At 36.6% G+C, this 115,343-nt stretch carries 121 protein-coding genes, 1 tRNA gene and 3 other annotated features (1 of these 125 running past the window's edge); of the genes, 76 read left to right on the top strand and 46 right to left on the bottom strand.

The genetic code is table 11. The features are described 5' to 3' along the window. Window positions 1–799, bottom strand: the 5' portion of a protein-coding gene (rocD, locus tag FOT98_RS11010) for an ornithine aminotransferase (protein ID WP_000616654.1). 392 nt of this gene lie to the left of the window's left edge; only the first 799 of its 1,191 coding nucleotides appear in the window; its start codon is at window positions 797–799; the stop codon falls past the left edge of the window. Window positions 800–949: 150 nt separating this feature from the next. On the opposite strand from rocD, the gene FOT98_RS11005 reads away from it, so the two are divergent. Next, window positions 950–1,318, top strand: a complete 369-nt coding sequence (locus FOT98_RS11005; protein WP_061676282.1) for a YisL family protein — start codon at window positions 950–952, stop codon at window positions 1,316–1,318. Window positions 1,319–1,373: 55 nt separating this feature from the next. Here the strand turns inward: FOT98_RS11005 and FOT98_RS11000 are convergent, their stop codons facing one another. Further along, on the bottom strand, window positions 1,374–1,928 hold the full coding sequence (locus FOT98_RS11000) for a DUF2777 domain-containing protein (RefSeq protein ID WP_063260217.1): 555 nt from the start codon (window positions 1,926–1,928) through the stop codon (window positions 1,374–1,376). A 240-nt stretch (window positions 1,929–2,168) separates the two neighbouring features. Here FOT98_RS11000 and asnB point away from each other — a divergent pair, with 240 nt between their 5' ends. The 4 genes from asnB to FOT98_RS10980 all read left to right on the top strand — a co-directional run bounded on the left by asnB (window position 2,169) and on the right by FOT98_RS10980 (window position 7,069). Beyond that, on the top strand, window positions 2,169–4,016 hold the full coding sequence (gene asnB, locus FOT98_RS10995) for an asparagine synthase (glutamine-hydrolyzing) (RefSeq protein WP_063260218.1): 1,848 nt from the start codon (window positions 2,169–2,171) through the stop codon (window positions 4,014–4,016). A gap of 187 nt (window positions 4,017–4,203) precedes the next feature. Further along, entirely contained in the window at window positions 4,204–5,163 is a 960-nt protein-coding gene (gene hemH, locus FOT98_RS10990; RefSeq protein WP_063260219.1) for a ferrochelatase, read from the top strand. A gap of 58 nt (window positions 5,164–5,221) precedes the next feature. Beyond that, window positions 5,222–6,688 carry a catalase KatB gene (gene katB, locus FOT98_RS10985; protein ID WP_063260220.1) on the top strand — a complete coding sequence of 489 codons (1,467 nt, stop codon included), beginning with the start codon at window positions 5,222–5,224 and terminating at the stop codon, window positions 6,686–6,688. A 75-nt stretch (window positions 6,689–6,763) separates the two neighbouring features. Next, a complete protein-coding gene (locus FOT98_RS10980; RefSeq protein ID WP_063260221.1) occupies window positions 6,764–7,069 on the top strand; it encodes a hypothetical protein in 306 nt (101 codons plus the stop codon). A 229-nt stretch (window positions 7,070–7,298) separates the two neighbouring features. Here FOT98_RS10980 and FOT98_RS10975 read toward each other — a convergent pair whose 3' ends face one another. Next, entirely contained in the window at window positions 7,299–8,531 is a 1,233-nt protein-coding gene (locus FOT98_RS10975; protein ID WP_063260222.1) for an ammonium transporter, read from the bottom strand. 213 nt (window positions 8,532–8,744) lie between these two features. On the opposite strand from FOT98_RS10975, the gene FOT98_RS10970 reads away from it, so the two are divergent. From FOT98_RS10970 to FOT98_RS10960, 3 genes are all read left to right on the top strand, one after another. Further along, the gene (locus FOT98_RS10970) at window positions 8,745–10,046 is read left to right on the top strand and encodes an alpha-amylase family glycosyl hydrolase (RefSeq protein WP_063260223.1); all 1,302 of its coding nucleotides are present in this window, start codon (window positions 8,745–8,747) and stop codon (window positions 10,044–10,046) included. 87 nt (window positions 10,047–10,133) lie between these two features. Beyond that, a complete protein-coding gene (locus FOT98_RS32895; RefSeq protein WP_080467508.1) occupies window positions 10,134–10,319 on the top strand; it encodes a hypothetical protein in 186 nt (61 codons plus the stop codon). 307 nt (window positions 10,320–10,626) lie between these two features. Next, the gene (locus FOT98_RS10960; protein ID WP_063260224.1) at window positions 10,627–11,529 is read left to right on the top strand and encodes a helix-turn-helix domain-containing protein; all 903 of its coding nucleotides are present in this window, start codon (window positions 10,627–10,629) and stop codon (window positions 11,527–11,529) included. A gap of 501 nt (window positions 11,530–12,030) precedes the next feature. On the opposite strand, the gene FOT98_RS10950 is transcribed toward FOT98_RS10960, so the two are convergent. Beyond that, window positions 12,031–12,522, bottom strand: coding sequence for a YajQ family cyclic di-GMP-binding protein (locus FOT98_RS10950; protein WP_061678717.1), 492 nt, complete (start codon window positions 12,520–12,522; stop codon window positions 12,031–12,033). Window positions 12,523–12,881: 359 nt separating this feature from the next. Here FOT98_RS10950 and FOT98_RS10940 point away from each other — a divergent pair, with 359 nt between their 5' ends. Next, the gene (locus tag FOT98_RS10940; RefSeq protein ID WP_000281274.1) at window positions 12,882–13,736 is read left to right on the top strand and encodes a CvfB family protein; all 855 of its coding nucleotides are present in this window, start codon (window positions 12,882–12,884) and stop codon (window positions 13,734–13,736) included. 54 nt (window positions 13,737–13,790) lie between these two features. Here FOT98_RS10940 and prsA read toward each other — a convergent pair whose 3' ends face one another. Together prsA and FOT98_RS10930 are read right to left on the bottom strand one after the other, a co-directional pair. Further along, window positions 13,791–14,648: a peptidylprolyl isomerase PrsA gene (gene prsA / locus FOT98_RS10935; protein ID WP_063260225.1), complete on the bottom strand. Its 858-nt coding sequence runs from the start codon at window positions 14,646–14,648 to the stop codon at window positions 13,791–13,793. 129 nt (window positions 14,649–14,777) lie between these two features. Further along, on the bottom strand, window positions 14,778–14,909 hold the full coding sequence (locus tag FOT98_RS10930; RefSeq protein ID WP_001120851.1) for a DUF3941 domain-containing protein: 132 nt from the start codon (window positions 14,907–14,909) through the stop codon (window positions 14,778–14,780). A gap of 100 nt (window positions 14,910–15,009) precedes the next feature. On the opposite strand from FOT98_RS10930, the gene FOT98_RS10925 reads away from it, so the two are divergent. Then, window positions 15,010–15,867 carry a YitT family protein gene (locus tag FOT98_RS10925; RefSeq protein ID WP_063260226.1) on the top strand — a complete coding sequence of 286 codons (858 nt, stop codon included), beginning with the start codon at window positions 15,010–15,012 and terminating at the stop codon, window positions 15,865–15,867. A 25-nt stretch (window positions 15,868–15,892) separates the two neighbouring features. On the opposite strand, the gene FOT98_RS10920 is transcribed toward FOT98_RS10925, so the two are convergent. The 3 genes from FOT98_RS10920 to FOT98_RS10910 all read right to left on the bottom strand — a co-directional run bounded on the left by FOT98_RS10920 (window position 15,893) and on the right by FOT98_RS10910 (window position 17,145). Further along, window positions 15,893–16,090 carry a DUF3813 domain-containing protein gene (locus tag FOT98_RS10920; RefSeq protein ID WP_000527404.1) on the bottom strand — a complete coding sequence of 66 codons (198 nt, stop codon included), beginning with the start codon at window positions 16,088–16,090 and terminating at the stop codon, window positions 15,893–15,895. Then, complete coding sequence (locus tag FOT98_RS10915) at window positions 16,091–16,231, bottom strand: hypothetical protein (protein WP_063260227.1); 141 nt, start codon at window positions 16,229–16,231, stop codon at window positions 16,091–16,093. Between the two features lie 104 nt (window positions 16,232–16,335). After that, window positions 16,336–17,145 carry a Cof-type HAD-IIB family hydrolase gene (locus FOT98_RS10910; protein ID WP_063260228.1) on the bottom strand — a complete coding sequence of 270 codons (810 nt, stop codon included), beginning with the start codon at window positions 17,143–17,145 and terminating at the stop codon, window positions 16,336–16,338. A gap of 491 nt (window positions 17,146–17,636) precedes the next feature. Here FOT98_RS10910 and FOT98_RS10905 point away from each other — a divergent pair, with 491 nt between their 5' ends. Both FOT98_RS10905 and clpB read left to right on the top strand, forming a co-directional pair. Beyond that, window positions 17,637–17,816, top strand: a complete 180-nt coding sequence (locus FOT98_RS10905; RefSeq protein WP_061678721.1) for a YjzC family protein — start codon at window positions 17,637–17,639, stop codon at window positions 17,814–17,816. 211 nt (window positions 17,817–18,027) lie between these two features. Further along, a complete protein-coding gene (gene clpB, locus FOT98_RS10900; protein ID WP_063260229.1) occupies window positions 18,028–20,628 on the top strand; it encodes an ATP-dependent chaperone ClpB in 2,601 nt (866 codons plus the stop codon). A 51-nt stretch (window positions 20,629–20,679) separates the two neighbouring features. On the opposite strand, the gene FOT98_RS10895 is transcribed toward clpB, so the two are convergent. After that, a complete protein-coding gene (locus FOT98_RS10895) occupies window positions 20,680–20,988 on the bottom strand; it encodes a hypothetical protein (RefSeq protein ID WP_063260230.1) in 309 nt (102 codons plus the stop codon). A 148-nt stretch (window positions 20,989–21,136) separates the two neighbouring features. After that, window positions 21,137–21,319 (bottom strand): YjzD family protein, encoded by a 183-nt coding sequence (locus tag FOT98_RS10890; protein WP_001211112.1) that lies wholly within the window; start codon window positions 21,317–21,319, stop codon window positions 21,137–21,139. Between the two features lie 156 nt (window positions 21,320–21,475). Here FOT98_RS10890 and FOT98_RS10885 point away from each other — a divergent pair, with 156 nt between their 5' ends. The 7 genes from FOT98_RS10885 (at window position 21,476) to FOT98_RS10855 (ending at window position 27,561) form a co-directional block, all read left to right on the top strand. Continuing rightward, window positions 21,476–22,210: a lipase family protein gene (locus FOT98_RS10885; RefSeq protein WP_061678725.1), complete on the top strand. Its 735-nt coding sequence runs from the start codon at window positions 21,476–21,478 to the stop codon at window positions 22,208–22,210. Window positions 22,211–22,239: 29 nt separating this feature from the next. Continuing rightward, the gene (locus tag FOT98_RS10880; RefSeq protein WP_141658069.1) at window positions 22,240–23,112 is read left to right on the top strand and encodes an NAD-dependent epimerase/dehydratase family protein; all 873 of its coding nucleotides are present in this window, start codon (window positions 22,240–22,242) and stop codon (window positions 23,110–23,112) included. 53 nt (window positions 23,113–23,165) lie between these two features. Continuing rightward, complete coding sequence (locus FOT98_RS10875) at window positions 23,166–23,342, top strand: ComZ family protein (protein ID WP_001986215.1); 177 nt, start codon at window positions 23,166–23,168, stop codon at window positions 23,340–23,342. Window positions 23,343–23,573: 231 nt separating this feature from the next. Then, entirely contained in the window at window positions 23,574–24,506 is a 933-nt protein-coding gene (gene fabH / locus FOT98_RS10870; RefSeq protein WP_001100533.1) for a beta-ketoacyl-ACP synthase III, read from the top strand. 31 nt (window positions 24,507–24,537) lie between these two features. Then, the gene (fabF, locus tag FOT98_RS10865) at window positions 24,538–25,776 is read left to right on the top strand and encodes a beta-ketoacyl-ACP synthase II (RefSeq protein WP_000412652.1); all 1,239 of its coding nucleotides are present in this window, start codon (window positions 24,538–24,540) and stop codon (window positions 25,774–25,776) included. A gap of 106 nt (window positions 25,777–25,882) precedes the next feature. Continuing rightward, window positions 25,883–26,671 (top strand): DUF2268 domain-containing putative Zn-dependent protease, encoded by a 789-nt coding sequence (locus tag FOT98_RS10860; protein ID WP_063260231.1) that lies wholly within the window; start codon window positions 25,883–25,885, stop codon window positions 26,669–26,671. A gap of 143 nt (window positions 26,672–26,814) precedes the next feature. After that, complete coding sequence (locus FOT98_RS10855) at window positions 26,815–27,561, top strand: YjbA family protein (RefSeq protein WP_063260232.1); 747 nt, start codon at window positions 26,815–26,817, stop codon at window positions 27,559–27,561. Window positions 27,562–27,796: 235 nt separating this feature from the next. On the opposite strand, the gene trpS is transcribed toward FOT98_RS10855, so the two are convergent. Together trpS and FOT98_RS10845 are read right to left on the bottom strand one after the other, a co-directional pair. Beyond that, window positions 27,797–28,786: a tryptophan--tRNA ligase gene (gene trpS, locus FOT98_RS10850; RefSeq protein WP_063260233.1), complete on the bottom strand. Its 990-nt coding sequence runs from the start codon at window positions 28,784–28,786 to the stop codon at window positions 27,797–27,799. A 75-nt stretch (window positions 28,787–28,861) separates the two neighbouring features. After that, window positions 28,862–29,078, bottom strand: a binding site (T-box leader). A 105-nt stretch (window positions 29,079–29,183) separates the two neighbouring features. Beyond that, a complete protein-coding gene (locus FOT98_RS10845; RefSeq protein ID WP_063260234.1) occupies window positions 29,184–29,564 on the bottom strand; it encodes a DUF3899 domain-containing protein in 381 nt (126 codons plus the stop codon). A 319-nt stretch (window positions 29,565–29,883) separates the two neighbouring features. Between FOT98_RS10845 and FOT98_RS10835 the strand changes: the two genes are divergently transcribed. The 5 genes from FOT98_RS10835 (at window position 29,884) to FOT98_RS10815 (ending at window position 35,598) form a co-directional block, all read left to right on the top strand. Beyond that, window positions 29,884–31,539, top strand: coding sequence for a peptide ABC transporter substrate-binding protein (locus tag FOT98_RS10835; RefSeq protein WP_063260235.1), 1,656 nt, complete (start codon window positions 29,884–29,886; stop codon window positions 31,537–31,539). Between the two features lie 126 nt (window positions 31,540–31,665). Then, a complete protein-coding gene (gene opp3b, locus FOT98_RS10830) occupies window positions 31,666–32,595 on the top strand; it encodes an oligopeptide ABC transporter permease (RefSeq protein ID WP_063260236.1) in 930 nt (309 codons plus the stop codon). Continuing rightward, window positions 32,592–33,608 carry an oligopeptide ABC transporter permease gene (gene opp3C, locus FOT98_RS10825; RefSeq protein WP_063260237.1) on the top strand — a complete coding sequence of 339 codons (1,017 nt, stop codon included), beginning with the start codon at window positions 32,592–32,594 and terminating at the stop codon, window positions 33,606–33,608. The genes opp3b and opp3C overlap by 4 nt, the downstream gene beginning before the upstream one ends. A gap of 18 nt (window positions 33,609–33,626) precedes the next feature. Beyond that, window positions 33,627–34,670, top strand: a complete 1,044-nt coding sequence (locus tag FOT98_RS10820) for an ABC transporter ATP-binding protein (RefSeq protein ID WP_000854348.1) — start codon at window positions 33,627–33,629, stop codon at window positions 34,668–34,670. Beyond that, window positions 34,663–35,598: an ABC transporter ATP-binding protein gene (locus tag FOT98_RS10815; protein WP_000166352.1), complete on the top strand. Its 936-nt coding sequence runs from the start codon at window positions 34,663–34,665 to the stop codon at window positions 35,596–35,598. The genes FOT98_RS10820 and FOT98_RS10815 overlap by 8 nt, the downstream gene beginning before the upstream one ends. A 132-nt stretch (window positions 35,599–35,730) precedes the next feature. On the opposite strand, the gene FOT98_RS10810 is transcribed toward FOT98_RS10815, so the two are convergent. After that, window positions 35,731–37,176 (bottom strand): MATE family efflux transporter, encoded by a 1,446-nt coding sequence (locus tag FOT98_RS10810; protein ID WP_063260238.1) that lies wholly within the window; start codon window positions 37,174–37,176, stop codon window positions 35,731–35,733. Window positions 37,177–37,528: 352 nt separating this feature from the next. Here FOT98_RS10810 and FOT98_RS10805 point away from each other — a divergent pair, with 352 nt between their 5' ends. Further along, window positions 37,529–39,175, top strand: a complete 1,647-nt coding sequence (locus tag FOT98_RS10805) for a peptide ABC transporter substrate-binding protein (RefSeq protein WP_063260239.1) — start codon at window positions 37,529–37,531, stop codon at window positions 39,173–39,175. Between the two features lie 29 nt (window positions 39,176–39,204). On the opposite strand, the gene FOT98_RS10800 is transcribed toward FOT98_RS10805, so the two are convergent. Further along, a complete protein-coding gene (locus FOT98_RS10800) occupies window positions 39,205–39,408 on the bottom strand; it encodes a hypothetical protein (protein WP_000559978.1) in 204 nt (67 codons plus the stop codon). 592 nt (window positions 39,409–40,000) lie between these two features. Here FOT98_RS10800 and spx point away from each other — a divergent pair. Then, the gene (spx, locus tag FOT98_RS10795; protein ID WP_000258267.1) at window positions 40,001–40,396 is read left to right on the top strand and encodes a transcriptional regulator Spx; all 396 of its coding nucleotides are present in this window, start codon (window positions 40,001–40,003) and stop codon (window positions 40,394–40,396) included. Between the two features lie 49 nt (window positions 40,397–40,445). Here spx and FOT98_RS10790 read toward each other — a convergent pair whose 3' ends face one another. Beyond that, a complete protein-coding gene (locus FOT98_RS10790; protein ID WP_061678732.1) occupies window positions 40,446–41,120 on the bottom strand; it encodes a TerC family protein in 675 nt (224 codons plus the stop codon). A gap of 340 nt (window positions 41,121–41,460) precedes the next feature. Between FOT98_RS10790 and mecA the strand changes: the two genes are divergently transcribed. The 4 genes from mecA (at window position 41,461) to pepF (ending at window position 46,963) form a co-directional block, all read left to right on the top strand. Further along, a complete protein-coding gene (gene mecA / locus FOT98_RS10785) occupies window positions 41,461–42,144 on the top strand; it encodes an adaptor protein MecA (protein WP_000350711.1) in 684 nt (227 codons plus the stop codon). A gap of 72 nt (window positions 42,145–42,216) precedes the next feature. Further along, on the top strand, window positions 42,217–43,761 hold the full coding sequence (locus tag FOT98_RS10780) for a cardiolipin synthase (protein WP_063260240.1): 1,545 nt from the start codon (window positions 42,217–42,219) through the stop codon (window positions 43,759–43,761). Between the two features lie 80 nt (window positions 43,762–43,841). Beyond that, window positions 43,842–45,086, top strand: coding sequence for a competence protein CoiA (locus FOT98_RS10775; RefSeq protein ID WP_063260241.1), 1,245 nt, complete (start codon window positions 43,842–43,844; stop codon window positions 45,084–45,086). A gap of 50 nt (window positions 45,087–45,136) precedes the next feature. Further along, complete coding sequence (gene pepF / locus FOT98_RS10770; protein ID WP_061678734.1) at window positions 45,137–46,963, top strand: oligoendopeptidase F; 1,827 nt, start codon at window positions 45,137–45,139, stop codon at window positions 46,961–46,963. A 127-nt stretch (window positions 46,964–47,090) separates the two neighbouring features. Here pepF and FOT98_RS32325 read toward each other — a convergent pair whose 3' ends face one another. The 4 genes from FOT98_RS32325 to FOT98_RS10755 form a co-directional block, all read right to left on the bottom strand. Continuing rightward, on the bottom strand, window positions 47,091–47,264 hold the full coding sequence (locus FOT98_RS32325; RefSeq protein ID WP_002051510.1) for a hypothetical protein: 174 nt from the start codon (window positions 47,262–47,264) through the stop codon (window positions 47,091–47,093). A gap of 230 nt (window positions 47,265–47,494) precedes the next feature. After that, window positions 47,495–48,388 carry a ClpXP adapter SpxH family protein gene (locus tag FOT98_RS10765; protein ID WP_063260242.1) on the bottom strand — a complete coding sequence of 298 codons (894 nt, stop codon included), beginning with the start codon at window positions 48,386–48,388 and terminating at the stop codon, window positions 47,495–47,497. Beyond that, complete coding sequence (locus FOT98_RS10760; RefSeq protein ID WP_000043382.1) at window positions 48,388–48,786, bottom strand: globin domain-containing protein; 399 nt, start codon at window positions 48,784–48,786, stop codon at window positions 48,388–48,390. Before FOT98_RS10760 ends, FOT98_RS10765 begins: the two co-directional genes overlap by 1 nt. Before the next feature lie 180 nt (window positions 48,787–48,966). Next, window positions 48,967–49,545 carry a CYTH domain-containing protein gene (locus tag FOT98_RS10755; RefSeq protein WP_063260243.1) on the bottom strand — a complete coding sequence of 193 codons (579 nt, stop codon included), beginning with the start codon at window positions 49,543–49,545 and terminating at the stop codon, window positions 48,967–48,969. Between the two features lie 146 nt (window positions 49,546–49,691). Between FOT98_RS10755 and FOT98_RS10750 the strand changes: the two genes are divergently transcribed. Genes FOT98_RS10750 through FOT98_RS10735 form a run of 4 tightly spaced genes read left to right on the top strand, consistent with a single transcriptional unit; the run spans window position 49,692 to window position 52,457 of the window. Beyond that, window positions 49,692–50,063: a UPF0738 family protein gene (locus FOT98_RS10750; protein ID WP_063260244.1), complete on the top strand. Its 372-nt coding sequence runs from the start codon at window positions 49,692–49,694 to the stop codon at window positions 50,061–50,063. A gap of 30 nt (window positions 50,064–50,093) precedes the next feature. After that, window positions 50,094–50,732 carry a GTP diphosphokinase gene (yjbM, locus tag FOT98_RS10745; protein ID WP_001081480.1) on the top strand — a complete coding sequence of 213 codons (639 nt, stop codon included), beginning with the start codon at window positions 50,094–50,096 and terminating at the stop codon, window positions 50,730–50,732. Window positions 50,733–50,750: 18 nt separating this feature from the next. Next, window positions 50,751–51,548, top strand: a complete 798-nt coding sequence (locus tag FOT98_RS10740; RefSeq protein WP_000673186.1) for an NAD kinase — start codon at window positions 50,751–50,753, stop codon at window positions 51,546–51,548. A gap of 15 nt (window positions 51,549–51,563) precedes the next feature. Next, on the top strand, window positions 51,564–52,457 hold the full coding sequence (locus tag FOT98_RS10735) for an RluA family pseudouridine synthase (protein ID WP_063260245.1): 894 nt from the start codon (window positions 51,564–51,566) through the stop codon (window positions 52,455–52,457). A 48-nt stretch (window positions 52,458–52,505) separates the two neighbouring features. On the opposite strand, the gene FOT98_RS10730 is transcribed toward FOT98_RS10735, so the two are convergent. From FOT98_RS10730 to FOT98_RS10700, 7 genes are all read right to left on the bottom strand, one after another. Then, window positions 52,506–53,894, bottom strand: a complete 1,389-nt coding sequence (locus tag FOT98_RS10730) for a peptidase G2 autoproteolytic cleavage domain-containing protein (protein ID WP_063260246.1) — start codon at window positions 53,892–53,894, stop codon at window positions 52,506–52,508. A 128-nt stretch (window positions 53,895–54,022) separates the two neighbouring features. Beyond that, a complete protein-coding gene (gene prpE / locus FOT98_RS10725) occupies window positions 54,023–54,763 on the bottom strand; it encodes a bis(5'-nucleosyl)-tetraphosphatase PrpE (RefSeq protein WP_063260247.1) in 741 nt (246 codons plus the stop codon). Window positions 54,764–54,990: 227 nt separating this feature from the next. Then, on the bottom strand, window positions 54,991–56,151 hold the full coding sequence (locus FOT98_RS10720) for an FtsW/RodA/SpoVE family cell cycle protein (RefSeq protein WP_063260248.1): 1,161 nt from the start codon (window positions 56,149–56,151) through the stop codon (window positions 54,991–54,993). 146 nt (window positions 56,152–56,297) lie between these two features. Beyond that, window positions 56,298–57,233: a glycosyltransferase family 2 protein gene (locus FOT98_RS10715; RefSeq protein ID WP_063260249.1), complete on the bottom strand. Its 936-nt coding sequence runs from the start codon at window positions 57,231–57,233 to the stop codon at window positions 56,298–56,300. A gap of 6 nt (window positions 57,234–57,239) precedes the next feature. Further along, window positions 57,240–57,998, bottom strand: a complete 759-nt coding sequence (locus FOT98_RS10710; RefSeq protein WP_063260250.1) for a class I SAM-dependent methyltransferase — start codon at window positions 57,996–57,998, stop codon at window positions 57,240–57,242. Between the two features lie 121 nt (window positions 57,999–58,119). After that, window positions 58,120–58,965 (bottom strand): TylF/MycF family methyltransferase, encoded by an 846-nt coding sequence (locus FOT98_RS10705; protein ID WP_063260251.1) that lies wholly within the window; start codon window positions 58,963–58,965, stop codon window positions 58,120–58,122. Window positions 58,966–59,087: 122 nt separating this feature from the next. Next, window positions 59,088–59,966, bottom strand: a complete 879-nt coding sequence (locus tag FOT98_RS10700) for a BclA C-terminal domain-containing protein (protein WP_144291059.1) — start codon at window positions 59,964–59,966, stop codon at window positions 59,088–59,090. 165 nt (window positions 59,967–60,131) lie between these two features. On the opposite strand from FOT98_RS10700, the gene FOT98_RS10695 reads away from it, so the two are divergent. The 10 genes from FOT98_RS10695 to FOT98_RS10650 all read left to right on the top strand — a co-directional run bounded on the left by FOT98_RS10695 (window position 60,132) and on the right by FOT98_RS10650 (window position 68,145). Beyond that, window positions 60,132–61,232, top strand: coding sequence for a glycosyltransferase (locus FOT98_RS10695; protein ID WP_063260253.1), 1,101 nt, complete (start codon window positions 60,132–60,134; stop codon window positions 61,230–61,232). Between the two features lie 132 nt (window positions 61,233–61,364). Further along, window positions 61,365–62,054 carry a class I SAM-dependent methyltransferase gene (locus FOT98_RS10690; protein ID WP_063260254.1) on the top strand — a complete coding sequence of 230 codons (690 nt, stop codon included), beginning with the start codon at window positions 61,365–61,367 and terminating at the stop codon, window positions 62,052–62,054. Then, window positions 62,051–62,737 (top strand): glycosyltransferase family protein, encoded by a 687-nt coding sequence (locus FOT98_RS10685; RefSeq protein WP_063260255.1) that lies wholly within the window; start codon window positions 62,051–62,053, stop codon window positions 62,735–62,737. The genes FOT98_RS10690 and FOT98_RS10685 overlap by 4 nt, the downstream gene beginning before the upstream one ends. Window positions 62,738–62,749: 12 nt before the next feature. Further along, window positions 62,750–63,430 (top strand): glycosyltransferase family protein, encoded by a 681-nt coding sequence (locus FOT98_RS10680; RefSeq protein WP_063260256.1) that lies wholly within the window; start codon window positions 62,750–62,752, stop codon window positions 63,428–63,430. A gap of 14 nt (window positions 63,431–63,444) precedes the next feature. After that, entirely contained in the window at window positions 63,445–64,182 is a 738-nt protein-coding gene (locus FOT98_RS10675) for a sugar phosphate nucleotidyltransferase (protein WP_061678749.1), read from the top strand. Between the two features lie 8 nt (window positions 64,183–64,190). Further along, entirely contained in the window at window positions 64,191–64,736 is a 546-nt protein-coding gene (rfbC, locus tag FOT98_RS10670) for a dTDP-4-dehydrorhamnose 3,5-epimerase (protein ID WP_061678750.1), read from the top strand. A gap of 16 nt (window positions 64,737–64,752) precedes the next feature. Next, window positions 64,753–65,724 (top strand): dTDP-glucose 4,6-dehydratase, encoded by a 972-nt coding sequence (gene rfbB / locus FOT98_RS10665; RefSeq protein ID WP_063260257.1) that lies wholly within the window; start codon window positions 64,753–64,755, stop codon window positions 65,722–65,724. An 11-nt stretch (window positions 65,725–65,735) separates the two neighbouring features. Beyond that, window positions 65,736–66,590, top strand: a complete 855-nt coding sequence (rfbD, locus tag FOT98_RS10660) for a dTDP-4-dehydrorhamnose reductase (protein WP_063260258.1) — start codon at window positions 65,736–65,738, stop codon at window positions 66,588–66,590. A gap of 109 nt (window positions 66,591–66,699) precedes the next feature. Beyond that, entirely contained in the window at window positions 66,700–67,470 is a 771-nt protein-coding gene (gene fabI / locus FOT98_RS10655; protein WP_002158869.1) for an enoyl-ACP reductase FabI, read from the top strand. 141 nt (window positions 67,471–67,611) lie between these two features. Next, the gene (locus tag FOT98_RS10650) at window positions 67,612–68,145 is read left to right on the top strand and encodes a spore coat CotO family protein (protein WP_080467511.1); all 534 of its coding nucleotides are present in this window, start codon (window positions 67,612–67,614) and stop codon (window positions 68,143–68,145) included. Between the two features lie 60 nt (window positions 68,146–68,205). Here FOT98_RS10650 and exsY read toward each other — a convergent pair whose 3' ends face one another. Continuing rightward, window positions 68,206–68,664, bottom strand: coding sequence for an exosporium assembly protein ExsY (gene exsY / locus FOT98_RS10645; RefSeq protein ID WP_061678754.1), 459 nt, complete (start codon window positions 68,662–68,664; stop codon window positions 68,206–68,208). A gap of 125 nt (window positions 68,665–68,789) precedes the next feature. Here exsY and FOT98_RS10640 point away from each other — a divergent pair, with 125 nt between their 5' ends. Together FOT98_RS10640 and FOT98_RS10635 are read left to right on the top strand one after the other, a co-directional pair. After that, window positions 68,790–69,149, top strand: coding sequence for a DUF1360 domain-containing protein (locus FOT98_RS10640; protein ID WP_000899662.1), 360 nt, complete (start codon window positions 68,790–68,792; stop codon window positions 69,147–69,149). Between the two features lie 101 nt (window positions 69,150–69,250). After that, entirely contained in the window at window positions 69,251–69,436 is a 186-nt protein-coding gene (locus FOT98_RS10635; RefSeq protein WP_061678755.1) for a hypothetical protein, read from the top strand. Window positions 69,437–69,510: 74 nt separating this feature from the next. On the opposite strand, the gene exsF is transcribed toward FOT98_RS10635, so the two are convergent. The 6 genes from exsF to FOT98_RS10605 all read right to left on the bottom strand — a co-directional run bounded on the left by exsF (window position 69,511) and on the right by FOT98_RS10605 (window position 74,726). Next, a complete protein-coding gene (gene exsF / locus FOT98_RS10630) occupies window positions 69,511–70,014 on the bottom strand; it encodes an exosporium protein ExsF (RefSeq protein WP_061678756.1) in 504 nt (167 codons plus the stop codon). Between the two features lie 167 nt (window positions 70,015–70,181). Continuing rightward, the gene (cotY, locus tag FOT98_RS10625; protein ID WP_061678757.1) at window positions 70,182–70,649 is read right to left on the bottom strand and encodes a spore coat protein CotY; all 468 of its coding nucleotides are present in this window, start codon (window positions 70,647–70,649) and stop codon (window positions 70,182–70,184) included. Between the two features lie 143 nt (window positions 70,650–70,792). Continuing rightward, window positions 70,793–72,859, bottom strand: coding sequence for an ATP-dependent helicase (locus FOT98_RS10620; protein WP_063260260.1), 2,067 nt, complete (start codon window positions 72,857–72,859; stop codon window positions 70,793–70,795). A 99-nt stretch (window positions 72,860–72,958) separates the two neighbouring features. Continuing rightward, a complete protein-coding gene (locus FOT98_RS10615) occupies window positions 72,959–73,381 on the bottom strand; it encodes a GNAT family N-acetyltransferase (RefSeq protein ID WP_063260261.1) in 423 nt (140 codons plus the stop codon). Between the two features lies 1 nt (window position 73,382). Beyond that, on the bottom strand, window positions 73,383–73,901 hold the full coding sequence (locus tag FOT98_RS10610; RefSeq protein ID WP_061678759.1) for a YjcG family protein: 519 nt from the start codon (window positions 73,899–73,901) through the stop codon (window positions 73,383–73,385). Between the two features lie 93 nt (window positions 73,902–73,994). Then, complete coding sequence (locus FOT98_RS10605; protein ID WP_001076844.1) at window positions 73,995–74,726, bottom strand: alpha/beta hydrolase; 732 nt, start codon at window positions 74,724–74,726, stop codon at window positions 73,995–73,997. Window positions 74,727–74,929: 203 nt separating this feature from the next. Here FOT98_RS10605 and FOT98_RS10600 point away from each other — a divergent pair, with 203 nt between their 5' ends. Together FOT98_RS10600 and FOT98_RS10595 are read left to right on the top strand one after the other, a co-directional pair. Then, entirely contained in the window at window positions 74,930–75,841 is a 912-nt protein-coding gene (locus FOT98_RS10600; RefSeq protein WP_063260262.1) for a DMT family transporter, read from the top strand. A 77-nt stretch (window positions 75,842–75,918) separates the two neighbouring features. Further along, window positions 75,919–76,314 carry a PH domain-containing protein gene (locus FOT98_RS10595; RefSeq protein ID WP_063260263.1) on the top strand — a complete coding sequence of 132 codons (396 nt, stop codon included), beginning with the start codon at window positions 75,919–75,921 and terminating at the stop codon, window positions 76,312–76,314. Window positions 76,315–76,338: 24 nt separating this feature from the next. On the opposite strand, the gene FOT98_RS10590 is transcribed toward FOT98_RS10595, so the two are convergent. Together FOT98_RS10590 and putP are read right to left on the bottom strand one after the other, a co-directional pair. Next, a complete protein-coding gene (locus FOT98_RS10590; protein WP_063260264.1) occupies window positions 76,339–76,737 on the bottom strand; it encodes an Ig-like domain-containing protein in 399 nt (132 codons plus the stop codon). Window positions 76,738–76,897: 160 nt separating this feature from the next. Next, window positions 76,898–78,376, bottom strand: a complete 1,479-nt coding sequence (gene putP / locus FOT98_RS10585) for a sodium/proline symporter PutP (protein WP_063260265.1) — start codon at window positions 78,374–78,376, stop codon at window positions 76,898–76,900. A 306-nt stretch (window positions 78,377–78,682) separates the two neighbouring features. Next, window positions 78,683–78,920, top strand: a binding site (T-box leader). Between the two features lie 42 nt (window positions 78,921–78,962). Then, window positions 78,963–79,207 (top strand) — a binding site (T-box leader). Window positions 79,208–79,259: 52 nt separating this feature from the next. Between putP and trpE the strand changes: the two genes are divergently transcribed. From trpE to FOT98_RS10525, 11 genes are all read left to right on the top strand, one after another. Then, on the top strand, window positions 79,260–80,678 hold the full coding sequence (trpE, locus tag FOT98_RS10575) for an anthranilate synthase component I (RefSeq protein ID WP_063260266.1): 1,419 nt from the start codon (window positions 79,260–79,262) through the stop codon (window positions 80,676–80,678). Then, on the top strand, window positions 80,675–81,262 hold the full coding sequence (locus FOT98_RS10570; protein WP_063260267.1) for an aminodeoxychorismate/anthranilate synthase component II: 588 nt from the start codon (window positions 80,675–80,677) through the stop codon (window positions 81,260–81,262). Before trpE ends, FOT98_RS10570 begins: the two co-directional genes overlap by 4 nt. Further along, window positions 81,259–82,284 carry an anthranilate phosphoribosyltransferase gene (trpD, locus tag FOT98_RS10565; RefSeq protein WP_063260268.1) on the top strand — a complete coding sequence of 342 codons (1,026 nt, stop codon included), beginning with the start codon at window positions 81,259–81,261 and terminating at the stop codon, window positions 82,282–82,284. Before FOT98_RS10570 ends, trpD begins: the two co-directional genes overlap by 4 nt. A gap of 1 nt (window position 82,285) precedes the next feature. Then, window positions 82,286–83,047: an indole-3-glycerol phosphate synthase TrpC gene (gene trpC / locus FOT98_RS10560; protein WP_063260269.1), complete on the top strand. Its 762-nt coding sequence runs from the start codon at window positions 82,286–82,288 to the stop codon at window positions 83,045–83,047. Then, window positions 83,044–83,658: a phosphoribosylanthranilate isomerase gene (locus FOT98_RS10555; protein WP_063260270.1), complete on the top strand. Its 615-nt coding sequence runs from the start codon at window positions 83,044–83,046 to the stop codon at window positions 83,656–83,658. Before trpC ends, FOT98_RS10555 begins: the two co-directional genes overlap by 4 nt. Then, a complete protein-coding gene (trpB, locus tag FOT98_RS10550) occupies window positions 83,655–84,848 on the top strand; it encodes a tryptophan synthase subunit beta (protein WP_063260271.1) in 1,194 nt (397 codons plus the stop codon). Before FOT98_RS10555 ends, trpB begins: the two co-directional genes overlap by 4 nt. A 3-nt stretch (window positions 84,849–84,851) precedes the next feature. After that, window positions 84,852–85,628 carry a tryptophan synthase subunit alpha gene (trpA, locus tag FOT98_RS10545; RefSeq protein ID WP_063260272.1) on the top strand — a complete coding sequence of 259 codons (777 nt, stop codon included), beginning with the start codon at window positions 84,852–84,854 and terminating at the stop codon, window positions 85,626–85,628. A gap of 75 nt (window positions 85,629–85,703) precedes the next feature. Next, a complete protein-coding gene (locus FOT98_RS10540) occupies window positions 85,704–86,063 on the top strand; it encodes a DUF4029 domain-containing protein (RefSeq protein WP_063260273.1) in 360 nt (119 codons plus the stop codon). A 109-nt stretch (window positions 86,064–86,172) separates the two neighbouring features. After that, on the top strand, window positions 86,173–87,672 hold the full coding sequence (locus FOT98_RS10535) for an L-lactate permease (protein ID WP_063260274.1): 1,500 nt from the start codon (window positions 86,173–86,175) through the stop codon (window positions 87,670–87,672). Window positions 87,673–87,762: 90 nt separating this feature from the next. After that, on the top strand, window positions 87,763–88,446 hold the full coding sequence (locus FOT98_RS10530) for a DUF2278 family protein (protein ID WP_063260275.1): 684 nt from the start codon (window positions 87,763–87,765) through the stop codon (window positions 88,444–88,446). A gap of 181 nt (window positions 88,447–88,627) precedes the next feature. Then, the gene (locus FOT98_RS10525) at window positions 88,628–89,797 is read left to right on the top strand and encodes a hypothetical protein (RefSeq protein WP_063260276.1); all 1,170 of its coding nucleotides are present in this window, start codon (window positions 88,628–88,630) and stop codon (window positions 89,795–89,797) included. A 14-nt stretch (window positions 89,798–89,811) separates the two neighbouring features. Here the strand turns inward: FOT98_RS10525 and FOT98_RS10520 are convergent, their stop codons facing one another. Continuing rightward, complete coding sequence (locus FOT98_RS10520; protein WP_063260277.1) at window positions 89,812–90,645, bottom strand: hypothetical protein; 834 nt, start codon at window positions 90,643–90,645, stop codon at window positions 89,812–89,814. Window positions 90,646–90,841: 196 nt separating this feature from the next. Between FOT98_RS10520 and FOT98_RS10515 the strand changes: the two genes are divergently transcribed. Further along, window positions 90,842–91,627: a zinc ribbon domain-containing protein gene (locus tag FOT98_RS10515; RefSeq protein ID WP_063260278.1), complete on the top strand. Its 786-nt coding sequence runs from the start codon at window positions 90,842–90,844 to the stop codon at window positions 91,625–91,627. 19 nt (window positions 91,628–91,646) lie between these two features. Then, window positions 91,647–92,882: a TcaA 3rd/4th domain-containing protein gene (locus FOT98_RS10510; protein ID WP_063260279.1), complete on the top strand. Its 1,236-nt coding sequence runs from the start codon at window positions 91,647–91,649 to the stop codon at window positions 92,880–92,882. A 38-nt stretch (window positions 92,883–92,920) separates the two neighbouring features. Here FOT98_RS10510 and FOT98_RS10505 read toward each other — a convergent pair whose 3' ends face one another. Further along, window positions 92,921–93,349 (bottom strand): hypothetical protein, encoded by a 429-nt coding sequence (locus FOT98_RS10505; RefSeq protein ID WP_063260280.1) that lies wholly within the window; start codon window positions 93,347–93,349, stop codon window positions 92,921–92,923. A 201-nt stretch (window positions 93,350–93,550) separates the two neighbouring features. Between FOT98_RS10505 and FOT98_RS10500 the strand changes: the two genes are divergently transcribed. From FOT98_RS10500 to FOT98_RS10490, 3 genes are all read left to right on the top strand, one after another. Continuing rightward, window positions 93,551–94,885 (top strand): FAD-dependent oxidoreductase, encoded by a 1,335-nt coding sequence (locus tag FOT98_RS10500; RefSeq protein WP_063260281.1) that lies wholly within the window; start codon window positions 93,551–93,553, stop codon window positions 94,883–94,885. A 100-nt stretch (window positions 94,886–94,985) separates the two neighbouring features. Next, complete coding sequence (locus FOT98_RS10495; RefSeq protein WP_063260282.1) at window positions 94,986–95,474, top strand: GNAT family N-acetyltransferase; 489 nt, start codon at window positions 94,986–94,988, stop codon at window positions 95,472–95,474. 297 nt (window positions 95,475–95,771) lie between these two features. Continuing rightward, window positions 95,772–96,182: a DUF3908 family protein gene (locus tag FOT98_RS10490; RefSeq protein ID WP_063260283.1), complete on the top strand. Its 411-nt coding sequence runs from the start codon at window positions 95,772–95,774 to the stop codon at window positions 96,180–96,182. A gap of 30 nt (window positions 96,183–96,212) precedes the next feature. Here FOT98_RS10490 and FOT98_RS10485 read toward each other — a convergent pair whose 3' ends face one another. The 6 genes from FOT98_RS10485 to odhA form a co-directional block, all read right to left on the bottom strand. Further along, on the bottom strand, window positions 96,213–96,803 hold the full coding sequence (locus tag FOT98_RS10485) for a class I SAM-dependent methyltransferase (protein ID WP_063260284.1): 591 nt from the start codon (window positions 96,801–96,803) through the stop codon (window positions 96,213–96,215). Window positions 96,804–96,894: 91 nt separating this feature from the next. Further along, the gene (locus tag FOT98_RS10480; protein ID WP_063260285.1) at window positions 96,895–98,436 is read right to left on the bottom strand and encodes a SagB family peptide dehydrogenase; all 1,542 of its coding nucleotides are present in this window, start codon (window positions 98,434–98,436) and stop codon (window positions 96,895–96,897) included. Between the two features lie 16 nt (window positions 98,437–98,452). Then, the gene (locus tag FOT98_RS10475; protein WP_063260286.1) at window positions 98,453–100,402 is read right to left on the bottom strand and encodes a TOMM precursor leader peptide-binding protein; all 1,950 of its coding nucleotides are present in this window, start codon (window positions 100,400–100,402) and stop codon (window positions 98,453–98,455) included. Beyond that, window positions 100,399–102,318: a putative thiazole-containing bacteriocin maturation protein gene (locus FOT98_RS10470; protein WP_063260287.1), complete on the bottom strand. Its 1,920-nt coding sequence runs from the start codon at window positions 102,316–102,318 to the stop codon at window positions 100,399–100,401. The genes FOT98_RS10475 and FOT98_RS10470 overlap by 4 nt, the downstream gene beginning before the upstream one ends. A gap of 274 nt (window positions 102,319–102,592) precedes the next feature. After that, window positions 102,593–103,852, bottom strand: coding sequence for a 2-oxoglutarate dehydrogenase complex dihydrolipoyllysine-residue succinyltransferase (gene odhB / locus FOT98_RS10465; RefSeq protein WP_000569925.1), 1,260 nt, complete (start codon window positions 103,850–103,852; stop codon window positions 102,593–102,595). A 132-nt stretch (window positions 103,853–103,984) separates the two neighbouring features. Continuing rightward, window positions 103,985–106,852, bottom strand: coding sequence for a 2-oxoglutarate dehydrogenase E1 component (odhA, locus tag FOT98_RS10460; protein WP_063260288.1), 2,868 nt, complete (start codon window positions 106,850–106,852; stop codon window positions 103,985–103,987). Window positions 106,853–107,677: 825 nt separating this feature from the next. On the opposite strand from odhA, the gene FOT98_RS10455 reads away from it, so the two are divergent. From FOT98_RS10455 to FOT98_RS10425, 7 genes are all read left to right on the top strand, one after another. Continuing rightward, a complete protein-coding gene (locus FOT98_RS10455; protein ID WP_063260289.1) occupies window positions 107,678–107,893 on the top strand; it encodes a helix-turn-helix transcriptional regulator in 216 nt (71 codons plus the stop codon). Continuing rightward, window positions 107,890–108,267, top strand: coding sequence for a hypothetical protein (locus tag FOT98_RS10450; RefSeq protein ID WP_063260290.1), 378 nt, complete (start codon window positions 107,890–107,892; stop codon window positions 108,265–108,267). Before FOT98_RS10455 ends, FOT98_RS10450 begins: the two co-directional genes overlap by 4 nt. Before the next feature lie 28 nt (window positions 108,268–108,295). Continuing rightward, window positions 108,296–108,478, top strand: a complete 183-nt coding sequence (locus FOT98_RS10445) for a DUF3976 domain-containing protein (RefSeq protein ID WP_001178300.1) — start codon at window positions 108,296–108,298, stop codon at window positions 108,476–108,478. A gap of 125 nt (window positions 108,479–108,603) precedes the next feature. Next, window positions 108,604–108,963 (top strand): hypothetical protein, encoded by a 360-nt coding sequence (locus FOT98_RS10440; protein ID WP_063260291.1) that lies wholly within the window; start codon window positions 108,604–108,606, stop codon window positions 108,961–108,963. An 18-nt stretch (window positions 108,964–108,981) separates the two neighbouring features. Beyond that, entirely contained in the window at window positions 108,982–109,251 is a 270-nt protein-coding gene (locus tag FOT98_RS10435; RefSeq protein WP_063260292.1) for a hypothetical protein, read from the top strand. Between the two features lie 81 nt (window positions 109,252–109,332). Continuing rightward, complete coding sequence (locus tag FOT98_RS10430; protein ID WP_063260293.1) at window positions 109,333–109,878, top strand: hypothetical protein; 546 nt, start codon at window positions 109,333–109,335, stop codon at window positions 109,876–109,878. 157 nt (window positions 109,879–110,035) lie between these two features. Beyond that, on the top strand, window positions 110,036–110,632 hold the full coding sequence (locus tag FOT98_RS10425) for a DUF4878 domain-containing protein (protein ID WP_063260294.1): 597 nt from the start codon (window positions 110,036–110,038) through the stop codon (window positions 110,630–110,632). A gap of 63 nt (window positions 110,633–110,695) precedes the next feature. Here the strand turns inward: FOT98_RS10425 and FOT98_RS10420 are convergent. Both FOT98_RS10420 and FOT98_RS10415 read right to left on the bottom strand, forming a co-directional pair. Then, window positions 110,696–110,768, bottom strand: a tRNA-Val gene (locus FOT98_RS10420). A 186-nt stretch (window positions 110,769–110,954) separates the two neighbouring features. Then, window positions 110,955–111,179, bottom strand: coding sequence for a hypothetical protein (locus FOT98_RS10415; protein ID WP_063260295.1), 225 nt, complete (start codon window positions 111,177–111,179; stop codon window positions 110,955–110,957). A 280-nt stretch (window positions 111,180–111,459) separates the two neighbouring features. Here FOT98_RS10415 and FOT98_RS10410 point away from each other — a divergent pair, with 280 nt between their 5' ends. The 5 genes from FOT98_RS10410 to FOT98_RS10390 all read left to right on the top strand — a co-directional run. Further along, window positions 111,460–111,687, top strand: a complete 228-nt coding sequence (locus FOT98_RS10410; RefSeq protein WP_000251865.1) for a hypothetical protein — start codon at window positions 111,460–111,462, stop codon at window positions 111,685–111,687. A gap of 155 nt (window positions 111,688–111,842) precedes the next feature. Continuing rightward, window positions 111,843–113,129: a D-alanyl-D-alanine carboxypeptidase family protein gene (locus FOT98_RS10405; RefSeq protein WP_063260296.1), complete on the top strand. Its 1,287-nt coding sequence runs from the start codon at window positions 111,843–111,845 to the stop codon at window positions 113,127–113,129. Window positions 113,130–113,321: 192 nt separating this feature from the next. Next, on the top strand, window positions 113,322–113,891 hold the full coding sequence (sipW, locus tag FOT98_RS10400) for a signal peptidase I SipW (protein WP_063261869.1): 570 nt from the start codon (window positions 113,322–113,324) through the stop codon (window positions 113,889–113,891). A gap of 60 nt (window positions 113,892–113,951) precedes the next feature. Continuing rightward, a complete protein-coding gene (locus tag FOT98_RS10395; RefSeq protein WP_063261870.1) occupies window positions 113,952–114,542 on the top strand; it encodes a CalY family protein in 591 nt (196 codons plus the stop codon). A 134-nt stretch (window positions 114,543–114,676) separates the two neighbouring features. Beyond that, a partial coding sequence (locus tag FOT98_RS10390; protein ID WP_144291058.1) for a DUF4047 domain-containing protein occupies window positions 114,677–115,343 on the top strand: 667 nt, incomplete at its 3' end.

The following is a 115,343-nucleotide window of genomic DNA, read 5'->3' as shown; positions in this document are numbered from 1 at the left end:
CGCAAGAGATTGGGAATACGCCGCCGCCAAGTGCTTTACCAAGTATGTACATGTCAGGAGTTACATTGTCCCAATCACAAGCAAATACTTTACCAGTACGGCCTAAACCTGTTTGGATTTCATCTGCTACAAATAAAACGTTTTCTTTTTTACATACTTCAAGAGCTTCTTTTAAGTAACCAGCTGGTGGGATGTTAATTCCTGCTTCACCTTGGATAGGCTCTAAAATGAATGCAGCTGTATTTGGTGTAATAGCAGCTTTTAACGCTTCTAAATCACCGTAAGGAATTACGATAATGCCAGGAAGCATTGGACCGAATCCACGCTTGTACTCTTCGTTTGAAGACATAGAAACAGCACCCATTGTACGGCCGTGGAAGTTATCTTCACAAACGATAATTTCAGCACGATTTGCTTCTACTTTCTTCACATCATAAGCCCAGCGGCGAGCCGTTTTAATTGCAGTTTCAACAGCTTCTGCACCTGTATTCATTGGAAGTACCATTTCTTTATTAGTTAGTTTCGCAACTTTTTCGTACCAAGGACCCAATTGATCGCTATGGAAAGCACGAGAAGTTAACGTAACACGATTAGCTTGGTCAATTAAAGCGTTAATAATTTTTGGGTGACGATGACCTTGGTTTACTGCAGAATATGCACTTAATAAGTCCATATAGCGGTTTCCTTCAGGATCTTCTACCCAAACGCCTTCTGCTTTAGAAATAACGATTGGAAGTGGGTGATAGTTATTTGCCCCGTATGTGTCTGTAAGTTCGATAATATCCTTAGTTTGAATCATGATTGTTCCCCCTTTTGTTATTACAAGAAGTTTGTAAATACTCTAAATATTATAGCATTTAAATGTAAAAAAGCGAAACATTTCCTGAAAATAAATGAACATGTTATCATATAGAGTGAAAAAGTGTGAAAAGAGGAGGTAAGGGATACGATGGTACATATGCATATTACAGCATGGGCGTTAGGTTTAATTTTATTCTTCGTTGCGTATTCACTTTATTCAGCAGGGAGAAAAGGTAAAGGTGTACATATGGGGCTTCGTCTAGTGTATATCTTCATTATTGTGACAGGATTCATGTTGTACATGAGTATTGTGAAGACAGCAACAGGTAGCATGCACATGTGGTACGGCATGAAAATGTTAGCTGGTATTTTAGTTATCGGTGGAATGGAAATGGTTCTTGTAAAAATGAGCAAAAACAAACCAACAGGGGCGGTTTGGGGCTTATTTATTGTTGCGTTAGTAGCGGTAATATACTTAGGACTAAAATTACCACTTGGCTGGTACGTATTTAAATAAAAATAAAACCACCTTATAATCTCAAATATTTGGGAGATAAGGTGGTTTTTTTATTTTATGTCGCATCGATATGCAACTCTTCTCCGTTTGCTTTCGTAAAACGAAACATGTTTTTATTTGACGCAGCGTGACGAACGAAATGATGCTGCAATGTACAAATCATTTCTTCGTTATCGAACAAAAGAATATTTACTCCTTCGCATGCTTCTTCTTTCGGTAAGAAAGATAAATAATTATGACAATACATGCAATCATATAAAGAGTAGTGAAGGGATTGCAATGATTCGGTTAATAACGTAAAGACAGAGTCAGGTAATTCCTCAAGCCATTCTGTATAGCTAAGAAGTAATTTCTTTCGAATTCGTATCATTTCCCCGTTTTGCAGGTGGTGCTGTTCGTTGGCGATTTGTAATACATCTTGTTCATAGAAACGAGCTGGTAGCCAGTTGTTGTTATATAAAATCTCAAAACCATCTTCGGCAATATCTTCTAATAAAAATGCTTCATCATTTTCATCATCAAAGAATACCCATTCATTGTTTATATATTCTACATTACCGACTGTATGAGCGCGAGGCTGGTTATATAAAATATGGTTACGTTGTATCATACACGATTTCTCCTTTATGAAAAGTAGTTATTTCTGTTATAGACAGTTCGTGCATTCTTTATAACTAGACACATCTAGACATAGGTGGGCATACAATAAAACACGTTTTACTGAGTGAAAATGCTATTTCATATGTGGATAGTAGGTTATCGTCAAGTTTTTCGTTTTTTTGATCCGCACCTTGTAGGGTGGGGATTACTGCTCGTTTAGGAAAAGAAATAGGATGGAAGGATGATTTATATGTGCGGGATTACAGGATGGGTGGATTATAAACGCTCATTAGAAGGAGAACGGGACGTCGTTACGAAAATGGCTGAGACGTTAGCAAAGCGTGGCCCAGATGATAATAAAGTTTGGATTAAAGGCAATGTCGCATTTGGGCATAAACGGTTAATCGTTGTGGACCCTGAGGGCGGGAAACAACCGATGACTTGTTTAAAAGATGAAACGAATTATGCAATTTGTTATAACGGTGAACTGTATAACACAGAGGATATTCGAAAGGAATTATTAAGAAGAGGATATACGTTCAAAGGGCATTCTGATACGGAGGTGCTATTAGCGTCGTATATGGAATGGAAAGAAGAATGTGTCGATCATTTAAACGGTATATATGCGTTTGCCGTATGGGATGAACAGAAAGAACAAGTATTTATTGCGCGAGATCGATTAGGTGTAAAACCGCTATTTTATAAATACGATAGTGGACGATTACTATTTGGTTCAGAGTTGAAAGCGATACTGGCTCATCCAGATGTGAAGGCGGAAGTAACGTTAGAAGGGTTATCCGAAATATTCGGTCTTGGACCATCGAGAACACCTGGTCATGGTATTTATGCTGGTATAAAAGAATTACGTCCAGGTCATGCGATGACATTTTCAAAGAACGGTTTATGTATATGGAGATATTGGAATGTGGAAAGCAAAAAACATGAAGACTCCTTTGAAGAAACAGTAGAGAAAACACGCTTTTTATTACAAGATGCGATTACAAGGCAGCTAGTTTCTGATGTACCACTATGTACTTTTCTATCAGGCGGTGTAGATTCGAGTGCTATAACAGCGATTGCTGCGCAAGAATACGCAAGGTCAGGAAAAGGGCAATTACACACATATTCTGTTGATTATGAAGATAATGATAAATACTTTAAAGCGAATGCATTCCAGCCAAATTCAGATGCGCCATTTATTCATTTAATGACGGATACGTTTGAAACGATTCACCATCGCTGCGTCATTTCAAATGAACAATTAGCGCAGTATTTAACAGAAGCTGTACTCGTTCGTGATTTGCCTGGTATGGCAGATATCGATTCGTCATTACTATGGTTTTGCCGTGAAATTAAACAAGATTTTGTCGTTGGTTTATCTGGGGAATGTGCAGACGAAATATTTGGTGGTTATCCGTGGTTTTATAGAGAAGATGATTTACAATCGAGTGCATTTCCGTGGATGCGTTCTACAGAAGCGCGTGAACAACTGCTAAAGAAAGAATGGAGAAATAAATTAAACTTACAACAATATGTACAGCAACGCTATGAAGAATCCATTCAAGAAGTTCCTGTTTTAGAGGGAGAAAGCCCAATTGAAGCGAAGAGACGACAATTATTTTACTTGAACATGGTATGGTTTATGACAACATTATTAGACAGAAAAGACCGTATGAGTATGGGGGCGAGCTTAGAAGTACGTGTTCCGTTTGCGGACCACCGACTTGTCGAATATGCGTGGAATATTCCTTGGGAAATGAAAATGTATAAAAACCGCGAAAAAGGTCTATTGCGTAAAGCGTTAGAAGGGTTACTTCCAAATGACATCTTATATAGAAAGAAGAGCCCATATCCGAAAACGCATAATCCGCACTATACGAAAGCAGTCACAGTATGGCTACAAGATTTATTAACGGATAAAGGCTCAATTTTGCACGAGTTATTTGATAAAGAGCAATTGAGCGGCTTGATTGAGTCAGGCGGCAGTGCATTTCAATCGCCTTGGTTCGGTCAATTAATGACTGGGCCTCAGCTTTTAGCTCATTTAGCGCAAATTCACGTTTGGTTTAAAGAGTATGGGGTAAATATTAAAGAATAGAAGAAAAGCGACTTACTTTTATGTAAGTCGCTTTTTATTAAATAAATTGTCAAATAAAATTCAAAATCATATTAGAAATAATACTTATTTATAATAATTATCTTTACGTACTTATTATTCATTGTTATAATTGGAAACAAATGTTCTTGAAAAAGATTCTCATTTACAAAATTGAGGTGTTATATAGATGACAAAGAAAAAAATAGGTTTACTCGTAATGGCGTATGGAACACCAGAATCATTAGATGATGTAGAGGCGTACTATACACATATTCGCCATGGGCGTAAACCTTCAGAAGAAGCACTCCAAGACTTAATCGGGCGCTATAAAGCGATTGGCGGAATTTCACCACTTGCAAAAATTACGAAAGAGCAGGCGCATAAATTAACAGATTCAATGAATAATATGTTTACAGAGTATGAATTTACTTGTTATTTAGGATTAAAACATATAGCGCCATTTATAGAAGATGCAGTAGAAGAGATGAAGAGTGATGGAATTGAGCAGGCGATTAGTATCGTATTAGCGCCGCATTATTCTACGTTTAGCATTAAAGCGTATAATGATCGTGCGATTCGTCTTTCAAAAGAAATCGGTGGTCCTGTTATTGCTCCGATTGAACAATGGTACGATGAACCGAAATTTATTTCCTATTGGGCAGAGCAAATAAAAGAAACATTTACAAAGATTGAAGATAAAGAGAAAGCTGTCGTAATTTTTTCAGCGCATAGTTTACCAGAGAAAATTATTGCAGCAGGGGACCCTTATGTGGAGCAATTGCAGCATACAGCAGATTTAATCGCAGCAGCTGCAAATATTCAAAACTATACAACGGGTTGGCAAAGTGCCGGAAATACACCGGATCCATGGATTGGACCGGATGTGCAAGATTTAACGAGAGATTTATTTGAAGTGCATGGATATGAATCTTTCGTATATTGCCCAGTTGGGTTTGTCGCAGAGCATTTAGAAGTTTTATATGACAACGATTATGAGTGTAAAGTTGTAACTGATGAATTAAATGCTCGATACTTTAGACCAAATATGCCAAATTCACAATCTGTATTTATCAATTGCTTAGCTGAAATTGTTTCCAAAAAAATGAAGGAAATAGTTGACAAGAACTTAATTTTGAATAATAATTAATTTATAATAATTTTAAATAAATAATAATTACTATGAAAGAAAGAGGAGGATCCCCCAGATGAATCCAAATAATCGCTTAACAACAAACCAAGGTGCTCCGGTTGGAGATAACCAAAATTCTCGTACAGCTGGTCGCCGTGGACCGGTATTATTAGAAGACTATCATTTAGTAGAAAAACTGGCTCACTTTGATCGTGAACGTATTCCAGAACGCGTTGTACATGCACGTGGTGCAGGTGCTCACGGTGTATTCGTAACGAAAAACAGCATGAAGCAATATACAAAGGCAGCGTTTTTACAAAATGAAGGAACTGAAACGCCTGTATTTGTTCGTTTCTCGACGGTTATTCATGGTCAAGGTTCTCCAGAAACAGCTCGTGACCCACGCGGGTTCGCTGTTAAATTTTATACAGAAGAAGGAAATTACGATATTGTAGGTAACCATTTACCGGTCTTCTTCATTCGTGATGCAATTAAATTCCCTGATATGGTGCATTCTTTAAAACCAGCACCTGATACAAACGTTCAAACGCCAGACCGTTACTGGGATTTCATGACGTTAAGTCCAGAATCTACACATATGATGACATGGGTATTTTCTGATTACGGTACACCAGCTAGTTATCGTGAAATGGAAGGTTTCGGTGTTCATTCATTTAAATGGATTAATGCAGAAGGTAAAATTGTCTACATTAAATATCACTGGAAACCACAGCAAAGTGTACGTAACTTAAGTGCAAAAGAGGTGCAAGAAGTACAAGGAAAAGACTTCAACCATGCAACTCGTGACTTGTTCGATGCAATCGAAAAAGGAAATTATCCGAAGTGGGATTTACACGTACAAGTGATGCAACTAGAAGAAACGGATTCTTTAGATTTCGATCCATTAGACCCAACGAAAGTATGGCCGGAAGATCGCTTCCCATTAATTGAAGTAGGGACGATGACGTTAAATCGTAATCCGAAAAACTTCTTCGCAGAAGTAGAGCAAGTGGCGTTCTCTCCAAGTGCAACTGTAAATGGTATTGAACCATCTGAAGATAAATTATTACAAGGTCGTTTATTCTCTTATCCAGATACACAGCGTTACCGTCTTGGTGCGAACTACTTACAAATTCCTGTAAACTGCCCGTACGCAGCTGTTCATAACCAACAACGTGATGGTGCGATGCAAATAAATCAAAATCCATCTACAATTAACTACGAACCGAGCCGTCATACTGAAAATCCAGTTGAAGACCCGACTTACCGCGATTCAACTATGAAAGTAGAAGGCTATGTATCTCGTGAAAAAATTGACAAACCAAATGATTTCAAACAAGCAGGTGAGCGTTACCGTTCATTCTCTAAAGAAGAGCAAGACAACTTAATTGCAAACTTAACGAATGATTTAAAAGACGTAAATGAGCGCACGAAATTATTAGCTGTTTGTAACTTCTTCCGTGCAGATCAAGAGTACGGAATGCGTTTAGCGCAGTCTTTAAATGTTGATATTACGCAATATGTAGGGAATGCTCCGAAATAAGTAGGAAAAGACGACTGTTAAACGGTCGTCTTTTTTGTGTGTAAAAGATGTTTTGCATATGAGAGGTGTATTTTGATGGATATTTTGATTTTTATTATTGCGTTAAGTGTCTTTTTATTTGTAGTGTTTGCTATTATAAAAATGTTTATAGCGATTGAGAAACAAGGTGATGAGCGTGCTGCGTTTATAAAAAACAAAGCGATGGCTGAGACGTTTCAAATTGCGATGGGGCTAATGGTACTTGAGATGATCCCGTTTATTTATCATCGTTTTAATGAAACGGTAGGAACGCCGTTTAATCCAGTTCGCTTTTTAGCAGTAATAGCTGTGGCATTTCTTATTATTTTAAGTACGAATAAAAGAAAGTACGGCGATTCGTAAGTTACGCCGGGGCAGGGTATTTTTCGGGTTCATTATGTCGGAATTTGTTGATAAATCGATATGTTGTGTCGAAACGTCGATATATTGAAATAATCGTTGATATATTAAAAAAATCGTTGATATATCCGGAGAATCGCCGATATATTCACTGCAATACTAGGTGGGGTATACCGCCAACAAGTGCAATAAAAAGAGATGCAATCTACTACCAATAGATTGCATCTCTTTTTTAGTTCACCCGCTCCGTATACTCATAAGCTTTCTCCCCGTGCATCGAAATATCAAGTCCCATATGTTCTTCGTGCTCATCTACCCGAACAGGGAGGAAGAAGTTGATTGCTTTAATAATGGCATACGTCATGATGATCGTGAATGCATATGTTGCGCCGATTGCTATCAGTTGTTTAAACAGTAAAGCCGCGTTTCCATAAAATAATCCGTTAGCGCCATCACTGTTTACCGTAGTAGTTGCAAATAGTCCTGTCGCAATACCGCCCCAAGTTCCGCCGATGCCGTGGCATCCGAATGCATCAAGTGTATCATCGTATCCGAATTTTGTTTTTAAGAAAAAGACTGCTCCGAAGCATAATACGCCGCCGATTGCTCCGATAAGAAGAGCCGAGAAAGGTGTAACGAACCCGCAAGCTGGTGTAATAGCGACTAGACCGGAAACAACTCCGCAAGCAGCTCCCATCGCAGTCGGTTTTGATTGGAAGAACCATTCTGAAAGCATCCAGGTTAATGCGGAGGCAGCTGCGGCTATATTTGTATTAATAAATGCGGTTAAAGCTACATCATTTAAAGATAATGCACTTCCGACGTTAAAACCGAACCAGCCGAACCATAGTAAGCCTGCGCCTAACATCGTAAATGGTAAATGGTGAGGAGACGAACCGTTTATGTTTTTTCGTTTTCCGAGAAAAATAGCTAATACAAGGCCAGCCACGCCAGATGTAATATGAACGACATTACCACCAGCGAAGTCTAACGCGCCAAGCTCTCTAAGCCACCCGCCAACGCCCCATACCCAATGAGCGACAGGATTGTAAACGATTGTTGTCCATAGAAGGATGAAAATAAGGAAAGCGGAAAATCGCATTCTTTCGGCGAATGCACCTGAAATTAAAGCAGGAGTTAAAATGGCGAACATGAGTTGGAACATCATAAATAAGTTGTGAGGAATAGTAGATGAGTAGTCTGGATTTGGTGCGTAGGTAACGCCGTTTAAACCGAACCAATCGAGTGTACCGATAAGTCCGTGCCAATCTGGTCCGAATGATAAAGAATAGCCAATCAAAATCCACTGAATCGAAACGATAGCCATTGCGCTATAACTATGCATTGTCGTACTGAGTACGTTTTTACTGCGAACCATGCCCCCGTAAAAAAGTGCCAATCCTGGTGTCATTAACATGACCATTACTGTCGTTACAAACATAAAAACCGTATCTCCTGTATTCATTCTCTCTCCTCCTATAATGTTAGAAAAAATAACATCAACTTGTTATGTTTCATATCATATTCGAAACGAAGCGTAAAATCAACTAAAAATTCAGAAAACTTTATAATTCATGTTAGGAAATATGACATGAAGTATTTTGCGGAGAAAGAAATCAACGTATGCGATTCGTCTAGATAATTGGTATAATATTCTTACAATTAAAAAATATGGGGGATGCGTGTGAGGAAAATACGGACTAGGAAACTATTCATTTGTTTTTGTTTAGCTGTCGTTTTGTTTGTACCAATACATACGTTTGCGGATGAAAAAAGAGAGTGGCGAGACGAAGTTATCTATTCCATTATGATTGATCGCTTTAATAATGGAGAACCGAAAAATGACAAACAGTTAGAAGTTGGTAATCTAGAAGGATATCAAGGTGGAGATATAAGAGGGAGTATAAAAAGACTGGATTACATAAAAGAAATGGGATTTACCGCTGTTATGCTTTCTCCACTTTTTGAAAGTGGAAAGTACGATGGATTAGACGTGCACAATTTTCAAAAGGTAAATGAACATTTCGGAACAGAAAATGATGTGAAAGAACTTGTACAAGCTGCTCACGCAAAAGGAATGAAAATTGTACTTCAATTTCCGCTTGGAGAGAACGAACAACAAGTCATCGACGCGATGAAATGGTGGATCAAAGAAGTCGATTTAGATGCAAGTTATGTAATACATAGTGAAAAAAAAACGCGTTCTTTCTGGGATGACGTGCAAAAAGATATGCAAGCGATAAAGAAAGATTTTCGTATTATGACAAAAGAAGATAGTGAATACAATGAAAAAATAGTAGAATCGTTTTCCAAAGCGGATGTATCGGTGAAACCTTTATATGATGTGAGTAAAAAAGACGGAGAATCAGCTACATTTTTAGATGATCAAGATACGAAAAGATTTGCTCGTATTGCAAAAGAGAATATGAATTATCCGCCATCTCGCTTGAAACTAGCTCTTACATATTTATTAACAACACCAGGCATTCCGAATTTTTATTACGGGACTGAAATTGCATTAGACGGGGGAGATACTCCGGATAATAGACGATTAATGGATTTCAAATCAGATGAGAAGTTTATGCAGCACATAACGAAACTCGGTGAGCTTAGACAAGCAAGACCATCTTTACGACGCGGTACGTTTGAGCTTCTATACGATAAAGATGGAATGAGTGTACTAAAGCGAAAGTACAAAGATGAAGTGACAGTAGTAGCGATTAATAATACGAAAGAAACACAAAAAGTTGCTTTACCTGTAAGTGCAATTGGCGAAAAACAAGAGTTACGAGGATTGTTAGAAGATGAAATTATAAGAGAAGAAAACGGGAATTTTTATCTTGTTTTAAAGCGTGAAGAATCAAACGTGTATAAAGTTAACGGGGAAACAGGTGTGAATTGGTTGTTTATCTCCTTAATAGTCGGTGTGAATGTATTATTTATTGCGTTTTTAGTTGCGGTTAAAAAGAGACGGAAATGAGTAACGTTTTTTTGTAGTTCTTCTTCAGTTTAAGGTGGTGAGGTCTTTGCGGAAAAGAAGTGGTTCGCTCTATGTGTATGTGTTTTTATCGTATTTGTAAGTTTTTATTTTTGGGACAACCGTGATGATGGGGAATTTGTTCCGTGGGGCGATAGTGTTCATTCTGTTGATACGGCAGTGCTGAAGAGAAACGATATAAAATACAAAACCGAAAATGATAAAGTATACATTCCTGAAAAATCATTTAATAAAGCGATATGGTGTCGCTCTTAATAAATGCGAAATCTCGGTGGGCAGGCTAAGGAGGAGACTTTTCCCCTAGCCTGTTTTTGTGTGGGAACCGATAAAAAATCCTTATGATGTATATGTATTAGTCTCTATAGAAGGATTAGTTCCGCAACCTCATTTTCATTTCATTCTACTATTTGTGTGAAGTAAGACTCTTACCTCGAAATCAGCTGAGCAAAGAAGTGAAAAGATCTTTAGAACAAACAATAATTGCAACTATACTAATTTTACATTACATTAAAGGGTGAAAAATATTCTGATACTCATTGAGGGCTATATTTGAGGAGGAACAATGGAATTTTACGATTTGGGTATTACCATTAAAGAACTTAGAATGAAAAAGAATATATCACAATCTGAATTGTGTCATGGAATATGTTCACAAAGTCAAATTAGTAAAATAGAAAAAGGTATGATTTATCCATCTAGTATATTGTTATATCAGTTATCTGAAAGACTTGGTATTGATCCAAATAATATTTTCGCACTAACTCAAAACAAAAAACTAAAATATGTAGAAAATGTAAAGTATGTAATGAGAGATTGTACAAAACAAAAACAATATAATGAACTTTACGAAATAGTGAAACAAGAGAAAAACGAAAATAATTTCCAGTTAAAAGAAGATAAACAATTTCTAATATGGCATGAAGCAATTGCTATATTTTATGTAAATAAATCAATAAAAACTGCTTTAAATCTTTTACATAGTGCGTTAAAACTAACTGTAACGAATGGTAATTTTTTATCAGAAAGAGAAATAGATATTATGCAGTCAATGGCTATATTTCATTGGGCAAATAAAGAATATGAAAAGAGTATTACTATATTAAGAAGATGTTTAACTAATTTTAATAAGTTAGATTTTCCTAGGGATAAAGAGATTAAATTAAAAATTATTTTTAATTTAGCGAAAATTTTAGGTCATGCAAATCAACATGAAGAGGCAATAAAATACAATGATATGGGTATTAAATTAGCTATTAATTTAAACACTTTATATTTATTAGGTGAATTATATTATGGAAAAGCTTGGAATATGCTAAAACAAAAACAATATAATGAAGAAGATATAGCTGATAACATGAAAAAAGCATTATTTATATTTGAACTAACAGAAAAAGAAAATCTAATAAAAATAGTTAAAGAAAATTATTTTGAAAATCAAAATAAAAAAATTACTCATAATTTCTGATGAACATCGTATTATTTTCTATAAAAAAAGGCACCTTATGGTGTCTTTTTTTATGACTTATACTATTAAATTGCATTATATATGTTTCTTATACCAAGCTTTGTTGATGTATTTACACTTCGCAGGTGTTGAAGTTTTAGACTTATCATTAAGCGTATCCATATTATTAGAGCATCCTGCAATATGTAGGCAGAATGTAGTTAATAAAAAACATAGTATTAATTTCTTCAAATAACCACTTCTAACTCTTTTTTAATTAACATTTTTTCATAAAATAAATTCCTTACTAATTTTACATCACATGAAAGGGTGGAAAATATTCTTATACTCATAAATTGTTACATTTGAGTGGGGCGGGAGGTTTTTTCCTCGATTTTCAAAAGGGCCTTCTTGATTTATGCATAATAATCAAATCCCCATTCTAACTATCCGATTGCGATGTAATATTCTCCCTACACGCTAAAAAGAAAAACATCCTCTACACAGAGGATGTTTTTCTTTTTAGCGGTAGTTAATGAACTGTACGTCAATCGGTAAGTCAGCGCTACGAACTGCTGCGATAACTGCTTGTAAGTCATCACGGCTTTTCGCTGTAACACGTACTTGGTCATCTTGTACTTGTGTTTTTACTTTTAATTTCATTTCTTTAATGATGTTGTTAATTTTTTTCGCGTTATCTTTATCGATACCTTGTTGAAGTGTTGCGCGTTGGCGAACAGTGTTACCAGTCGCAGCTTCAACTTTTCCGTAATCCAAGTTTTTAATTGGAACGTTACGTTTTACAAGTTTAGCAATTAGAACGTCTTTTACTTGGTCTAATTTGAACTCATCGTCAGAAGTTAAAACTAATACTTCTTTTTCTAATTTAATATCACTTTTACTTCCTTTAAAGTCATATCGGTTTTGGATTTCCTTTAATGCGATGTTGATTGCGTTTGTTACTTCAGGTAATTCTACTTTCGAAACGATGTCAAAAGAACTCTCTTTTGCCATAGTTAGCACCTCCAAATAAATTTCTAATCTTTTTATGTACTGTACATACTAAAGTATAGCTGAAAACGAGCTTAGACTTAAGTGTTTTCATACTTATAATCATGTAACCTCATTTTATTATAGTGAATTTTGGGCAGTTGGACAAATAAAGGGGAAATCGTGTTATAATTAACTTTTGTTTGGAATGATAAAAAAGATAATTTTATCCCGCATTAACGGGCATTCAGTTAGAGCAAAGAAGTTAAGTGGGAGATCCACTGCCGTAAACGCCCGATTGGTGAGGGTTGATAATCAGTGGGAAGGAACAAAACCCCCACTGATTAAAGTTTCACTTTATATAGAGAAGGGAATTAAAAAATATGTATTTACAATTAGGAGCGATTGAACAGGTAACTGTTTTACGCGAAACGGAAATCGGATATATGGTTGGGAATGAAGAAGAAGAAATTTTCCTACATAAAAACGAATTAGTTGGAGAAATTGAAGAAGGCGATAAGATTGATGTATTCTTATACCTTGATCATCAAAATCGTGTTTCAGCAACAATGAAGGAGCCGCTTATTACGACTTTTGATTGGAACTGGGTAAAAGTTGTAGAAGTTATCCCTAGTTTAGGTGTGTTTGTTGATATTGGTGTATCAAAAGATATACTAATCCCAGCTGATGAGTTCCCGATTTACATGCCAGTATGGCCAGAGGTTGGAGACGAATTATATTGTACGTTAAAACTAACGAATCGTGATCGTCTTATTGCTCTTCCGGCAAGAGATAGTGATATGCAAGAAATTATCGTAGATGCGACACCATCTATGCGTAATAAAAACGTAAATGGACGTGTGTATCGTTCACTTCAAGTTGGTTCATTCATACTAACTGATGAGCATTTCCGTGCTTTCTTACACCATACTGAAAGAAAAGAACAAGTACGTATCGGTGAACGTGTAACGGGCCGTATTATTGACGTAAAAGATGATGGTACAATTAACATTTCACTTCTTCCTCGTAAAGAAGAAGGAATGGAAGATGATGCTGCTGTAATTTATGCATATATGGAAGAACGAGGCGGAGCAATGCCGTTTTGGGATAAGAGCCACCCAGAAGACATTAAAGAACGCTTCAACATGAGTAAAGCTGCATTTAAGCGCGCGCTTGGTAAGTTGATGAAAGAAGAAAAGATTTATCAAGAAGAAGGCTGGACGTACTTTAAGAAGTAAATGAAATAAAAAGCACCGTCTTATTTTGTCATAAAAAATAAGACGGTGCTTTTTTTAATTTCCTTGCTCATGCGCAAGAGTAAACGTATCTTCCAAGTCACTATCATTTATTTTAATATTTGCCTTTTTTAATTCCTTTTGTATTAATTTGTGACTGAATGTAGGGTCGGCCATACGTTCTGCTTCCAAGTTTTTACGGATGGAGTCTTTCACTTCATCGTAAGGTTGTAAATCTTTTTTACCAGTTAGTTTAATAATGTGATAGCCATTTGGTGATTTGACGGGTTCACTAATTTGGTCGATTTTTAGCTTGTAGGCAGTTGTTTCAAATTCAGGTGTCATTGTACCGGAATGGAAGTATCCAAGGTCTCCGCCTTTATCTTTTGATAGTAGATCTTGCGATTCTTGTTTTGCTAATTCTTCAAATGAAGCACCAGCATCTAATTTTTTCTTTATTTCTTTCGCTTCATTTTCGTCACTTACTAAAATGTGACTCGCTTTAATTTCTGGCTTATAGTGATCTTTCACGTCTTTTTCTGTAACACTTTTCTTAATCGCTTCATTCATAGCAAGTTTGAACTTAATTTGATTTTTGAAATCAGCTTCATCTTTTAAACGATTATTTTCTAGTACAGCTGAGAATTGATCGCCGTATTGCTTTTTCGCCTTTTGTACTTCTCTATCTACATCATCGTCAGATACTTTATATTTTTTCGTGATAACGTCTTGCGCCATCATTTCGTATAACATGTCTTTTCCGTAACGATCTTTCAACTGCTTTTCGAAGTCGCTCTTCGTAATGGCTGAGTCTGTTGCCGTAGCGACTGTAGCTGAGCTGTTTTTTTGTCCACAAGCAGCTAGCATTAATATACTTATTAGTGCAGTAATAATGAAAATGTGTTTCCCTCTCATGCCAACACCTCATCCGAATATGTTATCGCTATTGTAGAATATAGAAGTGAACATGAAGTGAATTTTCAATGTTTTTTCCTGTAAAATGTAAAAAAAGTACATCAACAATACTGTTGATGTACGATGGAATCAAAGGTGATCGGTCTTTTTAGAATAGGCACGTTTACCTTGCTGAATATTTTTTTGTTCTTGCTCATTTTTTTGCGTACGCTTTGCATTATTATCGCGTGCTTTTTTGTCGTTATCGCTCGTATGTGGCATATGTATCAACTCCATTTCTAAACGTTGTACGTTTATCATTTCCTTTTTCGTAAAGACTATGTATAGCAGTGCATTCATGAATAATAAGGGTGGATTAGAAATGGATTTGAAGTTGAATTATACCGAACTTATAAAGAAGTTAATCGTTGTAATCGTCGCAGGTTTGTTAAATGCGATTGGAATGAATTTATTTTTGACGCCGGCGAAAGTGTACGCGAGTGGATTTGCTGGGTTGTCTCAATTGTTATCGCAAATATTAGGTGACTTTTTATCTATTCACATATCAACGGGGGTATTGTTTAGTTTGTTTAATATTCCTGTCGTTATTTTAGCGTGGAAAAAGGTTGGAAAGGCCTTTACTTTCTTTAGTTTTCTTTGCGTTATATTTATGACTTTGTTTTTAGAAATTATCCCAGTTAGAGCGGTTTCAAACGACATCATATTGAATGCGATTTTTGGCGGGATTATTTCAGCGATTGGGGTAGGGATTGCGTTAAAGTGGGGGGCTTCTACAGGTGGTTTAGATATTATCGCTATGATTTTATCAAAGATTAAAGATAAGCCTGTTGGTACATATTTTTTCTTCTTTAATGCAATTATCATTATCGCTGCTGGCTATGTGTATGGCTGGGAAAAAGCATTATATACTTTGGTGACTTTGTATGTCTCGACGCGAATTATCGATGCGATTCATACGCGGCATGTGAAGATTACAGCATTAATCGTTACGAAGAATGGGACAGATGTACGAAAGGCGATTCATTCACGCTTAGTGAGGGGGATTACAACTATCCCAGCAACAGGTGCTTATACAAATGAAAATAAGGAAATGTTAATGATTGTTATTACACGTTATGAGTTATACGAATTAGAGAGGGTTATTAAACAAGTGGACCCAAGTGCATTTACAAATGTACTGCAAACGGTCGGGGTGTTTGGATTGTTTCGAAAAGATTAAAGAGGACCAAAGTTGGTCCTCTTTTTTAATGCAAATTCGTAATGTTTTGCAACTGCTCCTGCATTTCACGTAGCTGAACTTTTTCAGCTGTTGAAGAGTTTGCATAAGCGGAGTGCAAAGCGTTTTTTGCTCTATATACGAGATCTTGTTGCTCAGCACCGCTTGAACAAGTTACGGCATTTGCAACAGCATCTCTAGCTTGTTGGAATAGTAAGTTCCCCATTTAAAGCCCTCCAAAAGAAGAGTTACTTCTCGCTTTTTCTGCCTCAGCTAATGTACCTCTGTACGGGAATCTTGCATCATGCTTCATTACAGCATCGGCTCCTTGTTGGATAAAACGTTTTGATTTGTTCTTTTTACCCATTCGAAAAACCCCCTTTATTTAGCTGAACACACTCGACGCGATAATCCGGCGTCTAATTATAGTATGGGCGTTTGGCGAGAAACTATAAGCAGGGAATTTTTAGATTACAACCCAAGAACCTCTTCTAAATATAGTGCAATACCATCTTCTTCATTCGTTAATGTCGTATGGTTTGCGAGTGATTTTAATTCAGGGATAGCATTACCCATTGCGATGCCGTGACCAGCAAATTCAATCATTTCAAAGTCGTTATCTTCATCACCGAAAGCGATAATTCGATTTTGTGGAATGTTGTAATGACTAGAAATTTTTTGTAATCCGACAGCTTTATTTAACCCGCTTTTTACAATTTCAATAATTGGCCAAGGTGCGCCCCATTTTCTATGGTCGATTACTTCAGCGTGCATATCAGTTAAATGTTGACGAATTGCACTAGAATGCTCGTCATGTGCGTCAATTAATAAGCAAGTTGGATGATCGTTTAAAGTATTTAGTAAGTCTCCTGTAAAAATCTTTGGAGAACCGAATTCGAAAATATGTTTTTTATCTTCATCAATTTCACGAACATACACATCGTCCATTACTTCAGCGTATATATTTTTCACACCAAAATCAAAGCAAGCTCGGACAATTTCTTGGGCTGTTGCTAGCTCAAGAGGAGAGTGATGTGTGCCCCACTTTGAATCAAGAGGATGATGTACGTAAGCACCGTTAAAGTTTACGATTGGTGTATTCAGACCAAGTTCTTTATAGTAATCAAAACTAGCACGGAATGGACGCCCTGTTGAAATAACGACAATATGTCCTTGTTCCTTTGCTTTTGCAATTGTATGTTTCGTTCGAGTGGAAATTATTTTGTTGTCTGTCAATAAAGTGCCGTCTAAGTCTAATGCGATTAAATGTTGTTTATTCATAATTTCACCTCTTATAATAATTTTTTTGTTTCTATCTGTATTTCCGTTTTTAATATGCAGAAATAAGAGGTTAAGCTGGGTGAGAACACCAAAGATGGAAACTTCACTATATATCCATCTTACGTCGCAAAGCGCTACGGTGTCTACTATTTCTCGCTGGAAATTAAGAAAAGTCAACGTCTTTTTAGAAAGTTCAAACAAAGTTTCTTTCATTATGTACAAATTGTGAAAAGGGTTACATTGTTCGTATGATGAAGCTTATAATGAACATGTAATCTTCTCGTATATGTTTGACTCTCCTTTGAAACTGGCCTATAGTAGGTTGGTTTCTTTTTTTCTACAAATAGGAACGAAATTTCTTCCTAAGCTTGTGTCATTCATGTATATGTACAAGAACGAAATGTAGTACTTGTTTCCTAAACATGACAGAAAAGCTTTCTTTGAAAATGGATATACTAATGAGGCAAAGACGTCATGGAAGGAGAATGGAAATGGGACAAAATCGCAGGTTTCGTTCTGGACAAAAAGCGCCAAATGATGGCATTTATGTAGAGATTGGTGAAACAGGAAGTATGGTAAAAGATCCGCAAATGGTGAAATTAACTGCCGGTGAAAAGTTTCCAGATAACACAAATCATAACCGTCAGTGGACATATAAAAGAAGACCGTAACAGAAGCCGCAATCATTATTGCGGCTTTTTTGTTATGGGGCATTGTAATTACATTTACCTTAACTTTTTAACTTGTATAATGAATGCACTCATTTTCTTTTTCCAATAATAAGTTTGGAAATACATAAGCAAAATTATTGTATAAAAAAGTCAGTTGGCGTATAATCAAATCAAAGGTCAAAGAAAGTCAAACATTTGGAGGACTGTAAAGATGGACTTAAATCAAATGACAACAAAAACACAAGAGGCGATTATGAGTGCCCAATCTTTAGCGGTATCTCATCATCATCAAGAAGTAGATACTATTCATCTCATGTTTACATTATTAGAAGAGCAAGATGGGTTAGCAGTGCGTATTTTTCAAAAAATGAATGTCGATATAGAAGCGTTAAAACAAGGAGTAGAAAGTTTAATTAAGAAAAAGCCTTCTGTAACAGGAAGCGGTGCAGAAGCAGGTAAATTATATATAACAGGTGCTCTGCAACAACTGCTTGTAAGAGCAGGAAAAGAAGCAGAGAAATTGCAAGATGACTATATTTCAGTTGAACATGTACTGCTTGCTTTTTCTGAAGAAAAAGGCGATATAAATCAATTACTTACAAGATTTCATATTACGAAAGATAACTTATTACAGTCTTTAATGACAGTTCGGGGGAATCAAAGAGTGACTAGTCAAAATCCAGAAGCAACTTATGAAGCGTTAGAAAAATATGGCCGTGATTTAGTGGCGGAAGTAAGAGCGGGGAAAATTGACCCTGTTATCGGCCGTGATAGTGAAATTCGCCGCGTAATTCGCATTCTTTCACGTAAAACGAAAAACAACCCGGTTTTAATTGGTGAGCCAGGTGTTGGTAAAACAGCAATCGTTGAAGGATTAGCGCAGCGTATTGTGAAAAAGGATGTACCAGAAGGGTTAAAAGATAGAACAATCTTTGCATTAGATATGAGTGCGCTTGTAGCTGGAGCAAAATTCCGTGGTGAGTTTGAAGAGCGCCTGCAAGCTGTATTAAATGAAATTAAAAAGAGTGAAGGCCGCATCTTATTATTTATTGATGAACTTCATACAATCGTCGGCGCTGGTAAAACAGAAGGTGCGATGGACGCAGGAAATATGTTAAAACCGATGCTTGCGCGTGGTGAACTGCATTGTATCGGGGCGACAACATTAGATGAATATCGTAAATATATTGAGAAAGATCCAGCGCTAGAAAGACGTTTCCAACAAGTATTAGCAGAAGAACCAACTGTTGAAGATACAATTTCCATTTTACGTGGTTTAAAAGAGCGTTTTGAAATTTATCATGGTGTAAATATTCATGACCGCGCGATTGTAGCAGCATCTGTTTTGTCAGATCGATATATTTCGGATCGTTTTTTACCAGATAAGGCAATTGATCTTGTTGACGAAGCGTGTGCAACGATTCGAACAGAAATTGATTCTATGCCAACAGAATTAGATGAAGTAACGCGCCGCATTATGCAGCTGGAAATTGAAGAAGCAGCTCTTGGAAAAGAGAAGGACTTTGGTAGCCAAGAACGTCTAAAAACGTTGCAACGTGAATTATCGGATTTAAAAGAAGTTGCAAGTGGTATGAGAGCGAAATGGGAGAAAGAAAAAGAAGATATTCACAAAGTTCGTAACTTACGTGAACATTTAGAGCGTCTGCGCCGTGAATTAGAAGAAGCAGAAGGTAATTACGATTTAAATAAAGCAGCGGAACTTCGACATGGGAAAATTCCTGCAATTGAAAAAGAGTTAAAAGAAGCAGAAGAAATGGGCGCACATAATAAACAGGAAAATCGTTTATTACGTGAGGAAGTAAGTGAAGAAGAGATTGCTGATATTGTTTCACGCTGGACGGGTATTCCGGTCGCGAAACTCGTAGAAGGCGAACGTGAGAAATTACTACGCTTAGAGCAAATTTTATCAGAGCGTGTCATCGGACAAGAGGAAGCGGTAAGCTTAGTGTCAGACGCAGTTCTTCGTGCACGCGCTGGTATTAAAGATCCGAATCGTCCGATTGGTTCCTTCATCTTCTTAGGACCGACAGGTGTTGGTAAAACAGAACTTGCAAAAACGTTAGCGCAGTCTTTATTCGATAGTGAAGAGCAAATGATTCGTATCGACATGTCTGAGTATATGGAGAAACACGCTGTGTCACGCTTAATTGGTGCGCCTCCTGGATATGTTGGATATGAAGAGGGCGGTCAATTAACAGAGGCGGTAAGACGTAAACCGTATTCCGTTATTTTATTAGACGAAATCGAAAAAGCACATCCAGAAGTATTCAACATTTTATTACAAATGTTAGATGATGGACGCATTACAGATTCGCAAGGACGTACAGTAGACTTTAAAAACACGGTTATTATTATGACTTCAAATATTGGATCTGCTCATTTGTTAGATGGATTAGAAGCAGATGGCGCCATTAAAGAGGAATCTAGAGAACTGGTAATGGGGCAGTTAAGAGGACATTTCCGACCAGAGTTCTTAAACCGTGTCGATGAAATTATTTTATTTAAACCTCTTACAACGAATGAAATTAAAGGTATTGTTGATAAAATTGTAAAAGAATTACAAGGTCGTTTAGCTGACCGTCATATTACAGTAGAATTAACAAATGCAGCGAAAGAATTTGTTGTAGAAGCTGGCTTTGACCCGATGTACGGAGCTCGTCCATTAAAACGATATGTACAGCGTCAAGTTGAGACGAAATTAGCGAGAGAATTAATTGCAGGAACGATTACTGATAACAGTCACGTAGTGGTTGATGTAGAAAATAACGAATTAGTCGTTCATGTGAAATGAGAATAGGTTGTGGAGGAGGTTTTCTCCACAGCCTAATTAAAAAAAGCACTTTTAAGTGCTTTTTTTATTGTTTATGGACTCTGGTGCAATTTCATTATCGTTTTTGGTGTAGTAATTTTCATCGTGGTAGGGCAAAGCTAAGTGCTCCAATGTTTTTTCATCTTCGAGACAAATAATCTTCAATTCGTATCCTTCAAAATCAGTTGGATAGAACACATCTTCACTTTGATTTTCAGTTAATGCTACATCAATCATATCCCTCAATTGTTCTAGTCCTTTTTTGTTACCGATAATTATAGCTTGATCATGCCACATTTGTTGGCCGTAAATACTGCAAATCTTATAATTTTTGAAATTCATAACATTACTCCTTTATATTACGATATGGTCCTTTTAAATAAGAGAATAATGCTTTTTGTCCTTATATTAGTTATTTAACCGTTAAAGGATGATAAAGGATTTTTTATCTATGTAAAAAAAGAGTTCGGATAAAATCCGGACTCTTTTTTTAGTGTTGTTCTACTGGCTCGTTTGGAATTGCAGCTGAAATTGCTAGTACTAATACCGCAAGAACAACTGAGAAAATAGACGCTTGGTTAAAATCGTATGTACCGCCAGTCATAGAGCCGATTACGTAGCTCATCATATGTACAAGCGCGAACGACCAAATTAATGCCCAAATGAAACGCATATTTTACACCTCTATTCGTTCAATCTGTCCTTATTGTAACACAATTGAAAAAAGAATATAGAAAAATATTTGTAGATTTTTCAACGCAAATTTGCATTCCGTTCATACATTATAGAAGAGTACTTTTATACGTTTAGAAAATAAGGCGGGGGAAAAATGAGTATTACGGAACGTTTTTTTTACTTAGAAAAAGAGCCATGTGTCATTTATTTACCGGAGAAGCCAAATGGATTTTCTGTAATGCTTCTTGGTGATTACAACTACTTTATTGAGAATGGTACAAGTTTATGGACACAGCATGCGGGTAGATCTTATTTTTTACATGGCCTTATTGAGGAAGGCTACACGGTCTTTTCTTCTAATTTATACGGAAGACATTGGGGAAACGACCAATCTGTTCGTCTAGCAAAACGCTTATATGACGTTGTTTTGAGAAAAGAGACATTAAATGCGAAAATGCACATTATGGCAGACGGTATGGGGGCACTTGTAGCACTTGAAATGATGAACAAATACCCTGAATGTATACGCTCAGTCATTATGTTAAATCCGTGTTTAGATTTACCAGAATATGTGGAGTTTGAGAAAGAGCATAAGTTTTTTTACAAAAGATTAGTGAAGGAATTAAGTTTGGCGTATGATTCCAAAGAAGAAGAATTGGAGTCCAAAATAAATAAGAAAACATTTACGCTTCTTCCGTCTTGTGTACCTGTTAAAGTTTTCGTATCAACACAAGAAAAAAGAGGAAGAAAACAGTTGTTACGTAAATATGAGAAAATGAGGCAATTCAATCAATGCGATACTTCTGTCTTATTCCATCTGCAAGATGTGAAATATAAAATGGTTAGGCAAACGACTGATTTCTTTAAAAAATATGAAGAAGAATTGTGAAGCTCCCATATACATAAATGAGGAGCTATTTGTTTCAAGGAGAAAGGGTTGGTGGTATGGAGCGCGTGCTAATTGTAGGTGCACTTACGTTTGTAGGTTATCACCTTGTGAATAAAATGATGGCAGAAGAAGTAGAAGTGTACGGTCTTGATTTTGATGAATTCGAGAATATGACAAAAATTAATGAAGAGAAGTTATTGTTAATTGGGCGAAATGCGTTATTTACGTATTACTCGATAAGAGATGAAGATGGATGGAAATCAGTAGAAGGAGAGAAGTTCGATACGGTTTACTTTTGCCTGTATGAGCCAAATCAACAAAGTGGCTTTCGGAATGAAAGGGTCATATTACAGTATTTAAAGCGGATTATAAGATTGTGTGCAGAACATAAAGTGAAATTAAATCTAATTTCTTCTATTAAAGTAGGAAACGCAGATGAATCTGAAAATAAACGTTTATTTTTGAAAGTGGAAGAAGGATTGAAAAAAGGAGAGGTACAGTATAGTGTATTTCGAGTTCCTACATTATATGGGCCGTGGCAACCATCTTTTATGATGTATCATCAGCTCATTTTATCAGAACTGGATGAGAAAGAGTGCCATTATGCGAGTGAGGAAAACGGAAGTGATTTACTGTACGTGGAAGATGTATGTGAATACTTATGGGAAAATGGAATGAACGAGGAGCATCTCGGTATATACAATTTACTTAGTGGTAAAAAATCATTATGGAAAAAAGGTATGAACCTTTTACGTGCAGAGGATAAAGTGAACAAAGAGAATGAGGAAGAAAGAGATGATACTGTCGAGATTATTTCGATAAAAAGAAATACTCCGTTAGAATACGGTTTAAATAAACAATTGGCACATATGAAAAAATATAAAGAGTTATACGAAGGATAGCGAGCGTGTTACACTATGTATGTGAAAGTTTTAATGGAGAGGAAGAACATAATATGAATGAGAAAAGCATGCAATTTTTACAAATCGCAATGAAGCATTTACCAGAAGCAAAGGCCATTTTAGATGATAATGGAATTGCGCTTGATATGGAGAAAGCACAACCAGTATTAGAGTTATTGATGAAAGTTATGAACGAAGCATATGAGCTTGGGAAAGCAGATAAAGAATAAAACCTTCTTTTTTAGATGGAGGAGAGGCCCGAACCGTAAGTAGAAGCGGTTTGGGCCTTTTTATATTTCAAAAGAAACAGGAAAGGTATGTTTCTGTTTCTTTTAATAAACAATAAAGTGAATAATGCCTAGCTTTATGTTTTAGCTGAAATATATTCTAGACAAAAATACATTTATGTTTTAAAATTAGTACCAAGTCATAATAATTGATATAAAACGGAGGGCTGCGATGTGAACGTGGGCATTTTAGGGATCGGAAGATATGTGCCGGAAAAAGTAGTCACAAATCACGATTTAGAGAAAATAATGGATACATCCGATGAATGGATTCGTACGAGAACGGGAATTGCAGAAAGACGCATTGCCGATGATACAATAGATACTTCATATATGGCCGTAGAGGCTGCTAAAAAAGCACTTGAAGATGCAGGGGTCAGCGGAGAAGATATCGATCTTATTTTAGTTGCGACAGTAACACCAGATCGCGCGTTTCCAGCAGTAGCTTGTGTCATTCAAGAAGCAATTGGAGCGAAACATGCAGCTGCAATGGATGTAGGGGCAGCATGTGCTGGTTTTATGTACGGAATGATTACAGCGCAGCAATTTATTCAAACGGGAACTTATAAAAATGTATTAGTAGTTGGTAGTGATAAACTTTCTAAAATTGTAGACTGGAATGATCGCAATACAGCAGTACTATTTGGAGACGGAGCCGGTGCTATCGTAATGGGGGCTGTTTCAGAAGGAAGAGGCGTTCTATCTTTCGAATTAGGAGCAGACGGAAGTGGCGGTAAGCATCTATATCAAGACGAGTATGTTATGATGAATGGCAGAGAAGTCTTTAAATTTGCCGTTCGTCAACTTGGTGAATCTTGTCTTCGCGTGCTGGATAAGGCTGGTCTTACGAAAGAGGATGTGGATTTCTTAGTACCGCATCAAGCGAATATTCGTATTATGGAATCTGCAAGAGAGAGATTAAATTTACCACAAGAAAAAATGAGTATGACAATTGAAAAGTTTGGTAATACATCAGCTTCTTCAATTCCAATTGCAATGGTAGAGGAATTGCAAAACGGACGTATTCAAGATGGTGATTTAATTATACTTGTTGGTTTTGGCGGCGGATTAACATGGGGAGCAGTCGCTCTTCGTTGGGGTAAATAAGGACTGAGAGAAAAAAAGGAGTGTATTTTGTATGGAAAAAAAGAGGGTCGTAATTACAGGACTAGGAGCTGTTACACCGGTCGGTACAGATGTTGAAACAGCGTGGGAAAACATTAAAAAGGGTGTATCTGGAATCGGACGACTTACAAGAATTGATCCGGAACTATTTCCAGCAAAAGTAGCAGCAGAAATTAACGACTTTGAAGTCGAGAAATATATTGATAAAAAAGAAGCGCGCCGTATGGATCGCTTTACACAATATGCAGTAGCAGCAGCGAAAATGGCAGTTGCAGATGCAAAGCTTGAAATTACAGAAGAAAACGGACCTCGAATTGGTGTATGGATTGGTTCTGGTATTGGCGGTATGGAAACATACGAAGAACAATTTAAAATTTTTACTGAGAAAGGCCCGCGCCGCGTGAGCCCATTCTTCGTACCAATGATGATCCCAGATATGGCAGCAGGTCAAGTATCGATCGCAACAGGAGCAAAAGGAATTAACACTTGTTCAGTAACAGCTTGTGCATCTGGTGCAAACTCAATTGGTGATGCATTTAAAGCGATTCAGCGCGGTGATGCTGATGCAATGATTACAGGCGGAGCAGAGGCGCCGTTAACAAGCATGGCATTCGCAGGATTTAGCTCAGCGAAAGCATTAACATTCAATGAAGATCCAGCAACAGCTTGCCGTCCATTCGATAAAAACCGTAGTGGTTTCGTAATGGGTGAAGGTTCAGGTATTTTAATTCTTGAAGAATTAGAGCACGCATTAGCTCGTGGTGCTCACATTTACGCGGAAATCGCTGGTTACGGTGCAACTGGTGATGCGTTCCATATTACAATGCCAGCTCCTGGCGGTGAAGGTGGCGTGCGTGCAATGCGTCAAGCTTTAGCAGATGCAGGTCTACAGCCAGAAGATATTGATTACATTAATGCGCATGGTACAAGTACGGATGCGAATGAAAAGTATGAAACGATGGCAATTAAAGAAACGTTCGGTGAGCACGCGTATAAAGTAGCAATTAGCTCAACGAAATCAATGACAGGTCACTTATTAGGAGCAGCTGGTGCTGTTGAAGCGATCTTCTCTATTAAATCAATTACAGACGGAGTAATTCCTCCAACAATTAATTATGAAACACCAGATCCAGAATGTGACTTAGATTACGTACCGAATAATGCGAGACATCAAGAAGTAAACGCGGTTTTAAGTAATTCACTAGGATTCGGTGGTCATAACGCAGTATTAGTATTTAAATCGTATAAATAATAGATGAAATAAGGAGTTTTTTCGTAGTATATTGCGAAAAAACTCCTTATTTATTTTTACGCCTTTTCCTCCTTTTGCATATACATAAGAAAAAGGAGGGATAAAGATGGGGATTGTTGAAACTGCCGAGTGGTTACATCTATATTATGGACGGCCAGAAAAGTTGTGTGAGAAGTTTACGAAGTATATCCCGTTGCCAAAAGAAAGATTGTACCGCTTTTTAATTTCTAAAGGTATGTATCGCCCGGTTATGCGAGGAGAACAAGAGATTAAAGAGTTAGAGAAAAAGGAAATCTGGAAAGAGTTACGTATGGAGTATGAGAAACTGAAAAATTGGTTGAAAGGTCCGGATGTCCCTGTCTTTATTTTATTATCAGATTCTTATAATCGAACTGTACAAGAAGAGTATAACGGCAGGGCTGGATTATCTATGCGTCACGTTATTTTCTTATTCGTATGCGGACGGAATTCGGTAGAAGAATTAAAAGTGTTATTGGCGCATGAATATCATCACATATGCAGGTTACATCAAATTGAGACGAAAGAAACAGAATATACATTACTTGATACGATGATTATGGAAGGGCTAGCTGAGCAAGCAGTAACGGAAAGATATTCAGAAAAAAACAATGCACCGTGGACGACGTATCTTTCAAAAGAAGAGGCTATTTATTATTGGGAAAACGTTGTACACGAAAGAATAAGTATAAAACGAGGAACAAGGGAGCATGACATCTTATTAAATGGATTTCATTCTTATCCGAAGATGCTTGGCTATGCACTTGGATTTCATATTGTCAAAGATTGTGTAACTTCCGCCTCTATAGATACACTTTCTTTATTATCTATAGAGGCGAAAGAAATATTGAATAAAGCAAATACATTTCATATATAAAAAAACAGGAATTCTATTTCCTGTTTTTTTAGTATTAATAGAAGAAAAAATAATAATTAGAATATATTTCCTTAGGTGGAATAAAGTTAAGGAAAATTGAACATAATGATTGATACAAACAGTAGTGAAGTGAGGGGTAGTGAATGTTATATCTACATGATGTATGGGTAAATTGGTTTGAAGGTGAAGAAAATGGGTATAACGTTTGTCATTTTTACGAATGGCGAAAAGATGATACGATTGAGCTATTAGATCAAGTGCCATTATTAAAAGTAGATTCCACATTATATCATTACATCGAAGACGAATTGTTAGAGCTTCCGCAAAAAATGTTGGAAGACGTACATCATAAGGCTTATATTCGTAAAAATCATGAACGTTTGCAGCAAGAGTATTGCTTTGTAGTTACAGATGGAAAAGGAATTATTGCGATTGACACAATTGGTTACAATGTGCCAATTCGAAAGAGCAGACTTATACCGCGCCAAGAGCAGATGGTATATGAGATGGTAGAAAACGTACAAGCAGAAAAGTATGAGTTCCAAGTAGAAGAAATGGAAAAAGAACATCATATTTTATCACCATCACCTTTCATTATGAATGGCTTAACTCGTAAAGAACGACAGCTTAAACAATTATTATTTATGGCGTTAGATCAATTACATACAACGAAAAACACAGCAGAAATTCGCTATTGGTTCACAGAGTGGGATCCATCAGCATACGGAATGGTTCAACATATGGAATTTGAAGATATTTGGGCTAAACTGTATGATGAAGCGAAAACAGGCTGGTCTGAGAAGCACGAACAATTATGTGAGCGTCTCGTAAAAGGACAGCCATTCTTTGAAAAGTTATGGGAAATGGAAAACGAGCAGAAGGTAAATTAAAAAACCGCCAATTGGCGGTTTTTTTTATTTGTTGTAACTTGGCTTCAGCGAGCATTCTAAGAAATCCAGCTCCGGTAGCAAGTCCTTCGCGTCTAAGAACCTTCCCCACGAGAAGGTAAAAAGCACCTTCTGTGGGAAAGAACCTTAGCCAGTCAGGGCTGAACGAGCTGCCTCCGCTTTATATAGTAATCCAGCTCCGGCAGCAAGAATGTTCGGTGGCTTCGCTTTATATAAGTTACCTACGTTTTCTACTTAACCCCATTGCGTTTTCTACTTTGCGTAGTTGTTTGAATGCAACGCGGTTTGCTTTTTCTGCACCTTTGTCTAGAATTTCGTCTAGTTCTGGTGAGCTGATTAGTTCGTTATATTTGTCTTGGATTGGACGAATTGCATCTACGACTACTTGTGCTAGGTCGCCTTTGAAGTCTCCGTAGCCTTTTCCTTCGTACATTGCTTCGATTTCTTCTACTGTTTTTCCAGAGAATGAAGAGTAGATTGTTAATAAGTTAGAGATTCCAGGTTTGTTTTCTTTATCAAATTTCACAATACCTTCAGAGTCTGTTACAGCACTCTTAATTTTCTTTTCAATTGTTTTCGGTTCATCAAGCATACTGATCATTGATTTTAGATTCGGATCAGATTTACTCATTTTCTTCGTAGGTTCTGTTAATGACATAACGCGAGCTCCTACTTTTGGAATACGAATTTCAGGAACAGTGAACACTTCACGGAAGCGTTTGTTGAAACGCTCTGCTAGGTCACGTGTTAATTCCATATGTTGTTTTTGATCATCACCAACAGGTACGATTTCAGTGTTGTAAAGTAAAATATCAGCAGCCATTAATGGTGGGTACGTTAGTAATCCAGCTGGAACTGAGTCTCTACCTGATGCTTTATCTTTATATTGCGTCATACGCTCTAATTCTCCAACGTAAGCAACTGATTGCATAATCCATCCTAGTTGAGCGTGTGCTGGTACTTCTGACTGTACAAATAAAGTAGCTTTTTCAGGATCAATGCCGCATGCTACATAAAGTGCAGCAAGACTGCGGATGTTTTTACGAAGTTGTACGGGATCTTGAGGTACTGTAATCGCATGTTGGTTTACAATACAGAAATAACAGTCGTGTTCATTTTGAAGCTCTGTAAATTGCTTCATAGCTCCTAAATAGTTTCCAAGTGTAATCGTTCCACTCGGCTGAATACCAGAAAAGATAACTGACATAAGTAATTCCTCCTAAATTTGAATGCGTGATAGGGAAGAGAAGGCAAACAAAAAAGCCCATTCATCCCAAAAAACTATAGGGACGAATGGACCGCGGTACCACCCTAATTATTTCACTACTGTGAAATCTCTCTAATCCATAATAACGTTTGGATATAACGCCAAAGCCTACTACTTTCGGTTCGGTTTGGTGCTCAAAAGCCCATTCCATACTGTACAATTACTTGTTCACACCAGCCACAAGCTCTCTGAAATTGCCTCAATATGTACTCTTCTTTATCATCGCATACATATAAATTTATTTATTGTTACCTGAGCTCTTTTAATATGAAAGAACTAAAGTTTTATAACAAAATGTTTTGCTGATTATTATATCATATGGGATAGTGTTTGCAAACTACATCAAAATAGTAAAGCTAATGAGGGTCGAGAACAACCCAAGAACGATACCTGTAATACAAATTGGATACGTCCATTTGAATGAATATGTTTTATAAATACGTTCTTTCTTATCGGCAGGTTCCTCTACTTCTTCAATTAAAGACTCAATTTTTTTGTTCGTACCAAATACTCTTTGGAATGCGTAAATTGTTACATTGAAAAATCCATTTTGAAATATGAATAAAAAACCGCCGACAAGAATAAAAAGTAGTGCGGCATAAAACGATATATTGACAAAATTCAACAAAAATTGCGATGAAACGAGGAATGCGCCAATACTAGAAGCGATTATCGCTATGAAAATTAGTATACAAGTATGAAAAAAAACTTTATTCAAAATGTTCCCCTCCGTCAAAATATTACTAGAATTATTATACTATAAAAGCTATAATATGTACTAGAATTAATTTTTTGAAAATTATACGCAATTAAAGGTCTGATTTCAAGATGATGGTAGCAATGTTAACGTATCCCTTTACAAAAAAATAAAAAAATAAACATTTTATTAAAAATTTTAACAAAAAAACAAAAAACTATATTCACAATTGTTATATTATATGTATAATGAAAATTGTAGAAACTTGGAGATTATTCTTTCAATTCTACTTTTTTACAAGTGAGGGTACAGGAAGTGCAATTAGGGGAGGCAACACAACATGAAGAAAAAGATACCGTTATTACTTGCATCGACTTTAACTGCAAGTATGTTGCTTGGTGCGTGCAGCTACCAGAAAGATGACGCAAAAGCAAAAGGGAAAGAAAACGCTACGAGTAGTAGTAACGGAAAGCAGGTTCTTAATTTAACGGAGTTATCTGAAATTCCGTCAATGGATGCATCATTAGCATCTGACTCTGCATCTTCTACAGCATTAAATAATACGATGGAAGGTTTATATCGTATAGGCAAAGATCAGAAGAGAGTGCCTGGAATTGCTGAGGATGTTCAGAAACTAGATGATGGAAAGAAATACATATTTAAATTAAGAAAAGATGCAAAGTGGTCGAATGGGGAACCTGTAACAGCAAAAGACTTTGTGTATTCATGGAAAAGAGCAGTAAATCCAGATACAAAAGCGACATATTCGTACATTATGTTCGATATTAAAAATGCAGAGAAAATTCATAAAAAAGAATTACCTGCTGACCAATTAGGTGTAAAAGCGATTGATGACTATACATTAGAAGTGGAATTAGACAATCCCGTTCCTTACTTTGTTGATTTAACGGTTTATCCAGTATTTTACCCGCTCAATGAGAACTTTGTAAAAGCACAAGGTGATAAGTTTGGGTTAGAGGCGAATACAACATTATATAATGGACCATTTGTTATGAGCGATTGGAAACATGAGCAAAGCTTCCAGTTTAAGAAGAACCCATCATATTGGGATAATAAAACGGTTAAAATCGAAGAAATTAATTTTAATATTGTTAAGAATACGTCAACTGATGTAAATTTATATGAGACAAACTCGATTGATCGTGCGGCTCTATCTTCAGAATTTGTTGATAAGTTTAGACAAAGCTCAGAATTCCACACAAGAAAAGAAGCAGGGGTTGCTTATCTAAGATTTAATCAAAGTAATCAATACTTAAGCAATAAAAACTTAAGAAAAGCAATTTCAATGTCCTTTGACCGTGATAACATTGCGAAAGTTATTTTAAATAATGGTGCAATTGGAGCTTATGGATTTGTTGGAAAAGATTTCGCTGAAGGTCCGAATAAAAAAGATTTCCGAGCTGAAAATGGAAAGTTAGTTGAAACAGATCCAAAAGAAGCGAAAAAGCTATGGGAAACAGCGAAGAAAGAGCTTGGCACTGATAAAATAGAACTAGAATTCTTAAACTTCGATAATGAAGATGCGAAAAAAGTTGGTGAATTCTTAAAAGGTGAGATGGAAAAGAACTTACCAGGTTTATCGATTAAAATTAAACAACAGCCATTCGCACAAAAAAATAAATTAGAAGATTCTCAGCAATATGATATTGCGTTTGGTATTTGGGGACCAGATTTCCCAGATCCAATTTCATATTTAGATATGTTTGTTACGAATGGTTCTCAAAATAAAACAGGCTATTCTAATAAAAAATATGATGAGTTAATTTTAAAAGCTAAAACAGATACAAAAGATTTACAAGCACGCTGGGACAACCTTTTAGAAGTAGAGAAGATGTTAATTAAAGAGGATGCTGTTATCACTCCAATCTTCCAAAAAGGTTCAGCGTATGTAGTAAAAGGTGCCGTAAAAGATATTATCCCAATTAACTATGGTGGTAAATTAACTTACAAATGGGCATCTGTTGAACAAAAATAATCTTTTTTCCATCGTTTACTAGGGTATATGCCTATGATGGGCGTATGCTCTTATTTTAAAAAAATAAAAGTAAGAATATTTTAAACTATCTTATTGCTTTTGAGAAAAACGGGGAGGTGCTTGACTATGGGACGTTATGTATTAAAACGTTTCGTGTACATGGCTTTGACATTATTTTTAATTACTACACTGACTTTCTTTTTGATGAAATTACTTCCGGGTTCTCCGCTTAAAAACCAGGAGAAACTATCACCGGCACAAAAAGAAATCATTCTTGAAAAATATGGTTTAAATGATCCAGTACCAGTTCAATATGCACGTTACTTAGGTAACTTAGCAAAAGGTGATTTAGGGGTATCATTCCAATATGATAACCGTCCAGTAACAGATATGATTGTGGATCGCATTGGACCATCCGCACAACTTGGTTTACAAGCGATTATATTAGGAACATTTATCGGTTTACTTTTAGGAATCGTTGCGGCACTTCGTAACAATACGTGGGTCGATTATGGGGCGACAATTATTTCCGTACTCGGGATGTCGGTACCATCGTTCGTATTCGCCGCATTACTACAATATTTCGTAGGGGTAAAACTTGGTTGGTTCCCAGTAGCCTTCTGGAAAGGGCCAGAGTTTACAGTGATGCCTACGATCGCTTTATCGATGGCAGTTATAGCAACAATCGCACGTTTCTCTCGTGCAGAGTTAATTGAAGTTATGCAAGCTGACTACATTTTAACAGCGAAAGCAAAAGGGATTAGTCAAGGCGTTATCATTGTAAAACACGCACTTCGTAACGCGCTAATTCCAGTTGTAACAATTTTAGGACCAATGGTTGCGGCATTAATTACAGGAACACTCGTTATCGAGCAAATTTATGCAGTACCAGGACTAGGGGAACAGTTCGTTAAATCTATTACAGTGAATGACTATACAGTTATTATGGGAACTACAATTTTCTATAGTGCGATTTTCATCTTAGTTATTTTCATTGTTGATATTTTATACGGAATTATTGATCCTCGAATTCGTTTAGCGGGAGGGAAAAAATGATGAAAGATGTACAAAAATTATCTCCAGATTTATTTCAACAAGCCAATCAAAATAATGTGGATAATGAAGTCATTGCCCGTCCAAGCTTAACGTTTTGGCAAGATGTAAGAAGACGTTTGTTCCAACATAAAGGAGCAATGTTAGGTTTCGTTTTATTAGCGCTTATTGTATTACTAGCAATTTTTGGGCCGATGGTAAGTAAACACTCGTATAAAGAGCAAGACTTAGGTCGTGCGAAATTACCACCGAAAATTCCTGTTATTGAAAATGTTCATTGGCTACCATTTGACGGTACAGATCAATATGGTGTTGACCAATATGAAAAACGTGATATTAAAGAGTATTTCTGGTTTGGTACAGATGATCTTGGACGCGATTTATGGACAAGAACATGGGAAGGTACGCGCGTATCGTTATATATCGCTCTTTTAGCAGCGGCGATTGACTTAGTAATTGGGGTTGCATACGGAGGTATTTCAGCGTTCTATGGCGGTAGAGTAGATAATATTATGCAACGTGTTATGGAGATTATTAACGGTATTCCATACTTAATCATCGTTATTTTAATGGTAATCATTATGGGATCTGGTATATGGTCAATTACACTCGCAATGGCGATTACAGGCTGGATAGGGATGTCGCGGATTGTTCGTGGACAAATCTTAAAGTTAAAAAACCAAGAATATGTATTAGCATCTCGTACATTAGGTGCAACAAATACACAATTAATTGTGAAACATTTAATTCCAAACGTAATGGGACCTATCATCGTAATGACAATGTTTACAATTCCATCAGCGGTGTTTGGTGAAGCGTTCTTAAGTTTCATCGGTTTAGGAATTCAGCCACCATTTGCGTCACTTGGTTCTCTTGTAAATGATGGTTATAAATCAATTCAAACGTATCCACATATGATGTTCATCCCTGCGGTTGTCATCAGTATGTTAATCTTAGCATTCAACTTAATGGCAGACGGATTACGCGACGCGTTAGATCCAAAAATGCGTAAGTAAAAGAGGGGAGAAGTAAAAATGAAAACATTGCTAGAGGTAAAAGATTTGCAAGTCTCCTTTGATACACATGCAGGTGAAGTACAAGCTGTACGCGGTGTTACTTTTGATTTGAAAAAAGGAGAAACATTAGCGATTGTAGGAGAATCTGGTTCTGGTAAATCAGTTACTTCTAAAGCGTTAATGGGATTAATTCCGAATCCTCCAGGACGTATTAAAAACGGTGAAATCGTATTTGAAGGTCGTGACTTAACGAAATTAACAGAAAAAGAAATGCAGCAAGTTCGTGGTAAAGATATCGCAATGATTTTCCAAGATCCTATGACATCATTAAATCCAACGATGACAATTGGGAATCAAATTATGGAAGGCCTTATTAAACACCAAGGGATGAGTAAAGCAGATGCACGTAAAGTTGCATTAGAATTAATCGACCTTGTAGGTATTCCAAATCCAGAAGCACGTTTAAAACAATATCCTCACCAATTCTCAGGTGGTATGAGACAGCGTGTAGTTATTGCGATGGCGTTAGCTTGTAACCCCAAATTATTAATTGCCGATGAGCCGACAACAGCGCTAGACGTTACAATTCAGGCGCAAATTTTAGAACTTATGAAGGACATTCAGCAAAAAACAGAAGCAGCAATCATTTTCATTACGCATGATTTAGGTGTAGTGGCAAACGTTGCGGACCGCGTAGCAGTTATGTACGCTGGTAAAGTTGTTGAAATTGGAACGGTTGATGAAATTTTCTACAATCCGAAACATCCGTACACTTGGGGCTTAATCGCATCTATGCCAAGTTTAGATGGTTCAGAAGAAGAGTTATATGCAATCCCTGGAACGCCTCCAGATTTATTAAAGCCGCCAAAGGGAGATGCTTTTGCACCACGTAACCCACAGGCATTGAAAATTGATTTTGAAATGGACCCACCTTTATTTAAAGTAAGTGATACACACTATGCGGCAACTTGGTTGCTTCACGAGCAAGCTCCAGAAGTAAGACCGCCGGCAGTTGTTGAAAAACGCATTCTTCAAATGAAAGCAGGTGAACAACATGACTAAACAACGTGAGAAATTAATTGAAGTAAAAAATGTAAAGCAGCACTTCGACGTGAGTGGTGGTGTTGTCAAAGCGGTTAATGATATTTCATTTGATATTTACCGCGGAGAGACATTTGGTCTTGTAGGAGAATCAGGTTGTGGTAAATCTACAACTGGAAGAACGATTATTCGTTTATATGATGCAACTGCTGGTGAAGTATTGTTCGATGGTGAAAATGTACATGGTAAAAAATCACGCGCACAACTGAAGAAGTTCAACCGTAAAATGCAAATGATTTTCCAAGATCCATATGCATCATTAAACCCTCGTATGACAGTAGGGGATATTATTGCAGAAGGTATTGATATTCACGGACTAGCAAAAGGCAAAAAAGAGCGTATGGACCGTGTTCATGAATTATTAATCACAGTTGGTTTAAATAAAGAGCACGCAAACCGTTTCCCTCATGAATTCTCGGGTGGACAACGTCAACGTATCGGTATCGCTCGCGCACTTGCTGTAGAACCGGAATTTATCATTGCCGATGAGCCAATCTCAGCACTTGATGTTTCAATCCAGGCGCAAGTTGTAAACTTACTGAAAAAGTTACAAAAAGAAAAAGGTTTAACATACTTATTCATTGCCCATGATTTATCAATGGTAAAATATATTAGTGACCGAATCGGCGTAATGTACCGTGGTCAAATCGTTGAGCTAACAACAAGTGAAGAGTTATATGCGAATCCAATTCATCCATATACGAAATCACTATTATCAGCAATTCCGCTTCCAGATCCAGATTATGAGCGCAATCGTAAACGTATCGTATACGATCCATCTCAGCATGATTATGCTAGTGAAGCACCAACAATGCGTGAAATTCGCCCAGGACATTTCGTATTATGTTCTGAAGCAGAGTATAAGAAATATAAAGAGATTTATCAATAAGAAAAAAGAGCCATTCTTCCGCTACAGAAGGATGGCTCTTTTTCTATTCTATAAACAGTTGTATTGTTAACATTTGTCGGTAAGTGAATATAAATGTTATTTTCCAATGAATGCATTTTAATTAAACGAGTATTACTGTGCCTGAACAGAAATACTCTCCTCTTGTTCTTCTGGTTTAACGAGTGCATAACGTTCCCACGCTCTACTTTTCCAACGGAAGAACATAATGATGGCACGTGTCCATTCATCAATAGCAATCGCTAACCAAATACCAACGAGCCCCATATCTAAATGGAAGGCGAAAAAGTAACCGAGTGGTAAACTCATTAACACCATAGAGAATGCGCCGATTAAAACGGGGTACTTTGCATCACCAGCTGCGCGAAGTGAATTGATAATGACGATGTTCATCGTACGTCCCGTTTCAAGTAGTACACTTAGTAAAAGAACTGATGCACCTAACGTAATAATGTGCGGATTATCTGTAAATAGTCCCATTAATTGTGTACGGAATGTAATGACGAGAGCGACCATACATAAAGTGACTCCAATTGCCCACTTTACACTTTTCCATACGCGTTCATACGCTTCGTCTTTTTCCCCACCGCCAACGAGGCGTCCGATAATAATGGCTGTTCCCATACCGATCGCAATCGCGAATAAATAAGTGAACATAGAAATGTTCGTAGCGTATTGTCTCGCCGCTAATGATTCCGTTCCTAAGTATGTTGCATAGTATAAGAAGACAATTTGGCAAGCTTGATACATAACCTGCTCAAATGCAGATGGAATCCCGATTTTTAAAATTTTTCCGATGTATTCCTTTGATAAGGTAAAGTAATATTGTAATTTCACACGGTATTCCATAACGCGGTACAGTAACCAGAAGAAAACGATAAGTGCGATTAATCTGCTGACAGCAGACGAAATGGCAGCCCCTTGTACACCGAGCTCTGGGAAACCAAATTTTCCGAAAATGAGTACGTAGTTTCCAGCGATATGAATAATATTCATTCCAAGTGAAATAAACATCGCTTGCTTTGTGAAGCCATGTACGCGGATAATTGCGGCTAATGAATTAATAATAGCTTGAAGGAAAATAGCGCCTCCGACGATAGATAAATAGTTTTGCGCATACATGAGTACATCGCCTTGTAAGTTCATTGCCATCATCATATGTTTTGAAAATAAAAGAAAACCAGCGCTTATAATGAGTCCGACCACTAAATTTAATGTGACGGCTAAAGCTGATATTTTAGATGCTTCCATAAAACGTTTGGAACCGAGGTATTGAGATACGACGATAGCTGCGCCGTTCCCGATGACTTCTAGTACCAAAATAGCGATATGGAGATATTGATTCGCTGCACCAACCCCAGATACAGCATCATCTGATAATGCACTTAACATGAAAGTATCAGCGATCCCCATTAACATAAATAGAAAAACTTCTAGAAAAATAGGCCATGTTAATAAGAATAAACTTAATTTCTCTGTCGGCCCGTTTTTTGCCTGAATTGCTGTCATGTCCGTCCCCTCTTTACCGATATCTATTTTTAGCAAAATGTATCGTAACATACTTTCTTATCCTTTGCACTCATTTTAACCTACATATCTTTATTATGAAGAGAGTGCTATTTTATGATAAAAAGAGAAGGATAATTATGCGCAAAGTATTATGAGATATAAAATTTGTTTTTCTCTGATAATTTAGAAATATATAAAAATGGTTATTTTCAACACTTTAGTAAGGATAATCAACAATATGAAACGTTTACAAAGGTTTATTTTTTAACGGAAAATTTTAATAAAATAGAAATATAAATATACAAAAAATATATTTGTGTGTATAATATGAATTGTTAGAACATATATATATTTCTATTTGTTTGAAAATGAAAGGGCTAACATTTTTTTGGAGGGTGGAAGTATGAAAAAAAAGATACCAGTTTTTGTAGCGTCAACAGTAGCGATGAGCATGATGTTAGGGGCATGTAGCTACCAAAAAGATGAACCGCAAGCGAACGCAAAAGGGGATAGCGGGAAAAGCGGTGCGAAGCAAGTTATTAACTTAATTGAAACACAAGAAATTCCAACGATGGATCCAGCGTTATCAGCTGATGCAGTTTCTTCAAGAGTAATGACTAATACGATGGAAGGCTTATACAGTTTAGGGAAAGATGATAAGCTAGTTCCTGGTGTAGCGAAGGAATTCCAAAAGTCAGAAGACGGTAAAAAATATACATTTAAATTACGTGAAGACGCAAAATGGTCAAATGGTGAGCCTGTGACGGCGAAGGATTTCGTATACGCATGGCAAAGAGCGATTAACCCAGATACAGCTGCGAAATCAGCGTACATTATGTATGATATAAAAAATGCAGAGAAAATTAATAAAAAAGAGATGAGTCCAGATCAATTAGGCGTGAAAGCGATTGATGATCATACATTAGAAGTGGAATTAGACAATTCAATTCCATACCTTGTAGATTTAATGGTATATCCAATCTTCTATCCTGTGAATGAAAAGTTTGTGAAAGAGCAAGGTACGAAGTTTGGTTTGGAAGCGAATACAACACTTTATAATGGACCATTTACATTAAGTGATTGGCAACATGAACGTAGCTTTAAAATGACAAAGAGCGCGTCATATTGGGACAATAAAGAAGTGAAGATTGAGGAAGTAAACTTTAATATTGTAAAAGATACGTCTACGCCAATTAATTTATATGAAACAAACGCAGTCGATCGAGCGACGTTATTAGCAGAGTTCATCGATAAATATAAAGGAAAACCGGATTTCCAAACAGTAGAAGATACATCTGTATTCTTCCTTCGTTTAAATCAAAAAGACCCAGCTTTAGCAAATAAAAATATTCGTAAAGCAATTTCACTTGCTTTTGAACGTAAGCCGTTCGTTGATACATTATTAAATAACGGTTCTAAGCCAGCAACAGGATTAATTCCTGATAACTTCATTAAAGGGCCAGATAAGAAAGACTTCCGTGCTGTAAATGGAGATATTGTAAAACCAAACGTGAAAGAAGCGAAGAAGTATTGGGAAGCTGGTAAAAAAGAACTTGGTAAAAATGAAATCGAATTAGAGTTATTAAATGAAGATGTTGAATTATCGAAGAAAACAGGTGAATATTTAAAAGGTGAGTTAGAAAAGAATTTACCAGGTTTAACAGTGAAAATTAAACAACAACCATTCGCGCAAAAATTAAAACTAGAAGATGCGGGCGATTATGTGATGTCATTCTCTGGATGGAGTGCAGACTTCCCAGATCCAGTTACATACCTTGATATGTTTGTGACGGACGGATCGCAAAATAAAATGAAATACTCTAATCCGAAATATGATGAAATTATCATGAAAGCGAAGAAAGATGGAAGCGATGTAAATGCCCGTTGGAAAAACTTACTAGAAGCAGAGAAAATGTTACTTGATGACGCTGCGATTGTTCCAGTATATCAACGTGGTAGAGCATATATACAAAGAGAATCAATTAAAAATATGTACAACCATAAATATGGCGGTGATTTAAGCTTTAAATGGGCGTCAGTAGAGAAATAAGAAAAAAGCAGGTGATTGCCTGCTTTTTTTTAATACGTACGTTTCTTATAAATACCTTTCCCGCCAACTTGATTCCAGCCGGATTGCACATCCAAACTTTTATTAACAAACTTCATCTTTTCTTTTCCGCCAAAGAGTTTTTCACCAATGCTATTTGTAATGACACCAATCAATGCTGTTATTCCGATGATGAGGGCAGCAACCGTGACAAAATCAATAAAAAAAGCAATCATTTGCAAATTCCCCCTTTGCCTGTCTGTATGTTTATTGTATGAGATAAAAGACAAAAAAGAAAGAAATGTCAGAAAAATAATGGATTTATTTTAGAAATCGTATAGACACGAATGAGAATGTTTGTTAAAATAAGAACAAATGTTCCTTTTCATTCTCACTTGTATAGTCTTACATTTCTTAATTGATTTATCAAGAAAAGGTAAGAAAACGTTCTCTTTTTTATAGGAAAGATTCTGGAACAATAACTATATATCATATGAATAATCTATGAAAAGCAAGCGTTAAGAGGGTTGGAGGTATTGTTAAAGTACAGATAAAGCGAGTGTGATCATGTTACATAGCAGTGGAATACACGGAAGAGTTTTCTCAATTAGAAGGAAATTTACTGTATATTTCTTGCAAAATCTATTGTATAATGATTATAGAAGTTACTTATTAAAAGTAATTGTTGTTTGCTAAAAGTTGTTGCTTACATGAAATGCGATTTTTGCACTTTGTTTTAAGACAAGGTATCGCAAAAAATAGCTGAATTTAGAAATTTAAACTGTAATTAGTACAGAATTTGTACTCTTTAAGGAGAGTGAGCTTTGTATGGTAACATTATATAGTTCTCCAAGCTGTACGTCTTGTAGAAAGGCGAAATTATGGCTAGAGGAAAATCATATTCCTTATACAGAACGTAATATTTTCTCAGATCCATTAACGATTGAGGAAATTAAAGAGATTTTACGTATGACAGAAAGCGGAACGGATGAGATTATTTCTACTCGTTCGAAAGTTTTCCAAGAATTAAATGTAAACTTAGAGTCTTTACCACTTCAAGATTTATATAAGATGATTCGTGACTATCCAGGGATTTTACGTCGTCCAATTATGATTGACGAGAAACGCCTTCAAGTAGGTTACAATGAAGACGAAATCCGCCGTTTCTTACCACGTACTGTAAGAACGTTCCAATTACGTGAAGCACAGCGTCTTGTAAATTAATTATAATAATATGAAAACCTTCTACTTATTATATAGTAGAAGGTTTTTTTTAATGTTTCACATTTCGTAATCGAACTTGTTGCACGATAATACCGATGCATAAAATGGTGAAAATAAATAAGTAAGGAATGCTTGCAGTGAAACTTGGGTTGTTATGAAAAAAGGTTGCAAGTCGGTCTTCATGTGTGACCATTTTTCCTGCTGTATAGGCGAGAATCGCTGCCCCGCAATAAATGAGGAATGGAAAGCGTTCCATAAGTATTAAAATAAGTTTGCTGCCCCAAATAATAATCGGGATAGAGATGAGTAAGCCGATTATTACGAGTAATAATCTTCCATGAGCTGCCCCTGCAATGGCAATAACGTTGTCAAATCCCATAACAAGGTCCGCGAATACAATTGTACGCACAGCTTGAAATAAAGTTGTTTTTCCTTGAATAGAAGAAAGATCGTTGCTATTATCGGTTAGTAAATTTACTGCAATTAATGTAAGTAAAACGCCGCCGATAAGTTGCAGAAATGGAATGTCGAGTAAATAGACAGCTAGTATAGTAAGAAGAATTCTTAGTACGATTGCTAAAAGAGTACCAATCAAAATGGCTTTATTTCGTTTCGATTCAGGTAAATTTCGGCTAGCTAGTGCGATAACGATTGCGTTGTCACCACCTAGTACAACATCGATACCGACAATCATTAGTACAGATGTTAAAAACTCTAAGTCCATTCGTCTGCCTCCATTTATGATGTTTTAATAAGCGAACTATATGTATGTGGTGAAGAGAGAGTAAATCATCTTCTCTAATAAAAGTTTCACTTTATTACAGTGTACGGTGGAAGGTGGAAATGTATGTCCAAATTTTTTGTGAGTAAGAAATCGCTATAATGATATATTTGTGTAGACAATCGAATAAAGATAGGCATATAACTATTTTTGTAAAATAAATCGATTTTATTTCCATTCTGGAGAATCTTATCATAAAATGAGAGTACAAGAATCTATTGATTTGTCATATGAGTGGGGAATCCCTTCATAACAATTCCAAACAGGAAGGGAGAGTTGTATTTTGGATATTGAAAGAATAAATGACCATACGATGAAATTTTTTATTACGTACATTGATATAGAGGACAGAGGCTTTAATCGTGAGGAAATTTGGTATGACCGCGAACGAAGCGAAGAGCTCTTTTGGGAAATGATGGACGAAGCTCGTGATCATGACGATTTCTTTATTGATGGGCCGTTATGGATTCAAGTGCAAGCAGTCGATAAAGGGATTGAAGTACTTGTTACGAAAGCAGAGCTTTCAAAGGATGGACAAAAGTTAGAACTACCAATAGGTGTAGATAAAATCATAGACATTCCTCTAGATGAAGGCATTGAATCATTATTCCAGCAAGAATTAGTGGAAGAGGTAGAAGAGCAAGCAGGAACAAACTTTAACGAAGATGGTACGTTTGGCTTTTTAATTAAGTTTAATGATTTTGAAGATGTCATTTCATTAAGCCACCGTCTTATCTTTGAAGATATAAAAGATGAGCTGTATTCATTTGAGAACCGCTATTATGTATATGTGGAATTCGATGAAGTGCTACATGATGAAGAAGAAATTGATCGTATTTTAAGTATTGTTTTAGAGTACGGAGAAGAATCAACATTAACAATTCATCGTGTAAGTGAGTATGGGAAACAAATTGTGAAAGAGCATGCGCTTGAAACAATTCGCAATAATTTTCCTGCTAAAACGTAGGCCGATTTCTGTAGTATGAAATCGGCTTTTTATATGAAGAATAGGAAAGCTTTCTTAGTAAGGAGGTAAGAGATGAAAAATACGTTAAAGTTGATTTTCTTTGTTTTACTATTGTTCGCATTATTTGTTTCGTTACGTATGTTTATTGATGTAGCATTTTATTCGGATGTGATTGGGATAAAAGATGTGTCGATCCTAGGTATTATTAGTATTTTATTTACAGTATCTGCATTTTTAATTGGCTGCGTGATTTTCTTAGAGAACCGTCATCCGTCAAAAACACTTACATGGCTCATTGTGTTAGGTATTTTTCCGGTATTTGGATTCTTCGCTTATTTATTATTCGGACAGAACTTTCGGAGGAAGAGAATGTTCCAAAAGAAGGCGTTGCTCGATGAACAAGCGTTTTTACAATATAAGGGACATGAAGATTATGAAGAACGGATTTTGCGCAATCATAAGCATCAAGAGCTGTTATTCCGTTTAGCGGACCGCTTAGGCGCTTTAAATATTTCATTTCAAACTGAAACGAGAACATTAACAAATGGAGATGAAACGTTTCAGGCCATTTTAGATGGATTAAAACGAGCGAAACATCACATTCATATGGAATATTACATTGTGCGTGATGATAAGCTTGGAACAGAAATTAAAGATATTTTAATACAAAAATCAAAAGAAGGCGTAGTTGTTCGTTTTTTATATGATGCGGTTGGAAGTTTTAGATTATCGAATTCATATATTGAAGAATTAAACGACGCAGGTGTTGAAATGATTCCGTTTTTCCCTGTGCGCTTTCCGATTTTAAACGATAAGATTAATTATCGAAACCACCGAAAAATCGTTATTATTGATGGGAATGAAGGATTTGTAGGTGGATTAAATATTGGTGATGAATATTTAGGGAAGGATAAGTACTTCGGTTTTTGGCGAGACACGCATTTATATTTGCGTGGTGAAGCTGTTCAAAGTTTACAACTTATTTTCCTTCAAGATTGGTTTTATATGACTGGTGAGGCTGTGCTAGCCCCTGAACATTTACAAGCGAAAGCAGTTGAGGGGGATGATTGGGGAGGCGTGCAGCTCGTTGCAGGTGGACCGGATAATAAATGGGAAACAATTAAACATTTATATTTTGCCATGATTTCTTCTGCGCGGAAATCCATTTGGATTGCGACGCCGTACTTCATTCCAGATGATGATATTTTATCCGCATTGAAGGTAGCTGCACTTGCTGGTATTGATGTTCGTTTATTAATGCCGAGTAAGCCTGATAAGCGTACCGTCTTTTACGCATCGAGATCGTACTTCCCAGAGCTTTTAGATGCAGGGGTAAAAATATATGAATATGAAAAAGGTTTTCTCCATAGTAAAGTTGTCATTGTCGATTCTGATTTAGCTTCAATTGGGACAGCTAATATGGATATGAGAAGTTTTCATTTGAACTTTGAAGTAAATGCCTTTTTATATGATACAGACAGCATTCGAAAACTCGTTCAAGATTTTAAAGAGGATATAGAAGAATCAAGTGAAATTCATGTCGATCGTTTTCATAAAAGGCGTCTTCATAGACGAATTGTTGAATCGACGTATCGATTATTATCACCTTTATTATAAAAAGAGATGTCCGAAATTGGGACATCTCTTTTTTAAAAGGAATTTGTAATAAATTGTAGAATATAAGGAGCTGAAAGGGTGTGATTCCGATGTTTATCGCTAAAAGAGAAAACGGAGAAAAAATTCATCTACTCTATCATCATGATGAAGAGCTTTTACATCGTATGCGTAAAAGGGAAAGCTTCTTTTGCATAGCTTGCGGGAAAGAAGTGCAAATGAAATTAGGGAAACAAAAAAGTTGGCATTTTGCTCATAGGAAAATGGACGCGTGTCTTGCCTTTTATGAAGCGGAATCTATGTATCATATGCACGGTAAAGAATTGTTATATAGGTGGTTCAAACGTCAAAACTTCCCTGTATATATAGAGCACTATCTTCCAGAGATTCAGCAACGACCAGATGTTTTTATAGAGAGAGCAGGGAGAACAATTGCGGTTGAATACCAATGTGCAAATCTTTCTATAGAGCAGCTGTACAAACGAACCTATTCGTATTGGCAAGCTGGTATACAGGTCATTTGGATCATTGGTGGAAATCAATTGAAAAAGCACTCTGCATATTGGATGAAATTCTCCTCACTTATGGCTTTCTCCTTACAGTCTTATCCTCAGCCATTTCTTATTTTTTTCTGTCCGAAACAAAAATTATTTATGAAATGCGCGTTTCTCACTTCATTTTCTACAAGCATCTCTTTCTCACATACTATATATTTACCAACTGAAACGACTACTTTTGAAATGCTCTTTGCTCCCGTCTCTTTCCGAAAAGAAACATTAGGTGAGGAATGGAAACAGCGAAAGAGCTACTTTCGGCAAAATGCTCTGCCGATTTGGAATTACAATCATAAGTCACTATTACGCCTCTTATATCAATGTAAATGTAGCCCAGCAAATTTCCCTTCTGAAATTGGTGTGCCGCTCCCGTCCTCATTTGCTTTTCAAACAAATCCATTTATATGGCAAGCTTTTCTATATATGAAGTGTATAGGCGAGCTTGCGGTAGGCGATTATATTTCCCTCGGGTATGCGTGTAGTTATGTGAAAAAGTATACGAAAAGGCGTATGCTCCCGTACTTTTCACAGCATATATGGAAAGTGGCAATTACTGAATATATGGTATTTCTGTGTTATGCAGGTGTATTGCAGAAAGTGGGGACTTATAAGTACCGGAAAAAAAGGGGTGTAGTCATACTGAAAACAGAGGAGGAAATTATGAAATATGATGAAATTTGCTTAGCGTATGCCTTATCTTTATTTGAGGAAAAGTACAACATGAGAGAAGGAAAAGGGGATATAATAAAGACTGATCGTGAAGGAATTACATAAGAAAAATCGAATTGTATGTAAGTAGAGATATTTAAAGGAGGGCTTAAAGGATGTCTGAACAAAACACAGCAAAAACATTACCAGATCGCAAAGAGATTGAAGAATCAAGTACGTGGCGATTAGAAGATATTTTCCAAACAGATGCAGAATGGGAAAAAGAATTCCAAGCCATTAAAGAGCTATTACCGAAGTTAACTGAATTTAAAGGGAAACTTGGTGACTCTGCGAACAATTTACTTGAAGCATTACAATATGAAGATGAAATTTCAATGCGATTAGGTAAGCTATATACATATGCACATATGCGTTACGATCAAGATACAACAAACTCTGTGTATCAAGCGTTAAATGACCGCGCGACAAATTTATATTCACAAGTATCTAGTAGCACAGCATATATTGTGCCTGAAATTTTATCGATTTCAGAAGATACACTGCAAACATTCTTGAAAGAAAATAGAGACCTAAGTGTATATGAACATGCTTTAGAAGAAATTACGCGTCAACGCCCGCACGTATTATCTGAAGCGGAAGAGGCTCTATTAGCAGAAGCATCTGAAGTAATGAGTGCATCAAGTAATACATTTGGTATGTTGAATAATGCGGATTTGAAATTCCCATCTATTAAAGGTGAGGATGGAGAAGAAGTAGAAATTACACATGGTCGTTACATTCAGTTTTTAGAAAGTGATGATCGTCGTGTGCGCGAAGATGCATTCAAAGCTGTATATGAAACGTACGGAAAATATAAGAATACATTTGCAAGTACGTTAAGCGGAGCTGTGAAACGTAATAATTTCAACGCCCGTGTTCGTAAATACGATTCTGCACGTCAAGCAGCATTAAGTAATAATAATATTCCTGAGGCTGTGTATGATCAACTTGTTGAATCTGTAAATGATAATTTACACCTGCTGCATCGTTACATTGATATTCGTAAGCGTGCACTAGGGCTTGATGAGCTTCATATGTATGATTTATATACACCACTTGTACCAGAAGTGAAAATGAACGTGAAGTATGAAGAAGCACAAGACATGTTATTAAAGTCTTTAAACGTGCTTGGTGATGAGTATGTTGACATTTTAAAAGAAGCATATGAAAATCGCTGGGTAGATGTGTATGAGAATAAAGGAAAACGAAGCGGAGCATATTCATCTGGTGCATACGGAACAAATCCGTATATTTTAATGAACTGGCATGATAATGTAAATAATTTATATACACTTGCTCATGAGTTCGGTCATTCTGTGCATAGTTACTACACAAGAAAAACGCAGCCGCACGTATACGGTGATTATTCAATCTTCGTTGCAGAAGTAGCATCAACTTGTAATGAAGCGCTTCTAAACGATTATTTATTAAAAACGACAGAAGATAAGAAAGAGCGTCTATACTTATTAAATCATTATTTAGAAGGATTCCGTGGTACTGTATTCCGTCAAACGATGTTCGCAGAGTTTGAGCATATTATTCATAAGAAAGTACAAGAGGGACATGCGGTTACGCCAGACATGTTAACGGAGATTTACTATGATTTAAATAAGAAATATTTCGGTGATTCTTTAGTAATCGATGAAGAGATTGGTTTAGAGTGGTCTCGTATTCCGCACTTCTACTACAATTATTACGTATATCAATACGCAACAGGATTTAGTGCAGCAACAGCTCTATCTAAACAAATTTTAGAAGAGGGGCAACCAGCAGTAGAACGTTACATTAATGAGTTCTTAAAAGCAGGAAGCTCAGATTATCCAATTGAAGTGCTGAAAAAAGCTGGAGTAGATATGGCATCTCCAGAACCGGTAAAAGAAGCATTGCAAGTATTTGAAGAGAAATTAAATGAATTAGAAGCATTATTATTTGAAGAGAAGTAAGAGAAAAGACGAGGAATTTACCTCGTCTTTTTTATTTTGAATATTTTTGTCGATATTTGTCGAAAAAATAAAGTGAATTTCCTTCTTTTTTCTAAATTAGAAGGCAGTTTTGCGATTTTTTTTTTAGTTAAAAACCTTTAAATCGTTTTTTATGGTTGAAATAAGAGAGAGCGATGACAATGACTCCAAATAAAAGAGGGAAGGCAATAATTTTTGGAAAAGCTTGTAGTAGAGAGAGGATGTACAAGAAAAAAGAAACGATGACAGCTAGAATGATAAGTAAAATATACGTTTTTTTCATACAGAACACCTCCAAAATAGCTTTTTTATAGCTTATTCAGAAATGAAAACGTTTAGAATGTGACAAAAGTGTGAAATTCGACAAAAGGGGTTGTCATCTGACGTCGAATCTTGTAATATAATAAGCGTGAACGAATTCACATACAAACATATACCCCTTTGTTTGAACGTGAAAATTTCTCCCATCCCCTTTAATATTTTTATAAGCCGTAAAGAAAAAGACCTGGTGTTTTACACCAGGTCTTTTTCTTTTGCTATCCATTTCCAATAACGCTCACATTTTACTTCAATCATTTGTACTTTTCGTTTCAGTTGTAATTTTTTCAGTTCGCGCTCGATCTCTTGTTGCGAGCTGTCATATATAAATGCTACTTCTTTTGAAGATATAAATTGTGTTGCTTCTAATAACACTTCTAAAGGTGGTAATGGTTCTGGCTCAATTTCACATTTTACAAGTTCTTTCAATAATTGTACGTATACGTCGTAGGAATAAGTTCCAGCGATTTTAATACCTTCTTCATCTGAATTCGCATGAAAAAATACGAGAGAAGGTATTTCTGTAATATGCATCTCATTTGTGAATTTCAAGTCACATTGGAAAGCTTTTTTTGCGCTAGTGGAATGTAGGTCTTTTTTAAATTCTGCTACATCAATACCGCTATCTCTTGCACATGCAAGTAATAATTCGCAGTCAGGGTTTGATACATTTTCAAGGAAAATGTATTCTTGGAGTTTTCGCAAAAACTTCGAACCTGCTTTTCGGCCCTGCAACTCCGCTGCCTTAATTGCCATCGAAACTAAATAGGGTGTTGACGATGCCTCTTGCATATGTACCTTTCCATCACATGAAAAACCTTGCAAACTTGTTGTCTTTTCCCACACAAATCGAATATTAGCAGGTTTATTCCATTTGTGTGAGGAAGCGTTCGTTCCGTCCACTTTTCCTGTTACGATATGACGAATAGAGAAGTATTTCCCGTATTCAAGCCATAGTTTAATAATAAAGGGCTCAATTTCCCAGCAATCTTTACAAAGTGGATCAATAAATAAATATGCTTCTACAGACTTATGCTCACATGCGGAAGGAGATGGCATATTGATATGCTTTGCTTCCTGCTTATCCATTACACTTCACCTGTTTCATTTGGAGTATTAACCATATGCTGAGCAGTTAATGCTAAACGTTCAAAAACAAACTCTCTTATATGACCGTGCACTCCTGTGTCATCCATTGCTTGCTCCATACATGATAGCCAAGCCTCTGCTCGTTTTGGAGTAATCTCAAACGGAAGATGGCGTGCTCTTAACATAGGATGACCATGTTCTTCAGTGTACAAATTAGGACCACCTAAATATTGCGTTAAAAATTGTTTCTGCTTCCTAGCGGTTTCTGTTAAATCATCCGGGAAGATGGGAGATAGGTCAGGGTGTTTGCTGACATAGGAATAAAATGTGTCTACTAATATTGCAATGCATTGTTCACCGCCAATTGCTTCAAATGGTGTCATCGGTTGCTTGCTCATCCTTTATAAACTCCTTTTTCCATGAAATGTATATCTATTGTAGCAATGGAATGTTCCAGAGGGCAAATAAATAGCCTTCATAACGTTCTTTGCTTATTCTACAGATGTAAAAGAATCTTTTCCTTTTAAAAAGTGAGATATATCCACTAGTGGAACGTATTCACTAGTGGAATTTTCACTTTAGCGTGCTTTGTTTTGTTTGGCAAGGAAAAAGCGTTTTACTTTATTATTTGTATGACGGATTGGTATGTCGTGCTGCTTTAATAAATGAATAAATGCAGCTTTGCCTGTTTCCTCATCTTGCACTTCAAATTCAATTTCATAATCATCGTGATTGTAATAGAAACTATGATCAAAGACAAGTGTTCCGCCTTCAAATAGCGTTTCGGCTCTTTCAGTTGTTAAACTACCCATATAAGTTAAAGCGGAAACAGGAATTTGTAATTTGTGCAGTTGATCCATTACAGCCCCTGGAACGATTACGTTTGTTTCCATCATCATTCTTGCTTCGTCTTCTGTTACGACTTGATGAGTTTCCAGTAAGCCGACTTCTGCAGGTTGTTTCAATGTTAATGTATAAGTTTCTCCTTTATGACGAATACGAAGTGCAGAGCCAGCTTCTTTTAATGAGAAGTCTGGTGTTTCAAAGTAGTGATTCACCTGTTTCGTAAATACCTCAATAGAGAATGATTTACATAATGTATCGAATTCTGCTTCTGTAACAATATTTTTAAATTCAATTTCAATTTCTTGTGTCATTGTATGCGCGCTCCTTTTAAAAAATAATTCTTTACACATTATCGCTTTTTCACAAATTTGGTTCAATGTTTTATTTGTTTGCGTCCATGTTATGATACAATAATACTGTTAAGTAAGACAGGAAGTTGAGATGGAGGAGTTAGAGCATGCAAAATAAAATTCAAGTTAAGAGCGTAGAAAAGAGAGAGAATGCGCTTATTTTTTGTGCGGAAAATAATGAAATAGAGGTAAAGGAGTTAAGTGCGCGTAATCACGTACTTGTAGACTCAGACAATTTATCATTTTTATATATTTTAGAAAACGAATCATCTTTCATTTATGTAAGTATTCCGCACACATGCTGGGAAGCAATGCATGAAGCGATGAATAACGATATAGTCATGTTCGTTCGTGTGAATGACGTTGAAATGGAATTAGAAAGTTTAAAAGAAGAAGTAGAATATTTAGTTGAAAATATTGAAGGTAATGCAAATTACGGTGAAGAACTAGTAACTGCTGTAGAAAAAGTATTTCTATAAGCAAATGGATTGATTTTGGTGGTGGTTGAAATGAATCGAAATTGGGAAGAATTTTTAGCACCTTACCATCAAGCGGTGGCAGAGCTGAAAGTGAAACTAAAAGGAATGCGTACTCAATTTGCAATGTTAACAGAGCATTCTCCAATTGAGTTTGTAACAGGAAGGGTAAAGTCGGTTGCAAGTATTATTGATAAAGCGGAGAAGAGAAATGTACCGCTAGATCGGCTAAGAGAAGATATGCAAGACATCGCGGGCCTTCGTATGATGTGTCAATTTGTTGATGAAATTAAGCCTGTTGTAGAATATCTTCGAAAACGAAATGACTTTGAAATCGTGGAAGAACGTGATTATGTCACGCAAAAGAAAGATAGCGGTTATCGTTCTTATCACGTTGTCATTAGTTACCCAGTTCAAACGATTCAGGGAGAAAAAAAAGTATTGGTAGAAATCCAAATACGCACGTTAGCAATGAATTTTTGGGCAACAATTGAGCATTCTTTAAATTATAAATATAGTGGACGTTTTCCTGAAGATATTAAAATACGCTTGCAACGCGCAGCGGAAGCCGCGTTTTTATTAGATGAAGAAATGTCTTCTATTCGTCTTGAGATTCAAGAAGCGCAGAAAGCTTTTTCAAGAAAACAAGAAACGAAAGATTCCGAATCATAAACTAAAGGGTGTTGGGCGATGAAATTTACAATTATGTCAAAGGGAGATCAATCATCAGATACATTGGCAGGCACGATGAAAGAGTACTTGCTAGATTTTGGATTTATAATGGATGAAAAGGAACCCGATATTGTAATTTCTGTTGGGGGAGATGGAACGCTTTTATATGCGTTTCATCGTTATTATAATCGATTGGATGAAACAGCATTTGTTGGTGTACATACAGGGCATTTAGGTTTCTATGCAGATTGGTTACCGACAGAAGTAGAGAAATTAGTAATTGCAATTGCTAAAACACCATTCCAAGTGGTGGAATATCCACTTTTAGAAGTGATTATTCGCTATGTGAATGGGAGTAAAGAGTCACAGTATTTGGCGATGAATGAAGCAACTGTGAAAAGTGCGGAAGGTACATTAGTAACAGAAGTGGAAATACGCGGAGAGTACTTTGAAACGTTCCGCGGGGATGGCCTTTGTATTTCTACTCCTTCTGGAAGTACTGCGTATAATAAGGCGCTTGGCGGAGCGATTATTCACCCTTCTATTGAAGCGATTCAAATTGCAGAAATGGCATCTATTAATAACCGTGTGTTTCGTACTGTAGGATCGCCACTCGTACTGCCGAAGCATCATACATGTGTGTTGAAGCCGGCTGCAGGAATGAACTTACAAATTACGGTGGACCATTTAACGATGGTGCATCAAGATGTGAAATCAATCCAGTATCGCGTTGCAAACGAGAAAGTACGATTTGTTCGTTTCCGTCCATTCCCGTTCTGGAAACGAGTTCGTGACTCGTTTGTGGCAGATAAATAGAAAGGGTTTATATATTTGAACAGATTTACATTGAAATGGGATATAGAATCGGCTGAAGAGGGAACTTTAGTTAGAGAATTTTTAAAAACAAAAGGGATTTCTAAAGCCGCATTAACGGATATAAAATTTCACGGCGGAGCTATTGAAGTAAATGATCAACATGCGAGCGTTCGTCATCAGTTGCAAGCTGGTGAAGAATTACGTGTCTTTTTTCCAGTGGAGGAAAGAAGTGAAGGGATGATTGCGGAAGATATCCCTTTATGTATTGTATATGAAGATGATGCGGTTCTTGTCATAAACAAAGAGGCGAACATGTCAACGATTCCGTCTAGAGAACATCCGGCAGGGAGTGTTGCGAATGCGCTCTTATGTCATTATGATAAGCAGCATCTTGCAAGTACGGTGCACATCGTAACAAGATTGGATCGTGATACTTCAGGGCTTATGCTTATTGCAAAAAATCGTTTCGTGCATCATCTTTTATCGAAACAGCATCAACAAAAAGCTGTGAAAAGAACGTATGAAGCAATCGTTCATGGTGAGATGATTGAACGAGAAGGAACAATTGACGCACCGATTGGACGAAAATCGGATAGCATTATTGAGCGAATAGTTTGTGAAGATGGGCAAAGAGCAGTTACTCATTTTAGAGTGATGGATAGCGCCTATCATAAGACGCATGTATCGCTTGAGCTTGAAACAGGAAGAACGCATCAAATTCGTGTACATATGGCTCATATAGGACATCCGTTACTCGGAGATACTTTATATGGTGGGAAAAGGGATGAAATGAATCGACAAGCACTTCACAGTACATCTTTGACGTTTTATCATCCTATTTTAGAGAAGGAAATGTCTTTCACTACAACGATTCCAAGCGATATGGAAGAGGTATTAAGGCATACTTAAAAAGGGAACAAAATTCTTATGTAATGAAGAATTTTGTTCCCTTTTTTCTTAGCGGAATAATATTAAAATTTGATTTTTACCCGTGCGCTTTATAACGAAAAATCCACTTTCGGATTTTGTGGCAATACCATCGTTATTTGGACGACAATATCCATGCGTTTCGCAAGTGCCGTCATCACGTACTAACATTTGTCCAATTAATCCGACAGGAAGCCACTCGGCACGATCTTTTCTTGCTATATATTTGCAAGCTGGATCCCATTCTGTATTTAAAAGAGGTTGTATGTCTTGCGATTCCGTACGTGCATATTGACGTTTTCCAAAGCTATCTGTTTTGTAGCGTTTCTGCCAACTTAAAGCACCGCTATTTCCTATAAGGGCGGGGGTTGCGCTAGATATTCCTAAAATGAATGAATCGTTTGAAGTAGCGATCCGAATTTTTTCTTCGCTACTAAATGTAACGAAATAACCCACATCAATAAGATTATTGTCTGCTGTTTCAAACATTTGTGCAAAATCAGTTCCACTTGCATTGTAAGAAGCGCCATCAATATACATTTCCTCATTATGAGCAAGCCACTTTGCACCAATATGATGATCGGTTTCATTTGTACCGTTAGCAATAAACCAAGAATAAGATTCTTCTGCTGTGCCGAAGCGCCCCATAATGTGGCTACCTGCAAAATGAGCCGTTGATGTATGATTACCTTCCGCATGAGAAGAGAATCCGTTAGCGATAGTCGCAGTTCCTTCTGCATGTGCTGCTTCGCCTAAAGCGATTGTATGTTTACCTTCCGCATGAGAATAAGATCCGCCTGCTGTCGTTTCACTTCCTTCACTATGGGAACTATGTCCAGTTGCTTTCGTTTTTGATCCTTCTGCATGAGAGAAAGAAGCTTTTGCATGTGTAAGAAGCCCTTCTGCATGTGAAGCTGTCCCCTCTGCATGAGAGTGAAGCCCCTCTGCATATGCATACCGTCCACCTTTTTTTACTTTTGTATTTTCAGGTGTAGGGGTTTGAATTATGATCGTTTTTTCCGTTTGTATATCATTGGATGGTGCTAATGCTTCTTTTATTTTCTTCACTTGATTGATAATAGCAGCTGGAATTTCTACTTCTGTTTTTTTATTTATTGCTACAGGTATATTTTCTTCTATATTTTTCTCTGTTTGCTCAGAGGGTACAATCTGTTCATTATGAGTAGAGAGAGGTTTATTTTTTTGTTGCATCTTTGTTTTTCTATTATCAATTATGCGGCTCATTACAGCATTTTCTAAAGAGACAAATTTTGGTCTAGCTTTGTTTTTGGGGGATGCCTCTTGTCCTTCCAGTTCTTCTAAAGCTGCAGCTCGGATGCTGCACCAGTTGTTAATTCCGTACATGGGCAGATAAAAAGGCGGGCATTTTCTTTTTTGTTTAGAAGATTTTTTCTTCATTCTGTCACCTCCTGCGACAGTATATGCCGTGTAATTAAAAAAAGATGCACTTTATTGCATCTTTTTTTAATTACTTTACCTAGTTTTTATAGGAGAACGGCCTAAATAATATGGTAATCTCTCGTAAGTTATGAAATTGGGCGAAACTTCTCTGGGACAAAAGGGAGGGAGGAAGGGACGGAAACAGTCTCCATTTCAGGATAACGTAATCCAGTTAAACTCCCGCCAAATACAGCACCAGTGTCAATATTAATTGTATGCTTTACAAAGCGAGGTTCTTTTACAGGTGTATGTCCATATATAATCCAAGCTTTTCCTTTATATTCCTTTGCCCAGTCGCGACGGACAGGAGAGCCGTCAGCATGTTTTTCTCCTGTAATATCGCCATATAATACAAAGGTTTGTACTTTTTTATCTTGTCTTCCTATGTAATCTTGCCGAATTCCGGCGTGACATACAATTAACCTTTTTTCATCGAGTACGTGATATAAAGGGGATTGCTCATAAAGTGTGATGAATTTTTCCTTTGTAATATTCTGTTTATGAGAAGGCAGTGCTTCATATTCGGCAACTGTTGTTTCGAGCCCATGAGCGATTGATACGTTACGTCCGAGGAAAAAGCGGTATAGTTTATTACAGTGATTTCCCGGAGCATAATAAGCTACTTTTTTATTTATGACAAGTTCCCATACGATTTCAATCATACGTAATGAATGAGGACCGCGATCTGTAATATCACCAACAAATGCAAGTTTACGTTGATCAGGGTGAATCGGCAGGTCACTATTCCACTTATATCCGAGTTTCATTGTTAAATCTTGAAACTCTTGGAAGCATCCATGAATATCCCCTATAATGTCATATTTCATATTTAAACCTCCATCATATTTTCCATTAGTATATCTAAAAAAGGATAGAGATAAAGTGAAACTTTAATCAGTGGGGGTTTTCTTCATCCCCCCACTGATTATCAGCCCTCACCAATCGGACTTTTATGGGCAATTGATCCCCCACCTAACTTCTTTGCTTTCGCTGGATTTTAAGGTGGGGTCTTACTGCCCATTAAAGCGGGATAAAAATATACCGTTTTTGTACTTCATTTAAACATAAAGATTTTCGTCCTTGAGCGAACGTTTAAAACAAATCCAATCGCTATCATGTAAGTGAGTAAGGAACTTCCTCCGTAGCTCATAAGGGGTAGTGTGATTCCTGTAATAGGGAGTAACCCGATGGTCATCCCGATATTTTGAAATACTTGAAAAGTAAACATTCCGATTGTACCAGCGCAGATATAACTACCAAAAGGATCATTACTTTCTAGCGCGATATGAATCATGCGGAAAATAAGTAGGAAAAAAAGTGCAATAATAACACTTGCGCCTAAAAAGCCGAATTGTTCAGCGACATTAGTGAAAATAAAATCTGTATGTGGTTCTGGAAAGTATACTTGTCCATTTTCCCAACCTTTTCCTTGCATTTCTCCTGATCCAGTAGCTAAGAAAGCTTGTCTTAATTGATAGCCTTGCGCATCATATTTGTATGGAGCTAACCAGCCGTAAAAGCGATTTAGTTGATATTCTTGTAAAATGTGTTCTTTAAAGAATTTTGTATGAGTAAAAAAAATATAAGTTAATGTAACGCCAGCTGCAGAAATACCAGAAACTAATCCGAAAATAAAACGCCAACGTATACCAGAAACCAATATCATTGCTGCGAGCATAGCTGAAATTACCATCGTGTTTCCTAAATCAGGTTCCTTTGCAATAAGTAGCAGAGGTGGCAAACTTGTTGCACATATTTTTCCGAGTAATAAAAAATCGTCGTGTATTGTTCGGAAAAAATATTTCTCATTGTGATTTGCTATAATTCGTCCGGTGACGAGAATTAAAAACAATTTCATAATTTCAGAAGGCTGGAAATTTCCGATGCCTGGGAGCCTGTACCAAGCGGTCGCACCTTTAATTGTGACGGCACCTGGTACTTGAAGTTCTAGTCCAATGAGTAGTACCAATGCAAAGCTATATAAATACCAAGCAATTTTTTGATAACGATCGAAATCAATAATCATAATGACACCAATGGCTATAAATCCAATGAAGTACCATTGGATTTGCTTTAATACAAAATTTACGCTTTGCAAAAATGGTGGTAAAGAAGCTTGTGCACTTGCAATTGCAAAGCAACTAACAGTCCCAATGGCAAATAAGATGAATAGTAATACGTAGTCTATTTGATATTGAGAATTTGGATCTTTCAATGTATGTATTCCTTTCTATCGCCTAGTAAGTATATGGATCATGTCATGATAAAAATAATATACAAGCAGACTATGCATACATTTATTCCACTATTTGTGGGAAGTCATACATCACGAGGAAGGAATAGCACCTCCCTTGTGATAGACTATATTGCACGGAGCTCTTTTGTAATGATATGTAAACAATAAGAAAGACGTGCATGTGTATTTATATCTGGAATGAGGTTTGGAAATAGATTATAAAATTTGACCGCATTTTTATACCATCCGTAAGCTCGTATCAACCCCTTTTTATAATATTTGGCGTCTTGTAAGAAACCATACTTTTTCGAGGTTAAAACGAGCTGAGAAAAATCTTCGCAGCCTTCAAGGAATTTATGATGTACTTGCTGTCCAGTATGAAGGCGGAATGAACTTAAGGGCTCAGTGATATACATTGCATCACCTTTTGAAAGTAAACTGATCCAAGAAGCCATATCAACACTACAGCCATATTTTCTGCCATGTAAGGTGCCGAAAGGTTCTGTTAATAGGCTTTTTCTAAAAAGTACGATTGTAGGTTCACCGATAATATTTTGTCCTGCTATAAGCATACGGTTTCCAAAATCTTTCCCATTTAGTAGCGTATCTTCATCATATAATTTTTTCATGGAGGGATGTTGTTCAATTGTATCTCCATTATCATTAATCCAAGTGCGATAGGATGTGATAAGTGCGAGATTTTTATTTAAGTCTTGTTGGAAATGAAACATCATTTTTTCGATTTTATTATTATAAAATATATCATCGTCCATTAAGAAATTTATGTACTCTCCATTTGACCGTTCTAAGAGCATAAGGGCGTTATGAAATTGTCCAAGAGTAGAGCTATTTCGAATGTACGTTATATGTTTATACTTATGTAAATAATATCGGTATATTAGCTTTTCTGTTTCATTATTTGTACTATCGTCTCCTACAATAATTTCGATATTTGAATACGTTTGTGCTAATGCGCTTTCTAGAGCAATTTTAAAATAATGTGGTCGATTATAGGTGGGAATCAGGATGGAAACGAGAGGCGAATTTTTTGTATTATTCATATACAACTACCTTTCAGAAATTTTTTGTGTAAGAATAATATCTTGATAACTTGTATGTTCAGTTCTGCTACACCATGAACCATAATGGGGGGGAGTCTGTACTTCTAGTCCATACTTATTTAATAGGGTATGAATATTTTCCTCAGGATAGGCAACTGCGAAATTCGGGATGTCTTTATTAAGAACATAGCAATTGTCCATTTGATGATAAAAACCTAACGTACTTAATCCTGCATTTAAGTAATAGGAAGAGTCAGAATTAATTAAAAAGAAAGTAATAAAACATCTCCCATCTTTTTTCAAAACTCGTGAAATCTCACATACGTAATGTTCTAATTCTTTCGGAAGGAGATGGGTAAATACAGACGTTAAAAAAATAAAATCGAATGAATCATCTTCATAGGGAAACTTGTATTGGGAAGCATCTTCTTTTCCTTCGGGGTTATAGAATTGATTATATATATCGACATGTTCAAAATGAAAATTGTTGCGGCGTGTTGAAATGTTATTTTTGCACCATGTAATTCCCTCATTGAATAAATCAAATCCATAATAAGCACCATCATCACTTAAATAATTCATTAATGGAACTGCCATTCGGCCGATACCGCATCCTATATCTAACACTGTTTCATTTGAGTTTAAGTTGCCAATTTCAATAAAATACTGCATAAACTCTTTTCCAACTTCTTCAAAGTTACCACCTACATATTGAACGAGTTCTGGGGGTGGAATTAATGTGATTTTTTTCTCATTTTCGTTCATACATTCACTCCGTCCTTGTAGTAAAGTAGGGGATTTATAAATCAATCTATAGTGAGGGGAACTTTACACAATTAGCTCTTATGAATAAGTAGTGTGATAGAACCCCTCAAAAAATAAAATTCTATTCTTTTCGCCAATAAATACCGAAATCATCAATTTTCGTAATAGGAGCTTTTAAGTTTCTTTCATTTCTGAAATCTGTTACAGCCTCTGCACATGTTACCAATCCGTAATCATCAATAATAATATAGCCACCTGTTGAAACTTTATCGTATAAGTTTACAAGACTATCCATCGTTGATTCATACATATCACCATCAAGGCGAGCAATTGCAATTTTTTCTACCGGCGCTGAAGGTAAGGTATCTTTAAACCAACCCTTTAAAAATTTCACCTGATCATTTAATAAATCGTATTTTCTAAAGTTTTCTTGCACTGTTTCTAAAGAAACTCGTAAGTAATCGAATGTGTGCAAATAATCACCGTAATCTTTCGGATATTGTTCTAGGTTCGGTGCTGGCAGACCTTCAAAAGAATCGGCAACCCACACAGTACGATCCGTAATGTTGTTTGCCTGTAAAAAACCATTCATAAAAATGCATGATCCTCCGCGCCATACACCAGTTTCAATAAAATCACCTTCTATATTTTCCCTAACAACAGTTTCCATAGCCTCATGTAATTGATTCATACGTTTTCGACCAACCATACTGTGTGCTGCTCTTGGCCAATCATTGCCGCCTTGTCGTTCACTTTTTGAAACGCTTGGATCAACGATTTTTAAATTGTGATTTTCTACGTACTGCTTAAGAAATAAAGGAAGTGGAACTGTAACTGGTTCATATGATAGCTCTTTAGATATATGTAGAGAAGCAGGTAAGTATGGTTCGTATTCTAACCATATTTCAAATAAAATTGTTTTCTTTAATAACTCAAGATAAAGCTGGACAGCAGATTTATTTTCCATATAAGTGCCTCCTGCGGAATGTCATACAACATTATGATTATGTAGAAAAGAAAGATTTCATGATTGAATTTAACAATGAAAAAGCAGTAAAACTGATATCAGTTTTACTGCTAAGTACAAAATTAAGCGATTTTCTCAATAATAATGGATGCACTTGTACCAAGAGCTAGTGATAATCCAATTCCAGTAACAATTGCTTCAACGAGTGATGGTGTTGTAGTAATTTGTGTAATGGCTTGGATAACGATAGGAGCTCCAAGTGAAATTAAGCTTGTGCCCGCACCTGGTACTGGAATTCCATTAACTTGAATCCCAAGACTTCCTAATAAACTTACTGCCGCTGTATAAGCAATAACAGTAATTTTATAGAAACCAGTTTCACTAATTACGAAAGTATCGGCATCCATTTGAGAAATTGCCGTACCAAACTGAGATCCAACGGTATTAAATGGTACTGGATCATTAATCCCAAGAGCTAAAGAAACTGTAGCTGAGTTAAAGGCATACAACCCTGCTGGAAGTCCTAATCCAGAAGGTCCAGTAGGCCCAGTAGGCCCAGTCGATCCGGTAGCACCAGTAGGCCCAGTAGCGCCGGTTGATCCAGTAGCGCCGGTTGATCCAGTAGCACCAGTGTCTCCAGTAGGCCCAGTAGCGCCGGTTGATCCAGTAGCACCAGTGTCTCCAGTAGGCCCAGTAGCGCCGGTTGATCCAGTAGCACCAGTGTCTCCAGTAGCACCAGTAGGCCCAGTCGGTCCAGTAGGCCCAGTAGGTCCAGTAGGCCCAGTAGGCCCAGTCGGTCCAGTAGACCCAGTTGATCCAGTAGCTCCAGTTGGTACAGTTGGTCCAGTAGGCCCAGTCGGTCCAGTCGGTCCAGTAGGCCCGGTAGGAAGAGTAAACGGCGGTATTGGTGGTAATGTTGGTCCTACAAGATTAGGGTCAAATGCACTAGCTGATAAAGATTCATCGGGATTTAATCCATCTGAATAATTATTATTTGACATAAATTCACCTCCATAAAGCGTTCATTATATAGTAGATGCAAAACCGGAAGAAAATGACACGGACATTTGAATTATTGAAAAGAAATCTTAAACTACTTGTGAAAGTTAAAAAAATGGAAAGTTTATTGTATGTATAACATATGATTGATTTGGAAGAGGGTGATTATGTTGAACAAGCAAGGAATTACAATTAGTCTATGTATGATTGTTCGAGATGAGGAAAATACAATAGGTCGATGTTTAGACGCAGTAGAAAAAATTGTTGATGAAATTATTGTAGTTGATACAGGTTCTATTGATCGAACGAAAGAAATTGTAGCTCAATATACCTCTAACATATATGACTTTTCATGGATTAATGATTTTGCGGCAGCTAGAAATTTTTCTTTTTCGAAAGCAACGCAAGAATATATATTATGGCTAGATGCTGATGATGTGTTATTAGAAGATGCTCAAGAGGCATTGAACCTATTAAAAAGAGAATTAGATTCTAATGTGGATGCGGTTTCGATGCCCTATCATCTTGTAATGGATTCTAACGGAAAACCTTTATATTGTACAAAAAGATATCGACTTGTAAAGCGTGAAAAACAATTTCAATGGTTTGGAAAGGTGCATGAGTATTTAGCAGTTTTTGGTGAGACTTTTAATAGTGATGTTGCGATTACACATAAAAAAGAAAAGAAAGTAACGAACCGTAATTTGAAAATTTTTCAAGATACTGTAGCAGCTGGAGAAGAATTGAGTCCGAGAGATTTGTTTTATTACGCGAATGAATCTATGGATAATCAAAAATATGATGATGCAGTTCTACTATATGAAACCTTTCTTAATCAAGACGAAGGTTGGTATGAAGAGAAAATTTATGCCTGTGGTAAATTAGGAGATTGCTATGCAAAGCTTGGAATATGGGAGAAGGCCGTTGAATCTTGTGTAAAGTCATTTCGGTATGATGTCCCTAGAGGAGAGAATTGTACAAGAATAGGATATGTATATATGGAACAAGAAAAATACAATGAAGCAATTTTTTGGTTTAAACTTGCAACAGAAGTGCCAATGGCAACAGAGAGTCCTTTTCACAGTCCAGCTAGCTACACATGGATCCCTTATTTACAAATGTGTATTTGTTATAGCAAGTTAGGAGAGCAAGATAAAGCTTATTATTACAATGAATTAGCAGCTTCTTATGTTCCGAATAATGCTGCAATTGAATATAACCGCAAATATTTTCGGAGTGTTTTTGATAAACAATATAAATCGTTATAGGTTGCTTTTTTTAGAAATGGCTTATCACGATTCTAACTATAATAGATTGGTTATATAGTAAAGTATCGGTACATGTATAGATTTCATATGAGGTTTATATATCAAATTCAATTTGCATAAGGAGTGTGTGAAATGAATTCCCCAAAAAATTCTTTATATGAAGAAAAGTCTGGGCATTATTATAATGCAGTGAATCCGAATTTATTAAAGCATATAAAAAAGGAATGGAAAGAAGTTCTTGATATTGGTTGTTCGAGTGGTGCATTGGGAGCGGTCATAAAAGAAAACGGTACACGTGTATCAGGAATTGAGGCATTCCCAGAGGCGGCGGAACAAGCGAAAGAAAAACTAGATCATGTTGTTTTAGGCGATATAGAAACAATGGATATGCCGTATGAGGAAGAGCAATTTGATTGCGTTATATTTGGAGATGTATTAGAGCATTTATTTGATCCGTGGGCTGTAATAGAAAAAGTAAAACCATATATAAAGCAAAATGGTGTAATTTTGGCTAGTATACCGAACGTTTCTCACATCTCAGTATTAGCTCCCTTACTCGCTGGAAATTGGACGTATACAGAATATGGTTTATTAGATAAAACACATATTCGTTTCTTTACTTTTAATGAAATGCTACGAATGTTTTTAAAAGCAGGTTATTCGATTAGTAAAGTAGATCGTGTATATATTGATCATAAAATATATGAACCGCTTATTGAAGAACTATATGGAATTTGTAAAAAATATCGTCTGGGAAGTGGCTTCATGGCTGAGACGGTTGTATTTCAATATATTATTGAAGCAGAAAAATCGCAATTATGAGTGCGGCAGAGAAAACGATATTATTTGTTACGTGTATAAATGATCGGAAACTGTATGCACAATGTGCGCGACATATATTACAATTGGCAGTTCCTCCAGGATATACGATACAATTTATGCCGATTCGAAACGCAGAAAGTATGACGAGTGGATATAATAAAGCAATTTCGCATCCAGCGAAATATAAAATATATATACATCAAGATGTTTTTATTGTAAATGTAGGTTTTTTATACGGATTACTTCAATTGTTTCAGGAACATGAACATCTTGGAATGATTGGTATGGTTGGAGCACAATATGTTCCTCCAAATGGAACGTGGAATATAGGCAGGGGAATTGTTGGGAAAGTAATTGGTTATATGAATGATTTATTTTATATGGCAAGTCAAGAAAAGCCGTACCATGAGTCAAAAACATTTATGCCAGTTGAATGTATTGACGGTTTATTAATGGCAACGCAATACGATATTCCGTGGCGAGAAGACTTGTTTGATGGGTTTGACTTTTATGATGTATCTCAATCATTTGAATTTAGAAAAGCTGGCTATACAGTTGGGGTTCCTGTACAGCGTGATGCGTGGTGTATTCATTATCATTTTGATGTGAATATGACCAACTATGAAAAGTATAGAAAGATATTTGTGGAGCACTATATGTCAGATGTAAATCAAGACGAATAGAGGGGCTACAAGATGAAGGATCATACAATATTAGTCGTTGTTTGTATAAATAATGAAGATTTATTTGAACAATGCGAGAAACAAATAAGAAATCTTTTTGTTCCCCCTGGTTATGTCGTACAAATTTTTCCGATACGAGATGCGAAAAGTATGGCAAGTGCATATAACCGGGCACTTTCATATCCCGCGAAGTATAAGGTTTATATACATCAAGATACTTACCTTATTAATCGAGAGATGTTTTATACACTCATTTCTCTTTTTAAAGATAACGAAAAACTTGGTTTAATTGGCGTAGCTGGTGCTCAGTTTTTACCGAGCAACGGGATATGGTGGGAAGGGAAAAATTTAGTGGGGAAAGTGATTGAGTACAGAAGACAAAATTATCAATTGTTAAATTTAGATCAGCTGTTTTATGGGAATCAATCATTTATGTCAGTTCAGGCAATTGATGGATTATTAATGGCCACACAATATGATATTCCGTGGCGAGAAGACTTGTTTCAAGGATTCCACTTTTATGATGTGTCGCAGTCTTTAGAATTTCAAAAGGCGGGTTATTTAATTGGTATCCCTAATCAAGCAAATTTATGGTGTATTCACTACAACGGGGATGAGTTTGATGCGGATACATATGAGAAATATCGGAAAGTGTTTGTAGAACAGTACAAAGATATACTATCTCCATCATAAGGGAGAGATGTAGGATGAAAGGAATTATTTTAGCAGGTGGAACTGGATCGAGATTATATCCAATAACGAAAGTAACGAATAAACATTTGCTTCCTGTTGGACGTTATCCAATGATTTATCATGCGGTATATAAGCTGAAACAATGCGATATTACAGATATTATGATTATCACAGGGAAAGAGCATATGGGAGATGTTGTTAGTTTCTTAGGAAGCGGTCAAGAGTTTGGCGTGTCTTTTACGTATCGTGTGCAAGATAAGGCTGGGGGAATTGCACAAGCATTAGGACTTTGTGAAGATTTTGTCGGGAAAGATCGTATGGTAGTTATATTAGGAGATAATATTTTTTCAGATGACATTCGTCCGTACGTTGAAGAGTTTGCAAATCAAAAAGAAGGTGCGAAAGTACTGCTGCAATCTGTAGATGATCCGGAGAGATTTGGCGTAGCGCACATTCAAGACAGAAAAATAGTTGAAATTGAAGAAAAACCGAAAGAGCCGAAAAGTTCCTATGCAGTTACAGGAATTTATTTGTACGATTCGAAAGTCTTTTCTTATATAAAAGAATTAAAACCTTCCGCAAGGGGAGAACTTGAAATTACAGATATCAATAATTGGTATTTAAAACGAGAGGTACTTACTTATAATGAAATGGGCGGTTGGTGGACTGATGCGGGAACTCATGTTTCTCTTCAAAGGGCGAATACGTTAGCACGGGATATAAACTTTGGTAAACAGTTTAACGGAGAATAGGTGAGAATATGAAAGTTGTAGAAACAAACTTTATCGACGCAAAATTGTTAGAACCGAGGTTATTTGGAGATGAGCGTGGCTTTTTTACAGAAAGTTATAATAAGAAGGTACTAGAAACATTAGGAGTTACGTATTCATTTGTACAGGATAATGTTTCTTATTCGGCAGAAGCGGGAACGATTCGGGGATTACACTTTCAAAAAAATCCGAAAGCACAAACGAAACTTATTCAAGTTATGCAAGGAGCAATCTATGACGTTATCGTTGATTTGCGAAAAGATTCACCAACTTTTAAACAGTGGAGAGGATATATTTTAAGCGCCGATAATCACCGGCAATTATTAGTGCCAAAAGGATTTGCACACGGCTTTTGTACACTTGTCCCGCATACGATTGTTATGTATAAAGTAGATGAGTATTATAGCGCTGAGCATGACTCAGGGTTACTTTGGGAAGATAAAGAATTAGCAATTCCATGGCCGGTAACAAGTCCTATCTTGTCTGATAAAGATCGAATATTACCGTTACTCCAGGAATGTGAAGATAGCTTTTGAGTAGGAGAGTTGTTATATGAATATATTAGTAACAGGTGGGGCCGGATTTATTGGAAGTAATTTTGTTCATTACATGTTACAAAGCTATGAAACATATAAAATTATTAATTTCGATGCATTAACATATAGCGGGAATTTAAATAACGTGAAGTCTCTTCAAAATCATCCGAATTACTCTTTTGTAAAAGGGGAAATTCAAAACGGAGAGCTGCTGGAGCATGTTATTAAGGAGCGTGACGTACAAGTAATTGTCAATTTCGCCGCTGAATCACATGTGGACCGTAGCATTGAAAATCCGATTCCTTTTTATGATACAAATGTAATTGGGACAGTCACCTTATTAGAATTAGTAAAAAAATATCCACATATTAAACTCGTGCAAGTATCAACAGATGAGGTGTACGGCTCTTTAGGGAAAACAGGGCGATTTACCGAGGAAACCTCGTTAGCTCCAAATAGTCCATATTCTTCAAGTAAGGCGAGCGCCGACATGATAGCTTTATCTTATTATAAAACATATCAATTACCAGTTATAGTAACGCGTTGCTCCAATAACTATGGACCGTATCAATATCCTGAAAAGTTAATTCCGTTAATGGTTACGAATGCGTTGGAAGATAAAAAATTACCGTTATATGGCGATGGATTAAATGTAAGAGATTGGTTACATGTAACGGATCATTGTAGTGCGATTGACGTCGTTCTGCATAAGGGACGTATAGGGGAAGTATATAACATAGGTGGAAATAATGAAAAAACAAATATAGATGTTGTGGAACAAATCATGACTCTCTTAGGAAAAACGAAAAAAGACATTGCGTATGTTACAGACCGTTTAGGACATGATCGTCGTTATGCGATTGATGCACAAAAGATGAAGAATGAGCTCGGGTGGGAACCGCAGTATACGTTTGAACAGGGGTTGAAAGAAACGGTGGAATGGTATGAACATCATATAGAATGGTGGAAACCACTAAAAGAAAAGTAAGGGGCATATAAATGAAAGAACGGATTATCATAACAGGAGCAAACGGTCAATTGGGAAAGCAACTACAAGAAGAGTTAAATCCTGAAGAATATGACATATATCCATTTGATAAAAAGTTATTAGATATAACAAATATATCCCGAATGCAGCAAGTGGTACAAGAAATAAAGCCACATATCATTATTCATTGTGCAGCGTATACGAAGGTTGATCATGCAGAGAAAGAACAAGATATTGCTTATGTAATAAATGCAATAGGAGCTCGAAATGTAGCGGTTGCTTCCCAATTAGTAGGGGCGAAGTTAGTTTATATTAGCACTGATTATGTATTTCAGGGCGACAGACCGGAGGGATACGATGAATTTCATAATCCGGCGCCGATAAATATATACGGAGCTTCTAAGTATGCGGGAGAGCAGTTCGTTAAAGAGCTACATAATAAATACTTTATCGTTCGTACATCGTGGTTATATGGTAAGTATGGAAATAATTTTGTGAAAACGATGATGCGATTAGGTAAAGAAAGAGAAGAAGTATCTGTTGTAGCAGATCAAATCGGTTCTCCTACTTATGTGGCGGATTTAAATGTAATGATTAATAAGCTCATTCGTACTTCTTTATACGGTACGTATCATGTGTCAAATAGAGGTTCATGTTCTTGGTTTGAATTTGCAAAAAAAATATTTTTGGATGCAAATATGAAAGTGAATGTATTACCTGTTTCAACCGAAGAATTTGGATCAGCGGCAGCGAGACCGAAATATTCTATTTTCCAACATAACATGCTACGATTAAATGGTTTTTCACAAATGCCCTCTTGGGAAGAAGGATTAGAGCGTTTTTTTATAGAAACAAAAAGTCATTAACAAAATTTAAGTTAATGACTTTTTTGTTTGCCTTTAAGAGGTTTTATGGTACTATAATTATAGTATCAGGTACTAATAACAAGTATAAGCAATTCTGGGAGGATATATCATGGAACTATTACAAGGGAAAACATTTGTTGTTATGGGCGTTGCGAACCAAAGAAGTATTGCGTGGGGAATTGCTCGCTCTTTGCATAATGCAGGTGCAAAATTAATATTCACATTTGCAGGAGAACGTTTAGAGAGAAACGTTCGTGAATTAGCGGACACATTAGAAGGACAAGAATCACTTGTATTACCTTGTGATGTAACAAATGATGAAGAACTTACAGCTTGCTTTGAAACAATCAAGCAAGAGGTTGGTACAATTCACGGTGTTGCACACTGTATTGCTTTTGCAAATCGTGATGATTTAAAAGGTGAATTTGTAGATACTTCTCGCGATGGATTTTTACTTGCACAAAATATTAGCGCATTCTCTTTAACAGCTGTAGCAAGAGAAGCGAAGAAAGTAATGACAGAAGGCGGAAATATTTTAACGTTAACATACCTTGGCGGCGAGCGCGTTGTGAAAAACTATAACGTTATGGGTGTTGCGAAAGCTTCATTAGAAGCAAGCGTGAAATATTTAGCTAACGATTTAGGCCAACATGGCATTCGCGTTAACGCTATTTCTGCAGGACCAATTCGTACGTTATCTGCAAAAGGTGTAGGCGACTTTAACTCAATCTTAAGAGAAATTGAGGAGCGCGCACCACTTCGTCGTACAACAACTCCAGAGGAAGTTGGGGATACAGCAGTATTCTTATTCAGTGATTTAGCACGCGGCGTAACAGGAGAAAACATTCACGTTGATTCAGGGTATCATATCCTAGGATAAATATAATAGTAATTTTTAAAGGACAATCTCTACATGTTGAGATTGTCCTTTTTATTTGTTCTTAGAAAGAACGATTTTTAACGAAAGTTCTTACCACGTTATGAATATAACTATAATAGTACACAATTTATTCAGCTACGTATGGAAGTGGGAGGGACGAGTGTGAAGAATAAAAATAAAAGTTCAACAGTTGGAAAACCGTTGTTATATATTGCGCAAGTCAGTTTGGAACTTGCTGCACCGAAAATAAAAAGGATTATCTTAACAAACTTTGAAAATGAGGATCGAAGAGAAGAAAGTAATAGAAATGAAAATGCTGTAAGTAGTGCTGTGGAAGAGGTAATAGAACAACAAGAGCAACAAGTAGAAGAAATAGAAGAAATAGAAGAAGAGGAACAAGTACAAGAGCAGCAAGAACAGCAAGAGCCAGTGAGAACAGTCCCGTATAATAAATCATTTAAGGATATGAATAATGAAGAGAAAATTCATTTTTTATTAAACCGCCCTCATTATATTCCAAAAGTAAGGTGCAGAATAAAAACGGCTACCGTTTCTTATATTGGATCGATCATCTCGTATCGTAATGGAATTGTAGCTATTATGCCACCAAATAGTATGAGAGATATTAGGTTAGCTATAGAAGACATCAAATCGATTGATATGGCCGGCTTTTAAATATGTAAAGGTGGTAGAAAGCTTCTACCACCCCAATAGTTTTTTAGTTCACTTTATTTATTAGATAGAAACGTCGCGTAAGCACTGGATCGCACAGAAACAGCTTAAATCAACAGTGATGCAAGTAGATGTTGATACTAGTCGTGCATTTGGTACAGCTAAAAACGTACAAATTGGGTCGTCGCCAGGTGGTACAGTAGATCCATCACCTAATACAACAGTTAACACACGTAGTACAGCACAGCTATCATCGTCTACACTTTCCACACGGAAAATTGGGGATTGGCAGCTAGTAAGGCTTGCAGATGGTGCAAATGCTTCAAATGGTGTTCCAGCTTTTGTGTATAAAATAAAAGGGCGTGTATTCGCTACTGATGCCGTGTTGTGTGCGCCTAAAAATGGAATTTCACAACCAGATCCACATGTTGTCGTAGAACAATCTTGTAATTCATTGATGAATTTTACAACGTCAACTACACAATGAGAAGAGCTATGGTGTTTATTTTCGTTACAACTCATTAATGTCACTCCTTATCTTCTTGTTTGTATTTACATTAATAAGATATTGGAGTCGAGGAGATTTGGTCACAATCTCAAGACCTTTTTTTTTAAATAGGCGAAAGAAGATAAGGGAAGGTGGAATCATGCTGTTTACAAGTTGGCTTTTATTTTTTATTTTCGCGTTAGCTGCTTTTAGGCTCACTCGTTTAATTGTTTATGATAAAATTACAGCCTTTTTGCGGCGACCGTTTATTGATGAATTAGAGATTACAGAGCCGGATGGAAGTGTATCAACTTTTACAAAAGTAAAAGGTAAAGGATTAAGGAAGTGGATTGGCGAATTATTAAGCTGTTATTGGTGTACAGGTGTATGGGTTAGTGCTTTTTTATTAGTTTTATATAATTGGATCCCTATCGTTGCAGAGCCGTTACTTGCATTATTAGCTATTGCAGGTGCAGCAGCAATTATTGAAACGATCACAGGATATTTTATGGGAGAATAATATATTTTTATAATATGAGAGAAAGCGGAGTTTAAAAGAATGAGGGAACGGAAATAAAGAGTTGTTCATATAGTAAATAGACAGAATTGACAGTAGAGGAGATGTTTGCTGTGAGCAATAATCCAAGGCAAAATTCATATGACCTGCAGCAATGGTATCATATACAGCAACAACACCAAGCGCAACAACAGGCATATCAAGAACAATTACAGCAACAAGGATTTGTGAAGAAAAAGGGATGTAATTGTGGGAAAAAGAAGAATGTAATAAAACACTATGAAGAATGAAACACTCATGTTACTGTGAGTGTTTTTTATTATATATAAAAAGCGGTATTTCAAAGGAGAAATACCGCTTTTTACTAGCTAATTTGTGCAACTGTTAATGCTGCAGCACGGATGTCCACAGTTCCAAGCAGTTCAACTGGTACAATTTGAATTAAGTCACCAGGGTTTAAGTTAATAAGAATAACACCACTGGATACATCTACTTCACCAGTACCAATAACGTTAGAACGAACAGCTGTACCTGATCCAGGAATAATGTTAGCCGGCGTACCTAATGATAAGAAGAAACGACCAGCTTCTGGTGCTGTAGGAACGTTATCAAGACTAATTGTTAATGTATAACTGATTTGATAAATACCAGCTACTTGAATTCGAATGCCATCTCCGACACTTACTGTATTGTTTATTACAGGAACAGTAATGTTTGGGTTTGGACTTACGCTAGGTAATAGTAATGGTGTGAATAATGAAGCGAACTGAGGGCCGGAAGCGTTGAAAGCAAAACCGAAGGCAGGTAGTGTACTAGCTGGTTTCGCCTCACAATCAATGTTAGGAAATTCGCAATCAGAAGAGAACATGTTTTTCACTCCTTTATCTGTTTCTACTTTCAGTTAATGAAAAGGACAGGTTCTATGTTCTAGACAAGTTCCCAATTTTATGAAAAATACATAATAATACCTTTTAAGCATGGATTGGGTGGCAGAAAACTCTGCCACCCAATCCATGCTTAAATTAGTATTCAGTTTTATATAGAAACATCGCGTAAGCATTGAATAGCGCAGAAGCAACTTAAATCAACAGTAAGACAAGTGGAGCTTGATACGAGTCTTGCATTTGGTACAGCTAAAAACGTACAAATTGGGTCATCACCAGGTGGTACAGAGGTACCATCACCTAAAACTACAGTCAATACACGCAATACAGCACAGTCATCATCATCTATACTTTCTACGCGGAAAATTGGAGATTGGCAGCTAGTAAGGCTTGCAGATGGTGCAAAGGCTTCAAAAGGTGTTCCAGCTTTTGTGTATAAAATAAAAGGACGTGTATTTGCTACTGATGCATTGTTATGTGCACCTAAAAATGGAACTTCGCAACCAGATCCACATGTTGTCGTGGCACATTCTTGTAATTCATGTATAAAACGAACGACATTTGATACACAATTGAAATCAAAATCATGTTGATTATCTTCGTTACAATTGCAGCTCATTATGTTCACTCCTTATCGTGAGTTCTGACATACACTATTACAATATGAATGGGATATGGTTGATATTACGTTAATTCTTATGATGAAAACAGGGAATTTATATAGTAGGGATGTACATAATGCAATATGAAAAAAAGACATCCTTATTTAGTGGATGTCTTTTCAGGTAAATCTTTTCGCGCAGTATATAAAAAACGAGAGATATCTAATTTTTTTCCTCTGAAAAATTGCGGAGAGGAAATGTAAAGTTCTTCTTTCGCACGTGTAATTGCGACATAAAGTAATCGACGTTCTTCTTCTAAAGCTTCAGAAGTCTCTGTAACACGATCATTGGCATCTTTTAAAGAAGAAGTATGGGGGAGAATACCATCGCTCGCTCCAAGTAAAAAGACGCATGGAAATTCAAGACCTTTTGCGTTATGAATAGACATAAGCGAAACAGCATTTTTTTCCGGCATTGTTTTTAATGCTTCCATTTCTTTTTGACCTTGAATTGCTTCATCAATAAATTGTAAGTATGCTGGAATATCGGTGAAACGAGTTGCAGACTCCATTAATTCTTCTAACATTTCTTCTTGTATATCTTTATGCATCGTAAAGGAAGAGCGATCATTACTTTGTAAGTACTCTAAATACTTTCCTTTACCATGAATAATTTCTTTTAATGCTTTTTTCGGTTCTAATTCTTTTATAAATTTAATAAAATCGATACGCTCATTTACCTTTTTCACTTGAAAAGGTTTTAAGCTCGGATTTAATAATAAGAAATGAAGAAGAGAAGGGAAACGGCCCTCACCATATTTCCATTGTTCACGCTCAATAAATGAAATACAATCATCACGCCCAATATACATCGTTGGTAATATATTGGAAAGTGATTCTAATCGAAACGGTTCAATCACGAGTCTTAAATGATCTAATACAGGCTTAATTAAAGAATGTTCATAAAATGATTGACTCGCCCCGTGCTTAATAAACGGGATTTTGTGAATGGTAAGCTGATCAAGTAACGAACGGCTTACAGAATGTGTGCGGTACAGTAAACAAAAATCTTTAAAGTTACGTTCGCCGCTATCTACTTTTTCTTGAATGAGCTGCAAAATTTGATTTGCTTCATCAAGAGTCGTAGCAGGTCTTGCGTAAAAAGGTTGTACACCTTCTTCGCGCACAGAATATAGCTCTTTATCAAAACGTTCTTGATTTAGTTTGATAACTTCATTTCCAAGTCCGACGATAAAAGGATTGGATCGATAATTTGTATTCAGTGCGATAATCGTAGTGTTATCAAATTCTTTTGGAAAAGATAAAATAATTTGGTGACTTGCTCCTCGCCAACCGTATATCGCCTGGTCGTCATCACCTGCGATAAATAAATTATTTCTTGGCGTGGCTAACAATTTTACAATTTCATATTGTGCATACGATGTATCTTGGAACTCATCTACTTCAATATAGTGGAAACGTTGTTGTAATTGGGTAAGTAAAGGAGCGTTACTTTCTAACATATAATACGTTTCTAATAAGATGTCATCGAAATCAATATAATTATATCGTTGTTTCACTTCTTCAAAACGCTCGTATACTTCTTTAAATTCTTGTTCAACGGGTGTTTTTGCTTTTACATCTTTCGGACGATTCAATTTGTTTTTCTCAAGTGAAATCATAGCGAGCATCGTTTCAGCATCATAATCGTCTTTTAAGCGTAACTCTTTTAAAATTTTCTTTATCATAATTTGCTTATGTTTTTCATTTGCTAAAATTTGCTGATTATATCCTTGACTACGAAGCAATTTTAAAAAGACAGAGTGGAATGTACCAGCAACAACGTAGCTACTTGCAGCACGATTCATACCTGGTAAATTCGCTACACGATTTCGGATTTCTTCAGCTGCTTTTTGTGTAAATGTAAGCAATAAAATATTGCGCGGATGAACTTGTTTTACATTTACTAAATAACCTACGCGAGTTGTTAAAACAGACGTTTTCCCGCTTCCAGCACCAGCTAATGTAAGGACAGGGCCTTCTGTCGTTCGCACGGCTTCTAATTGTTTTTCATTTAAAAATACATTTTGTTGCTCGAGAGCGCGGAAATACGCTGCATCCGCATCTTCTTCCATAATTAAATGGGTAGATGTTTTCGGAATATGATATGTTGCACGCGGAATATCAGCGTGCGTTAATGATTTTTGTGAAAATTTTTCTTGTGTCATATATTCACCTTCAAAACTATAGCATCAACATTTAACTTTAGCGGAAGAAAAAGAAAATAGCAATGTAAAAAACAGGAGGGGATACCTCCTGTTTTCAAATTACAATTCTTTTATCATAACGATGTGAGGAATATTTGCTTCCATGAATACATCAGAATTTGTTACATATCCAAGTTTCTTATAGAAATCTTCAGCATGTGTTTGGGCGTGCAGCTTTAATTTTGGTAGCGAGTTTTCCTTCGCATACGCTTCAAGTGCATCCATAACAATTTTTCCAATGCCTTTTTTACGATGGGAAGCCAGTACGCAAATGCGTTCCATTTTTCCTATTCCATCCAGTATGCGAAAACGACCAGCACCAACTGGAACATCATTATCATATATAACAACGTGTGTTGAAGCTTCTTCAAACTCATCATACTCTTCTGCAGCAGAAACTTGTTGTTCATTCACAAATACTTGCTTACGTACAGAGAATGCGTCTCTTAGTTGTTCGTCCGTTTGTACGATCTGTGCGTGCAAATTAGTTGTGCCCCTTTCCAAGGTGGAATGTTTCGTGTACAGTCCATGTTCCATTTTCTAATTGATATAGAAGATGGAAGCGATCAATTGGTTGTTCATAATAGAAATCTTTCATACGTAATCGACCTAATACATCAGCATGCTCTGCATCTGATAAGCCTTGTCCGATTGTTAAATGAGGTACGAAAGCATATTCGCGTTCTTGTGTAAAGAATTCACTATGCATTTCTTCATTTAAGAAAGTAAGTTCAGGTGTTTTTTCTACTTTAAAATAAAGAACATTATTAACAGGTGCGAATGAACCAACTTTTCCGACGTGAAGGGTGAAAGGGTTCGTTTTACTTGCGATTGTATGTAACTCATTTACAATCGATTCTAAGTGTTCATCTTGCGTCTCAAAGGGTGTTTTCAATGTAATGTGTGGCGGAACTAATGCGTAGTGCGGATCATAACGTTTACGCAATCCGTTCGCTTTATCTTGAATCATTTTAGATGGAAAAATTACAATGCCTAATTTCATGTTCCAATTCCTCCCTTTGTAAGTCTAGTTAGATTTTGAGAAAAACAAATCTCTCTATCTATTATATCAAATTATTCTGAATACTGCTCTCTATTATTTCATTGATAGAATATGAGAGAAAGCTTTCGGTAAATCAGTTTGCCAATATTTCCACGTGTGGTTACCTTCAAACTCCTCGTAATGCGTGATGAAATTTCTATCTGTCAGAAGCGTATTAAGCTCACGGTTCGGCCCTACGAAATCAGATACTTGTCCATCCGTGCGCTTTACAGCTGTTTCTTCTGTCCCAATAACGTGATAAAGGTCTAGCGCCTCCGGATTTTTGAAGTCTTTTGCTAAGTTCATCACTGTTTCATCCACAAATGGTGATTGCATAACGACTTTACCGAATGTATGCGGATACATAAGTGCGGTCATGAAGGAAACTGTTCCGCCAAGAGAATCACCAATTAACACACGACCTTTTCCCATTTGGTACGTTGGATAATTTTCATCGATATATGGTGCAAGTTCATGAGCAAGGAAACGAATATACGCAGCGTTTTTTACTTCATTTGGGAAATATTTTTCTTTACGATCGTGTACATTTTTATATGGAATACCGACAATAATTGTACGGTCAATTTCTTCAGTTTCACGAAGGCGCTCAATTACACGGTGCGCTTTACCAAGCTGAAAATAATCTCTACCATCTTGTGCAATTACAACTGTATGTTTGTGCAGTGGTGTGTAATTTACCGGTAAGTAAACGAGAAGTGTAACATCTTCTTGAAGTGATGCACTATAAAATGAAATTTCTTCAATTCTCCCGATTGTTTGATTCATGTAGATCCCCCTAAATAAAAATTTACTGTAATGATTGTAAGAGCGACGCTTGTAGTGAAAAAGCAAGAAATATTCACTAATAGGTGCTTTCGTTTCTATTTTACCATAATGGTACGAAGAATCTAAAAAATTAGTATTTAAGTTATGAAAGAAAACGGATATAATGAAGTGGGATTTTTGACAGGTGAGAGGGGAGACGGAATTTGAAACAAGAAAGATCAATCGCACTACCGTTAGCCATTTCCATTATAGCCATTTCATTCGCAGCAGTTTTTGTAAAGATGTCCTCAGCACCATCTTCCATATTAAGTATGTACCGATTATGGATTATCGTACTTATTATGCTGCCTATCGTTTGGAAAAAGCGGGAAGAATTTAGTAAGATTCAACTAAAAGATTGGGGGTTTTTAATTGGATCTGGTTTCTTTTTAGCACTTCATTTTCTATTATGGTTTGAATCTTTAAAGCATACGACAGTTGCTAGTTCGACGATTATTTTAGCGCTTCAACCAATCGTATCTTTAGTTGGAGGTTTTTTCTTATTTAAAGAAAGAACAACATACTCAGCTATTGCAACAATGGGAATTGCGATATTAGGCGTAATGTGTATTGGTTGGGGAGATTTAGGGCTAAGTGAACAAGCAATTTATGGAGATATATTATCCTTTTTAAGTGTAATAGCGGTTGTCGGTTATTTATTTATCGGGCAAACGACAGTAAAGAAAGTATCACACTGGATTTACAGCTTTACAGTTTTTGCATTCGCAGGTATTTTTATGGGGATTTATAATATAGTGTTGCAAGTGCCTTTTACAGGTTATACGAAGTGGGATTGGACCGTTTTTCTTTTACTTGCGGTTGTTCCGACAGTGTCACACGTCATTAATAATTGGTTATTAAACTACGTAAATGCAACAACAATTTCAATGAGTATTTTAGGAGAACCCGTTGGAGCATCTATACTAGCGTTCTTCTTACTCGGTGAAAGACTAAATGTAATGCAAATTATCGGTAGCATGCTCGTATTGTTTGGTGTATCTGTTTTCTTACTACAGCAACAAAAACGAACAGCAAAAAATGTAGTAAACGAGCCGGCGTATACACAGGAATTATAATGTTAGAGGAGAAAAGAGAAGTTGTGATACTTCTCTTTTTGTTTTATAGAAATACGGGTGTGGAAGGGGGAAGTTTAATGGAATTTCCATCAAAAAAAGATGTATGGTTATATCCGATTTTTTTCGTTGTCATTGGAGCGTGTTTTGCTCCCTTATTTGCAGGGAGAGAGTATTTTCTTTTATTTTTTACAATTCCATTAGCAATATTATTTATTTGGAGTTGGTTTTCGACAAGATATATCGTCGGAGAAGAAACAATTACGATTAAATCCGGTTTCGTTAAAAAGCGCATATTTATACGAGATATAAAACAAATTTCAAATACGAAAAATCCAGTAGCAGCTCATGCCTTATCATTTGATCGACTTGAAATTATTTATGGATCACATCAAACAGAAATTATTTCTCCTAAAGATAAAGAGCAATTCATCAATCTCGTTACAAGTAAAAATTCATACATTGAAACAAAGTAAAAGAGTGGCTACGTAGCCACTCTTTTACTTTGGATTTGTCATATAAGGTTGTACATGAATCATGCATAGGTCACGGAACTTTCCTTCAGCAGTTGTGACAATTACGACTGCTCTTCCGGCACTTTTTCCAGTAATTGTTACCGTATCACCTTTTGGATACATTGTGATAACATCAGCATTCATATTTGTCCAAACAAGTTCTGTATTCGTTGCTTGCACTGGCAAAACAGAAGCTGATAACTCAGTGCTTTGTCCAGTTCTTACTTTCAACTTATTTTTTTCCATATGAACACCAATGACTGAAATAACAGAAGGAGCAATTGTAATTTTGGGTGGATTAGGTTGTATGTTTAAACAAGACGCAGAAGTATTTGTGATAGGTGAAAATTTTCGTGTTTGTTGTTGCTGGAAAGCTGCTAACATGTTGGAGTCCCCTTTCTGTATAAGTGCTGATAGTACTACTATAAAGGAGTAGTGTTATGTTTAATTTAACGAAACATAAAGAAATTGTTAAATTCGAGCAGAAGATTGTCGAACTTTGATATAAAGAAAGCTCTGCTGTTACGATAGCAGAGCTGTTCCTTTATAGATTATGACTATGTTGTTTTTCGAAATCCTCAAATTGCTCTTCAACTTCTTTTGAAGGTTGTGTTAGTAAACTAACAATTACGATTACTAGTAAACTAATAGTGAAACCAGGAATCATTTCATATAAGAATTCTTTTAAGAATTCGAATTGAGTCCAAATAATTACTGTAGCGGCACCAGAAATCATACCAGCAAGTGCGCCCCACTTCGTCATACGTTTCCAATATAAGCTTAATAAAATAGCAGGTCCGAATGAAGAACCAAATCCAGCCCAAGCGTATCCAACAAGAGCTAAAATCGTATCATTTTGTTTAAACGCTAAAGCGCACCCAACTAATGCAATAACAAGTACAGCCATACGACCGACGAATACAAGTTCTTTATCAGAAGCAGAACGTTTAAAGAATGTACGATATAAATCTTCTGTTATAGCACTAGAAGTAACAAGTAATTGAGATGAAATTGTACTCATAATAGCTGCTAAAATAGCTGCTAATAAAAATCCAGTAATAAGTGGATGGAATAAAATCTTTCCAAGCTCAAGGAAAATTGTTTCTGGGTTAGATAATGTTAACTCTTGTTGTGAGTAGTAAGCAATACCGATCAGGCCAGTAAACATAGCTCCGACAACAGAGAAAATCATCCAGCTCATACCAATTCTTCGTGCGCTTTTAATCTCTTTTACAGAAGAAATCGCCATAAAGCGTACGATAATATGAGGTTGTCCAACATAACCAAGGCCCCATGCAAATAAAGAAATAATCCCTAAGGTAGAGGCACCTTTAAAAATATCTAAACGTGTTGGATCTACAGATCGAATTGTATCAAATGCAGGTCCAAGTCCGTTCGAATTCATAATTGTTACGATAGGAACAAGAATAAGAGCAACTACCATAATGATTCCTTGCACGAAGTCTGTCCAACTTACTGCTAAGAAACCACCAAATAATGTGTAAGCGACAACAACGCCTGCAACAATGAATAATCCAACGTGGTAGTTCATACCAAATGAATTTTCAAATAATACAGCGCCTGAAACTAATCCTGAAGCTACATAAAAAGTAAAGAAAATCATAATAACAAGTCCGGATACTAAGCGTAGCATGTGAGATTTGTCTTGGAAGCGGTGTTCCAAAAATTCTGGGATAGTAATAGAGTTGTTTGCAATTTCAGAGTAGGTACGTAAGCGAGGAGCGACATAAAGCCAGTTTGCGTATGCGCCTAGTGTTAGGCCGATCGCAATCCAACTACTACTTAATCCAACGCTAAACATTGCACCGGGTAATCCCATTAAAAGCCAACCACTCATATCGGATGCTCCAGCACTTAATGCTGTTACTGCGGGGCCTAGTGTACGCCCGCCAAGCATATAATCTGTTAAGTTGGACGTTCGTTTATAGGCGAAATAGCCAATTACTAACATCCCGAGCATGTAAATAGAGATAGAAGTTAAAGTTAACATCTGCGTACTCATGAAGTTCCCCTTCCTTTTGTCATGTCTATTGATGCGTTATGCATATTTATAATCTATCATGATTATTCTGAAAAATCCATACAGAAATACGAATTTTCAGAAATGTAAGCGTTTTTTGACATCATTTTACTTTTTTAATATATAATATTCATGCAAAAAACCTTATTTTTAATAGAGTATTTATTATATTTACATAAAAAGAGGTTGTTTTGTCAATATAATATTGAAAGAAGAGAAAAATAAAATTCTTTTAAAAGTATTGACTTATGAAAAAAGTTAGGTCTATAATGAGTGCAACTTAAAAAAATGCAAGCGTTGATGAAGAAGAGTACACATGATGAACATGTCAGAGAGCTGATGGTTGGTGCGAATCAGTATGGGATTGATGTGGAATGGGCTTCGGAGCTTCCAAACCGAAACGAAAGAAGTAGGCTTTGGCGACATGATCTCATCGATACAAGAGACACGTATTGTTTTTGATACGGTAAAGTGCGTTACATTTGTAACGAATTAAGGTGGCACCACGGGAGTACCCGTCCTTTCTATAGGATGAGTACTCCCTTTTTGTGTACAAAAAATTAAATAAATGAAATCGTTGAAGTAAGAAGAGTACGTATATCGGAGACGTTACAGAGAGCCGGGGATAGGTGGGAGCCCGGTGCGGTGCCATATACGGAATGGGCTTACGAGAGGTATGCTGAACAATTATTTTCAGTAGGCAACCCGGGTTCCGCCGTTACAAGGATAAGGTATATATTTTGTACCTGAACAAAGCGGGATGCTTTTGTGTCCAACATGAGGTGGTACCACGGTAAATTTATCGTCCTCTACATATTTTCGATATGTAGAGGACTTTTTTATTTTTCAGGGTGAGGTGAAGGACATGATGACGAAAGAAGAATTTATGAAACGAAAAAGAGAAGAAAAAACATTTTTAGTAATTACCGAAGAAGAAGGAGATAGCATTACGCCAATTTCTTTATATAGACGTATGAAGGGAAAGAAAAAGTTTTTATTAGAAAGCTCCCAGCTTCATCAAGATAAAGGACGCTATTCTTACTTAGGTTGTAATCCATATGGCGAAGTGAAAAGTGTTGGTACGGAAGTAGAACGAACGATTTACGGCCGGGCAGAAAAGCTGCAAGGTAACGTACTACAAGTTTTAGAAAAAGAAACCCGGTCAGCTCAAGTAGACAGTCCATTCCCGTTTTGCGGAGGAGCAGTTGGTTATATTGGCTATGACGTCATTCGGCAGTATGAAAACATTGGCGCAGATTTACACGATCCATTAAATATTCCAGAGGTACACCTTTTACTGTACCGTGAGTTTATCGTGTATGATCACTTACGCCAAAAATTATCCTTTGTATATGTATGCAGGGAAGACGATTCTCCTTCTTATGAAGAAGTATATGAAAGATTGCAAGTATACAAAGAGGAAGTGCTGAGGGGAGAAGAAGCGGAAGTAACTGAAATAAGATCAACATTATCATTCACTTCTTCTATAACAGAAAAAGAATTTTGCGCGATGGTAGAAACGGCGAAAGAATACATTCGAGCCGGAGACATATTCCAAGTCGTATTATCTCAGCGTTTGCAAAGTGAATGTATTGGTGATCCTTTCGCCTTATACCGAAAACTTCGAATTGCAAATCCGTCACCATATATGTTCTATATCGATTTTCAAGATTATGTTGTACTCGGTTCTTCGCCGGAAAGTTTGTTATCGGTAAGAGAGGATAAAGTGATGACGAACCCAATTGCGGGTACGAGGCCGAGAGGGAAAACGAAGCAGGAAGATGCGGAAATTGAAAAAGAACTGTTAGAAAATGAGAAAGAACGAGCGGAGCATATGATGCTTGTGGATCTTGGAAGAAATGATATAGGAAGAGTGAGTGAAATTGGCTCAGTTACGATAGATAAATATATGAAAGTAGAGAAATACTCCCACGTCATGCACATTGTATCTGAAGTTTACGGAACATTGCGAAAACGGATGAGTGGATTTGATGCATTAGCGTATTGTCTACCAGCAGGAACAGTGTCAGGCGCTCCGAAAATTAGAGCGATGGAAATTATAAATGGGCTAGAGAATGAAAAAAGAAATGTGTACGCGGGTGCAGTTGGATACGTTAGTTTTTCAGGGAATCTTGATATGGCGCTTGCGATTCGAACGATGGTCGTCAAGGATGAGAAAGCATACGTTCAGGCAGGAGCGGGAATTGTTTATGATTCAGACCCAGTAGCTGAATATGAAGAAACGTTAAATAAAGCGAGAGCACTATTGGAGGTAATGAAATGATTGTACTAATTGATAATTATGATTCATTCACATATAACTTGTATCAACTGTTAGGTGAATATGAAGAAGATATTGTTGTCGTAAGGAATGATCAAATAACGATAGAACAGTTAGAAGGGATGAATCCAACAGGAATTGTGCTTTCACCAGGACCAGGAAAACCAGAGGATGCTGGTATTTGTATCGAAGTGATTCGTCATTTTTATAAGAACGTTCCCATATTAGGTATTTGCCTTGGCCATCAGGCGATTATATCAGCATTTGGAGGAGACATTGTTCGAGCGGATCGCATTAAACACGGAAAAACCTCTCGTGTGAAACATAACGGAACGTCAATTTTTTCATACGTTACCCAGCCGTTAACAGCGATGCGCTACCATTCCCTTGTTGCAGCGCAAACGAATTTGCCACAGTGTTTTGACATACTAGCGACAGCGATGGATGACGGAGAAATTATGGCAGTTCGTCACAATTATTATCCGCTATTTGGATTACAGTTTCATCCGGAATCAATCGCAACAGAAGAAGGCGGAAAGTTAATACGTGCCTTTTTAGGCGAAGTGAAAGAGGAGGAAAGAGTATGAATAACTATCTTCGTAAATTAGTGGAGGGACAACATTTAACAGAAGAGGAAATGTATAGAGCAGGGCTTCTTTTATTAAATGAAAACATATTGGAAAGTGAAATTGCAGCGTTCTTAGTCTTACTGAAAGCGAAAGGCGAAACGGCAGGAGAAATATACGGCCTCGTTCGAGCTCTTCGTGAAAAGGCATTACCGTTTTCGAACCATATACAAGGAGCGATGGACAATTGCGGGACAGGTGGTGACGGTGCCCAAACATTTAATATTAGTACAACATCGGCATTTGTACTAGCAGGAGCTGGCGTAAAAGTTGCAAAACACGGTAACCGAGCTGTTTCTAGTAAAACAGGAAGTGCAGATTTATTAGAAGAACTCGGTGTAAATATTAGCAGTACGCCAAACGAAATTGATTATTTATTAGAGCATGTCGGGATCGCATTTTTATTCGCACCAGCGATGCATCCAGCATTAAGGCGCATTATGAAAATAAGAAAAGAATTAAATGTGCCGACGATTTTTAACTTAATTGGTCCTTTAACAAATCCGGTGAATTTAGAAACACAATTTGTCGGCATTTATAAACGAGATATGTTACTACCAGTTGCGCAAGTATTACAGAAACTAGGAAGAAAACAAGCACTTGTCGTAAATGGAAGTGGATTTTTAGATGAAGCATCATTGCAAGGAGAAAATCATGTTGTCATTTTAAAAGATAATGAAATAGTAGAAACGAGTATTGAACCTGAGAAATATGGTTTCCGGGTAGTGAAAAACGAAGAGATTAGAGGCGGAGATTCGAAAGAAAATGCAAAGATTACGCTCGGGGTGTTAAGCGGAGAAAAGAGTGTTTACCGCGATACTGTTTTATTCAATACAGGTCTAGCTCTTTTCGCAAATGGAAAAGCAGAAACGATTGAAGAAGGAATTACACTAGCGGCACATAGTATTGACTCAGGAAAAGCATTAGCCAAACTAAACTTATTAATTGCAGCAAGTCATGAAAAATTAGAAAGGGTGAATTAAAGTGGGGACGATTTTAGACAAAATTGTAGACCAAAAGAAAAAGGAAGTTGCGACATTATATGAAACATATACACCATTAAAAGAAAGTAGAAAGACACATTCACTTGTAGAAGCATTACAGCAGTTTACTGTCATTGCAGAAGTAAAGCGAGCATCACCATCAAAAGGAGATATCAATTTACACGTTGATGTACGAAAACAAGTAAAAACATATGATGACTGCGGCGCAGGAGCAGTTTCTGTTTTAACAGACGGTCAATTTTTTAAAGGGTCGTTTCATGATTTACAAACGGCAAGAGCAGAAAGTAACATTCCGCTTTTATGCAAAGATTTCATAATCGATACGATTCAAATTGATAGAGCGTATGAAGCTGGCGCAGATATTATTTTACTAATCGTAGCGGCGTTAACGAAAGAGAAGTTAAAAGAGTTATACAGCTACGTACTAGAAAAAGGATTAGAAGCAATTGTTGAAGTTCATGATGAACAGGAATTAGAAATTGCAATTCAATTAAATCCGCACGTTATCGGTATTAACAACCGTAATTTAAAAACATTTGAAGTCGATTTAAGCCAAACAGAAAAGCTTGGAAAACGATTAAACGAGGAGAGATTACTTTGGATTAGTGAAAGCGGGATTCATTCAAAAGAAGATATTATTCGCGTCAAACGAGCTGGAGCGAAAGGTGTATTAGTTGGAGAAGCACTTATGACATCATCTTCTATTCGTACCTTTTTTGAAGATTGTAAGGTGAATATATGAAAGTGAAAATTTGCGGCATCACTGATGTTGAAACAGCAAAACGTGCTTGTGAATACGGAGCTGATGCACTCGGATTTGTTTTTGCAGAAAGTAAGCGGAAAATTACCCCGGGGCTAGCGAAAGAAATCATTCAGGAGATTCCGGCGGACATATTAAAAATCGGTGTTTTCGTAAATGAATCAGTAGAAGAGATTCAGAAAATTGCAGATGAATGCGGGTTAACGCATGTGCAATTACATGGGGATGAAGATAATCATCAAATTAGAAGATTGAATATTCCGTCTATAAAATCACTCGGAGTAACTTCAGAAGACGATATGAAAAACGCTCAAGCATATGAAACGGATTATATATTGTTTGATAGCCCGAAAGAAAAGTTTCACGGAGGAAATGGAAAGAAATTTTCATGGGTACTACTTGCGCATATGCCAAAAGAGTTGCGAGAGAAAACAATATTAGCTGGTGGATTAAACGCTCTTAATATAGAAGAAGCGATTCGAACTATTCAGCCGTACATGGTCGATGTAAGTAGCGGAGTAGAGACAGAAGGAAAGAAAGATCTAAAGAAAATAAAACAATTTATCATAAAAGCGAAGGAGTGTTCCAAATGAACTACGCATATCCAGATGAAAAAGGTCACTACGGTATATACGGAGGACGATACGTTCCAGAAACGTTAATGCAATCTGTATTAGAACTAGAAGAAGCATATAAAGAAGCGGTGCAAGATGAAGCGTTTCAAAAGGAATTAAATCATTATTTAACAACGTACGTCGGAAGAGAAACACCGCTTTATTTCGCTGAAAATATGACGAAGTATTGCGGCGGTGCAAAGATTTATTTAAAACGTGAAGATTTGAACCATACAGGAGCTCATAAAATTAACAATACAATCGGTCAGGCACTACTTGCAGTACGAATGGGCAAGAAAAAAGTTGTCGCTGAAACAGGGGCTGGACAACACGGAGTGGCGACCGCTACTGTATGTGCCCTACTCGGATTAGAATGCATCATCTTTATGGGAGAAGAAGATGTGAGACGTCAAAAATTAAATGTGTTCCGAATGGAATTACTCGGAGCGAAAGTAGAAAGTGTAGCGGCAGGTAGCGGCACATTAAAAGATGCGGTGAACGAGGCACTTCGTTACTGGGTTTCACACGTGCACGATACGCACTACATTATGGGATCTGTTCTCGGACCGCATCCATTCCCGCAAATTGTTCGTGATTTCCAAAGTGTAATTGGGAAAGAAACGAAAAAACAATATGAGGCGTTAGAAGGAAAGTTACCGGAAGCAGTCGTTGCTTGTATTGGCGGTGGTAGTAATGCGATGGGAATGTTTTATCCGTTCGTACACGATGAAGAAGTCGCTCTTTACGGCGTAGAAGCAGCAGGGAAAGGCGTTCATACAGAACAGCACGCAGCGACTTTAACGAAAGGAAGCGTTGGTGTTTTACACGGATCGATGATGTACCTTCTGCAAAATGAAGAAGGACAAATTCAAGAAGCGCATTCTATTTCAGCAGGGCTTGATTATCCAGGTGTTGGGCCAGAACATAGCTTGCTAAAAGATATTGGCCGCGTTTCTTATCATTCCATTACAGATGATGAGGCGTTAGAAGCGTTTCAATTGTTAACGAAAAAAGAAGGGATTATCCCGGCATTAGAAAGCTCGCATGCTGTCGCATATGCGTTAAAATTAGCGCCGCAAATGAAGAAAGACGAAGGACTTGTCATTTGCTTATCTGGCCGCGGCGATAAAGATGTAGAGAGTATAAAACGTTATATGGAAGAGGTGTAAAAAATGGGAGTAGAAAAAATTACAGCAGCGTTTGAAAATGGTAAGAAAGCATTTATTCCGTACGTAATGGGCGGAGATGGTGGCCTTGAAAAATTAAAAGAAAGAATTCGTTTTTTAGACGAAGCAGGAGCAAGCATCGTTGAAATCGGCATTCCGTTTTCAGATCCAGTCGCAGACGGTCCAACAATTCAAAGAGCAGGGAAACGAGCGCTAGATAGCGGTGTAACAGTAAAGGGCATTTTTCAAGCATTAATAGAGGTAAGGAAAGAAGTACAAATTCCATTTGTACTCATGACATATTTAAATCCAGTACTCGCATTCGGAAAAGAACGATTCATCGAAAACTGTATAGAAGCAGGGGTAGACGGTATGATCGTTCCGGATTTACCGTATGAAGAACAAAATATTATTGTCCCGTTACTTAGAGAGGCAAACATTGCGCTAATTCCACTCGTTACAGTAACGAGCCCAATTGAGCGAATCGAAAAAATTACGAGTGAATCAGAAGGATTCGTCTACGCCGTTACAGTAGCGGGCGTAACAGGAGTACGTCAAAACTTTAAAGGTGAGATTCATAGTTACTTAGAAAAAGTAAAATCCCATACACATTTACCGGTCGTGGCAGGGTTCGGTATTTCAACAAAGGAACATGTAGAAGAAATGATTACAATATGTGATGGAGTTGTCGTTGGAAGTAAAGTCATTGAGCTGTTAGAAAATGAAAAGCGAGAAGAAATATGTGAATTCATACAGGCAACAAAACAAAAAGAAGAGGCATAAGTCTCTTCTTTTTGTTTTGCGTAAAAAAATGTTAAAATATACAGAAAATACATATAATTTAGAGGGTGAGAAAGCATGCTAAGACGAAAACTACTATATCTTCTTTTAACTGTACCACTATACGCTTGGCTCATTAGCATGACAAAAATAGAGTTGATGGCTCTATTTTTAGGATATGTATTCATCTTTTCCAGCTTAAATCGCATTCAAGAGCAATCTATTTTAGAAATATGTATATTTTCGATTAGTATAGAACTATTTAGTATCGTTTCGATTGTATTATTAAATGAATTATTTCTCTGGATCCATTCATTTGAATTAATGAAATTTGGAAATGTTGTATTGCAAGTAATATGTGTTTATATTGTGTTTGTTGTGTTAGACAAAATAGTCGGACAGCAGAGCGTTTTTCAGGATAAAAGAAAATGGGAGTGAAAGGAGTCATTTGGCTCCTTTTTTAAATCTGTTGTAAAAACAATTGAAAATTATGACATCTGTTATATAATAGTTAAAAATTGTATTTTTAATGAAAAGAGATGATAACATGGCCATATTGTTGGCACTTATCCCAATTATGATGATTTTCATTTGTTTATTTTTATTTAAACAAACGTCATTACGGTCCTCTTTAATTGCTTACGTTGTGTCTGTTGGAATCGTTTTACTCTCACCAACGTTTCAACTAGGGATAAGTGAAACTGTGCACGCAACGATTAAAGGTTGGTTAATTTGTTTTATTGTCGGGTACGTGTTGTTTTTCGGTATTTTTTTATTTCACCTCATGAACAAAATGGGGTACATCGATCAAGTAGCGCGTTTTTTAGAAGAAGTGACGCGCGATCGTTTATTACAAATGCTTCTTATGTGTTTTGGTATTTGTCCGCTAATCGAATCAGTAAGTGGATTCGGAATTGGTTTCATGGTTGCAGCACCTATCTTTCTATCATTAGGCTATAAACCGTTTCAAGCTGTACTACTTTCATTTATTGGTTTACTAGCTAGTTCATGGGGCGCGATGGCGACTGGTACGATTATCGGTTCGCAGCTTATAAATATGCCGCTTACAACACTTGGCACAAATACGGCACTAATAAGCATCCCGATGTTTGCTTATTTCGTCATTCTTTCTTTACATGTTGTTGGTGGCTGGCAGGCCGTTATGGAAAAGTGGAAAGAAGGATTCGGTTTCTTTCTATTATTCTCTCTCGGAATCTATCTTTCTAACGCATACGTAAGTGTTGAACTAGCAGGTATATTAAGTTCTATCGTTACAATTACATTTGGCTTTCTTATCATTAAATTAAAAGGAAAAAGTGAGCAAAATGTAATGACAGAACATGCTGCGGCAACGGAGAGAGAAGTATCTATTATAAAAATAATTAGCCCTTATATATTCTTAACTGTTTGTATTTTACTTTCTCGCCTCGTACCAGCATTACATGATGTATTCAGATCATATGCAGTCCTTGATTTAAAATCATACTCTTATAAATTAGAAATGCTATATTCACCAGGATTTTGGCTCGGTATGACTTGCTTATTTACTATTATTTTCTTCCGCATTCCATCTCATATTATTAAACAATCACTCTCGCAAACGATAAAGCAATGGATTCCATTTGCAATTACAACGACAATGTTTATCGCCATTTCAGAACTAATGGGTGCATCTGGCATGCATTCATTACTGGCAAAAACAGCTGGTGAAACATTCGGTACATTTTTCGTTTTCGTTGCTCCGTTTATCGGTGGAATCGGTGGCTTTTTAACAGGTAGTAACGCCGGATCAAATGCGATGTTTATAAAACTACAAATGCAAACGGCGCAGAACGTAGCACTCCCGTGGCAATACGTCACAACACTGCAAAACACTGCATCATCAGTAGCGACAATCGCTTGCCCGTCACGTATTACATTAGGTGCTTATTTATGTAACATCCCTTATCGTGAAAATGAATTATTAAAGAAAACAACGTTAATGATTTTTGGTGCGATTTTGCTCGTAGTAGTAGAGGTTATTGTTTGGTATATGTTGAGAAATTAAAAATCCTCCTAACATAGGAGGATTTTTTTTATGGTTGAATAATGTTTTAAATATGAAAAGCTTCTACTAAATGAATAGGAGATGAAATGTATGCCCCTAAAAAACTACGGTGTATTAAAAGGTACAGTTATACAATCTAAGATTGGAAAAGGGAAAACGCCTCATTATCAAGTTCATTTACAAGGTGAAGCAGAAGTAGATTATCGTATTGCAATTAACGTGAAATCGCAAAGTTATCCGTCAGAAGTTTTATATTTTGCGAGTACCGATATTCGGTCAGAGGCGATTCACATTTTATCGACATTACCATTCGGTTTTACAGAAGTTAAAAATAATGAGCCGAAAGTAGCTTTAGACTACGTAAGAGGTAATGTATTTGATTCGAAGCAAATGATTCCTTTACCTGCCGAAAAAGCAGGAGTTGATAATGATTTAAATGAAAAGATAGAACGGTATATAAAACGAGCAATAGAAGAAAAAGCGATTATTTACGCGTTCGGTGAAAGATGGGGACCAGAAGAAAATACACCCGATTCTTATTTTCACTTCAAACCAGGGAACGGTATACACGATATTCATATGAATCAAGGGAACGTAGAGAAATGGAAAGGTGATAATGGTATATGGCAAGACGGAGGAATACTCATCCACTTCGAAAAGGAAGAAGAATGGATCGGTATCTTTCTTGCCTTCCAGTCGCAGTCATGGTGTACGGATGACGAGGGACATGCTCGTGTTCCGGTTGAGCATTGTGATTATAAGGGGAATAATTGAGGAGAAGAGCTAGTTCTAAATGAACTAGCTCTTCTAGTGGGAATACAGTCTGTGTAAAGAACAATTTGTTGTTAATTTGCAGTATTAAATAATATGGGGGAGGAATTGAAAATATTATCGTTATATATTAATGTAATGTTGTAAAGTGTTCAAAAATAAAATGGTAGGAGGCGATTTTTAGTTGGAGCAAAATGGGTATATAGAAATACTGCAAAAGGCAAAAGAATTTTTACAAAAGAATTTCTCTTTTATAAAAGTGGGATTTATTAGTAAGCGGATTATCTCAATTATAATCATTTTAATATCATCGACAGTTGCATATTTTTCCGGATATCTGTTTTTATGGGGATACTATTTTGGAGGTGAAAAGGACGAATCACTGTTATCCGTTGCGGTTAATTTAGTTCCAATTGAGCGTGTGGTAGCCTTTTCGGTAGGATTCTTTTATATTATCTTAATTGGAATTATTGTGTTGTTTTTTATAGCTATATTAAAAAATAAAGCAAGTTTTGACTCAGCTTTTTTAATAGTATTAGCATTAGGTTTTACAAACTTAGCGATTGTATATTTTTTAGCAGCAGAAGTAACGTTGATGGTATATATTCAGACATTATTACTTTGGTTGTTGCCTTTATTTATTATACTTATATGTACAAATTTTTATTTTCTTTTTAAAGCTTCTTATGCTTTTATTAGTTATCAGATATATTGTTGTAGTACGTATATTAGTTTGATAATAATATCTAAATATTTTGATTTACCTTCTCTAGGGGCTTTATTATCCAGACCTGAATTTTTGATGGTACTTTCTATTATTGGTGCACCAACGATATTTCTAATAAATAGGATAAGAAATCAAATGATTTTATTTGCGGTGAAAATAATATTGAAGTCTGTTGGGATAATTCCGATATTTTTAATGATAGGATGGCATATTTATATAGACTTATTGGCTAAAATTATTTTTACCTTATTTGTTATTAATACTATGATTTATATGAGAGTACGTGGGGGGAAAGAGAAAACGGAAAAAATATTAGCCGATGAAGGGCGTAAGAAAACTATGAAACCATTATATATTACAAAACCGTTTACGGTAATATTATATATGTTAGTGGTGTTTTTTATTATGAGTAATTTAACTCTATATTCATTGGTTCAAGGAGGGAAATATATGTATTTAATTCTCCAACCAAATAATTATCAGGAAATAGAGTATATATGGGATGGGAAGTTGAAACAAATACAAGGGAATATTATTTCTAGCCGGAATGATACATATTACATATCAACAACGGATAGGAAATTAATGATTTTAAAAACAAAGGATATTATTATAGGTTCAAATTAATAAGAAGAGGGCGTTCAAAACGAACGCCCTCCTCTTATTTTATAAAACCCAAAACTAACAAGTGTAGAAAGGCAAGAGAAAAGCAGTGCCACACTAGAAAATGCAATGAGGTACATATTATACTTCATCACTTTGCCAATGAGCTGATTACTGTCGTATTGAAATAGTCCTGCGATTATGTTGAATAAAAATAATACGATAAACATGACGATCACACCGTCTATTGATCCTTTAATATCTGGTTTACTTAAAGCGATATGTGCAGAAATACAAATGGCGATAAATAAAAATAGCCAAAAGGAAGGATTCAATAAATTACTTATTGTAAATAGGCTTTTCAATAATACAAACGTCGACAAGAGCATGTTTTGAACCATTTCTATATTAATAGAAGTAGAAGCAATTGTTTTTTCGAGAGTTGTATTAAATAAGAAATATGAATTCGGTACGAAATAGCGCATTAAAAGGATTAACGCAGTGATACCGGAAATAATAGGACCGATTCCAATGAAGAAGTTCCCAATTCGTTGATATACACTTTTTTGATTGTATTGATGTTGTACGTAGCCTAAAGCACCTTGACTTGTATCTGTTGGGAAAAACTGCGTTGCTACAATTTTATGACGAAATAGTACACACATAATGGCATGTCCAAGTTCGTGAATCGGAACACCAATCCACGCAGTTAAAAGGAATCCTTTTCTTCCGAAAGCTCTCGACCAATACATGCGTGTGAGAGATTCCAAATAGCCTAATAGAAATCCAATTACAATGATAACGCCAATTAAAGAAAATAATTGGATTACGCTTGTAAGGAGTATTTGAAAAATTGAGTTTACCAATTCCATTTCCAGTCATCCAATCTGTTAAGAATGTTATTTGTTCTGTTTCATAATAGCATTATTTTTCAAGATTGCTAGCATATATATTTTCTTTTGAAAGAAGGATTTCATAATCTTTTTCTTGTAGTCATGTTTTATGTCCAAAGTCATATATTGAATTTGTAACACCCTATATGGTATATGCTCAAGGAGGGATGAGAGAATGAAATGTCCGGCGTGTCAGACGGAAAATGCAGCAGAGGCAAAGTTTTGCGGGAATTGTGGACATTCGTTGACGGAGGAAGTAGTAGCGAGTGGTGCACGGGAAGAAGATGAGCAACAAGCACGCGTAGCACCAGCAAAGGAAACTCGACCAAATGAAACGGTAGAGCAAGCGAAGCGGTTTGCAATTGGCTATTTTCAGTTCTTTAAACATGCTTTCAAAGCACCGACAGCGATTATGAAAAGCGGCAAGGTTGAAGTACGAAATGGAATTGTAAGTCTTGTTCTTATTTGTCTTTTAGGTGCATGTATTTTTTATAGAATGATGAGTGCTGCAGCAACCGTTACGAAAACATTTGCACCAGATATACCTACTCCTACATTCTTTTTGGACTCTGTAACGGTCTTTTTATTTTTATTAATTTTAACTTTATTTGTCGGATTTATTATTTTTGTCAGTGGTAAGATGATGAAATCTTCTTTTTCATTTCTTGAAGTATTCGGCGTATGGGGAACGATAGCAACGCCGGCTATCGCTATATTAGTTCTTACATTTCTTTTTAGTTTTCTATTAATCTTTTTCTTACCGATATTACTATCTGTAGCTACAACTTATATAGGGATTAGTATAACGGTTGCTATATTAAAATTAGACAATGGCGGATTAGATCTTGTGTACACACTTATTATCGCAAATGTTTTAATTGGAATCGCAACATTCATTGTACTTTGGTCTTACATTAGCACGATAATTCAAACCATTACTCAGGGATTAACTGGCCTCTAAAGAAAAGGTGGTTGAATGGATGAATGTATGTACAAAGTGTGGGACTCAGTTTGAAGACGGTGTGCAATTTTGTCAAAACTGTGGTAGGAAGAGGGAGAACCCTGTAATAGAGAAGAAAATGAGCAGCGGTACAAAAGTCGGCATTACGCTTTTAGTACTACTTGTTATAGTGATTGTCGGTTTGTATGTATATGGATCGTCGTATTATACGCAGGTTGCGCAAGTAGACCGGATGATTACTATTGTACAAGAGCGGGACGGGAAGAAGTTAGCTGAAATCGTCACGGCAGATGATCCATCAGTTATTGTAACGAGAGAGAGTTTAATGCCACTATTTTCGTATATAAAAGAAAACCCATCTTACGTGAATGAATTGAAAGACTATTTGAGGCAAGGTGAAAAACGAGGGGACGGAACCGAAAGAGCAGATTTTTCGTTAACGAAAGACGGGAAGTATTTCTTTTTATTTGATCGGTATAAATTGAAAGCGAAGACGTATTATACGACTTTACTTACAAATGAAAAAGGTACATCTTTAAAAATGAACGGAAAAGAAATTGATAAAACAGATGACAAAAAGTTTGAGAAGCAATATGGACCGTTTCTTCCAGGGACTCAAGTATTTCAATCAGAATATAAAAATGACTATGTAAAACTATCACGTGAAGAAAAGGTTGTACTTATGAAACAAGGTCAAAATAACGTAACGATAGATTTAACGTTGCAAGGGCAATATATTACAGTGCAAACGAATGCACCTGGTGCAACTTTGTACGTGAATCAAAAACCAGTCACAGCGCTGACCGGAGAAGAAATTACGTGGGGACCGGTAGCAACTGATGGAAGTGCGACGATTTATTTAGAACGAAATGGAGAAAATGGAAGGGAAACGACGAAGGTAGAAACGGTAACGGCACTTCCTTCTTATAATCTTCCATTCCAAAAGAAAAGTACAGAAAAAACAGTTGTTTATAATGTTACTCCTCCGCCCACGACTCGGTATGTATATAATGGTTTCATCTTCCCGGATAGTGATATTCGAAAACTAACGAGTGCAGACTTAACATATTTATCGAAAGAACAGTTGAAAATTGCTAGAAACGAAATATACGCAAGGCATGGACATATGTTTCAAACGAAAGATATGCAAGCGTACTTTTCAAAACAGTCTTGGTATAGAGAAAATCCGTATTTTACAGGAAAGCTAACGGATATTGAATCTTATAATGCTGAACTCATCAAATCAAGAGAATAAAACACGTGAAAAAGGTACAGTGCATAACTGTACCTTTTCTATGGTTTTTTAGCTGGACCAGGATCCCTTGAGAAAAAGATATGAAAGAGGAATGTGACTTTACTTGCTCCTCCTGATGTACTTGCTTGCACATCAGATAATGCACTAGATGTTAAAACACCTTCAGAATGAGGCGGTACGACTATTTTGAGGGCATCATCTGATTCTGATGATGCAGTAACTGTTATTGTATCATCAGATAAGTTCAAAATTTTTACAGTACCGATTGGTAAGATGGACTTGCCAGCGTGTGATGCTGAAGCGAAGTGAGAGCCTTTCCAAATCGTTTGTGCGAAAGTCTCATCATTAGATAACCAAGCGCGAGCGCTGTATAATGTTGCGTTAATGGAAAATTCTTGATCAAGCGACACGGCGGGTTTCGGTTCTTGCGGTTCCTCCGGAGTTTGAGCGAGAAGGCCGGCACACATATATGTTTCACCTCTACTTTCGATTATTACTGTTATAGCATATTAAACATGTTGTTTATAAGACACGACGGTTACCTATTCAGGCATAGGTTTGTGCACCAAATTTGAACATGAAATTCTCTTTCTTTACAATGGAAATAGGTGTTATTTCTGAAAAATATGGAAAACGTAAAGAGTATGTAGAAAAGAAGGAGTGGTAAAGTGAACTATGTCATTATTGGCGGAGATGCAGCTGGTATGAGTGCAGCTATGCAAATTGTTAGAAACGATGAAAATGCAAATGTTGTAACGTTAGAAAAAGGTGAAATTTATTCGTACGCGCAGTGTGGTTTACCGTATGTCATTAGTGGTGCTATCGCTTCAACGGAAAAATTAGTCGCGCGTAATGTAAAGACGTTTCGTGATAAATACGGAATTGATGCGAAAGTACGACATGAAGTAACGAAAGTAGATACAGAAAAGAAAATGGTATACGCAGAGCATACGAAGACAAAAGATGTTTTTGAATTTCCGTACGATCGATTATTAATTGCGACTGGAGTGCGTCCTGTTATGCCAGAATGGGAAGGTCGAGATATGCAAGGCATTCATCTTTTAAAAACAATTCCGGATGCTGAGCGCATATTAAAAACGTTAGAAACGAATAAAGTTGAGGATGTGACCATTATTGGCGGCGGTGCGATAGGACTGGAGATGGCAGAAACATTCGTCGAACTTGGTAAGAAAGTAAGAATGATTGAGAGAAATGATCATATCGGTACGATTTATGATGCAGATATGGCTGAGTATATACATAAAGAAGCGGATAAACATCATATTGAAATTTTAACGAATGAAAATGTAAAAGCATTTAAAGGAAATGAAAGAGTGGAACAAATTGAAACGGACAAAGGAACGTATAAAGCAGATCTTGTTTTAGTGTCAGTTGGAGTGAAGCCAAATACTCATTTTCTTGAAGGAACAAATATACGTACAAATCATAAAGGGGCAATTGAAGTAAATGCATATATGCAAACGAATGTGCAGGACGTATATGCAGCTGGTGATTGCGCTACACATTACCACGTTATAAAGGAAATCGATGATCATATCCCGCTCGGAACGACTGCGAATAAACAAGGACGACTTGCTGGACTAAATATGCTGGATAAACGAAGAGCCTTTAAAGGTACGTTAGGTACAGGGATTATTAAATTTATGGATTTGACGCTCGCAAGAACAGGATTAAATGAAAAAGAAGCGAAAGGGCTAAACATCCCGTATAAGACGGTTAATATAGATTCAACAAATATGGCGGGTTATTATCCAAATGCGAAACCACTTTATTTGAAATTACTATATCGCTCTGACACGAAACAATTATTAGGCGGACAAGTAATTGGAGAAGAAGGTGTAGATAAACGAATTGATGTAATCGCAATGGCACTTTTCAATAACATGAACATTCACGATTTAGAAGATGTCGACTTAAGTTACGCACCACCATATAACAGCGTTTGGGATCCAATTCAGCAAGCGGCAAGGAGAGCGGAATAGCACTTTTTAAGTGCTATTTTTTTTGCAAAGGTAGGTAAACTTTTTTAGCGAATAATAAAGAGGGAGAAACAGTTACATATAGGGAAGGGGATCATTAAAAATGTTTGTAACACTTCAAACAGTTCAAGAATCAGAAAAAGAAATATTACGTAATTTGTACGCACTATATCTTCATGACCTCTCTACATTCACTCCTAATATAACGATTGGGACAAATGGATTTTTTGAATACGAAGATTTGCATATGTCTTGGGAAAATGACGGAATCACTCCGTATTTTATTAAAAGTGACAATGATATTGTAGGATTTTTATTACTACTGGAACGCCCGTTTTTGAAGAAGGAAAACGACTTTGGCATAAATGACATTTTCATATTGAATCAGTACAAGGGAAAAGGAATCGGTAAACAAGTTATTGAGAATGTATTAAAAGAGAAAAGAGGACAATATTTCGTTATCGAACTTGTGAAAAATGTACCAGCAGTTTCTTTTTGGAAGAAAGTATATAGGGAGCTAAACATCGAATTTGATGAGGAAAAACAGTTAATTGATGATGAAGAATGTCTCGTTCAAACGTTTAAAATATAATGAAATCGATGCTCCTAGTATATTACTTTGAAATTTAACTTTATCCCGCTTAACGGACAGTAAAACTCCCACCTCAAAATTCAGTTGGAGCAAAGAAGTTAGGTGGGAGTCGGGCTGTCCGCTACCGTCCGATTGGTGAAGGCTAATAATCAGTGGGGGATGAACAAAACCCCCACTGATTAAAGTTTCACTTTATTGCGAATATACCGTTCACCCTTGAAAACATAGTACGTATCGCTTATATTTTCATATAGTATTTATTTTTAATAAAGCAATGAACGAACCAGGGGGCACAGTATGGCAATTAACATGAAAACAATCGAAGAATGGATTGCTGAATCAAACGCAAGACAAGAAGAAGACTTTGGACATGTTGTGGAAGAGATGAAAGAAGTATGCATCGGACTTGATAATGCGACATTAATTTATACGAAAAACGTATTTTGTTTCGGTAAGAAAGTAGAAGTATTGTTCTTCTTCCAAGACCATGTCGTAATCGGACAAGAAAAAGATGAGTATGTTGAAATTGAAAAATTAAAGTATGATGCAATTACAAATAGCAACTTAAAAACAAATGACAAAAATACAACGTTACAATTAAAGTTTGCTAACGGACAATCTATCAATTTAGATAGTTTAAATGATAACTACGGTACGAAAAATTGGTTATTTGCGCGACAAATTAAGAGTATTTTTAAATTAATCTAGTAAAAAAGCAGACCTCAAAGGGTCTGCTTTTTACTTGTTTCCTATTACACAAAGGCATCCTCTTTCTTCGAAACATTTTACGCTTGTAAATCCTGTTTTATAAAATAGGTTTATTAATTCTTCAGTCGTATTACATTTCTCCATATGATATTGAATTTTGAAAGTTTCAGCCACTAATAAAAAGGATCCGTTCGGTTGTAAGACGCGAAATACTTCGTTTATATCTTGTTCCACATCAGGCCAAAAGTAGTGTGTTTGAAAAGCGGTTATGAGATTGAAGAAGTTCGTATGATAGGGAATAGAAGAAACGCTTGCTTGTTGAACAATGACTTTTTGGTTTTGAACATCTTTTATATTCGTCTGTATAGAATTTTTTACAGCTTGATCGGAGTAATCAATTCCGTATATTTTCCCAAACGGAATTCGTTTTGAAAGAGTATGTATTGTTTTACCTCCGCCACAGCCGATATCTAATACGACTGCATCTGTCTGTATATGTATTTTTTGTAAAGCCCAATTTGTTAGCCTCGTATGTGCACTGTTCATAATACAAAGCATGGAAGAACCAATTGTTCCGCGAGGATTTTTTGCTTGCTGGATTAATCGTTGTAAAATACTCAAGTTAAGCTCTCCTTTTATGTAAGAATATATACTCATTTCGCTTTTTATAAATTAAGTCCTTTAAAAAAGCACGCCGTTCACCGGCATGCTTCTAATTACGTAAATCCCCTTTTAACCAATTCCGCGCTCGATACGCCCCGACAGGAATTTGAATGAGAGACGTTTCATTTCCCACATCTATCCCGTATAACTGATCACATGAATTTGTATCAAAACTTAGTAATGGATGCCCGCCCATCCCCATCGCGGTCGCTGTAAAAACGAGTTTATGAACGAGTATACCAGCTTCCATTTGGTGAATGCGATATCCTCTATAGCCTAATGCATTTGTATAGTAATCTTTCTTTCCGACCACATGTAGGCAAAGCGGTACTTGAAAAAGATTTACGTTATCCATCGTCATACTGGATTGAAGGGGATAACGAAGGTCTCCATATCGAAGTGGCTGTATGGAATGCGATTTACTGTTATAAGAATAAGCGCCGTTTTCTATATCTTTTACGTTATAAAAACATCCATATAAGGAGACTCGTGCATTTTCATTTACATACTGACCGTCAAGGTCGTTGTAATAAGGGAAGGAGAGGCTCGCTTCTTGTAGTAAAGTAGCGAGCCCTGCTGCATCCCATTTCGTTAAAGTAAAGTCAGCATCAGGGGAATATCGTTCTTTACAAAGTTGTAAGAAATCATACGATAATCGATCTACTTTCGGCAACTGTACAGTGTGCGCATGATGTTGATAGTGCTCTTCATGATGTAGTGTTTGGAAGTGTGCTGTCGATTCAATCATAGAAGCTTCATTTATTTTTGTTATCATAGGATGTTTATCTACTTGCTTTGATCGAACGAAATGTTCGTATGCTAACGGCGGAATTTGCTGCAGTAATTCATGAGAAGTAATCGTGTTATTATGATGATCACCATTGTGAAACCAATCATTTTGCGGTTCTGTACTTAAAGGAACAACAGCATACACGCTTTCTTCGCCTTCTGACAGTCCGAGTAAATGATTGATTGCACGGTCTAGAAACTGAAAATATACGCCATTTGTGTAACCAAATTGTTTGGCACATGCAAGTAATTGTCCGATGAGAACACCACTATCTAATCCTTGAAGTCGATATGAAAAGTTATTGTATTTAAAGTAGTTTTTCCAAAACATAGTGGATACGAATGCAGCGCCAAAACAAGACTGTATGTTACAACGATTGCCAAGTGCTTCTGTAATGTAAGAATCAAAATTTCCTTCACGAAGTAAAACAAGTCGGTGGTGCGCAGCGTCGTAATGGTAAATACCGTCTGGATAATCGTCAATCTTTAAATATATATACAATTCATTCGGATATAAAGCGCCGCCTGAAGGGATAGATCTTCGGAATAAAATTTTTTCGCTATTTAGCTGACATAACTGTGTTAAACCAAATGAGTACCAAAGGTAATGACCAATCTCCTTCAAAGTAGGTGTAGTAGAAGAGTTAGGTAAAGATAATGGGATTTCTAAAGAGAGAGGGATGACAGGTACATTTCGATATAATTTATAAGGAAGTGGTGCATCTTCCCAGTCCACTTCATGGTTCGGCATAATTTCGTCTATAGCAAAATGGAGATGATGTAAAAAAGTATCCAGCTGCATAGAATCCCCTCCTTTACTATGGAAACGGGTGCGGATGTGGATTTAATTGTTCATTCGTTAAAGGCTCAGCGCTATATCCAAGTGTCATCGGTACTGTATATACTCTATCTAGTCCTGTAACACGAGTGAGATGGTGACCGAACGTCATCGGTAGCATGCCTGGAACAATGACTTTTACACAATGTAATCCGTTTTTTTCTATAAGAGGTACTGTTTGATCTACAACGATTACTTCAAGTCCAGCTTGTTCTAGACGGTTTAAAAGTTGATGAAGATCGGATGTTAAATCTAGATCAAATGATTGTAACCCGTTCATTTCTTGGAACGTTTGCACCGGTGCATCGTCACGTAAAAGGAAGTGAAGACGTTCTTCCGCTTTTTTCAATCCGTACAGCATACTATGGTCTTCCATTTTATTTACTAGATAAGGATCTTGTAAGCAGTTTTCGTAGTGCTCTCTTTTTTGTTCGAGTTCATCGTCTGTAATTAGTAACATGCCTGCTATTTCATGGATGGCACTCTTTAAAGCGCGGACAGGGTCTAAATGAGAGCCTCCCGCACAAACAACGTTCATTCCATTTTCACGCGTATTTTTCGCAATTACCCATAAGCTTGGGATACCGTGTTCCATCGTTGCGTTAAAAGCATGTAGCTCATATCCAGTAATCGTGTACAGCCTTTGAATCATTAATTGTAATTCCGTATCATTTGCTGAACTAAGATCAAGGCGGGGGAGAGGTAATTCCGCATACCAAGTGAGCAAAAAGGCGTCACGCTCTACAATTTCTAAAATGCCGTGAAAAATTGCTTCTTCTAAACTACCACCAATAGCACATCCATTTGATGTTTCATATACGTAAGCATCTCGATGACCGAGGCTATAATAAGCGATTGATTCAGGAATTAAAATCGGCCGGTTTTGTAATAAAGAGTAGCCCCATACCCAGTTTTGTTCGTAGTCAGGGTCAAACGGTTTAAACGGAAAACTATCGCGATTGTAATGTTCATTGGTATGTACACCGAGTGTGAGGGGATTCAGTGCATGTTCCTCTAAATCATGAAAACTACCATGTACATTTGTCTTTTTCCCACGAGGCGACATACCGCAATATCGTTCTAAACCTTCTAAAATAGCAGTTGCTTCACTAACTGCAAATGAATGAGTTCGGCCTGCAACACCTTCATTTCCAAACATTAATGGCATGTTTATAATAACGTCAGCAAATGGTAATAAAGAATGCTGCATTTTTCCGTTTAACATACCGACCCGGTAATCTAAATAATCTCTCGTTAAAAATGTGTTTAGTTCATGAATGGAACGACAGCGATACGTTGCTTCGCTTGTTTTTAAACTCGGTTGTAACGAAATCTCTGCTGCATCTGCCGTATCATCAGGCAAATTGCTACATACAGGGCAGAGCGGATCGGGAAGAAAAGAATGCCGCGTACATTGCAGTGTTTGTAAGTTTAGTAAAATGAGTTCATTTTCTAAAGAAGAATGGTGATGAGTTAATATTTTCTCTGTTTCTGCACGAATAAGATGGCACATTTGTAACATACCATTTTGTGTGGCGCGTACATCACGCCTTGTGACATTATCTGCCTTTAACGCATATTTACGCTGTAGTTCCCACATTTCTTGTTGATCAAAGCCAGCGATAAATCGGCGTCCATCAGAGCAGTTGGAACAGCCAGTTGCAAGAGGATGAATGTAAGGGCCGATAATACCTTCACCAAATGAAGTGAATGCACGTAGCCATGGAATATGATTCGACCGAAACATTAACTCGGCATCATGATGAATAGAAGAAGGAGAGCCATCATGTAGTACGAGAGCGAGATGAATATTTTCAGGGAGTTCTTCTGTAAGGCTATGTTGACGAATGATAGAATATTGTTTGCATAGTTGATCATGTACATAGTTTGCAAGTAAGCCATCTCCTATAAGCAATATATTTTGAGTCATAGACTGTCCTCCTTTGCAATTAATACCCCGTACACACCATCTAAGTTTTCTTTCAAAAATGGTTCAATAGCTAAATCAAACACAAATGGATAAAAATTATGTTCTTCTAAATGTTGCAAGGCAAGCTGTACAGATTGCGTGCTTGGAATTTCTTCTTCTGCTTGTATTTCTAACCTAAAAGAATCCGTGTCATATAAAATAATAGAAGATTCCGGTAAGATATTAGCTCTGTATGGAGTCTCTTCATTTTGGATATGAAGAAGGGATAGTTGTAGTGCGTTTCGTAACGCTAACGTTGTATTAATATTAGATGCGCCGTACCATCGATCATTTATACCGACCCAAACGACTGGAAAGCTCAGAATCTCTTCACTTACTGCTATTTTAGGTGTTTCATGAATTGTAGCGAGAGCATCGTAATAAAATCTACAATGTGTATCATGAATTTTGGTTAAATCGACCGTCGTAATTTCTTCTAGCATATGTGACTGTCGCTCATACAATTTATTATTTAAATGTTGTTGTAGCGCCCGGTATACACCTTCTGTCATCGTTTCTCCAGCGCCAATACCGATATCATTATGTTCAGGAATAAGGCGGTGCATAATTTCCGCGACATAAGTTTCAATTCCTGCTAAACCAGCTTCTCGGCGTGCTTCATTATGAGTCAAACCTCCGCAAGTCATAAGAGGCAGGAGGGAAGCAGGACCATCTGATAGTGGCGTAGCTACTTGAATATTGCATTGTGATAACGGTAATTGATATAAATCTTGTTCATCCCATACATGGAATAAACCAGCTTCTTTAGAAGTTAATGAGTCGAAAAAACGGAATAAATCAGTTGAGGTATGTTGGCTGGACCGATGCTCAAGTTGTTCAGAAAGATTTTCTATCGTATCAATTGTAAAACTTTCATCAGTTGCGAGAGGATGTTTTATAAAAGGATGCCATGCTCCTTCGAGTGTTTCGTAATTTAATAAAAAGAATTGTGGTTCTTTTTCTCGGTAAGAATCATCAGCGACATGCTTAAGTAATTCAAATACGATTACATTTGCTAACATTGCAGATGGAAGTGGTGAAAATGATGCTGATGAATGTTCATTTTGTAAAGTCGTTTCATGTAGCCGGTGCCATGCGGACTCCCAGCATTCTTCATGATTAGCTGTTACGATAGGACCAGCTATACCCAGTGCTGATAAACAGACGGCTGGTATGAAGTTCTTTCCTATTTCTCTACAAATCGTGTGAACTGCTCTTAAACCTTCAATATCTCCATTTTGAGAAACGTACAAAATCCAGTCGAAAGGCTCGAACACTTCATGCAGGGGACGATCAATTGTCGTATCGATTTCTTGAACAAGTACAGTATCATCAACTTCATATGCAAGTTCTACTAGCTCATGAATGCGGTCGTAATTTGTTTCCTCATAATCTGTAACAAGGTAATGAAAGGTAGGTAATCCTGATTCTAATAAAGAAGAAACTAAGGAAGTAAGCATATCTCCAGAACCAATTATAAGGACGTTTGCCCCGCGGTACGTTTCGAATTTTAGAGCACCTGAATGAGAATCGGCTTCTAAAAATTCAATTTGTGAAGCGTATCTATCAAGTAATGCGCTATTTAATTCATGAGGTGCATCTTGACTGACATCCCGAACGAAACCATTTTCATATAAAATCTCTCCGATTTCAAATACACGATTTTGATAGGGGAGAGGGAGACCATCGGTTATTTCTGCTAAAGAGTAATTACCGTCAAACATTGGCATTAATTTTTCAATCCAGTTGTAAATTCCATCACCGTCCATACGAAATGAACTGGCGTTATTTCGAAAATAGACACCCCCGTTTGAGTCGGGGAGGAAGAAAGTATCCTTATTAGCTTTAAGCTTTGCATCAATTGGAAGGTTACTCATTTTAATCCTCCTTACGTTTTAAGCATACATTATTAGCTTATGTTATGAAATTTGTCCCGTATGAACGCAATAAAGTGAAACTTTAATCAGTGGGGGGTCTTCATCCCCCACTGATTATTAGTTGAACCAATCGGACTTTTATGGGCAGTTGACCCACACCTAACTTCGTTGCTTTCGCTGAATTTTGAGGTGGGGGTCTTACTGCCCATTAAAGCGGGATAAAAAAAGGCTGTAGAATGATTCATTCTACAGCCTGTAATAGATTATTAATCTATCAACCTTCTAATAATAATGATTTTGGATCTTCAAGCATATCTTTAACAGCAACAAGGAAGCTAACTGCTTCTTTACCATCAACAATACGGTGATCGTAAGATAAAGCGATGTACATCATTGGACGGTTTTCCATACGTTCTGCATCAATTGCAACTGGACGTACTTGGATTTTGTGCATTCCTAAAATACCAACTTGTGGGCTGTTTAGGATCGGTGTTGACATTAGAGAACCGAACACACCACCGTTTGTAATTGTAAATGTACCACCTTGTAGTTCTTTTAACGAAAGTTTGTTGTCACGTGCTTTCATACCTAAATTACGAATTTCGCTTTCGATTTCAGCGAAGTTTAATTGGTTAGCATCACGTACAACTGGAACAACTAATCCATCTGGAGCTGCTACTGCAATACCGATATCATAGAATTTTTTAATGATAAGCTCGTCGCCTTGAATTTCAGCATTTAATAATGGGAATTGTTTTAATGCTGCAACAACAGCTTTTGTGAAGAATGACATGAAACCAAGACGTACATCATGTTTTTTCTCGAAAGCGTCTTTACGCTCTTTACGTAATTCCATGATTGCAGTCATATCAACTTCGTTAAATGTTGTTAACATTGCAGATGTTTGTTGAACTTCTACAAGGCGTTTTGCAATTGTTTGACGGCGGCGGGACATTTTCACGCGCTCAACTGGTTTTTCAAATTCCGTTTTTGCAACTGGAGCAGGAGCTGGACTTTTTGGAGCAGCTGGTGCTTCTTTTGGTGCTGCAGCATGAGCTTGTACATCGTGTGGTCTCACACGTCCAAGTGGATCTGTGCTACGTACGTCATTTAAGTCGATTCCTAATTCACGAGCCATTTTTCTAGCAGCTGGTGATGCGATAGGACGGTTCGTATTTGGTAAACCTTGTAAAGTTGCAGCTTGCTCAGCATTTGGAGCCGCAGCTTTCGGTGCTTCAGTTGTTTCTTGTTTTGGTTGCTCAGCCACTGGTGCAGGTGTACTTACTGCAACTGGTGCTCCGTTTGCATCTAAAATTGCGATAGTTGCGCCAACTTCAACTGTATCCCCAGGTTCGCCTAGTAACTTCGATACAATACCTGAATCTTCTGCAATGATTTCTACATTGACTTTATCAGTTTCAAGCTCAACAACGCTGCCACCTTTCTCAACTTTGTCGCCTACGTTGATAAGCCATTGTGAGATAGTTCCTTCAGTAATAGATTCTGCAAGCTCAGGTACTTTAATTTCGATCATTTTAAATGTCCTCCCCTTATTTGCCTAACGGTGTGTTTTTTCTTCTTTTGTTTTCGGTAATCTCCATTTGTTAGCCTGCCCCTGGGCAGATATTCTGCCCGGGGACAAACTAGAAACCTTCGTTGTTACTGTTTAGTTGCTGTAAACTTCAATTTCTTGTTTATCTTGACGGAAGTTATACTTCGCGTCTAAAGCGTGTGCAACAATTAGTTCTTGCTCAGCTTTGTGAGCGAATGGATCGCCACCAGATGGGCTAGAGCGATCTGGACGTCCAATGTAACCTGTTTTCACTTTATCTCCAGCAAGTTCGAACAGAATCGGAGCCATGTAATGCCATGCGCCCATATTACGAGGCTCTTCTTGAACCCAAATAATTTCTTCTAAGTTTTTAAAGCGTTTAATAATAGATTGAACTTTCTCAGCAGGGAATGGGTACAGCTGTTCAATACGAACGACATGAACTTCATCTAAGTTGTATTCATGTTTACCAGACTCAATTTCTGCAGCTAAGTCAATCGCCATTTTACCTGTGCTTAAAACAAGACGTTTTACTTTGTTTGGTTTCGTACCAAGGTTTTCTTGTTCTAGAGCAGGTTGGAAACGTCCTTCGCTTAACTGACTAGCAGTTGAAAGCGTAAGTGGGTGACGTAATAAACTCTTCGGCGTCATCAATACTAATGGTCGAACAGCTTCTGTTCCTAAGATAGATGCTTGACGACGTAAAATATGGAAGTATTGTGCCGCGCTCGTTAAGTTTGCAACTGTCCAGTTATTCTCAGCAGCTAACTGTAAGAATCGCTCTGGACGTGCACTAGAGTGCTCTGGTCCTTGACCTTCATAACCGTGTGGTAATAGAAGAACTAAACCAGATTTTTGACCCCATTTTGCTCTTCCAGCTGAAACATATTGATCAAATAATGCTTGCGCAGTATTTGAGAAGTCACCATATTGCGCTTCCCACATAACAAGAGTTTCTGGAGCGAATACGTTATAACCATACTCGTAACCAACAACAGCAGCTTCTGATAACGGACTGTTATGAACAGAGAAGGATGCATTAATGTTTGGTAAGCGATGCAATGGTGAATATGTTTCATTTGTATCAGTATCGTGTAATACGATATGACGGTGTGCGAATGTACCGCGCTGTGAATCTTGACCAGTTAAACGAATTGGCGTACCTTCTTGTAAAATAGAAGCGAATGCTAATGACTCAGCAAGTGCCCATTCAATTTTACCGTTCTCTTCAAGAGCATCTTTACGACGTTCAAGAATTTTCTTCACCTTCGGATATACGTTAAATCCTTCAGGCCAAGATAATAATCCTTCATTAATTGCACGAAGTGAGTCGAGCTCAATACCAGTATCAATTGGCTGAATGCCTTTTGCAACAACATCTGGCACTTTAACATGAATTGTTGCAGCGCTCGTGTCAGCTGGTGGTACTTGTGCATAGTCAGATTTTAATTGCTCTTGTATAAACTGTGTAATTGTTTCAACCTCATCTGCATTTAGAACACCAGCAGCTTGTAATTGATCTGCATAAATCGCTCTTACAGTTGGGTGGTTTTTAATCTTTTTGTATACTTGTGGCTGCGTAACTGCTGGATCATCCATTTCGTTATGACCGTAGCGGCGGTAACCAATTAAATCGATTAAGAAATCTTTTTTGAACAATGTACGATATTGAATTGCAAGGTTAGCAGCAGCAAGACAAGCTTCTGGATCATCAGCGTTCACGTGAACAATCGGAATATCGAAACCTTTTGCAAGGTCACTTGAATATTTCGTAGAACGAGAATCATAGCTATCAGTTGTAAAACCAACTGCATTGTTTGCGATAACATGGATTGTTCCGCCTGTTTGATACGCGTTCAATCTGCTTAAGTTCAATGTTTCAGATACAATACCTTGACCAGGGAATGCAGCATCACCATGAACTAAAATTACGAATGATTTTGAAGTGTCTTGTTCTGGAAGACCAGATTTTTTACGATTCTCTTGAGCCGCACGTGCGAAACCTTCCACAACAGGGTTAACGAACTCAAGGTGACTCGGGTTATTTGCTAATGTAACGCGAGTGCTAACTTCTTCGTTACTAACGACTTGTTCTCTACCTAAATGGTATTTCACGTCGCCAGTCCAGCCAGAGTTAGCCACTGCGCCTTCTATTTTTGCATGTTTGAACTCAGCAAACATGTGACTATATGGTTTTTCTAATACGTGTGCAAGTACGCTTAGACGACCGCGGTGAGCCATACCAATCATGACATCTTCTACGCCGCTTTTAGCACCTTCTAGCACAATTTCATCTAGAACAGGTACAAGCATATCAACGCCCTCGATAGAGAAACGCTTTTGCCCAACGAATGTTTTATGCAAGAATTGCTCGAAACCTTCAACAGCTGTTAAACGTTTTAAAAGAGCAGTTCGTTTTTTATTTGATAGTGGTTGACGCAATGAATTTGATTCCACCATTTGATGCAACCACGCGCGTTCTTCACTATCTTGTATATGAGAAAATTCATAAGCTAAAGATTTTGTATAAACGTCTTTTAATCTATGAATTACATCAAGTGCAGTGTGAATACCTTCTGGTGCATCTTGCCATACTGTCTTTGCTGGAATCGCTTTCAAGTCAGCATCGCTCAGTTCGTTCATTGCTTTCTCAAGAAGAGATTGTCCATTTGCAGCATCTTCCATCGGATTGATGTGAGCCAACGTATGCCCGAAAGAACGAATCTGTTCAACAAGCTGAACGACTTTAAGAATTTTTTCAATGTTCCCTGTGTTTTGAGGAGAAAAATGTGTTGCTGTGTTGTCCCCTGTTACGACATCATCTTGAAACGAAGGAGCTCCAAAAATTTCAAAAAGCTCTTGTAATTCCGGATCAACAGAACCTGCTCCAGTTACGTAAAGATCATACTGCTCAATCACATAACCAAGGTTCGGACCGTGGAACTTGGCCCAAGGGTTTGTCGTTGTATTCTTCCTCGTCATTTGTTTAAACCTCCCAATGCATATAATCCTTTTTCCATACAAAAAGGTGCATTTTGCTCTTTTCAATAATTGATGAACCAATAATCAATGTAAATGTTTTCTTTACTCTTATGTTATTACAATAATTTACATAATACCAAACACTATTACTTATCTGTTTTGTAAAAAAACATTCACAATAACTTATCACCCAAGTTAATCTTTCATGTTATAAAGTAATTTTACAGAAAAATGGGGTGGATATATTTGGTATACCTATACAAATAACTAAAATTGTTGCATGTAAATATAAGTATAATAGTTAGAATGTTTTGATAAAAATGAGTTCGAATTATGTATATTGAAATAATAAGCGCTTTCATTGATATTATACAACAATATAACGGAATATAGTATAAAAAATAAAAAATTATGAATTTATCGTAAACTTTATTTAGATAGTGTTAAATATCGAAAGGAAAGTGAAGGATTTCTACAAAAAAAGTTGCTAAACATAAAAAATGCTTCATAAACAGTTAGTTTCTATAAATATGACGAAAAACACCGTAAAACGGGTAACGCATTTCGTGGAATAAAGAGATAAATGAAATATTTTGAAAGGATAAAACAAATAGGGAGATATTAAATTTTAAAAAAAGAGAGGAGGAGATATAGTAACGGTTATTTACAGTGTTCCGCGTTTCATTTCAAAATAGACGTGCTGAAACTGAAAAAGTTTCTTCTATATAAATAGAACGAAAAATGAACAAAACAAATGTAAAGGAAACTTGACGTAAAGCTTGCTTTACATATATACTCGCTATAAGGGAGGAGGGAGAAATTTCCTTGGAAAATAAAATGGTCGAATACCGCAAGAAATTTGGATTATCTCAAGAAAAATTGGCTGAGAAACTTGGAGTTTCCAGACAAACCATCATTTCAATTGAAAAGGGAAAATATGATCCATCACTTCCGTTAGCATTTGAAATAGCGAAAACATTTCAGACAACGATAGAACATGTATTTATTTATGAAGGAAAAGAAGAGGGGGAATCGGAATGAATTATTCACAAAAGTACTTTTTAATTATGGGAATTATTTTCTTTATTATGAGTGGAACTATGGTATTAGCAGGCATAATGACGCATTCCGCACCACCGGCTCCAACCTATACAGTACTTGCGATGATGATTATGTGTTTCTGTTTAAGTTACTTACACCCGCAATTTAAAGAAAAAGATGAACGGATGAAACTCATTCGTTATAAAGGAATGTTCTTCAGCTTTTTTGCGCTAACGGCATATTACCTTCTTTTCTCTATCGGTTTAAATCTACATGTAATTACACTATCTGCGGTTGAACTATTAAACATACTTATGGCACTTACGATGAGTACAGTTTTCATCTCATTTGTTGTTTTAGCGAAAAGATATTAAGATGGAAGAGAGAAAGGAAGATTAACATATGCAAATGATGTATGCTTTTGGCATTGGGCTTGTATTATTTTTAGCCGTATTCTTATTTATTCGTAAAGACGTTCAAGGTGGGACGTTAACGAAACGAGGCTTTTATAAAATGATCGGCTGTTTAGTTGTTATGTTTATAGCGATCATCGTAATGATCGTTTTAATAAATCAGTCATTATAGAATGAACCTTACTGTAGTAAGGTTTTTCTTTTTTATATAAAATCCGAAAATTCCCACGATATCCATTTACTACATATAATGGATATTATATAATTTAATAAAATGATAGATAGGGAGCATATTATATGAACAAAAAAACTATCTTCTTTTTATTAACATGCCTACTACTTATAGCTAGTATTACTTATATAATATGTAACAAACGAGAACCAGTGCCACCTATGTTAGTATGGGAGGGGCAGGAATACTACGTTACGAATGAACCTGCCGAAGCTGAAAAAGTTGGGCAAAGGCTCGGAGAAGTAAAAAAGAAAATCGAAACAAGTAAAAAACCTACTAAAAACAGTGAATCCAACATATTGCAAGAAAAAACAGAAGTATTCACAATGGTAGAAGAAGAAAAAGATCCTCACTCACCTTTAATCATAAAGGAACCTTATAGTGACGAATATAGAGTAGCAAGGCCGATGTTACAAGTACTATAAAGTGAAAAGGAGACTCGTATGCAACCAGTGACCTCATATCCATGGTCGTTAAGAAAAATGTTTGTTTTTTTCCTTTGCTTCATCCTTCCGCCAATTGGTGCGATTTACATTTTGATGAATCGAGAGGCGCTACAAAAGAGAGACTTTATTTTATATGTATTATTTGCTGCTATTAATCTATCACTTTGGTTATCGCTTATGATTTTTGATCGGAGTATGTGGATGGTATCGGGGCATTATGTGCTTGGAGCAGTTGTTATTGTTTTATCGAATATGAATAAGAGATAGGCCAGCAATCTTAAAGTTGCTGGTTTTTGTTTTGCTATTTATAATGAAGAAACAAATTTTGAATAGGGAGTAGTGGGCGTTATGAGATGGAAAGAGGGAACGTTTGAAAAAATAGACACGAATGACTCATCTATTGAGCAACTTATAAACACGTTTAAGGAACAAAACGTAATTGGTGGCGCAATAATAAGCTGTTTTAAAGTGCATAACGAAAATTTTTTCAAAGAAATACCACATTCGAAAGAGGGACACGAGCACTTCTTTAGAAGAATATTCAACTCTTTAGATATAATGCATAACTTAGAAGAGTTAAAAATACATACATCAGACAAATATAAGTTTCGTTTTAAAGAGCAGCTGGCAGTCATGCTTGATGGTAGCATTGCCGCTCAAATTTTGTGGGGCGGAGCATATGAAGGATTTAAGGAACGACCAGTTATCGCAAAGCAACTAGCAGTCAATGTATGTCAATATATGTTCCAAGATCGATACGAAGATATTAAAGTGTTCGAAAGCTATCGCCCTTGGTCAGATTGGTTTTACGATGTTGCGTGGGATGTTACCTGGATGGTGTTAGATAGTAAGGAGCAGAAAATGTGGTTCATTTGTGCTACGGATACGGATTGATAGAAAGGGGCCTTGTAGGAATGCTGCAAGGCTCTTTATCTTTTGGGAATGAATAGAAAATGAATCATATAAATGATATACTAAAAAATGTTTGTAATGTCAGTTTCATACTATTGTATAATGCTGACTTACTAGAAAAGATAAGAGGAGAATGAACGTGAAAAAGATACAGAAATTATTGCTGTTAATGATGGTAGTAGGATTAACAGTAGGTGTTTTAGCAGGATGTGCAAATCCGAAAGATACGACAGAAGAATTTTTAACTGCGATACAAAAAGGTGATGTAGAAAAGGCTCGTACATTTGTTGAAAGTGACAAAGAATTTAATAAACTAAATGAAAAAACAGATGATGCTGAGGCAAAAGCAATGCTGAGTGCAATTACGAAAAACTTTAAATTTGAAAAGCTAGAAGAAGTGTCGAAAAAAGATGACAAAGCAGAAGTGAAAGTGAAAATTACATCTGCTGATCTATCCGTTGCTGTAACAAAAGCAGTGGGAGAAGTTATGCCAATGGCCTTCGCTAGCGCTTTTAGCGAAGACAAAGAGCAATCTGAAAAAGCAATCGAAAAAACGATGACATCAGCAATCGTCAAACACTTATCAGATAAAGATGCAATCATGGCAACTCGCGAAGTTACATTGAACTTAAAGAAAGACAAAGATGGCGACTATAAAATCGTTGCAGATGATAACTTGAAAGAAGTATTGTTTGCCAATGCGAAGTCTTTGGAGAAGATGTTTGGTGGGAAGTGATTAGCTTAGATAAAAAAGAGAAACCATATCACGTAGAAGGTTGATATGGTTTCTCTTTTTTTATGACCCCGGAGAGGCTCGAACTCACGACCTCCACCCTGTCAAGGTGGCGCTCTCCCTGCTGAGCTACGGGATCTTCAAAAATGCGTATGTAACAGCACCTTTAATCTGTATGCTAAAGCAATTATATATAATTAACTGAAATTTTACAATATTTTATATTAAATTTGAAGGGAAAGTAGTTGGAATGGCGCTAGTCGTGTATTAAGGAATATATAAGTAGAGAATGTAATGAAAAGTGAGTTCGAATAAAGTGGTTATATTATTTTTTTCGATACCAATCTAAAGGACCCTCATCACTTAAATCGACAAGAAAAGGGAATAAGAAGTGTAAAGGTAAGCTTATAAGTTCTGGCATAGCGTTCAATGTTTTCTTGGACAGATACTGTCTCCCAAAACAATACGGACAGTCTTTTTCAAATGTCACGAGTATCGACCATACATCTTTTATTGTCCACTTCGTTTTACAATACGTACAACGCGCCATAGAGTTCCTCCTCATGTTAAGTTTTCTTCTAGTATATTCTATTGTAAGAAAGTCATTTGTATTTGGTGTGATAAAATGTAAGTTGTTTTGTTTTTATATGGATCTATTCAGTCATTTATGATTAATTACATATCGTTTTCTATTTTTGCAGGATGATAGATTTGCAGCTTCAATATGCAAACTGGCCAATATATCCTTTTTACAATTTACTTAAAATCATGTATAACAGAGATACAAGATTATTTTATAAATATTCAGGAGTAGAGGGAGAATTATTGTAATGGTAAGGAAAACGTTCAAGATGCGTGTATCTAGAAATAGAACGATTTCGATTAATGGCTCGATTCTTGATGTGGATGTTACACATGATGAGTTTTTACAAGAGTTTGTTGAGTGGGTCGATTCTAAAGGTTGGTCATTTATGGGGATGACAGATGAGATTACACCTGAGGAAGCTAGTCAAAATTTAATAGATTCATTGATTGATGAGAAGGATAAGAAAGAATAATTCCTTCTTATTTTTTGTTGTATATTTATGTTCTTTATCGTAAAAGTATGATATAGTAAAAAACAGTGAATATTCTTCCAATTTAATACAAATTACATATAGATTGGTAGATTCAGTTTTTAAGCTATGAGAGTATAGTGAAAAGGGAGAGTCATATGGTAAATTTTAAGAAAATTTTGGCTTTTATTACCGTTATTTGTTTATTTTTTTTGACACCTATGACGTTACGTGCTGAGACGAATGTTGGAGTGAATCCAGAACAAGTGGCACCACCACCTGCGGAAGGACCGAATGTTTTTAGTCAGTTTGCAACTACGATTGATGCGAAAACAGGAGATGTTTTGTATGACAAAAATGCACATCATCGCGCATTTCCAGCGAGTATGACGAAAGTGTTAACAGCGATTTTACTTATGGAGCATACGAAGCCAGAGGATCAATTTACGTTTTCACAATTAGCATTAGATCAAGAGAAGAGTAATTATCAAATTGAGTTTCAACCTGGTGAGACGATTAATCGTAATACTGCGCTTATGATTTTAATGGTACTGAGTGCGAATGATGTGTCGTATGCGATTGCAGAGCGGATTGGCGGAAGTGTTGAAAATTTCGCTCATATGATGAATGAGAAAGCGAAGCAATTAGGGGCTACAGATAGTCACTTTGTCACACCAAATGGATTGCATGATCCGAATCATTATACAACACCATTTGATATGGCTATGATTACGAGAGGTGTGCAAAAGTATCCTGAAATTTTGCAAGCGATGAATACGAAAAGAACGACAGTTACGACATCTAGGCAGACGGTGTCTATTTTTAACAAGTCTACTTATTTTGAAAATCCATATAGCATTGGCGGGAAGACGGGTTTTACAAATGAAGCGCGCAATACGCTCGTTTTATTAAATGAGAAGGATGGAAATCGTATTATAAATGTAGTAATGGCTTCTCAAAGACCTGAAATTTATGAAGATTTGAAGCAGATGGCGGACTATTCTTTCGGTCAATTTGTGAAGCAAACTGTACTAGATAAACATAGTTGGCATCAAAAGACAACGTATTTAAATAAAGATATTGATAGCGAACTTGAACAAAGTGCAGAACTTATGCTTAAGAAAGATGAAGGGAAAAATGTAAGGACGGTTTTCCGTGCGGCTTCTTTAGATAAAGATTCTTTATATCATAAAGGAATTCATCGTGGTGAGGTAGTTGGTGCAGTTGATATTACGAAAAATAATCAAACAATTGCGACGGTAAATGTTCTTTCGAAAGAAGATGTTACTTTTGCGATGCCTAAAAAGGATACGGCTACGCCTGAAGTAAAGGAATCAAATGTGAAAATAATAAGCATTGGGATAGGTGCCGCTGTATTATTTGGAGCCATTTTATTTGTCGTGCTGCGCCGAAATACAGCAGGAATGAAATCAGAAGAAAAATAAATTACTAGTAAAAAGACTGTGAAGAGACTTTGTCACAGTCTTTTTTGTATATAAAAAAATAACTAATAATTGTAAATTTTCTTATTGCATTTATTTGCTGTTCGTTATATTATTTAGTTGTGTTCTTGTTAGAGAACGATATAGATATTATATACTTCGAATAATATAAAACAACGGAGAGGGAGAGAGAGGATGAAATTCGTTTGGAAGATTATTAGCAACGTTATCTCATTTGTTTTATTTGCATTAATGGTTTTTTTAGCTTTTGTAGTTATTTCGTCAAAAGCGAGTGGTGGAGATCCAACGGTGATGGGATATCAATTTAAATCAGTGTTATCAGGATCGATGGAACCGACATTTTTAACAGGATCAATCATTGCGATAGAGCCAACGAAAGATGGTTCTAAATATCAAAAAGGTGATGTTATTACCTTTAAAGAGAAAGATGAAAAAATTATCACTCACCGTATTATCGGTGTGAAAGATACAAATGGAAAAGTAATGTATGAAACAAAAGGGGATAACAATAATGGCCCTGATTTAGCACCAGTACTTGCGGAGAATGTCATTGGGAAATATGCAGATATTACAGTTCCTTATGCAGGATATGCATTAAATTATGCTAGTTCGAAGGCTGGAGCTGCATTGCTTCTTATTATTCCAGGGGTCTTTTTACTAGGCTATTCCGCGATTTCTATTTTTGGCGCAATTCGTAGCATTGACGGGGAAAAGAAAGAGAAAAAAGTAGAGCACTCCGTCTAGTTCGTTTGGTTATACTTTCCATTTTGGAAGTTAACAAATATATATTAAGGGGATATGGACATGACTTTAAAGAAAAAATTAGGAATGGGTATCGCATCAGCTGTATTAGGAGCTGCATTAGTTGGCGGAGGAACATTTGCATTTTTCAGCGATAAAGAAGTGTCAAACAATACATTTGCGGCTGGTACACTGGATTTGGCATTAAATCCAACAACAGTTGTTGATGTATCAAATTTAAAACCTGGGGATACGATTAAAAGAGATTTTAAACTAGAAAATAAAGGATCTTTAGATATTAAAAAGGTTCTATTAAAAACAGATTATAAAGTAGAAGATGTGAAGAAAGATAATAAAGATGATTTTGGTAAACATATTAAAGTAACATTCTTAAAAAATGTAGACAAGCATGAAACAATCGTAAAAGAAACAACGCTAGATAAATTGAAAGGTGATACACTTACAGCAGTAGATAATGATTTAGCTGCTTGGTTCTGGGATGAAAAAGGTATTTCAGCAGGTAAATCTGATAAATTCACAGTGAAATTCGAATTTGTTAATGATACAAAGAAAGACCAAAATGAATTCCAAGGCGATAAGTTACAATTAAATTGGACGTTTGAGGCACAGCAAACAGAAGGTGAAGCAAAATAATATGAAAAAGGACTATTAAATAGATAGTCCTTTTTCTATTTTTCTAGTATATAGCTATCATTTTATATCGTTCTTTATTATAATAAAAATAACGTTCTGTATAAAGAACATCTTGTTCGATGGGAGAGATTAAGATGCTGAAAACACCTCGCAAATTAAAAAAGATGCTTATATTGCCTTGTATGTGCTCCATTACGTTTTATTTAGGCTCTCAAATAATGACGTATACAGAAGCTGCATTTATTCATGAAACGAAAGTGGAAGCGGCTCTTTCTACAGCGATTATATTTCCAAAAACAGTTGATACGTTAAAAGAGGAAGCTGAGAAACATAAACAGTCTATTGAGCATGAGTATGGAGAAATGAAGGGGAAGCTGACAATAACTTCTATAGAAGAAATAGAACAGGCAATTGTAGTATGGCAACAAGGACGTGAGAAAATTGCTTCTGATGAGGAAGCGCTACAAAATGTATATACTGCAATAGAAGCTCCTTATAATCAAATACAAGAAGAATTAAAAGTGAATAAAAGTGAATCGATTCAACAAGTGGCCGTATATGTGAATGAAGGTTTTCAAAGTATAAAAGAGAAGCGCGATTATATTGTGAAAGAAGTTAGTTTGCAAGTGATTGATGAACAAATTCAGATTCTACACCAACAATTAAATGATGCGATAGAGGCGGAAGCTCAAATGAAAGTAGAAGAAGAGAAGAAAGTAGAAGAAGAGAAAAAAGCAGAAGAACAGAAGAAGGTAGAAGAGAAGAAAGTAGAAGAAGAGAAAAAAGCAGAAGAACAGAAGA

Origin of the sequence: Bacillus sp. HY001, assembly GCF_007558965.1 — a bacterium.
Lineage (GTDB): Bacteria > Bacillota > Bacilli > Bacillales > Bacillaceae_G > Bacillus_A > Bacillus_A mobilis.
This window is presented reverse-complemented; position numbering and strand designations above follow the sequence as displayed.

Coding starts and splice junctions, on each gene's coding strand:
- sipW (WP_063261869.1), top strand. CDS start 113,322: ATGAAATTCGTTTGGAAGATTATTAGCAACGTTATCTCATTTGTTTTA.
- FOT98_RS10875 (WP_001986215.1), top strand. CDS start 23,166: ATGAATGAGAAAAGCATGCAATTTTTACAAATCGCAATGAAGCATTTA.
- FOT98_RS10480 (WP_063260285.1), bottom strand. CDS start 98,436: ATGCAGCTGGATACTTTTTTACATCATCTCCATTTTGCTATAGACGAA.
- odhB (WP_000569925.1), bottom strand. CDS start 103,852: ATGATCGAAATTAAAGTACCTGAGCTTGCAGAATCTATTACTGAAGGA.
- FOT98_RS10605 (WP_001076844.1), bottom strand. CDS start 74,726: ATGAATCAAACAATCGGGAGAATTGAAGAAATTTCATTTTATAGTGCA.
- FOT98_RS10445 (WP_001178300.1), top strand. CDS start 108,296: ATGCAAATGATGTATGCTTTTGGCATTGGGCTTGTATTATTTTTAGCC.
- FOT98_RS10490 (WP_063260283.1), top strand. CDS start 95,772: ATGGCAATTAACATGAAAACAATCGAAGAATGGATTGCTGAATCAAAC.
- FOT98_RS10810 (WP_063260238.1), bottom strand. CDS start 37,176: ATGTTACGATACATTTTGCTAAAAATAGATATCGGTAAAGAGGGGACG.
- FOT98_RS10895 (WP_063260230.1), bottom strand. CDS start 20,988: ATGAATTTCAAAAATTATAAGATTTGCAGTATTTACGGCCAACAAATG.
- FOT98_RS10410 (WP_000251865.1), top strand. CDS start 111,460: ATGGTAAGGAAAACGTTCAAGATGCGTGTATCTAGAAATAGAACGATT.
- FOT98_RS10760 (WP_000043382.1), bottom strand. CDS start 48,786: ATGAGCAAGCAACCGATGACACCATTTGAAGCAATTGGCGGTGAACAA.
- FOT98_RS10515 (WP_063260278.1), top strand. CDS start 90,842: ATGAAATGTCCGGCGTGTCAGACGGAAAATGCAGCAGAGGCAAAGTTT.
- yjbM (WP_001081480.1), top strand. CDS start 50,094: ATGAATCGAAATTGGGAAGAATTTTTAGCACCTTACCATCAAGCGGTG.
- FOT98_RS10910 (WP_063260228.1), bottom strand. CDS start 17,145: ATGAATAAACAACATTTAATCGCATTAGACTTAGACGGCACTTTATTG.
- FOT98_RS10510 (WP_063260279.1), top strand. CDS start 91,647: ATGAATGTATGTACAAAGTGTGGGACTCAGTTTGAAGACGGTGTGCAA.
- FOT98_RS10685 (WP_063260255.1), top strand. CDS start 62,051: ATGAGTGCGGCAGAGAAAACGATATTATTTGTTACGTGTATAAATGAT.
- FOT98_RS10690 (WP_063260254.1), top strand. CDS start 61,365: ATGAATTCCCCAAAAAATTCTTTATATGAAGAAAAGTCTGGGCATTAT.
- FOT98_RS11000 (WP_063260217.1), bottom strand. CDS start 1,928: ATGATACAACGTAACCATATTTTATATAACCAGCCTCGCGCTCATACA.
- FOT98_RS10475 (WP_063260286.1), bottom strand. CDS start 100,402: ATGACTCAAAATATATTGCTTATAGGAGATGGCTTACTTGCAAACTAT.
- FOT98_RS10695 (WP_063260253.1), top strand. CDS start 60,132: ATGTTGAACAAGCAAGGAATTACAATTAGTCTATGTATGATTGTTCGA.
- opp3b (WP_063260236.1), top strand. CDS start 31,666: ATGGGACGTTATGTATTAAAACGTTTCGTGTACATGGCTTTGACATTA.
- FOT98_RS10715 (WP_063260249.1), bottom strand. CDS start 57,233: ATGAATAATACAAAAAATTCGCCTCTCGTTTCCATCCTGATTCCCACC.
- asnB (WP_063260218.1), top strand. CDS start 2,169: ATGTGCGGGATTACAGGATGGGTGGATTATAAACGCTCATTAGAAGGA.
- FOT98_RS10855 (WP_063260232.1), top strand. CDS start 26,815: ATGTTATATCTACATGATGTATGGGTAAATTGGTTTGAAGGTGAAGAA.
- pepF (WP_061678734.1), top strand. CDS start 45,137: ATGTCTGAACAAAACACAGCAAAAACATTACCAGATCGCAAAGAGATT.
- FOT98_RS10805 (WP_063260239.1), top strand. CDS start 37,529: ATGAAAAAAAAGATACCAGTTTTTGTAGCGTCAACAGTAGCGATGAGC.
- FOT98_RS10790 (WP_061678732.1), bottom strand. CDS start 41,120: ATGGACTTAGAGTTTTTAACATCTGTACTAATGATTGTCGGTATCGAT.
- exsY (WP_061678754.1), bottom strand. CDS start 68,664: ATGAGTTGTAACGAAAATAAACACCATAGCTCTTCTCATTGTGTAGTT.
- rfbD (WP_063260258.1), top strand. CDS start 65,736: ATGAAAGAACGGATTATCATAACAGGAGCAAACGGTCAATTGGGAAAG.
- fabF (WP_000412652.1), top strand. CDS start 24,538: ATGGAAAAAAAGAGGGTCGTAATTACAGGACTAGGAGCTGTTACACCG.
- FOT98_RS10405 (WP_063260296.1), top strand. CDS start 111,843: ATGGTAAATTTTAAGAAAATTTTGGCTTTTATTACCGTTATTTGTTTA.
- trpS (WP_063260233.1), bottom strand. CDS start 28,786: ATGTCAGTTATCTTTTCTGGTATTCAGCCGAGTGGAACGATTACACTT.
- FOT98_RS10610 (WP_061678759.1), bottom strand. CDS start 73,901: ATGAAATTAGGCATTGTAATTTTTCCATCTAAAATGATTCAAGATAAA.
- FOT98_RS10755 (WP_063260243.1), bottom strand. CDS start 49,545: ATGACACAAGAAATTGAAATTGAATTTAAAAATATTGTTACAGAAGCA.
- trpB (WP_063260271.1), top strand. CDS start 83,655: ATGAACTACGCATATCCAGATGAAAAAGGTCACTACGGTATATACGGA.
- prsA (WP_063260225.1), bottom strand. CDS start 14,648: ATGAGAGGGAAACACATTTTCATTATTACTGCACTAATAAGTATATTA.
- FOT98_RS10780 (WP_063260240.1), top strand. CDS start 42,217: ATGAAAAATACGTTAAAGTTGATTTTCTTTGTTTTACTATTGTTCGCA.
- FOT98_RS10980 (WP_063260221.1), top strand. CDS start 6,764: ATGGATATTTTGATTTTTATTATTGCGTTAAGTGTCTTTTTATTTGTA.
- FOT98_RS10950 (WP_061678717.1), bottom strand. CDS start 12,522: ATGGCAAAAGAGAGTTCTTTTGACATCGTTTCGAAAGTAGAATTACCT.
- FOT98_RS10430 (WP_063260293.1), top strand. CDS start 109,333: ATGAGATGGAAAGAGGGAACGTTTGAAAAAATAGACACGAATGACTCA.
- clpB (WP_063260229.1), top strand. CDS start 18,028: ATGGACTTAAATCAAATGACAACAAAAACACAAGAGGCGATTATGAGT.
- FOT98_RS10555 (WP_063260270.1), top strand. CDS start 83,044: ATGAAAGTGAAAATTTGCGGCATCACTGATGTTGAAACAGCAAAACGT.
- rfbC (WP_061678750.1), top strand. CDS start 64,191: ATGAAAGTTGTAGAAACAAACTTTATCGACGCAAAATTGTTAGAACCG.
- FOT98_RS10535 (WP_063260274.1), top strand. CDS start 86,173: ATGGCCATATTGTTGGCACTTATCCCAATTATGATGATTTTCATTTGT.
- FOT98_RS10820 (WP_000854348.1), top strand. CDS start 33,627: ATGAAAACATTGCTAGAGGTAAAAGATTTGCAAGTCTCCTTTGATACA.
- FOT98_RS10650 (WP_080467511.1), top strand. CDS start 67,612: ATGGAAGTGGGAGGGACGAGTGTGAAGAATAAAAATAAAAGTTCAACA.
- FOT98_RS10860 (WP_063260231.1), top strand. CDS start 25,883: ATGGGGATTGTTGAAACTGCCGAGTGGTTACATCTATATTATGGACGG.
- prpE (WP_063260247.1), bottom strand. CDS start 54,763: ATGAAATATGACATTATAGGGGATATTCATGGATGCTTCCAAGAGTTT.
- FOT98_RS10940 (WP_000281274.1), top strand. CDS start 12,882: ATGTATTTACAATTAGGAGCGATTGAACAGGTAACTGTTTTACGCGAA.
- FOT98_RS10415 (WP_063260295.1), bottom strand. CDS start 111,179: ATGGCGCGTTGTACGTATTGTAAAACGAAGTGGACAATAAAAGATGTA.
- FOT98_RS10710 (WP_063260250.1), bottom strand. CDS start 57,998: ATGAACGAAAATGAGAAAAAAATCACATTAATTCCACCCCCAGAACTC.
- FOT98_RS32325 (WP_002051510.1), bottom strand. CDS start 47,264: ATGAAAAAAACGTATATTTTACTTATCATTCTAGCTGTCATCGTTTCT.
- FOT98_RS10530 (WP_063260275.1), top strand. CDS start 87,763: ATGCCCCTAAAAAACTACGGTGTATTAAAAGGTACAGTTATACAATCT.
- FOT98_RS10890 (WP_001211112.1), bottom strand. CDS start 21,319: ATGCGTTTCATTTGGGCATTAATTTGGTCGTTCGCGCTTGTACATATG.
- fabI (WP_002158869.1), top strand. CDS start 66,700: ATGGAACTATTACAAGGGAAAACATTTGTTGTTATGGGCGTTGCGAAC.
- putP (WP_063260265.1), bottom strand. CDS start 78,376: ATGAGTACGCAGATGTTAACTTTAACTTCTATCTCTATTTACATGCTC.
- FOT98_RS10520 (WP_063260277.1), bottom strand. CDS start 90,645: ATGGAATTGGTAAACTCAATTTTTCAAATACTCCTTACAAGCGTAATC.
- trpA (WP_063260272.1), top strand. CDS start 84,852: ATGGGAGTAGAAAAAATTACAGCAGCGTTTGAAAATGGTAAGAAAGCA.
- FOT98_RS10960 (WP_063260224.1), top strand. CDS start 10,627: ATGGAATTTTACGATTTGGGTATTACCATTAAAGAACTTAGAATGAAA.
- FOT98_RS10440 (WP_063260291.1), top strand. CDS start 108,604: ATGAACAAAAAAACTATCTTCTTTTTATTAACATGCCTACTACTTATA.
- FOT98_RS10470 (WP_063260287.1), bottom strand. CDS start 102,318: ATGAGTAACCTTCCAATTGATGCAAAGCTTAAAGCTAATAAGGATACT.
- FOT98_RS10970 (WP_063260223.1), top strand. CDS start 8,745: ATGCGTGTGAGGAAAATACGGACTAGGAAACTATTCATTTGTTTTTGT.
- opp3C (WP_063260237.1), top strand. CDS start 32,592: ATGATGAAAGATGTACAAAAATTATCTCCAGATTTATTTCAACAAGCC.
- FOT98_RS10915 (WP_063260227.1), bottom strand. CDS start 16,231: ATGGGTAAAAAGAACAAATCAAAACGTTTTATCCAACAAGGAGCCGAT.
- katB (WP_063260220.1), top strand. CDS start 5,222: ATGAATCCAAATAATCGCTTAACAACAAACCAAGGTGCTCCGGTTGGA.
- FOT98_RS10495 (WP_063260282.1), top strand. CDS start 94,986: ATGTTTGTAACACTTCAAACAGTTCAAGAATCAGAAAAAGAAATATTA.
- FOT98_RS10700 (WP_144291059.1), bottom strand. CDS start 59,966: ATGTCAAATAATAATTATTCAGATGGATTAAATCCCGATGAATCTTTA.
- FOT98_RS10675 (WP_061678749.1), top strand. CDS start 63,445: ATGAAAGGAATTATTTTAGCAGGTGGAACTGGATCGAGATTATATCCA.
- FOT98_RS10395 (WP_063261870.1), top strand. CDS start 113,952: ATGACTTTAAAGAAAAAATTAGGAATGGGTATCGCATCAGCTGTATTA.
- FOT98_RS10620 (WP_063260260.1), bottom strand. CDS start 72,859: ATGACACAAGAAAAATTTTCACAAAAATCATTAACGCACGCTGATATT.
- FOT98_RS11005 (WP_061676282.1), top strand. CDS start 950: ATGGTACATATGCATATTACAGCATGGGCGTTAGGTTTAATTTTATTC.
- FOT98_RS10930 (WP_001120851.1), bottom strand. CDS start 14,909: ATGCCACATACGAGCGATAACGACAAAAAAGCACGCGATAATAATGCA.
- FOT98_RS10680 (WP_063260256.1), top strand. CDS start 62,750: ATGAAGGATCATACAATATTAGTCGTTGTTTGTATAAATAATGAAGAT.
- FOT98_RS10800 (WP_000559978.1), bottom strand. CDS start 39,408: ATGATTGCTTTTTTTATTGATTTTGTCACGGTTGCTGCCCTCATCATC.
- FOT98_RS10450 (WP_063260290.1), top strand. CDS start 107,890: ATGAATTATTCACAAAAGTACTTTTTAATTATGGGAATTATTTTCTTT.
- FOT98_RS10590 (WP_063260264.1), bottom strand. CDS start 76,737: ATGTTAGCAGCTTTCCAGCAACAACAAACACGAAAATTTTCACCTATC.
- odhA (WP_063260288.1), bottom strand. CDS start 106,852: ATGACGAGGAAGAATACAACGACAAACCCTTGGGCCAAGTTCCACGGT.
- FOT98_RS10905 (WP_061678721.1), top strand. CDS start 17,637: ATGGGACAAAATCGCAGGTTTCGTTCTGGACAAAAAGCGCCAAATGAT.
- FOT98_RS10595 (WP_063260263.1), top strand. CDS start 75,919: ATGGAATTTCCATCAAAAAAAGATGTATGGTTATATCCGATTTTTTTC.
- FOT98_RS10920 (WP_000527404.1), bottom strand. CDS start 16,090: ATGGGGAACTTACTATTCCAACAAGCTAGAGATGCTGTTGCAAATGCC.
- FOT98_RS10925 (WP_063260226.1), top strand. CDS start 15,010: ATGGATTTGAAGTTGAATTATACCGAACTTATAAAGAAGTTAATCGTT.
- exsF (WP_061678756.1), bottom strand. CDS start 70,014: ATGTTCTCTTCTGATTGCGAATTTCCTAACATTGATTGTGAGGCGAAA.
- cotY (WP_061678757.1), bottom strand. CDS start 70,649: ATGAGCTGCAATTGTAACGAAGATAATCAACATGATTTTGATTTCAAT.
- FOT98_RS10640 (WP_000899662.1), top strand. CDS start 68,790: ATGCTGTTTACAAGTTGGCTTTTATTTTTTATTTTCGCGTTAGCTGCT.
- FOT98_RS10885 (WP_061678725.1), top strand. CDS start 21,476: ATGAGTATTACGGAACGTTTTTTTTACTTAGAAAAAGAGCCATGTGTC.
- spx (WP_000258267.1), top strand. CDS start 40,001: ATGGTAACATTATATAGTTCTCCAAGCTGTACGTCTTGTAGAAAGGCG.
- FOT98_RS10730 (WP_063260246.1), bottom strand. CDS start 53,894: ATGAAGAAAAAATCTTCTAAACAAAAAAGAAAATGCCCGCCTTTTTAT.
- FOT98_RS10505 (WP_063260280.1), bottom strand. CDS start 93,349: ATGTGTGCCGGCCTTCTCGCTCAAACTCCGGAGGAACCGCAAGAACCG.
- FOT98_RS10975 (WP_063260222.1), bottom strand. CDS start 8,531: ATGAATACAGGAGATACGGTTTTTATGTTTGTAACGACAGTAATGGTC.
- rfbB (WP_063260257.1), top strand. CDS start 64,753: ATGAATATATTAGTAACAGGTGGGGCCGGATTTATTGGAAGTAATTTT.
- FOT98_RS10765 (WP_063260242.1), bottom strand. CDS start 48,388: ATGGATAAGCAGGAAGCAAAGCATATCAATATGCCATCTCCTTCCGCA.
- FOT98_RS10570 (WP_063260267.1), top strand. CDS start 80,675: ATGATTGTACTAATTGATAATTATGATTCATTCACATATAACTTGTAT.
- trpD (WP_063260268.1), top strand. CDS start 81,259: ATGAATAACTATCTTCGTAAATTAGTGGAGGGACAACATTTAACAGAA.
- FOT98_RS10740 (WP_000673186.1), top strand. CDS start 50,751: ATGAAATTTACAATTATGTCAAAGGGAGATCAATCATCAGATACATTG.
- FOT98_RS10540 (WP_063260273.1), top strand. CDS start 85,704: ATGCTAAGACGAAAACTACTATATCTTCTTTTAACTGTACCACTATAC.
- FOT98_RS10750 (WP_063260244.1), top strand. CDS start 49,692: ATGCAAAATAAAATTCAAGTTAAGAGCGTAGAAAAGAGAGAGAATGCG.
- FOT98_RS10815 (WP_000166352.1), top strand. CDS start 34,663: ATGACTAAACAACGTGAGAAATTAATTGAAGTAAAAAATGTAAAGCAG.
- hemH (WP_063260219.1), top strand. CDS start 4,204: ATGACAAAGAAAAAAATAGGTTTACTCGTAATGGCGTATGGAACACCA.
- FOT98_RS10635 (WP_061678755.1), top strand. CDS start 69,251: ATGTTTGCTGTGAGCAATAATCCAAGGCAAAATTCATATGACCTGCAG.
- trpE (WP_063260266.1), top strand. CDS start 79,260: ATGATGACGAAAGAAGAATTTATGAAACGAAAAAGAGAAGAAAAAACA.
- FOT98_RS10435 (WP_063260292.1), top strand. CDS start 108,982: ATGCAACCAGTGACCTCATATCCATGGTCGTTAAGAAAAATGTTTGTT.
- FOT98_RS10835 (WP_063260235.1), top strand. CDS start 29,884: ATGAAGAAAAAGATACCGTTATTACTTGCATCGACTTTAACTGCAAGT.
- FOT98_RS10705 (WP_063260251.1), bottom strand. CDS start 58,965: ATGGAAAATAAATCTGCTGTCCAGCTTTATCTTGAGTTATTAAAGAAA.